This window comes from Vibrio sp. vnigr-6D03, assembly GCF_002835515.1.
GTDB classification, from domain to species: domain Bacteria; phylum Pseudomonadota; class Gammaproteobacteria; order Enterobacterales; family Vibrionaceae; genus Vibrio; species Vibrio penaeicida.
Window position 1 is genome coordinate 57,672 of record NZ_PIZL01000041.1, and the last position, 84,913, is coordinate 142,584.

Consider the following 84,913-nt stretch of genomic DNA (forward strand, 5'->3'; position numbering starts at 1 on the left):
TAACTTTTCGGTTAACAGTTCAGGCTCTAGTGGTTTCTCTAAGAAATCGAAGGCTCCATTTTTCATGGCTTCTATAGCCATTGGAATATCGCCATGCCCACTCATTAAGATTACTGGGACTCCGGGAGCTCGGTTATCAATAGCACTTAATAGGCACAACCCATCGATGGACGGCATTTTAACGTCGCACAAAACAGCTAGGTTACTTTCTGGCTTAAGCTGCTTGAGTGCTTTTTCTGGTTCAGTAAACGTAGAAACATCGAACCCTTCAAGTTCGAGCATTTCTCCGACAGCGTCGACGACATCGTGTTCGTCGTCAATAAGTAGAATTGAATGTTTCATTGTAATAGTTATTTAGTTCGTTTTGAGTGTTAAGGTGAAGGTTGTACCTTCCTGAGCTTTGGATTCCGCCCTAATTGAGCCACCAAAGTCTTTGATAATGTTGTAAGCGATGGACAAGCCAAGCCCTAATCCTTTACCCGATTCTTTGTTGGTATAAAAGGGGTCAAATATGTGTTCGATTTCTTCTTGGTTTATCCCCGTACCGTTATCTGAAACGATAATGTTTGTTTGATTTTGTGTCGTCGTTACGGCAATAGATATCGTCGGGTCTGAGACTTTTTCTACCGCGTCTAACGCATTCCCGATAATGTTAACCAATACTTGTTCTAAGCGAATGGTGTTAGCAGACACGTACGTAAGGGAGTCGGGCTCAAAAGTGATAATGTCATTTGGATAGCGGCTTTCTAAAAGTTGAATGGCATCGTTGATGACCGGTTCCAAGTGTACCGATTCCATATGGCCATCACTTTTTCTTGCGAACGCTCTGAGATGCCGTGTTATCGCAGCGGTTTTGGATAGAAGCTTTTGTATTTTATCTAAGTTAGTTATCGCTTTTTCAGAGTTATCTTTGTCTAACCACAATTTCGCACTTCTTACATGGCTGTTCACGGCTGTGAGAGGTTGATTAATTTCATGTGTTATCCCAACGCTTAACTCTCCGAGCGCCGCTAACTTGCCGGCTTGTATCAATTCGTCTTGCGTTGAACGAAGTTTCTTTTCTGCGGTAGCACGTTCGATGACTTCTTGCTCAAGCCGTTTGTTAGTTTGTTCAACTTCAATTGCTGTTTGTTGGAACACTTGCAAGTCTTTAGCCATTTCCGTTACTTCATCGCCACCAGAAATCGCGACAGGTGTTGCAAGATGCCCACTCGAAATGGCTTTCATATTAAGTTGAAGTTGCTGAATTCTTTGTAAGATATTTTTCTTTACATAAAACCAAGATATAGCCACGGCTGTTGCTATGCTGATTAGTGAAAGCAGTACGGCAAACCTTTGATTAGCTGACAATGACTGTCTTGCCGAATTAAGCGACCGATCAATGTCGGAGTTGACAGTGGCAGTGTATCGCTCAATTTGCACGGCGAGTTGGTGTAGATGTGTGTTGCTGTTCTCGAGTAAGAATTGAGCTTGGTAATGTCTATCGATTAATTCATCTTTTAGCGCAAAGAGCCTGCCACCTCGAGAAGTTAATTTATGCAGAACAATCAATTGTTCATTTAAGTTCGGGTGCTGAGAGGGAAGGGAGCTTTCTCTCCATACCACCCACCATCTATTTCCCAACTCTTCCAATCGCAAGATGGTTTCATCCAACTCGTTAAAGCTGGCATCGTTATATAATTTTTCAGCAAGACCAGACTGGTAATAAATAAGTGACCGAAACTGCGCATATTCAATTTCTTGCTTTTCAGAGCTCGATAACGAATCGAGAGACTCACCTGCTAATTCCAATAATGGGAACAATCCATCAAGTAAAAAGTTGAGTTGAGAAGTCAGTTGATCCGATTGAGCTTCATTCTGATAAAGCAAACTCAAGCTGTTTCCGATTTGAGTGATGATGTTCTTAAAGTAGTTATGGTAGTCAGGGAATTGCGCCATAACATGGTTCATTTCAACAATCGCTCGGTTAATCTCTTCCATGGCATGGTTGCGTGACACGCTTGAATCTGCCGTTCCTAGGAGTGGCGCTGTGGCAATGATCAGGCGAACCTTATCATTTAATTTTGCGGCATAATCCAACGCTTTGAGATCATTATTGTTCAAATGCTCTAGTCGGGTATTGATATCTAAAAAAGTATAAGAGGACAATCCAGATACGATAAGCGTGGTTAAGGACAAAATAGCCATTGCCAGTGCCAACCGCACGCCCATACCTTTCCATCGTATTTTCATATATCACTAACAAACTTAATAGAATACACCGTTATATAATGACCAATAACGATGCATTTATCCTAGTTAAGTTATAGTTTTGTTAAAAAAACTAAGCGCTGTGTCACTATGATGAAACTACAGCTTGGCTACAGATACCAGTGGGCAATGATCACTGAGCCGATGGTTAAGGACATCATGTTTGGCAAAGGTGATTTGTTTTGCTTGATTAAGCGACAGATCAGGGCTCGAAACTATATGATCAATTAGATTTCGATACTGGTGCGTTTTTGTTGGATTAGAACGAGATCTCACGCGGCATTCTGCTCTGGTGTTTTTACTTGTCAGAGTAACTTGCGTATTTGTGTTTTTCGTTAATATTCGCCACAACCAGTCATTGGGATAGGCAAGGTTATGGTTAAAGTCCCCCAAAATGGCATAAGATTGACCTTTCTTTTGTCTTTCTTTAATCCATCCATTAAGCGACTTGCCTTGTTTGGCTAGAGCTCGGCAGGAATTGGTATTCTTTCTTGCAGCAAAGCATCCTGATTTCAGATGCACTGACAACAAGTGAATAGGCTTCTTTTTCGGAATATCAACAACAATGTAAGTAGCAAACCGTAACTTGTTAAACTGAGATGGCATCAAATTAATATCATCTGGGTTTTGAACATTGATGCCTTTTGATACAGCAAACCCAGTGTATTGGTTAATACCCTCAAACTGTAAATCTCGATGTTTACTTCTAGACCGTTCCGAGAAAAAGTATTGATAGCCATCCCCAGTTACTTGCTCTAGCGCTTCTTTTGAATCCACTTCTTGAAATGACATTATATGTAAAGAAGGATTAGGTGCTTTACTAAAGACCTTGTTCAGTGCTTTAAAGTCGCTTGCTTCTCTTTGGCTAGGCTCAATTCGCTTACTTGGATTAGTGGTTAACCACTCAAGGTTCCAAGTGGAAAACGTATACTCCGCGCTCACAGTAGGGAAGTGAACCAAGAGTGTTGATAAGCAGCAAAAATGTGTCAAAAGGAAAAGAAAGCGTTTCAAAATGAATCTCATTTGTTATCAGGAGCTGTTAACCTTTCTAGGTTAAATTTTGTTCGAATTCAATACGTTTTAATCGCGGCGCAAGGTATGTAACCTTTTTTCTTAGAAACAAAAAGCAGTCCTAAATAAATACCTTGCAACAAAGAGTAAAACGTATTGAAGCGAACCCTTTGGGCAGCATTTGTGGGTTGTTTCTACTGCGTTATCGCCTATTGATGTAGACCGACTACACCGAATAGGCTCTGCCTTGTATAAATAACCCACAAATTGCTGCAAAAATCATCTCGAAAGGTCAACAGCTCCTAGTCTTTTTCAAGAATAATAACGGAATTTTAATAGATAAAGTATGACGTTTGGTTCAATTTTAATAAACAATCCAAATGTGCGATCGTCGCCACTAAGATCGATTTTATCTTGCACGCTCGTTTGTTTTTATTGATTTGGATCAAAACGCCAATCCGACGCATAACTTCTAATATTTCACCACATATAGTGTGTTTGAAAATAAAATGTGCATATGTAGTGTTTTTAACCAGTCAGTGCCGAGGAGTAAAAGTGAATACAGTTGTCATTAAAAGGGATGGAGCGAAAGCACCATTTGATAAAGGACGCATCATAACTGCTGTAGAAAGTGCATCGAACACATCTGATGAAGCGCTTTACCGATACGCCGAACAGGTTGCAAGCGCAGTCTACAATTCGCTAGAAAATCGCCTAGAAGTATGTATTCAGGAAATTCAAACTCTGGTTGAAAACGAGCTGATGCAAGGTCCTTATAAAGGCTTGGCTCGCTCATACATTGAGTATCGTCACGACCGAGATATAGCGCGCGAAAAACTCAGTGTTTTGAACAAAGAAATTGAAGGGCTTATTGAACAAAGTAATGCCGACTTGCTCAATGAGAATGCGAATAAAGATGGCAAGGTTATCCCTACACAGCGCGACTTGCTGGCCGGCATAGTTGCAAAACATTACGCTAAAACTCACATTTTGCCTCGCGACATTGTTCAAGCTCATGAAGCTGGAGATATCCATTACCATGATCTCGATTACGCGCCTTTCTTTCCAATGTTTAACTGCATGCTCATTGATTTAAAAGGCATGCTCACGCACGGATTTAAAATGGGGAATGCTGAAATCGATACACCAAAATCGATTTCAACCGCAACCGCAGTTACTGCTCAAATCATTGCTCAAGTCGCAAGTCACATCTACGGTGGAACCACGATTAACCGTATAGATGAAGTTTTAGAGCCTTACGTATTGGCAAGCTACAATAAGCATTTAGAAATAGCGAAAGAATGGGACATTCATAACCCTGAGGCTTTTGCTAAAGCTCGTACAGAGAAAGAGTGCTACGACGCATTCCAGTCTTTAGAATATGAAGTAAACACACTTCACACTGCAAACGGTCAGACTCCATTCGTCACATTTGGTTTTGGTTTAGGTACAAGTTGGGCATCTAAACTGATCCAGCAATCTATTTTAAAAAATCGAATCTCTGGCCTGGGGAAAAATCGTAAAACAGCCGTCTTTCCTAAACTCGTTTTCGCTATCAAAGACGGTCTTAATCACAAGAGAACCGATCCGAACTACGATATCAAATCGTTGGCACTAGAGTGCGCATCTAAACGTATGTACCCAGACATTCTTAACTACGACAAAGTGGTTGAAGTGACGGGCTCTTTCAAAACACCAATGGGTTGTAGAAGTTTTTTAAATACCTACGAAGAGAATGGTGAGTTGATTCATGAAGGCAGGAATAACCTTGGTGTTGTAAGTCTTAACCTTCCTAGAATTGCGATTCAAGCTAAAGGTAGTGAAAAAGCTTTCTATAAACTGTTAGATGAAAAACTCGCTTTAGCTCGTCGTGCTTTAGAAACACGCATATCTCGATTAGAGACAGTGAAAGCCAGAGTCGCCCCAATTCTTTACATGGAAGGGGCATGCGGCGTGCGATTGTCTCCAGATGAAAGCGTGGCTTCAATTTTCAAAAATGGCAGAGCCTCAATTTCACTTGGTTACATAGGTATACATGAAACCATGGTGGCTCTGTTTGGTGAATCTGATCATATGTACGATAGCGACACGCTAAGATCTAAAGGGCTTAGCATTGTTGAGTACATGAAAGCACAAGTACAAACGTGGACCGACGAAACCGGTTATGGTTTTAGCTTGTACGGAACGCCGAGTGAAAATTTGTGTAGCCGATTCTGTCAAATTGATACTAAAGAGTATGGTGTTATTGAAGGGGTAACCGATAAAGGTTATTACACCAATAGTTTCCACTTGGACGTGCAAAAGAAAGTAAACCCATACGATAAAATCGATTTTGAAATGCCATACCCAGAAGTATCTAGTGGTGGTTTCATCTGCTATGGCGAGTTCCCGAACATGCAACGCAACATTGAAGCGTTAGAAAACGTATGGGACTACAGCTATAGCCGAGTTCCATATTACGGCACCAATACACCAATTGATGAGTGCTACGATTGCAGTTATACCGGAGAATTTGAGTGTACAAGCAAGGGCTTTACATGCCCAAGTTGTGGAAACCATGACTCCACAAGGGTTTCGGTCACTCGTAGAGTGTGCGGCTACTTGGGCAGCCCTGACGCAAGACCGTTTAACTTTGGTAAGCAAGAAGAAGTTAAACGCAGAGTTAAGCACCTTTAATGAATTACCATCAATATCATTCGGTTGATGTAGTAAATGGACCTGGTACACGCTGTACACTGTTTGTATCAGGTTGCGTTCACCAGTGTCGGGGATGTTACAACAAATCCACTTGGTCTTTGTGTTCGGGTCATCCATTTACATCGGAGCTCGAAGACCAAATTATCAAAGATTTGTCTGATAAGCGTATACCTAAAAGAGGGCTCACATTATCTGGTGGCGATCCACTTCATCCTGAAAATGTATCAGATATTTTACGGATTGTTGTACGCGTAAAATCTGAGTGCCCCGACAAGGACATATGGATGTGGACGGGGTATCGAATGGATGAACTGACGACCGAGCAAAAGCGAGTGGTTGATCTTATCGATGTTTTAATTGATGGAAAGTTTGAGCAGGAGCAAGCTGATCCTAATTTGACTTGGCGTGGAAGCGCCAATCAAATCATTCACTACATGAAAGTGTAAATTCGCAAAGACGAACAGGTTGAATCGTTGCGTTTAAACAATCACAATTTCCTTTCGATTTTTTGTTGTAACAATGTTAACTTGCTTGTCACTGTTGAATATCAAAGGGTTGTGAATTCCATGCTATCTCATCTACCGGAACCGAAACAGGATCCGATTCTTTCGCTCTCTGTTGCCTACCGAAATGATCCTAGAACCGAAAAAGTGGATCTGGGTATTGGTGTTTATCGAAATAGTAACGGTGACACACCAATCATGAAAGCTATCGCTTTAGCTCAAGAGCACGTCGCATCAACGCAAAAAACGAAAGCCTATGTAGGGCTTGCTGGTTGTGAAGAATTCAACCAAAGCATGGTAGATTTATTGCTAAAAGGAACGGCGGCTTACGATCGCGTTTCGGCTATTCAAACTCCAGGCGCCAGTGGTGCACTTCGCATGTTGGGCGACTTACTGAAAGTTGCCCAACCGAACACCACTATATGGCTAAGTAATCCAAGCTATGTGAACCATCAACCTGTGATGGAAGCCGCTGGATTGAAAGTTAAGCATTACCGATACTTTAGCCTTTCAACAAAGCAAGTTGACGTTACGGCAATGCTTGAAGACTTATCTCTCGCGGGACCAGAAGACGTTGTTTTACTTCACGGCTGCTGTCATAACCCAACGGGCGCTGATATCGATTTTAAAGCATGGGAAGCCATTACAGATATGGCAACCAAGCAGGGGTTTACCCCATTTGTTGATATTGCTTATCAAGGGTTTGGAGACGGGCTAGAAGAGGATGCGTTAGGTTTGCAGCACATGGCAAATCACGTTGAAGAAATGTTCATTACCACTTCTTGTTCAAAAAATTTCGGTTTATATCGTGAACGAACTGGCGCAGCGATAGTTGTCGGTAAAAATGCTAATGAAGCAGCTAACGCAAAAGGGAAATTGTTGCAGCTAGCACGTGCGACATACACCATGCCGCCAGATCACGGTGCCGCTTTGGTAAAAACTGTGTTAGGAAACGAAGAGCTGACTTCGGTTTGGCGAGAAGAGCTTTCGCAAATGCAGCATAGGCTCGTTTCTCTAAGGGAAGGTTTATGTTCAGAGCTTAAAAATGCACATAACTCTGACCAATTTGACTTTATCCAGTCACACAAAGGTATGTTCACTGTGCTAGGCTTCTCATCTGAACAAATGCTTCAACTACGTGAAAACTATGGAATCTACGGTGTGGGTGACGGGCGTATAAACATCGCAGGCCTTACCGAAAAAGATATTCCTTATGTAGCCGAGGCAATAGTAACCGTATCTAACCAATAAGAGGTGGTAATGAAGTCGAGTAGACCTTTCATTTTCTTAGCAATCGCTGGTGTATTGACTGCGTGTATCAATATTCAAACAGGGGTGCATGCTGAGCCAAAGGCCAGTGGGAAATCGGAATCAACACACGAGGTGGACATGTTAAAAACACCCGACGGAAAATTGGTTCTCGGTGAGAAAGAGTGGGTTCATATTGCCGGTTTAGGAGAGAGCTATAAAGCTCGAGTCGATACTGGTGCAACGACTTCATCTATCAGCGCTGTTGATATAGAAACGTTTGACAAAGATGGACAGGATTTCGTTCGATTTAGAATTGCTCATGAAGGAGAAAAAAGCCCGGTGCTAACTCTACCTGTGCAGCGTTGGGTTCGTATCAAGCAATCTAGTCAAGATTCTTACCAAAGAAGAGCTGTGGTAGAAGGTGATATTCAAATTGGTGATTTGAAAACAAAGACAGAGTTTACTTTAGCTGATCGATCTCATCTTACGTTTCCAGTGCTTTTAGGAAGAAGCTTCTTCAGAGATGTCGCCGTTGTCGATGTCAGTAAAAAATACGTGCAGAAGAAAGTTAAGTAACGAGAGATTTTTGAATAACATTTAAAAAGCCCTCACTTTAATCATAAAGTGAGGGCTTTTTTTTGACTACCCGAGTTAGAACATGAATCTCGCGCCCATGATAAGCTGAGAGCCATAAACACCGTTGTCAGCGATGTTTGCACCAATTGAAAGTTGATCAGTTGAGTGGAAACGACCGCCAAAGCTATAAGTAAGCTCTGTGGTGTCACTGTAAACCAACTGACCCACTTTTACATTGGCTTCAATGTTGTCTAGCACCCATATACGAGCACCAATATTCAATTCTGGTACAAACTGGTTACCAACAAATTTGTCGTCACTCGTTTTAATATTATGGAGCAGCATCTGACCGAAGATGTCTGCAAACCCAGTTGCGGGACCGTTAAAGCCTACACCGACCGCGATGTCGTAATCACCTTCGAATCGGCTGTCTAAACGCCCAATAAAATGGGTGTTTTCGGTAAACGTCAAATTACCTTCTGCGCCGTAAGAAGTGGGACTAGCACCGACTCTAAACTCAACAGAAGAGTAGTTGAAATTGTTAGCAAGAGTTGTCATCGGGCTTAGGGCCATGAAAAGTAGTGCTAAGTGGCGTTTACGTCCAAACATATGTATTCCATCCATTTTACGCTTTGGCTTAGTGCCAAAAATACGGGTATACAAAAAGGTCTGCAAAAAGCAGACCAATATTTAAATTTAACGATATTTCAAAGAGATCTTAAAGGATCTGTAAGTGTTCCACTTCGATTTCTGGGGTTGAACCGCCTTCGTACTCACCATAAAGACGGATTTTTGACTCGGCGTTAAGTGGTTGTGTCAATACTATGTCGTCTAGCTCTACTTGGATCTGCGCATCTCCATCAGTAAATATAAAGGTATCTTTGCTGATCTGTTTAATTAGGTGTCCTTCGGTGACGACGTCTTTCTCGGCTGTCCAGCTGGTATCTTTCAGCATTTCTGCAACAGGGGTTAGGTCTACCGGGCCACTATACGTAACGTACTTTTCCTCTTGTTCTCTATCTCCAGCAAGCGCAAGAGTAGGTAATGTGATTAGTGCAGCTGCAATGGATAAAGTGATGGCTTTCATGTTTCGTAATCCTTATGACTTGAGTTCGAATACAGTTAAACAGGAACAGCCTTAACAATGTCTGATGGGGAAGTTCATTTTGAATTCATTTGGTTTAGGTTGCTATGTAGCTTGAGGTTAATTAGTGATAAGCATTACTATACGTTCAATCAAAATACACAATAAAATGAATCGACTATGATCCCTTCTATTCAAGCTCTTATGGTTCAAGGAACAACATCTGACGCAGGAAAATCTGTTTTGGTGGCAGGCTTATGCCGCGTGCTTGCCAGAAAGGGGAGAAAGGTTGCCCCTTTTAAACCTCAGAATATGGCGCTGAATAGTGCTGTGACGAAAGATGGAGGCGAAATAGGTCGAGCTCAAGCTGTTCAGGCACAAGCATGTGGCGTGGAACCTTCAGTCCATATGAACCCTGTCTTGCTCAAACCTAACTCTGATACTGGCGCTCAAGTAATTCTTCAGGGTAAAGCGATAACCAATATGGAAGCAGAAGGCTATCATGACTATAAAAAGGTCGCGATGGATAGCGTTATGGACTCGTTTGGACGTTTACAACGTGATTTTGAATCTATTGTTATTGAAGGTGCAGGTAGCCCAGCCGAAATTAACTTAAGGGCAAACGATATTGCGAACATGGGCTTCGCCGAAAATGCCGATGTACCAGTCATTATTGTGGCTGATATTGATCGCGGTGGTGTGTTCGCCCACCTATATGGTACGTTAGAACTGCTCTCGCAATCGGAACAAAACCGAGTGATTGGTTTTGTTATCAACCGATTCAGAGGCGACATTAAACTTCTAGAATCTGGTTTAGATTGGCTTGAAGAAAAAACAGGGAAACCCGTTTTAGGTGTATTGCCCTTCTTACATGGTCTAAACCTCGAAGCGGAAGATGCTATCACAAATGAACAAGTGACGACCGAAGGGCAACTTTTTAAAGTAAAAGTACCTGTTTTTACGCGAATTAGTAACCATACGGATTTTGATCCTTTGCGATTAAACCCAAACATTGACTTCGAATACGTTGGCAAAGGGGAGTCCTTGCAAGGAGCAGACTTAATTATTCTTCCTGGGACCAAATCTGTACGGCAAGATCTTGAATATCTTCGTTCACAGGGGTGGGATAAAGATATTCTAAGACACATCCGATTGGGTGGTAAGGTTATCGGGATATGTGGCGGGTATCAAATGCTCGGCAATACAATTTCGGACCCCGATGGCATTGAAGGTACAGCGGGTGACAGCGAAGGTCTCGCTTTACTGAATATGACAACAGTCCTCCACCCTGAGAAGCAACTTAAAACAGTTAAAGGTACACTTCGACTTGAAAACCAATCTTTTCCTGTTTCAGGTTATGAGATTCATGCTGGCGTGACGCAAGTCAACGAAACTCAACCCATTTCGCTAGAATATCAAGTAAGTGATGGAGCTATCAGTAGCTGTAATCAAATTTTTGGTAGTTACTTGCATGGCATATTTGAAGAAGAAGGGGCTACGGGGCTGCTTCTGGAGTGGGCAGGCAGTGAAGAGATTCAACCTGTAAACTTTGAAAAAATGAAAGAAGATGCCATTGATCGTATTGCAGATGCCATTGAAGAATATATGGACTTAGATAAACTTTGGGCAACCTTACCACAATGACCATTTCTAACGGTCTCAGCAATACTTGTACTGTGAATGCAAGAAAAAATGACACTGTCACTTTTTGTCCTTACGACATTAAATTGCTCTGCCCAATTGTTTACCCTTTGGTAAACTTAAGCGTAATGTTTGATTCTATCGATTTTTTAAACGTTACACATTTGAACAAGGGAAAGGGCGTATTTAACTCATATGCCTTCGGAATGGAACCTTGATGCTGACAGATTTTGAGTTGGAAGCACTTTACTTAAGTTTAAAGGTAGCGCTCTATGCGGTCATTTGGCTTACGCCTTTTAGTGTAATGATTGCTTGGCTACTTGCTCGAAAATCTTTTTGGGGCAAAAACGCTTTCGATGCGTGTATACACCTTCCTCTTGTATTACCGCCGGTTGTTATTGGGTATCTACTTCTTGTCGGTATGGGCAGGCAAGGGGCAATCGGAAAATGGTTGTTTGATACGTTTGGCATCGCTTTCAGTTTTGATTGGAAAGGCGCTGTTTTAGCTTCTGCGGTAGTGTCGCTTCCTTTGATGGTCAGAGCGATCCGACTAAGTATTGAAAGTATTGATACAAAACTAGAACAAGTTGCTCGTTCCTTAGGGGCAACTCCTTTGCGCGTATTCTTTACGATTACGTTACCACTCGCCATTCCCGGCGTAATAACGGGCGCATTACTCGCATTTGCGAGAAGCCTGGGGGAGTTTGGGGCAACGATCAGTTTTGTTTCTAGTATCCCAGGAGAAACCCAAACGCTGCCTCTTGCAATGTATTCTTTTATAGAAACGCCTGGAGCGGAATACGAAGCAGCGCGTCTATGCGTTATTTCCATTGTCGTAGCTTTGATTTCATTGCTCGTATCGGAAGTTCTTAGCAAGAAAGCCAATCAAAAAATTGGGTTGATTTCTAAGGAGAGAAAATGATTCTAATAAAAGTGAAGCAGCAACTTGGTCAGCTAAATTTAGACGTTGATTTGTCTATTCCTTCAAAAGGGATCACTGCTGTTTTTGGGCGCTCTGGCGCTGGAAAGACATCTTTGATAAATGCTGTGGCAGGTCTGTCAATTCCAGACAACGGGCGAATAGAGGTTAATGGTAAAACACTATTTTGCCGAGAGTCCGGTCAAAATCTGCCTATCGAAAAGCGACGAATCGGTTATGTATTTCAGGACGCAAGACTTTTCCCTCACTATTCAGTGAAAGGAAATTTACTCTACGGTACCACGACAAAAGACGCTGCTTACTTTGACGTTATTTGTAATTTATTGCAGCTACATAGCTTACTGGACAGAAAGCCTATCGACCTTTCTGGTGGGGAAAAACAACGTGTCGCTATCGGGCGCGCTCTGTTGTCTAAACCTTCTTTACTGATAATGGATGAGCCATTAGCATCTTTGGATCTTCCACGGAAACGTGAAGTGATGCCTTTTTTGGAGCGACTGGCGAATGATATTGATGTTCCAATTCTCTACGTAAGCCACAGTTTGAATGAGATCATTCGCTTGGCAGATCACATGATTATTTTGAATCAAGGTAAGCTTGAAGCGGCAGGCTCACTAGAAAGTGTATGGGATTCTCAGGCAATGCGACCTTGGCAATCTTTTTCTGAGCAAAGCACATTGTTTGATGCAATCGTTGAATCTCACCACCCCAAGTATGCTTTGACCGCGCTTAAATTGTGTGAAAAAACCCAACTTTGGGTCCAAAAAATAGATGCAGATATTTCATCTCCAGTTCGTATTCAAGTAAGAGCAAATGATGTCTCCTTATGCTTATCAGAGCCACAAGAAACATCTATACGAAATGTTATCCCAGCTACCATTGAGGACATGGAACTTCAATCACCCTCACCAGACAAACAGAGCGTTGCCATTAAACTTAAGTTAAGCAACCAGTGTTCTTTGTGGTGTAACGTAACCCAATGGGCTGTTGATGATCTTGAGCTTGAGATTGGAAAAAGGGTCTACGCTCAAGTTAAAGGGGTAAGCGTTACACAGCGCGATATCATTCAGCATTGACCCGCGACACTATCACTAGGTGAATAACCAAACTGCTTTTTAAACGCATTAGTGAAGTTAGATGGGTGCTGATAGCCAGCGTCATAAGCCGCTTCTGTGATGGTCTTGTAACCTTGTTCTAAAGCCTGTTTTGCTCGAGCCAGTCTTCGATAGCGAACGTACCCAAGTACGGTGTAACCAACTTCATGTTTAAAGCGCCTCTGCAGGTTTGAAGTGCTCATTGCTGCATATGAAGCTATATCTTCCAACGAAAGTTCCTTATTCAAATTGCTTTCAAGGTAACTAATTAGGTGCGAGATATTTCCGTTGAAATTGAAAGGCTGATCTGAAGATAACGAAGAGTGAATCTCAGAAGAAACTTGCTCAAAGGCGTTCGACATAACCAGTAGAGTGTTGGTTTCGAATTTCAGCATCTCAGTTAGCGTTTGAGGGCTCTTTATTTGAAGAAAATCATTTAGTAGTTCAATGATATCTCTACTAGGTTCAAAGCGAACATGTGCTTTGTCTGTATTAAGAAAATCCCACATATTGTCTTCAGAAGTTAAATTCAATCTCTGATTGAACCATTCCGGCTTGATCATTATGTTGATCTTTTTGACGTTATTTCCACTTTGAGTTCGTTTGTGGAACGTAGCTGGCGTTTTAAGGTTAGCGATAAGTGCCTGTGGCGCATCGATAGCATCAAGTTCAAAGTGCAAATCGTCATAACCGAAAACGAGCTTACCCTCTAGTAAAATCGTTATAATGACAGATGTTGGAGCAGTTGCGACTATATGACAGTCTGTTAAATCGGAAGTGACTCCGCCATGTACTGTGATACCCGCTTTCGAGCGATAGTCGATAAACTCTCCCTTTACGATCACGTCTTTAGATGAACGGTTGGAATTGATAACGCTTTGTTGATCGCCTCCGTTATTCACAAATTGAGTAATAGCGAAAGTTTCATGAGAGCGGGAACTCCGTTCTATTTTTGCGGGTGGCATTCTATATTGTTCCTAATAAGCGTTTAGCGATTTTGGATAACTGTTTATTCTTTTCAACAATACTATCAGCAAATACCATATCTGCGAATAATTATCATTTGTAAACATTAGGATGTGGTATCCATGGATAAGTTACGTGCTTTTACTAGCCGAAGAACATTGATTAGCCTTGCCATTGCTGGCATATGTGCACCTGCGATATCGTTTGCTTCAGAGGAAAAGTCTCATATTGAAGAAGTAATGGTGTGGGGGACTAGTGTAAAAAGTAGTTCTGAGTCATTAAGTTCTGATGACTTCGCGCTAAAACAAGCTGATCACATGTCCGATCTTCTAAGGGACATTCCTGGGGTAGACGTCGGTGGAACACATTCCGTTAACCAGCGTATCAACATTCGTGGTTTGGATGAAACTGACCTCGACATTCGTCTAGATGGCGCATCTCAAAACGCTAATATGTTCCACCATGTTGGGAACCTAACACTAAACCCAGACATCATAAAATCAGCCGATATTCAGGTGGGCGCAAATTCGGTAACAAGTAACGCTATAGGCGGTTCTGTTTATTTTGAAACGAAAGACGCAAAGGACTTACTTCGTTACGATGAAACGTATGGCGCTCGTGTATACGGCGGTATCGGTTCTAATGCATTTTCAACAGGCTCTTTGACAGCATACGGAAAGCTTTCTGATAGCGGTGATGCACTTGTGTATTTGTATGGCATAAAGCGCAGTAACTTCAAAGATGGTGACGGAACGGAAACAATTGGTTCAGAAGGGCAAGTTAATAACTTTTTAGCAAAAGCTGGGTGGGATATTGATGAAGCACAGCGTTTAGAGTTCTCATACGACTATTACCGAGATCATGGCGATTACAACCCGCGCCCGAACTGGGGTGCCGAAGGAAATGAATTCAGATCGTCTGATGCTTTAATCGACACCAAGTATTCGCGCCACACTTACACGTTCGGTTATGAATTAAAGACAGAAAACTCAGTTCTAAATGCGGCTATTTATCAAAATAAAATAAACCTTTTCCGAAACGAAGTTGGCATTCCTGGATTCTGGCCCAAAGACAGAGTTGGGGAAAACACGGCGGAAAGTACGAATACTGGAGGAAGTGTAAAAGGGCAGTCGGAACTTTCAGTACTCGGCTTTGCGAATACATTAACCTACGGCTACGAAGTGAAACAGCAAAATAGTGAGAACGAATACGCCCTAGGTGACTCTAATACTTCTAAAGCAATCACTCATTCACTGTATGTTGAAGACAAAACGGCTGCGACGGATACAGTTGATGTAACCGTGGGTGTTCGCTATGACAATGTGAAGCGTAAGACTAACTTAGATGACACATCGTTTGATAAAGTAACGTGGGCTGGTGGCGTAGATTGGCGAATTACTGAGTCTGTTACCTTATTTGCCAGTACTCGTACTTTGTTTAAAGCGCCAGAACTTCTAGAAGCGTTTATTAACTTTGAAGACAAGCTTTCTGACGACATTGCACCGGAAACAGGTTTCAACCATCAAGGCGGTATTAAGTTTGCCAAAAGCATTAACGATCACTCTGTTGCTGCAAACTTGACTGTGTTTAACACAAGAATTAATGACTACATCATCAAAAAGTATCAGGGATCATCTAAACCATACCTGTTACTTAACGGAGAAGACGCAGAGCTAACGGGTTTTGAGGCGAGCTTCCACTATGGGCACGATGCGTTCAACTCTCGCTTGTCGTATTCACGTTCAAACAATAAGTTCTTGGAATCTGGTGACCCGATTAACGCAACAGGTCGCGGTGCTCGCAGTACCGATATTGGAGACAGTGTTTCTCTTAACCTTGAATACGTCGCCTACGATATTGATGCAATATTTGGTTGGAATTCAAACTATGTAATGGAAGAAACCAATGTACTTGAAGGCAACCCAGTTAAGGAAGCCTACGATGTTCATAAGATCTATGCTCAGTGGGCACCGAGTCAAGTAGAAGGGCTGGCTCTTACATTTGGTATCGATAACCTATTTGATGCGGCGTACGTGTCTCATGCATCCACATCTGGCACGTCTAAATCCCGTTCGGGCAAAGTATTTAGTCTAGACGACTTAGAGCCAGGTCGAAACGTTAAGTTGTCCGTTGCTTATCAATTTTGATGGTGATCTAAAATAAACAATCACTCTGAGACAGGATACATTTTCCTGTCTCGAGTAATATCGTGTTTCGTTACACGTCAAATTTCGCGACTAAGTTGTCCATGTTCTCGCACTGCACGGCCAGAGTTTCGCAAGCATTCTCAGCACTACTTATCATTTCAACCATTTGGTAGCTGCTTTCTATAATACTTTGCATATTTCGATGAATGTCGTTAGAAATCTCGAGCTGTTTTTGGGCTGTGCGAGTAAATAACGTATTGGATTCTGATGCTTTATGGATGCTACTAGAAATCAATTTAAGCGTTGTACTGGTTTCGTCAGCTTGTTTTAACGTTATCGCCCCCGTTTCTTGGCTCACTTGAATTGCTGAATTAGCTTCATTGGCACTGTTTTGTAAGGCTTCAACTAATCCTTTTATCTGATCGGTGCTGTTTTGAGTTTTTGTTGCGAGGGTACGAACTTCGTCTGCGACGACTGCGAATCCTCTCCCTTGCTCACCGGCGCGAGCAGCTTCAATTGCTGCGTTTAACGCCAGCAAATTGGTTTGTTCTGCAATTTCAACAATCACGTCCAGTATCGATACGATCCCACTTACACTGCTATCCAGTGTTCCAAGTACCCGACAAGCCAATACATTCTCTTCACCTAGCTTTTGTATTGAGAGACTTGTTTTGTTTAAAAAATCGGTTGCAGAGTGTAAGTTCTCTACACTGGTAGTATTGGCGGATTCTGTTGTGGATATATTCGTCGACATGTCGGAATTAAGCGAATCAAGGCTCTGTGCCGCGCTGTCAACTTGATCGCTTTGAGATTGTTGTTCCGACACATGAATAACGATTCCTTGAGTTAAACTACGAATATTTTCCATCTCTGCTCTTACCGAATTAGAAGCGAGAATAATCTCTGTGATCGTTTCTTGAAGAGAGGTAATAAAGCTATTAAATGCCTTTGCGAGTTGACCTAGTTCATCTTGGCTTTCTAGTGGCATACGATAAGTTAAATCGGCTTCACCTGATGCAATTTGCTTTAATGATTCTGTTAATTTAACGATGGCGGAACTTACCCAGCGACTCACCATAAAGGCAAGTGAAAGTGCGATTAAAATAGCTACTGCTCCACCGATCTCAAGAATAAGCGTTGCTTGCCTAGTTAGGGACTCTCGATTATCCGATATTGCCGATTGATGCTTGAGTAAACTGGCATTCAATAACCAGATAGATTGCCATGTTGTTTGCTCTAATTCGCTAAAATCTGGCTTGTTTTCGAAAAAGTAGGTAGAAGGCGAAGCATTTGCATACATTTTCTCTTGGCTTGCTATGTAATGAGTAATGCTTTGTTCTAACTCTTGTACAGCAGATTTCTCTGGTACTGGCGACGCTGTGATAATTGAAACATCGCTGGTGATTTCGGATTGTAACCTTTTAAAACTTTCTGAGTATTGTGCGCGTTTATTATCGCTGTCGAAATCGAAAGCTAACTTTTCGGACAGACTTCTTAGAGAAATCATCGATTTAGATAAGGAGTTTAACGCGCTAATAGCCGGAGAAAGTTGAGAAAGTGATTCTCTATCAACTCGATTTTGCTCGCGTAGTTGATAAGTACTCAACAGAATGATGGCAGTAAAAATAAGCGCAACCGTGATAACTGGAAAAGCTATTTTGTGCCTCAATTGGATACGTGAAGTAATTCGAAGTTTCATGTTTGCACCAGTGACATTGCAATGAATTACCTACAATAGTAGTAAAAAAAATGGCTTCCATTCTTGGAAGCCATTTTTATTTAGAAGTTACTTTTACTCTTCTACAGTAAACTCTTCAATTGTTACTTCAACACGGCGGTTTTGCTCGCGTCCTGCTGCAGTGTCATTAGAAGCGATTGGATTAGACTCGCCATCACCTTTAACAGTAATACGGCTAGAATCTACACCTTTTGCAACGAAGTAATCAGCTACTGCTTGAGCGCGTTCTTCAGACAGTTTCTGGTTGAATTTAGCACTACCACGGCTGTCGGTGTGACCAACAACGTCAACTTTTGATTGAGGGTAGGTGGTAAGAAGAGTCGCTACAGTTTCAAAACGACGTGTACCAGCGGCACTTAACTTACTGCTTCCAGTTTCAAACAAGCTTACGTCTTGTTGTGATTGGAACGTGATAGTCTGCTTTTTAGGTGGCTCTGGTTTCTTTTCTTCAACGACAGGCGCTGGTGCTGGAGCTGGCTCAGCGACTGGGCGTGGTTCCGCTTTCGCTACAGGTGCTGGTTTTGCTTTGGCACCGAAATGATAATTAAGGCCTAACGTGAACATGCTTGCTGTGCTGTCGTCAGCTGGTCCCGCATTAATTTCTGTCATCAATTGGTATTCAATCCGAGCACGAAGTGCTTCGGTGATTTTACCTTCAAAGCCAAGTCCTGCCAAAAGGTTTAGGTCATCTTTAGCTTCGTCGTAAGTGGAGTAACCAGCACCAAGTTTACTGAAGAAATCAACATCTTCACTTAAAGGAATATTGAACTTAGGCGCAAATGTAATAGCGGTCATTGAACCTTCTAAATTCGTTAGAGTACCGCCATTAAGGTAGTTTGACTTAAATTGACCGTAATCATCATATCCTAGCTCTAATGCGACGTTATCCAGTAGCTGATATCCAAGATATACACCGTAGCCCGAACCGTCGTCATCACATCCAGTAGACACTGCACAAGAGTTTGACAAAGATGAAGCACCCACTTTACCACCAAGGTAAACTTGAGAGCTGGCAGTAAATGGAAGTGAAGAAAGTAGTGTAAGTACAACTAACTGCTTTTTCATAGATAATTCCTTTTTATAATATACAATGCGATTATTTGAGTAGATTGTTATAATCAGCATCATTATGAGAATCCATTTTCAGGAAAGCAAAACTCCAAATGAGAATTGTATTTCCAATCTCACAATCAAGACGCGTTCTTTATACAGCTCAAAATAGACAAAAGATCGCAAAAAGCGACCTTTTAATGAAAGTTTCCTTGGTTACTTTAGAAATACCTGATTGAAATCACGTTTCAGGATGGCATCTCTTCTCGCCTTTTTCAGTTGTTTCACCATGTCCTTCACACAATTGTGTAAAACTTGGTCTAATAAAGAAGCTCGGTACTCTTCTTTATCTTGCTCTGACATATCTTCGGGAAGTTTTATGGTAGGGAATTCTTCCATTACATTTAAGCCAGCAAATGCTTGGCTCACAGAAACTAATGCATGGAATTGCTCAAAGTTGTCTAACACATTCTGAGCACTTGCTGGTAACACATCCCATGATTCTCTAACTGCCTCTTCAGAAACTTCGTGAATCGACGTTACCATCAAGTGCATTTCTTCAGGAACATTGTCAAACTCAATAACTTGGCGCAATTCAGCTGATACGGTCGTAAGGTCGACTTTTTGTTGTGGGGTTTCGTTTTCGTTTGACATAAATTTTCTTCCAATGTTCAAAAAGCACATGCTAGGAATATCGCGATAAAAGTCAACAAATTACTGACAATATATAGGGTACACGACGTTCAGCATGCTATATTAATTTCATACCGTCAGAATAATAACAGCTTGAGTCTATGAAATCTCCGAATACGTCAATGAGGGTTTTACTTGTCGATGACCTGCAATTTGAGCGCATGCAACTTGCGATTCGCCTTAAGCAGCTTGGCCATGTTGTTGAGGTTGTTGAGAGTGGAGAGCGAGCACTTGATGTCTATTCGTCATTTGATCCGGAATTAGTTTTACTTGATATCAATATGCCTGATATGGATGGATTTGAAGTCGCTAAAGAGATTCGAGCACGTGATGATGACTGGGTTCCCATTATATTTCTAAGTAGTCACGAAGAGCCTGAAACCATTGCGAAAGCAATTGAAACTGGTGGTGACGACTATTTGGTAAAGCCTGTAAATAAGGTTGTACTTGGTGCAAAGATGAATGCCATGCAGCGTATTGCCCAAATGCGTAGAGAGCTAAAACTGGTTTCATCTCAATTAGAACAAGTGAACATCCATCTTCAACAGCAAGCAAATGAGGATGGTCTTACACAAGTTTACAATAGGCGGTATGTCGATAAAGAATTGAGAGACATGGTATCTTGGCACGGTAGACACCAGCTACCGTTAACAGTCATACTTCTAGATGTTGATCACTTTAAAGCCTATAACGATCATTACGGTCATATAGAAGGGGATGCCTGTTTGCAACAAATAGCATCCACATTAGACCAATGTTTTGCTCGCTCTGGAGAGTTGGTCGGTCGATATGGTGGTGAGGAGTTTGTTGTTATTGTCAGCAACGCAAATGCCGAAGACGCGCTAAAACAGGCTATTCGTGTACAAAAGTCTATTCATTCGTTAGGCATTCCACATTCCAAGTCTTCAACTAATGATATTGTGACACTGTCACAAGGTGTGTACTCATTCATTCCAACTGGTCGCGAAAGCGCTGAAGATGTTTATGGTGCCGCTGACGTTTTGCTCTATAAGGCGAAAGCGGAAGGTCGTGATAGATACGTCACGAACTGATTCTTCGTATCAATCACTAAATCGTAAATTGTTCACTGCTCCTGAAAATCATGAAGAACAGCTAAGAGCTAAGCCTTGAGCCCAATCAGGAGCTGGATGAGTGTCTTTTTCCAGCCCAGATCCATCTGAAAAAGGGGCTTCAAGTAAAAGTTTTAAACGCTTCACCTCCGAATAGTCGCCTTGATTCGCCATATCAATTGCATGTTGAGCCATATAATTTCTTAGGATGTATTTTGGATTGGTTGCACGCATTGTTAGACAACGTAGTCCTACTTCGCTTGATTCTTTTTCTAGCCTTTTCTCATAGTTATCAAACCAAGCTATTGCTGGTGAAGTTTCAGCAAATTGCGCCAAAAAATCTTCAGATCCTACTTTATCAATATTAGAAAGTGCACGAAAAGTATTGGTATAATCCGCTTCTTGCGATTTCATTAACGCGAACAACTCATTGAACAATTCGGTATCTCCGGCTTCAGATTCAACGAGACCCAATTTTGCTCTCATATGCAGGCTATATTCTTTAGTCAGGTGTGAATAATAATCATCAAGCGCACTCTCTAATTCTTTTTTTTCTACTAGTGGCGATAGTGACTGTGCCAATGCGGTTAAATTCCATAGACCGATAGATGGTTGATTATCAAACGCGTATCGACCTTGGTAATCTGAGTGATTGCAAATAAAGGATGGATCGAATTTTTCCATCATCCCGAAAGGACCGTAATCAAACGTTTCGCCTAGAATGGACATGTTATCGGTATTCATCACCCCATGAGCAAAACCAATGGACTGCCAATGGGCGATCATAGATGCTGTGCGCGAGACAACCTCTTTGAAAAACGAAAGGTAAGGGGAGCCTGACGATCGAGCCAATGGAAAATATTGGTCGATAACATAATCAGCAAACAATCTAAGATCGTCATGTTGGTTGGTATAATATAAGTATTCAAAGTGACCAAATCTTATGTGTGTTTTTGCAATACGGATGCATACGGCACCTTGTTCCACTTGCTCACGGTAAACGGGTGTATCACTCACGATTAAACCAAGCGCTCTGCTAGTCGGTATCTTTAGGCTATGCATGGCCTCGGACATTAGGTATTCACGGATACTGGAACGCAAGACTGCTCTTCCATCACCTTGGCGAGAATAGGGCGTTAAGCCTGCACCTTTTATATGAATATCATATTGAGACTCGTCTGCGTGAACCTGACACAGGAGCAAACCGCGCCCATCACCTAAATCAGGGTTGTAAGACCCAAATTGGTGACCGACATATTTCATGGCAATCGAAGGGTATGTCGTCAGTGATGTTGAGCCTGAAAGAATGGACAACATTTCTTCGTCTGGTTTTTTTGGGAATCCTAAATGCAATGCTAGCGGCGTATTCCAATCCACCCAACGCACATTCTCTAGCGATGTTGGCGTTACCTCAGTAAAAAGGTGCTGCGGTAAGTTTATAAAAGGGTGAGATAGTTTAGCGCCTTTCCAAGTATGCATATTTAAGCCTAGGTAAATGTGGTTACATTAAAATCTTACCACAAGGCTTTTAACACAAATACTCGTGCAAATTATGGGTATGAAAAAGCCACCTGAATGAGGTGGCTGTTCTATCTAGCAGCAAGCTAAGAATCAGATGGCGTTGACGTCTTCGGCTTGTGGTCCTTTTTGTCCGTCTGTAACAACAAACGATACTTTCTGACCGTCTTCTAAGTTACGGCGCCCCGTCCCTTGAATTGCAGAAAAATGAACAAATACGTCTTTACCACCTGTTTCAGGAGTGATAAATCCGAAACCTTTATCTTGGTTAAACCACTTTACCGTGCCATTGACTTTTTGACTCATAATTAAACTCTTTATATATACAAATTGATGCAGATTGTTTCCTGCAAAATCGAAGTTACCGTAAACTAAAAGCGTAGGCTAGCGAATTATCGATGAACAACATAAAGGTGTGATCTTAGACCATTTTCAGGACAACAATGAGAGGATATGTGTTTAAAAAGAGAGATATCAAAAGACTCAGCTAGTAACGACGCAATTTCGCCCACTTTTCTTTGCTTTATATAATGCCTCATCAGCTGCTTTAAGTACCTTTTTAGGGTGTTTGATATCTGAACTATCCGCTACACCGATGCTTATCGTCACATTCACGGTTTTCTCTGTATTATTAGAGCCTCGCTTTTTTGTGCCCAATTTATCATCTTTAGGGCGATCAGATCGATTTCGCACAACCATGTCATAGCTAGCAACGTTTTCTCTTAATTCGTCAAGAAAAGGAAAAGATTCATCTGCGGTTTTTCCTTTAAATAACACCGTGAATTCTTCACCACCATAACGATAAACTTTGGCCTTCCCTTCAACACTTTTAAGCGTCTTTGCGACCAAGCGAAGTACATCATCCCCCGTATCGTGCCCATGGGTATCATTGAACTTCTTGAAGTGATCAACATCTAGCATAGCTATCGAGTAATTTCGACCCAAATGACCCATCTCGTTTTCCAATGCTCTTCGGCTTGGGATCTCGGTTAGCTGATCGATAAAAGCCAGTGAGTGACTAGTAGACATGATGTTGTATATCAGCAAAATACCAGCAAGAGAGAAAAACACAGCCGAAATATACGACAGTTGAAAGAATCCGAACGTGACGGTAGACAACAATAGACAGTTATATACTGCATAATCAAGAGCTTCTCGACGTGTAAGTACCATAATTGCAGAGACGCCAACAAAAATCACACTGTACAAAACCGCTAAAAATGGAAGTTTAGATACTTGGGGAATCGAAAATAAAATGCCTTCCCATAAATGATCCATTCCATTTTGTGAAAAGTGCTCAACGGTAAGGTATGCCCAACCCATGAACAAACTAAGCAGAAGTAAATACGCTACACCCGTCTTTGAAAAAAAACGTTTGTTTGGGAAAAGGTAAACGGTCATACATGAGACAGGCATTAAAAATGCCAAGATTGAGAATTCGAGTTTGGTCGTTCCAAAATTTAGTGGGACCTGCAATCTTTCTTGTATCACCAAATATGCCAGCATCATGGATACCGCTATCATGCCCATTCGACCTTGATTAAAGCTGTGGCATAAGATCAGCGCGATAGAAAATAATAGATAAGGAAGAAAACCAATGGCACCTTGGTTTTGACTGATAAGAGGGGTAAGTTGATCGATACCATGGAGAATGCCTGTTACCAGGAATAAAGGAAATAGGAATCGGACCAGGTTTGCGTTTATCGCAGGTAAAGTCATTTGAGTACAAAAAATCCGTCAACAGCAGCTACATATAGCCGGATCAGCATAAAGGAATAGGATACTTTTATTCACATAATTTCCAAGCGTTTTGCTAAACTTATTATGAAAAATAGCGTACTACTGCGCATTTAGGCTAGTTTTTATGATACAAAACGAATAGGTCGCTGAAGCAGAGACAAGTCCATTGGCTTTGTTACTGATTAAGCGTTTATATCGGAATAGACGTCATGATTGAAACATAGGGAAGTACATAAATGAAAATAAGCGTCGATGTGCACAACTATATGGAGACATTAGTAGGAAACCGTCTAGGAGAACCTGACTATTCAGAAAGTTATGATAGTGAGCAACTTGCCGATTTGGCTTGTATTGCATTAAACCAATTACGTCCAATTTATATTCGACATGATATAGATTTTTTGTCCGCATTGCCTGAAGAGCGTCTTGTTGTCTTGAGAAAACAGGTTGATGATGCGCTTATAGCGGCCGAAAGCATGATAAAAGATGATCGCCGGAAACGAACTGAAGATAGCATTCCTGTTATTTTTACCAAACCTAGACGACATGATGACGATGAATTAGAGTGGTACGAAGTACCTATACTAAAAAAGAAAGAAGAATAAGGAGTAATTTGTGGGACTCTTTTCTCGTTTATTTGGTGGTTCAAAAGAAACCGTCGTACAAGAAGCAGAACCTATTGAGTACAATGGTTATCTGATTTACCAAGAACCAAAACCTGAAGGCGGTCAGTATCGAATAGCTGGGCGAATAACTAAAACCTTTGAATCAGGCGAGACCAAAACGCATACATTTATTCGATCTGACGTTTTAGCAACTGAATCCGACGCAAATGAGTTCATGCTAAAAAAGGCGCAGATGTTTATTGACCAAATGGGCGATAATATTTTCAACTAAATAGTTTTTTTGCAGCACATCGAATTGATTTTAGTCACCTTTTTGAGAGCCATTAAGCAGTATGCTTAATGGCTCTTTCATTTGTTTTGAAAAATTAAAAACTTTTTGAAAGTTGAAAACATAACTGAATTTAATTGCGATAATTTTTTAAGATAAAGATGAGGCTCCTTCATTCTTTAACGTTATATCTAATGAAACTTAGTGTTTTCAATACGTTTTAGTTGAAGTTAATCTCATCGTTAGATAAAAACTGATTATTAATTGTGCATTTAGTAGGGAATAACTATGCAAATTGGTGTGCCTAAAGAAACACTCGCAGGTGAAAGGCGAGTGGCTGCAACGCCGAAAACGGTAGAGCAGTTATTAAAGCTGGGATTTGATGTCTCGGTTGAGAGCCAAGCAGGGGTTCTGGCAAGTTTTGATGATGCAGCTTTTGAATCGGCTGGCGCGACTGTTGTCTCTCGAGATAACGTTTGGAAAAGCGACCTGATTCTAAAAGTAAATGCTCCTCAGGTCGATCCTGAATCTGGCGTTGATGAATTTGATTTGATTAAAGAAGGTGCGAGCCTTATCAGCTTTATTTGGCCTGCACAAAATGAAGCTCTCATGGACAAGTTATCCAGCAAAAACATCAACGTGATGGCGATGGATGCCGTACCAAGAATTTCGAGAGCGCAAGCCCTTGACGCATTAAGTTCTATGGCAAATATCGCAGGATATCGGGCAGTGGTAGAAGCCGCGCATGAATTCGGGCGCTTTTTCACCGGTCAAATTACAGCTGCTGGTAAAGTACCTCCTGCAAAAGTCCTTGTCGCTGGAGCAGGTGTAGCTGGTCTTGCAGCCATTGGTGCCGCAGGTAGCTTAGGTGCGATTGTACGCGCATTTGATGTTCGCCCAGAAGTAAAAGAGCAAGTTCAATCTATGGGGGCTGAGTTTTTAGAAGTAGATTTTCAAGAAAACTCAGGGTCTGGTGATGGCTATGCTAAAGAAATGTCCGATGAATTTAATAAAAAGGCAGAAGAGCTGTACGCTGCTCAAGCTAAAGACGTCGACATTATTATTACGACAGCTCTTATTCCTGGTCGACCAGCACCTAAACTAATTACAAAGGCAATGGTCGATAGTATGAAAGCGGGCAGTGTCATCGTCGATCTAGCTGCAGCAAACGGCGGTAACTGCGAGTACACGGTAGCCGACGAAGTGATCACCACCCCGAATGGCGTAAAAATTGTGGGTTATACCGATATGGTCGGTCGACTCCCAACTCAATCCTCACAGCTTTACGGAACTAACCTTGTCAACCTTCTAAAACTGCTATGCAAAGAGAAAGACGGTAACATCGACATCAATTTCGAAGATGTCGTCTTAAGAGGGGTTACAGTAGTCAAAGAGGGTGAAATCACTTGGCCAGCTCCTCCAATACAAGTATCCGCTCAACCAGAAGTAAAACCCAAAGCTCAACCCGTTGAAGCTACAAAAGAAGAAGAACCAGCTTCACCTCTCAAAAAGGTAGCGGCGCTGGCTATAGGGGTAGGTGCGTTTGCTTGGGTTGCCTCTGTCGCTCCAGCTTCGTTCCTTGCACACTTTACGGTATTCGTTTTGGCTTGTGTTGTCGGCTATTACGTCGTTTGGAACGTCTCGCATTCACTTCATACTCCGCTGATGTCTGTTACCAACGCCATCTCTGGAATTATCGTTGTGGGAGCTTTATTGCAAATAGGGCAAGGGAGTGGGGTCGTTACCTTCTTGTCTTTTATCGCCGTTCTAATTGCAAGCATTAATATATTTGGTGGTTTTACCGTCACCAAACGTATGCTTGAAATGTTCCGTAAAGACTAAAGGAGAGTAATCACATGTCTGCAGGATTAGTACAAGCCGCATACATTGTCGCCGCAATACTCTTTATCATGAGTTTAGCGGGACTATCTAAGCAAGAATCTGCGCGAGCAGGTAACTATTACGGCATCGCTGGTATGGCAATTGCCCTTATCGCAACCATTTTTGGACCCGATACATCTGGCGTAGTGTGGATCATTCTTGCAATGGTTATTGGTGGCGGTATTGGTATTCATTACGCTAAAAAGGTCGAAATGACCGAAATGCCTGAACTCGTTGCCATTTTGCATAGCTTTGTTGGTATGGCCGCTGTTTTAGTTGGCTACAATAGCTACATCGATCCACCGGCTATCGCGGTAACAGATGTTGATGCACATGCTAAACACGTCATCCACATGGTTGAAGTGTTTTTAGGCGTCTTCATAGGTGCGGTTACATTTACGGGGTCGGTCGTTGCATTTGGTAAGCTAAGGGGAGTTATAAATTCGTCCGCATTGAATTTACCTCATAAGCACAAATTGAACTTAGCTGCGTTAGTTGTATCAGCCTATCTATTGGTGCATTTTGTTGAAGCTGATGGAAGCATGTTCGCACTCATTTTGATGACGCTCATTGCTTTTGTATTTGGCTATCATCTCGTGGCATCGATTGGTGGCGCAGATATGCCGGTTGTTGTTTCCATGCTCAACTCATACTCTGGTTGGGCGGCAGCCGCAGCAGGTTTCATGCTAGCAAACGATCTTCTAATTGTAACCGGTGCACTTGTTGGCTCTTCAGGCGCTATCCTTTCATACATCATGTGTAAGGCTATGAATCGCTCTTTTATTAGTGTTATTGCGGGTGGATTTGGTCAGGAAGTTTCGGTGTCTAGCGGTGATGAAGATCATGGAGAGCATACTGAAACATCGGCTGAAGAAGTCGCTGAAATGCTGAAAAACTCTAAGTCAGTTATTATCACTCCAGGATATGGAATGGCAGTGGCGCAAGCTCAATACCCGGTACATGAAATTACTGAAAAATTGCGAGCTCATGGCGTCGAAGTTAGATTTGGCATACACCCCGTAGCGGGTCGATTACCAGGGCATATGAACGTATTGTTAGCAGAAGCTAAAGTGCCATATGACATTGTTCTTGAAATGGATGAGATTAACGACGATTTCCCAGAAACCGACACTGTTTTGGTTATTGGTGCGAACGACACGGTAAACCCTGCCGCACAGGAGGATCCAAATAGCCCAATTGCTGGAATGCCAGTACTTGAAGTCTGGAATTCCCAAAACGTTATCGTGTTCAAACGTTCGATGAATACGGGTTATGCTGGTGTACAAAACCCACTATTCTTTAAAGAGAATACTCAAATGCTCTTTGGGGATGCGAAAGAGTCTTGTGTACAAATATCTGCCCATTTGTAATTCAAGCTCAACGCTTTAAAAACGCTTAATGATAGAAGGGAAGCATTAGCTTCCCTTTTTTACTTTTGCCTTATGTGACAATGTCACTATGTATGAGCAGTGTAAACTCTTCCAATATAATCATCGCGAATGTCAGCAATTGGTTAATAACGTAGAGCTGCTGTTATAATCACATTCTTATTAGTGTTATATTGCGAACTCACCGATAAATGCCATAGAGAACGAAACAGCTTTGCTAAGAAATATCGTATATTTGACTTTAGGCTGCGTTTTTACATCCGCCGTTTACGCACAAAGCTTGCCAGAGAGAATTGAGGAATTTAAAAGTCAATTTGATACCTCTAAGGCAGTTGATTCCTATGACATGCGTATTATTCAGTCCGATTTCCCCAACAAGCTTCTAACGCCTGAATCGATGCTACCTCAGACGGCGAATTATCCTTTAAAAGATATACAGCGGCTTTACAGCTTATCTGAAACCTGTAAAGGCAAGCTTCCTTTAAGCCCGCTAATTACAGAGCCTCTTGTTTTTACACGTGCTATTTGTAAAGGGACCAAGCTCCCCATTAAATGGTTTGCGCGATCTGGCTTAATTCACCCGGGTGGTGGTACGTATGCAGCACGTTACGCCGTAACCCATCCCGATATGTATGAGCAATTAGAAGACTACATGCACATCGAAGAGAGACCTGAATCTAGTACATCCAGTTTGTTAGGCAAGTTGCAGCGCATGGATTACATCACTATGAAGGCATTGCTCTCAGGTTCTGAAATGTTAATGCATGATAGTGAACTTTGGCTGCGACAAGGTGACCAATATTTAATATTCCCCCAAGATTTGTGGGAAACATTACTGAAACAACAAGAAATAAAGGCAACGCTATACAATGGCAAAGCTAGCTGTTTCGTTAAAAGCGGAAATATATGCTGGGAAGTAGAAAACCATTCTGATTTGCTTTTGCATATCATGATAGGGCTGGCGATATTCAATGTTGTTTTGATTCTTGGTTGGGCTGTTACTCGCTGGAATAGCAAGCGCAAAGAGATGCAAAGTAGGATGTTAGTTTTACAGATTCTGACCCACGAATTGCGAACGCCGATAGCCAGCCTGTCACTAACCGTTGAAGGTTTTAGAAGAGAATTCGAGAACCTTCCTGAAACGGTATACGACGAATTTCGACGATTATGCGAAGACTCTAGGCGATTACGCCAATTGGCTGAGGCAAGTAAGGACTATTTGCAATCGGATAATCAACAACTTTCTAGTGAATGGCTTCCCTCTGTGAAGGAATGGCTAGAGTACAGATTTGAGGAATTGGAACAACCAATACATATCGAGCTAGATAAAGATAGCGCTATAAAGGTGAACATCTACTGGTTAGGCACATGCTTAGACAATTTAGTGAACAATGCCGTCAAATATGGTGTGGCGCCGGTTGGTTTAAGTGTTAAAACAAAAAAGAATTGTGTGATTTTTAAGGTTACCGACCAAGGTAATTTAACTAAGAGAGATTGGAAGACGCTTCGAAAGCCTTTTGTGAGTAAAAGTGGACTGGGGCTAGGTTTGACAATTGTGGAGTCAATGGTTGAACGAATGGGAGGCAAAATGTCTCTTCAAGGCCCGCCAACAACATTTATATTGGAGATACCCTGTGAAACAGACACTGCTTCTGGTTGAAGATGATAAAAACTTAGCGGATGGATTGCTTGTGAGCCTAGAGCAAGCAGGTTATGAATGCCATCACGCGGAAACAATTTCTGAAGTAAGCCCGTTATGGGACAAAGCTGATCTCGTCATTTTAGACAGGCAGTTACCAGATGGTGATTCCGTAACTCATTTGCCAGAATGGAAGAAAATCAAACAAGTTCCTGTGATCTTGCTAACGGCTTTAGTTTCCGTAAAGGACAAAGTTAACGGGCTTGATGCCGGTGCAAATGATTATCTGACAAAGCCTTTTGCGGAAGCTGAACTGTTTGCTCGCATCCGTGCACAGATGAGAGCACCAGATGGAGAAGAATTGGATGAATCTCGTGTTACAACCGAGCATTTGGTCATCGATAAAAACACCCGTGATGTCATCTATAAAGAAGAAAACGTTACCCTAACTCGTACCGAGTTTGATCTTCTGTTATTTTTGGCAACCAATTTAGGACGTGTATTTACCAGAGACGAGCTGCTTGATCACGTTTGGGGATACAACCACTTTCCTACGACTCGAACTGTCGATACACATGTGTTGCAACTTAGACAAAAACTACCAGGCATCGACATTGAAACGTTGCGTGGTGTCGGATATAAGATGAAAAGCTAATGTTCCGCCATTTACTTACGGGGTTAATTTGCATTTTACCGATTACTGCTCACTCGACGAATCAGTGGTTTGAGCAGCAAACCTCGCTAACAAGTGCACACCAAAAACTTCTAGAAGATGATTTAGAGGGAACATTCTCAGCAATAGTTGAAGTATGGCAACAAAATCCGTCGAAATACGTCGCTAATCACTTAGATCAACTATTTCTTAAGTCTATAGAGAGAGATTGTGGTCGCTCCTTGAACGTTGAAGGGCTTCCTGATTGGATTGATGAAGTGGTTATAAGACGTCAGATGATCCAATCTCCAGGTAGAAATAATTCAAGTGTGATCATAGACGTATTAGGAAATAAAGAAATAGAATCGATTGAATTAGATCGCTGGGGCGAACAAAGTGTGTCCAATGAGTCATCCTTTGACAAACTTAGCTCTGAATCCTCTAAGCAAAACATATTTCAAAAACGGTATAGCTTGAATGCTCGTTTAGCTAGCGGGTTATATCTTTTAAAGATAAAGCCGATAAATGAGGAACCTTGGGTTACATGGGCCGTTATGTCGGAGCCGCAAGCTAAGCAAATCGTTAGATGGCAATCCAAGGATAACTGGAAAGTGGAGAAAACAGGTCTTCTGAATAAGCACTGTCCACTTCCTGTGCTAAACATTTCACTATTCGACTTTCTTGAGGGAAAGTATCAAAAGGTATGGTCACAAGAATATGAAAGTGATTACCCCAGCTCAATACCTTTAAGAGATTTGGATCCAGATAGATATGTATTAGCTGTATCAATTACACACCGTCGATGGCAAGGTGCAGTTTCTATTGAAGATCAACAAGTAATTAGTAAAACCTACGATATTTCGGTGGATTAATAATACTAAAGATCTGATAATTTATGCCGATAACGATCAAAAGGACAATGTTACGGTTTGATTATGAAAAAAATCAGTTTATCCACTACTATCGCACTCGCACTCGCTGCAGGTTCTGTTAATGCTGCAAACTATTCTGTTGATGGTCGAGGTGACGCCATGGGAGGAGTAGGGGTTGTATCCGCTGATTTTCTATCGGCACCATTCTATAATCCTTCTCTTGCCGCCTTGTATCGACGAGACGACAACGCTGGTATGATCATCCCTGGTGTAGGCTTAACCTACACAGACAATGGTAAAATGCTGCAAGACATAAAAAGTGCAGCTGACGCAATTGATGCTGGTGACCCAACCGAAATCTTATCTGTTTACGACAAACTCGTTGGCGACGAAATAGCGTTAGATATAGGTCTTACGGCTGCATTTGCTATTCCAAACCAATTCGTATCAATGAACGTGTTTGGCAAAATCTATACTGAATCATACATCACTGCCGATATGGCACCTAGTTCCGTTCCTGATATCGACAAACTCGACCAATCACTGATTAAAGTCATGGGGATTGGCGTTACTGAACTCGGAGTAACATTCGCAAAATATTACACACTGTTTGGACAACATGTTTCAATCGGCGCATCGCCAAAAATTCAAAGAGTGTATTCAGTTGCCAGTCACGCTTCCTTTTCCAATTTCGGATTCGGACGCATCACGGATTCTACAGCTGGTGAAACCGCATTCAACCTAGATTTAGGAGCTGTATGGTTTTACGGACCTTTTAGAATTGGTGCGTCTGCAATGAATATAATGACACGTGACATTGTCACTAATCAAGAGAGTGTAAATGTAGGTGGACGAGTTGTTGAAATAGGTGATACCTATGAAATGAGACCAAATTACACCGTTGGTGCTGGATTAGTCGGCGATTATTATACCTTTAGTGTCGATTACGATTTAGTTAAGCGAGACAAGTTCAAAGGCATGAGCGGCGATGATTCACAGATGCTTAGAGCAGGTATTGAAGTTGATGTAATGAGACAGCTACAACTTCGTGGTGGTTACTATACCAATCTTGCTAAAGAAAACGATGAAGGCACAATCACCGCGGGTATAGGGCTAACTCCTCTGGGTATCATCACTATGGACTTAGGTGCGAGCTATACCAATGCCAATTCAATGGGTGTTTACGTTAATTTCCTTGGCAGTTACTAACTATTTCGTTATCCTCGGCTTCCAATAAAAGGGGAGCCAAACATGTTCCAAGATTTACCTACGTTAACTCATAAAGAGCAACAAGAAGCCGTGGAGAGAATACAGTCTCTTATGGCGCAAGGAATGAGTACAGCAGAAGCAATAAAAATAATTGCAAACGAAATCAGGGAAGAAAAGAAAGGCTAGGGCAACCTAGCTTTTTTTATGTCTATCATCCTCCATACTCCACCTCTTATTCGTTCTATACAAGCACTTTTGAAACTCCATCCGCCAAACTAAGATCATAAATCAAACAATCTAGCTTTCACTCGTCTCAGAAAATTCTGTTACGGGGCTAGGACGTTACAACTTGAGCTCTATAATAAAAATCAACCATATTCACTGGCATAAAAATCTAGCCAATCTATTTAACCATTAAAATACAATGAGTTAAATCTGAAATATATCTCTAGAGTGTCCCGGAACGAATAGGTTTGTAACGTTAGTTTGTAAGCACTTGCTTTGCCGCTTGCTTAAACAAAGCGATGTTAAGCACAGCTTATCCACATTTGGTAATTAAATTACGAGGTGTATTTGAAGCATAAAAAAGGCTCCTTATAAAAGGAGCCTTATCTGAAAAGTTAGTTACTTATTATCGTTATTTAGAAGCGATAACTTTACATTTGGGTAGGGTGTAATGCGTTTTTTTAAGGCATTGTCTCATAGCCATATCTTCAGCTTCAGCTTGGGAATTAACTTCAGTTGCAAAGCCTAGAAGTCCGAGTTGGTTTCCTGCAATGGCAGAATGGCTAGTACTGGAATTGAATTTGTTGAACGTTTCTATGTCTTTGATGCTAGAAACTTCTACAGGGTAGCCTTTGGTATCAATATTCATGGCTGTTTCTTCAAAAGCAGCAATTTCACACTTCTCAGGGTCTGATGATCTTGCCGAACATAGAAGCAATGCCTCTTTTTTTGCAGCTTCGATAGAAAGCTTTCCACTTGCAAAACCAAATGCCATCGCTCGTTTTCCTTTCCAATGTATGGCAAAAGCTTTGTTCGATGGAAGTTCCATATATGCGTTGAACCTTTGCGTAGTCCAAGCGTGAGGATAATATTTGATACTATCTTTTAGAGAGCTAGAAATGTGGGATTGTATTACTGATTGTTTATCATCACTGCTATCTGTTGTAGCGGCACATCCTTGCAAGATAAAAGTTCCAAGAATCAGAACGAAACGACACTTCATAATTATAATATTCTCGTTAATATTGCTTTTAAATAAACCTATTGGTTTGTTCATTTAAGTATGCGATTCCAAATAAAAAATGTATAGGGATATCCACTGTGAGATGTGATACTGATCCGGAAATTTATGGGATACTGAGCCCAAAGCCTGATTTTCGATCAGCTATTTGACAATTAGTCAGTAACTATATGTCTTTGATTCTCAATCATTTGACTTGAAATCTGCCAGAAATTAGTAAACGAACATTAGGTTTGAGAACATAGCTATTTTATGACTCTAGAATTATATTGAGTTTGACCAACTTGCTTGTGCTTCTCTTGATTGACGCGAAAAATAGAGTGCTTATCGCTGTAAAACGCGATCGGTTTACCGTGCTCATTCAGGTGTTTTCGGGTTGCCAGCATGTAATCAAAGGCGGACTCGGTTTCACTGAACTGTAAGTTCATCAAACGTCCAGTCGCATCATCGATAAAGACTAATAGACAGCATTTGTCAGATCGTCCTTGAAACCAGTCGTGGTGAGAGCCATCAATTTGGATCAGTTCACCTAAGCAGTCTCTGCGATAGCGAGGTTGATAAATTCGAGGTTTTCTTTTGGAATGTGGAACCCAAAGAGCATCAGCTATCATCCATTGGCGAAGCGTTTCCAAGGAGATATTAAATCCGTGAACCTCTGTAAGCTTTTCATGTACGAGCGTTGGGCCAAAATCTAGATAGTATTCTGAGATAAGTTTGAGTACGTGGAGCTTGGTGTCATCGCTGATGCGATTGCTCGAAGGTTTACCGCGGTTGCCATGAGCTAGGGATTCAACGCCAAGTTCCTTAAAAGCTTTAAGTATGCGAGACAAGTGTCGGTAGCTTATTCCAAGAATGGATGTGGCATCTCGGCGCTTTAACTTATTGTTTAACACATCTTGGATAATGGAGAAACGTTGCAATTCATGGTCGTTCATCGTAACTAACATCCTAAATACCTCCAAGCAAACATAGGACAGATTCACTTGGAAATATTAGGACATTATCGCTTTGGGCTTACACTCTCAGTGCGCATTATCTATCTTATGTTAAATAAGATGTGAGTCTACGTAAGAACTATGCCTCTTTCTTTGTTCTAGCCCACCAAAAATCGAGTTATTTAACCATAATCCTATTTACCATAAAATAGCTAATAATCATTACTTTAATCAAAGATTAAGACATGATTATTAGCGTTTAGATAATGTGTGCTGTAAGCATAAAAAAAGCCAGGTTAACCTAGCTTTTGGCTATCATAAATGCCTTATATCTTAGCCGCCGGCTAACTTAACCGTAAGACCTTTCTTTTCTAGATGCGCTTTTATTTTATCGCGACTGTCACCTTGAATCTCGATCGTTCCATCTTTTACTGAACCACCACATCCACATACTTTTTTCAGTTCTGCCGCAAGCAGTTTTAAAGGTGCGTCATCCAAATCTAGTCCAGTGACGATACAAACGCCTTTACCTTTCCGTCCTTTGGTTTGGCGCTGGATTCTAACTACGCCATCACCTTTAGGGCGTTGTTCTTTGACTTCTTCAGGCTTAATACGCCCAACTTCCGTTGAATACACAAGAGACATGCTTATTTCTCAATTCTATCGACAAAAAATTATTTTATCCTTTTTTGGCTGCAGCAGCCAAGTGTGCATCAATGTGTTTTTGAATGGCGAGTTTTCCACCCTTAATCAATCTACCATTAAAGAAGCAATACCAAGCGTTAGGTGCACCAGTATCGTTTTTAAGTTGGAAACCATTGTAATTTTCTTCTGTCCCGGCAGCGACTTTCTTGGCTTCCAAAGTTGAAAACTCTTTGGGATCAATCAGAGATGCTGTATCACACCACCAATCAATGCTTTTCTTCACTGAAGCAAGGTTCCCGGAAAGTACTCTGTTTTTTATTTTAACTTGCCATACTTCGCCGTTGGATGACTGCAAAGTAAAGCCGCGGTGCATACTCGTTGCCATATTGCTGAACTCTTAGTTCTTTGTTTCTATTAATAATAATTGTAATCCTTGGATTCGCAAGTAGAATTAGTAACATTATTGCCTGTTATAGTGCGTTAAAATGAAGAAAAACATATCTCCGATCACAGATTCATCAATTAGAGCTGCAAGTGTAAAACAGTTTTCACAACAAATTAATGTTAGTACGTTAGGTGAAATAACAAGTTATCAGTATTCAGCTAATTCATTGAAGTCTATGGTTAATGATTGGAATCATTTTGTTTCATTTTGCGCAGAGAATAGTGTTGCTTCCCTACCCGCTTCTATTGCCGCAGTGAAGCGATTTATAATAAAAGAATCCCCTAAGAAAAAATTTGCCTCAATACGAAGATGTTGCCTAACCATTGGTACGATACATCGAGTTCATTCGTATTCAGACCCAACAAATCATCGTCAGATTAAATTTTTACTAAGTGAATTGCGACTTCAAAAGCATGGTGATTCTAAGAGTGTTCGCGCTTTTACTAGTAAGCATTTGCATGACCTGTACAATCTACTTTCTTCGTCGATTCTAACCAAAGATATACGAGATTTAGCTATTTATTGCGTCATGTTCGAGTGTGCACTAAAACGTTCCGAGCTTAGAAGTATGAAAATGGATAACATCGGTTTTAAAAACGAAATCGCTATTATTCATTTGGGTGACAAGGTATATGAGTTGAGTATCAACTCTTCTCTCGCGCTAAGAAAATGGATAAGTAAGAATGATACTAGTATTCTTTTTTGCCGCATCGATAAGTACGAAAACCTGTATGAATCCACACTAGATGACTCTTCCATCTATCGTATTTTTAGAAGAGGCAGTCAGCTACTCGGATTGTCAGGAGGAGAGAGCTTTTCAGGTCAATCTAGCCGCATAGGCGCTGTCAAAGAGTTGGCATCGCAAGGCTACAAATTGAAAGAAATTCAAGATTTCGGCAGGTGGTTGAGTCCCGCAATGCCTGCTCAGTATTTGGGAAAGCTAGGCACTGCGGATGAAGAAAAGCTGAAGTTTGTAACGATTAAACCTTGGGATTAACGTAGCGAATTGCTAATGGCATCGCTTAAAAAATCTGTAAAACTTATCCCGTAATGCTCAACCATTTTAGGAAACATCGAAATGGGCGTCATTCCAGGGAACGTATTGACTTCATTCAAGTATATTTCGTTATCTTCAGTTAAAAAGAAATCTATTCTAGAAAGGTCTTTAAGCCCCATATGCTCAAATACTTTTCTAGCGTGTGCACGTATTTCTTCTACTTGTTGTGCTGTTAAGTCTTTGGCTTCAACTTCTGTTATGGAATGGCTATCTGCACCGTACTTCTCTTCATACGTATAAAAGCCATTTTCTGGAGCCATTATTTCTCCAGGCTTGGTAATAATTAGTTCGCCTTGATATTCGAATGCAGCGAGCTCTAATTCTCTCGGTTTAACCGCTTTTTCTATCAGTACTTGCTCAGAAAACGAAAAGGCTTTCTCTATCGCATCTTTTAGCTCGGACTCTTTTGTGACCTTGTAACAGCCCACAGATGATCCCTGCCTTGCCGCTTTTACAAATAGCGTTCCCCATCTATTAAACGCATCGATTGATTTTTGATAAGCATTTTCGTTGTTATCGGAAAGGAAAACGTAAGGAGTATTTGGAATATTTAGTGCGTCATACCAAAGCTTGGACGTGATTTTATTAAAACTGTTTGTACTCGCTTCTGGACCACACCCAAGATAAGGGATTTTTGCTAGCTCAAACATAGACTGAACATCACCCGTTTCACCTGGGTATCCATGCAGACACGGAACAATATAGTCGATACGAAATTCGTGATCATCGCCTTTTAGCATTGAATGCGCTATATCTAACTCTGTTTTTGTACCACAGTCTAAACGCCATTCTTCTTTTGTCATTTCAACACGAATGACGTTAAAGCTTTTATTTAGCTCAAGCTGCTGCTGAATAAAATTGGCTGACACCAGAGAAACTTCATGTTCACTGGATCCCCCGCCGCATAGTAAAAGGATATTTTTTTTAGTCATCTTATGGGGTCTTTCCATGAAAAACTGTCTGATATCATTCTAAAGGTTTGCATATCAATATTCAGTAAATTTTAGGTAATTAGCTGTGCAACCGGTCAGCATGTAAGCCTTACTGACCATTATTAATACTTTTTATAAAACTCAAGCACAAAAAAAGGGCTTTCGCCCTCTTCTATATGTATGAAAATTAATTCAACTTATCCATTACTGGGTAGTCAGAGTTCTTTATTGCGTCAATACTCTTAGGGAAGGGTTTCAACTTTTTAAAATCCTCTGGCAAAGTAGCAATTGCCGCTTTGGCTTCTGCCGATGTTGCGTAGTCACCGTACAAAATTGTGTACCAATTGGTTCCATTTACTTGCTTATAGTTGCCCCAAATTGGCTGACCTTTAGGTAGTCTGTTAGCAAACCTTTCAAGCTTACTTTCTCTATCCAAAGCTATTACTTGAATAGTGTATCCATAGCGTGGGTTTGATTTTAGCTGATTATGTGTCGGAGGAAGAATCTTGATCTTCTTTTTTTGAACTTGCGGTTTAGGAGCAAGTTTCACCACTTTCTTTTCTTCTCGGACTGCGACCATTGGCGTTGTTGTTTGAGCAGCCATCTTAGGTGTTTCATTAATCGAAACTTCTTGTATTTGTGCTTGCTGGGTAATTGGAGCTTGGATCGAATCTACTTTGTAATCTTCTGTATAAGATTCGCTGGTCACCCCTTTCTCGTATGTATCCGAGGCACAAGCTGCCAATAGTATCGAAAGACTGATAATTGAAATTTTTTTCATGTGTAATGCTTACGCTAATTTATTCTTTTCAAATCATGCACATTGATTCACGCAGAATCAAGTGCAGTCCCCAGTTAATTGTAACTCAACTCGTGATGATTCCCACAATATTCACTCTAGAGGAATTAGTGTTTAGTTTTTTTGCGAACAACGTGGAACGAACGACACCAAACACTGTTGTAGATCACATACTGAAATCTATCTATACGATAGCTTAAATTGCTTACACTTATATACTCAAACCACCTCAAGGTGCTAGGTTCAGCGAGAATTGCTTGATTTTCAGGCAAGGCACCGATTTGAAGATCTAGTGGTTCTAAATCTAGAATCGGTAACACGGCATGAAAACCAAGCAATCTCGCCCTTGGGAGCTCATCTTCTGTCCCATTTCATCGTCAAAGAACTTGGAAAGGACTCGTCATTCCACTGCGTTCTTTTTCTTGATCTGAAACAGAAGATAAAGCTCTGAATCCTGCACCTTGAGGTGGTTTGAGTATACTACGACAACTCAATGAGTTAGCTTCAGATTTTCGTGTTGAAACCTGAAACCACGGATAGCATCGGTATATACTAGTAAGATGCTTGCCAAATTGTTTTTTATGTATTTTATGGAGCATTGATGAATCGGTTAAATAAGCTTCTCAGTCCAACATCTGTCGCGGTTATAGGTGCTTCACAGTCACCAACGCGGGCAGGCTACATCGTAATGAACAATTTGCTCCAAGGGGGATTTCAGGGAGCAATTATGCCAGTGTCCCCAAAATACAAATCTGTATGTGGCGTGTTAGCCTACCCGACTGTCGAATCTCTACCAATCATTCCTGACCTAGCAATTTTGTGCACACATGCATCCCGAAACGTAGAACTGTTTGAACAAATAGCACGAAAAGGTGTTGGCGCAGTGGTCATTCTTTCGTCTGATATGCACAGTCTCGATCAAAATGGTGACTCTTATGAAAAGAAATGTATTGAGTTAGCTAGACGTTACAACGTAAGAATTCTCGGGCCTAATAGCCTGGGGTTAATTCTACCTTGGCACCGTTTCAATGCTTCTTTTTCTCCTGTTACAGCCCTTCCGGGGAAAATTGCTTTTATTTCTCAATCCGCCGCTGTTTGCACCACGGTTTTGGACTGGGCAAATGATAAGCAGATTGGGTTTTCTGCATTTATCTCAATTGGTAATGGTTCGGATGTCGATTTCGATGAACTTCTCGACACACTTTGTACAGACAGTAAAACCGAAGCAATATTGCTGTACATAGACAGCATTAAAGACGCCAGACGTTTTATGTCTGCAGCTCGTGCAGCAAGCCGTAATCGCCGTATACTTGTTTTAAAAGGCGGACGCTCGATTGCAGGGCAAAAAGCTGCAACATTACATACAGGCAGCATTCCCAGTTTGGATGTTATCTATGATGCAGCGATACAGCGTTCTGGAATGCTGAGAGTAAAAAACACCCACGAACTGTTCGCAGCAGTAGAAACACTGACTCATTCTGTTCCCCTCCGAGGTGAGCGCCTAGCCATTGTTACAAATGGAGGTGGTCCCGCGATTATGGCTATCGATACCCTAATGGATAAAGGTGGTAAGTTAGCTGAATTGAGTGATGATACAACCAACAAACTCTCTACTCTGCTGCCCGCGAGTTGGTCTGGCTGTAACCCTATTGATATGATTGGTGACGCCAATAGCCAAAGATACGTTGATACAATTGGTACGTTAATGGATGGCGATGAATTCGATGCGTTGTTGATAATGCATAGTCCATCTGCTGTTGCGCATTCAACCGAGACAGCGCAAGCGATTATCGATTGCGTCAAAAAACACCCCAACGCTAGGCGTTTTAACATTCTAACGAATTGGTGTGGCGAACAAAGCACAAAAGATGCACGTCAACTTTTTACACAAGCCGGAATTCCAACTTATAGAACACCAGAAAGTGCCGTTACCGCATTCATGCACTTGGTAGAATACAGGCGTAATCAAAAACAATTAATGGAAACACCTGCTTCAGCAGGGCAAATTGAGCACAATGATGTAGATCTTGCGAGGGACTGGATAAATAACCAGTTATCTGAGGGAAACACACATTTGGATACCCACCAAATAGATTTCTTACTAAAACAATACAAATTCAATGCCTTACCAACTTGGCTCGCAAGCGACCCATCCGAAGCAGTACATATTGCAGAGAATATCGGCTATCCCGTTGCTGTTAAACTCCGCTCACCCGACATCGCTCACAAGTCTGATGTTCAGGGGGTTATGCTTAATTTAAGAAACAGCGTCGAGGTTGCTTCGGCAGCGCAATCTATTCTGGATAGGGTTTCTCTTACTTACCCTAGTGCCCGTATACAGGGCTTATTGGTACAAGGCATGGCCAACCGGGCTGGCGCTCAAGAAATCAGAATCAAAGTCAAATCAGACCCAACCTTTGGTCCTGCCATACTGTTGGGTGAAGGCGGTTCTGAATGGAATGAAGCGATGGATGCCACAGCTGCAATTCCACCTTTGAATATGACACTTGCTCGCTATCTTATCGTTCGAGCAATTAAAAGAAACAAGCTCAGAGTTCAACAACTCCCAAACCCGATGAGTGTTGATGGGCTTAGTGAATTCCTTGTGCGTATTTCGCAAATGGTAATAGATTGCCCTCAAATCAAAGAGCTGGATATACACCCAGTACTCGCTAACGGTGAAGATTTTACAATCTTGGATGCGGATTTGACTATCGAAGAGTTCGAAGGCGATTCTCACCAACGTCTTGCCATTCGCCCTTATCCAATCGAACACGAAGAACATGTAGTGTTAAAAGATAACAGCAATGTTTTGCTGCGCCCTATCCTACCTGAAGACGAGCCCGATCACGCTGAGTTTATCTCAAACGTCTCGAAAGACGATCTCTACAAGCGATTCTTCAGTGATGTCGGTGAGTTTAATCACGAGGCATTAGCTAACTTCACTCAGATAGACTTTGATAGAGAAATGGCATTTGTTGCTCAACAATACCATGAAGGCAAGAAACGAATCATTGGCGTAGCAAGAGTACTCTCTGACCCAGAAAACTTCGATGCTGAATTCGCTATCTTAGTGCGATCTGATCTCAAAGGGTGTGGGCTTGGGCGAGTATTAATGGATAAGCTGATAAGATATTGTAAAGAGAGGGGAACCAAACAGATGTCCGGTATGACCATGCCGACGAATCGTGGCATGATCATGCTAGCTCAGAAAATGGGGTTTGAATTGGACATTCAGTTTGAAGACGGCATTGCCGATATGAGGCTTCCTTTAAACGAGTAGTCCACTTTCCAGTTTTTCTTAATGTATTGAATACACCAAGATTTACTTTTACCCATTTTATTTCTTCGCCAAGCAAGTACAATTTCAACAGGGGCGTCTTCCGTCCCTTCTATTTTTCTTAGAAGCTTCTTGTCGATCATCTCTTTCGCTATATGGGTTGGAATGGTTCCAATCCCGAGCCCAGCAGTCAACGCTTCCACTTTTGCGTGGAAACTTGTTACCGTTAATCTTGGTTGTTCATCCAAAATATTTCGGCTCAGCGCCGGTGCTTCTCTTGCAGTATCTGCGATCACAATTGCGCGATAATGGCTGCGCGAATCGTTATCAAACTCGCCTTTTCTCTGATGTATATAGTGATCGTAAGCCGCGACCCAAGTCATCGACATCTCGCCAATTGGCTCTGCTTTCACATCTTGTGGGTATGTATCCGGTTTCGGGCATATAAGAAGATCCGCGCGATCGTAAGCAAGCGATTCCCAACACCCAGCTAAGATTTCTTCTTGCAGCTTAATGCGTGTTTTACTGACCGCTCCCAAGTGCTCAACCAACGGGAAAAATGTATTTACAGGAACAATACCATCGTGAGCGATTGTCAAATCCAATTCCCAACCGTGTGCAAGTACGTTTGCATCCGACACCATATCTTCTGCTGCACTTAATAACATTCTTCCACGTTCCAGTAGTAGTTTTCCGGCATGTGTGAACGTTGCTTTGTGTCCAGACCGATCAAAAATAACGAGATCAAGATCTTGTTCCAATTTTTGAATCTGATAACTAAGGGAAGATGGCGCTCGGTTAAGCTCATTTGCGGCGGCGGCAAAGCTACCTCTGCGGTCAATGGCATCAAGAATATGTAAGGCTTCTAGGGTAATTGGGCTGTTCAAGAATAGCTCTCTGTTTGAAGGTAATCCTATTTACAATACGACAGCTTACTTTTCATTGTCTTAGTGCATTAGATAAGCGTGATTAAGATCACGAATACTGAAAATTTACGCTTTCTTACACTTCAAATACCGAACTTTATACTGAAATTAAAACAAAGAGTTAGCTTATTTGCATATTTCCTCTATTAGTTGTTTTTGCAATTTAATGATAATTGTAATGATAGTCATTATCATTATGATCATTTACAATCCTCGCACCATTTAAAGCGATTCATGGAAAAACAAAAATGTCGCCACCTAACTTTAAGAAGCCTTTGCTCACGGCTTCAATCTTAATTGCCCTTTCTACGCCTACTTTGGCAAACGAGCAAGTTGACGAAACTGTTGTAGTAACGGCTACAAAAACCAACCAAGCCCTTGAAGATGTGGCAGCATCAGTGACAGTAATTACTGATGCTGAGATTGAATCAAATATGTCCAACAATATCGCTGATGTATTTGACTACACACCAGGCGTTACCATTGAAAATGCTGGTCGCCAAGGTATTCAAGGTATCAATATCCGCGGTCTTTCGGGCAACCGTGTTCAGATTGTTGTTGATGGCGTAGTTCAGCCAGACCAGTACGATCCAGGGGGACCTTCAGGTTTCGTTCGTTCAGGACGATTAAACTTTGACCCTGAATTGATTAAATCCGTTGAAGTTGTTAAAGGTTCTGCATCTAGCCTTTATGGTAGTGATGCTATTGGTGGTATTGCAGCCTTTACGACTAAATCTGCGTCTGATTTCTTGGCGCCATCTGGCGATGGCTTTGGTGGTTATGTAAAACTCGGTTACTACTCTGCAGATAAGACATTAAGTGAATCTGTTGCGTTAGCAAATCGCTCCGGGCAACTTGAGACCCTAGTGGCTTACACGCGTAAAGATGGCAAGCAAGTAGACAACTTTGGTAAGCCAGATGATCAAGGCTATGCCACAGATAACCTGCTAGTAAAGCTTGGCTATGAAGTGAATAATGCTCATACACTAGAATTGCGTGGAACCTATGTTAAAGGCGATACCAAGACTCAATTGCAAAGCACGCGTTACAAAAATTTTAACTCACAAGACGTTTCTGACTCTAAAAGTCTCGGAGTAAAGCATACTTGGAATGCTAATATAGGTGCTTTTGACAATCTTACATGGCAAGCAGACTGGTTGAGTCAGACAGAAAATGCAGATACTCATCGTGAATATTTGTCTGATGGAAACGCGCAACATAAAGACTATATCTATCGTGAGAAAGGGTTCCAAGGCTATATTCAGGCGGATAAATTTGTCTCTGGTGATAGCATTGACCATTTCTTAGTTTATGGATTGTCTTTCAAGAACAAAGATATACACAATGTAAACGAAGAAAAAAATAGCAGTCGTCCAGATAAAGTCATTTATTACATGCCAAATGCTTCTGAAACTCGATTTGGTGCATTCGTTCAAAATGACATGGCTATGCTGGATGGAAAGCTTCGCCTAACCCCAGGTGTTCGTTTTGATTCTTTCAAAACCAATCCACAAGGGAATGTGCCGTCTAACTCAGCGGGCTACACACCAGATAGCTATGACAAATACAGTAATTCCGCTGTCACAGGTCGAATTGGAGCTGTATACGAAGTAGTAGACAATCACAAATTGTTTGCTCAGGTGAGTCAGGGTTTCCGTGCTCCTAACTTCCAAGAACTTTTCTACTCGTTCTCTAACCTAACCCACGGTTACATGAACAAACCAAACCCAGACCTTAAAGCAGAAGATAGCATCTCATACGAACTTGGTTTCCGTTCGAACTTTGAACATTCTGACTTGGAGTTCAGCGTTTTCTACAATGATTACGAAAACTTTATTGAGCATAAAGAAGTTCAAAAAGGCAATCGCGCAACAAGAACACCAAGAATCTTGCAATACGTTAATGTTACAGACGCGACAATCAAAGGTGCAGAAATCGCGAGCAAGCAAGATTTATCTGGTCTTGTTGGATTGCCAGAAGGTTTCTCATCGGGTATTGCTGCCGCTTACACAGAAGGTAAGTCTGGAGAAGGTGATCCGCTAAACTCTGTAAGCCCATGGCAGGCAGTTGCAAAGCTTAGCTATGATGCGCCTACATCTGTCTGGGGTACATCGCTAAAAGTTGTCTATACAGCAAATAAAAAAGCTAAAGACATTACACCTGCGGTTGATTCAAGATCCGGTAAAACACTACAAGTCTTTGAAATGCCTTCAGCTACGCTTGTAGACATAACAGCATACTACAAGCCAATTAAAGACCTGACTTTACGAGCTGGTGTATTCAACGTAGGAAATAAAGAATACTACCGTTGGAATGATGTTCGTTCCCTTACCGAAGCGGATTTGGACTTCACTCAACCAGAACGTAACTTTGCGATTACAGCAAAATACGATTTCTAAATTAAGAATATGATGTAAAAGAAAAGACCGAGAAATCGGTCTTTTTTGCGTTTATGAGATCGGATTAATAAGTGACTAGTCAGAAAACAAAAAATCCAGCAAAGGCTGGATTTTTACAAGTTCGAAAATTTCTAAAAAGTAATCAAAAAGTGACTGAAATATTTCGAGATTATTTGTTTTCTGCCATCTCTTTCTTGACCATTACAGCAGCTGCAACGATAAAAGTGATGATAAGCGCTAGCTCCATCGGTGTCCCCTGAAAATTGAATTACAGAATTGTTGCCTACTGGGTTAAGAAAATGTTTTTTAACGCTCAAAATTAAGCAACGCGGGTATTCTAACAGGTTATGGATTGAGCGAAAGCCCTTAACGAGATTTTTACGAAAAATATCGATTCAGATCAAAAAAGGAGCGAAATCGCTCCTTTTGTTAAATTTGTTAGTCAGAATACCCTTCTGGATTTTGTGACTGCCAACGCCACGTATCTTCAGTCATTAAATCTAAAGAACGCTCGGCTTTCCAGCCAAGTTCGTCAATGGCTTTCTTCGGGTCAGCCCAACATTCTGCTATATCACCCGGTCTACGGTCGACCAATTTATAAGGGATTTCTTTACCGCTGGCTTTTTCAAAAGCTTTCACCATATCTATTACACTGTACCCGTTACCTGTACCTAAGTTATAGATATGTAGCCCGTTTTTATTACCAACGGTATTCAATGCGGCAAGGTGCCCTTCAGCCAAATCCATTACATGAATGTAGTCACGTACGCCAGTTCCGTCTTTTGTTGGGTAATCACTGCCAAAAACGGATAAAAACTCTCGGCGCCCTACTGCAACTTGAGAAACAAAAGGCATCAAATTGTTAGGGATACCTTGTGGGTCTTCACCGAGATCACCAGTCGGATGTGAACCAACGGGATTGAAGTATCGCAACAGTGTAATGCTCCAATCTGGGTTTGCCTTTTGAAAATCGGTTAGGCACTCCTCTACCATGAGCTTACTCCGACCATATGGGTTGGTCGCACTGGTTGGGAAGTCCTCTGTAATCGGAACAGATGCTGGGTCACCATAGACAGTAGCAGAAGAACTGAATACCAATGTTTTCACGTTCGCTTCGCGCATAGCTTCAACAAGAACTAGAGTTCCATGAACGTTGTTATCATAGTATTCCAAGGGCTTTTCAACAGATTCACCAACTGCTTTAAGCCCCGCAAAATGAATACACGCTTCAAGATCATGTGCTTTCATGGTTTCGACTAATAATGCTTTGTTTCGGATATCACCTTCTACAAACACAGGTCTAGTCCCAGAAACTTTTTCAATCCTATCTAATACACTGGATTTACTGTTGTACAAGTTGTCTAGAATAACTGGTGTCATTCCAGCTTCTATCATTTGAATGCAAGTGTGGCTGCCGATATAGCCCATGCCACCAGTAACAAGTACTTTCATCATTATTCCTAAATGGTGAGATTGACGTAATTCTACTTTCGATAGACTCGGATTAGTAGTCTCAAAATTCAAAGTAACTGGATTTTATAGAAAAATCTTCCGAGTTTTTTTAATTTTGTTCGTTAAAGTGATACTGACGCTTACACCCAAGTAGCATTAGAAAATGTCCAACAGCCCCTAATGACTTCTCAACTCACTTAAACCCCATTATTCTTATATTTAAAAATAGGAGATATACACGACATGACCAAGGAAAGGTTAAAACTGAATTGCGACATGGGTGAAAGCTTTGGATCATGGAGTAAAGGACTTGATGAAGACGTCATGCCATGGGTCGATATGGCGAACATCGCTTGTGGGTTTCACGCTTCAGACCCAGATGTTATGTCTAAAACACTGAAACTCGCAAGGAGCCATTCGGTAAAAGTTGGTGCTCATCCGGGTTATCACGATCTTATTGGATTCGGGCGTCGCACCATTCCAATGACGCAAGATCAAATAGTACACTCTATCGTGTACCAAGTGGGAGCGTTAAAATCGCTAGCATCACTCAATGACGTTCACCTTGACTACATAAAACCTCACGGTGCTTTGTATAACGACATGATGCATAATGAAAGTGTGTTCATTGGTGTTTTAGCTGCCGCTGAAAATTTTTCCCTTCCAGTAATGATTCTAGCGTCAAGCGACAACACTCGATATCTAGATTTAGCGGATCAATTTAATGTACCGCTGCTATTTGAAGCTTTTGCAGATAGGGCATATCAAGATAACGGACTTTTAGTACCTAGAAGCAAACCAAACGCCGTTCATCATAAGGAAGAAGATATTTTATATCAGGTTATGCAACTTGCAAAGTACGGAAGTATCACTAGCGAAAATGGTAACGCTATTCAAATTGAAGCAGATACGGTTTGTGTGCATGGTGACAATCCAGAATCTATTGCCATGGTTCAGCGTATCGCGCAGGGTTTACAATCCTTATAAGATCGATATAGAAAAAGCGAGGATCACCGGAAGCCAATGAACCTCGCATGATGGAGATAGAGGTGTTATAGCCCCAATGGGTTTATGACTACCGAATCCCCTTCTTTCAGCCCTTTTCTCACTTGCGTTCCTTGCCCAAGTTGTACCAATTGGGTCTTCAATTTACCTTCTTCATATACTTTTACGTAATCAAGTTGACCAACTTGATATAGAGCATTTTCTGGAACACTTAGAACACGGGTTTTGTGGCTAAATACGAACACCTTTCCATAAACACCAGGATATATCGATGGGTTATTTGATAGCGCAAGCTTCACTACAAAGCTCCGTGAAGATTGGTCAGCGGAAGGTGATATTTCGACTACATTAGCTTTACCTTCATAATGTGATGTGGGCAATTCAAGTTGGAGTTCAGTACCAAGCTTTACTCTACTTATCAGAGATTCAGAAACATTCACTTCCAACTGTAATGATTGGGGGTTATATAGAGTCATAAGAGGTGCCCCGATTATTGCGGTATCACCAACCCCGACGGCTTTAGTGGTTATGACACCGTCAAAAGGTGCTCTAATAACACTATAATCAAATGTGGTTTGTGCTTCTTTTAACGCCGCTTGGCTCTGCTTAAACGAAGCTTTGGCAGACTCTAGTTGTGATTCTACGCGGTCAAATTCTGACTGAGGCAATAGCTTCTTCTTCACTAACTCCGATACCCGCTTATACTCCTTAGAGGCTGCATTCATTGAAGCTTGAGCGGAAGACAAACGTTGCTCTGATTGCTTTACTCTTGCGTCCAAATCATCGCTTTCAAGACGTATCAATATCTCGCCCTTAGTTACAACGTCACCAACATCACTTGTTAGTTCAAGCACTTTGGCGGTAACTCTGGCTGAAAGCTGCGCTTGCTGGTCGGCAATCACTGTGCCAGTAAATTCGCGTAATTGAGGCTCTTCAGTATACTTCACCACAACGGTATTTAAGTCAGTGGTAACCTCATTTTGTACTGGTTTCACAGTGACTTTTTCGGTAAATCCACCAGCCATATAAATAAACAAAACGACGAGTATCGCAAACAAACCCGCTCCAAGTAGAAGTTTTGACGATCTCATATCTCTTCTCCGTTATTAATTGGCAAACCATGCCCTTTTACATTTGAATACGCTAGGTGATACACGACTGGGATAACCAGTAACGTAAAGACTGTGGAAGCGGTTATTCCGAATATGACTGCCCATGCGAGACCGTTGAAAATAGGATCCAGCGTTATCACTACATTACCCAATAGTGTTGTACCAGCAGTAAGTAGTATCGGTCGAAGCCTGACGGCACCGGACTCAATCAAAGATTGTTTAAGTTCTTTACCTTGAGCCAAGGATTGCTGAATGAATTCGATAAGAACGAGTGAATTTCGCACCACAATACCCGCTAACGCGATCATTCCGATCATTGCAGTTGCAGTAAACAGAGCAGGATCTGGGTAACCATTGATATCGTCACTCATTGCGTTAAGGAACCAAAATCCTGGCATAATGCCTATCACTGTAAGGGGTATAGCAAGCATGATTATCCCAGAGACAGCTGGTAGCCCCGTTTGAATCAGCATAATGATGAAAACACCTAATAAAGCGGCACCATAGGCAATCCCCAAATCTCGGAATACGTCGACGGTGATTTTCCACTCTCCTTCGCCGCTCCATACCACATTGGTCCCTTCACTTACTGACCACCCCTGATGACCACCGTTCGAAAGATAATGCCTCTCGGACAATTCACGTGATTTCTCAGACGGCTCCCTACCTTCATCGGAAATGACATCAGCGATAATTTCACCTGGCACTCTTCCCGCGGCTTCAGCGTAGACATAAACGACTGGCTTTAAGTTTTTATGGTAGATCGGCTGATCTTTCGATCTTTTCTCAAAATTCCCTAACTCTGAAAGTTGAACGAGGGGCTGTGGTGAATCTTCAAGGCTGCCATTCACGTTTTGTTTACTGATCCCTGCTTGGCCTCGGACATATAATGAAAGTAAGTTATTAAGGCTATCTCGCTGGGATTCAGGTAACCGTATAACCACAGTAAGTGGTTCGATTTCTCGCTCCATTTTAAGATTGGCTAAGGAAAGTCCCTGATTAGCTGCAACAATAGTTTGGTTGATATCACTAACTGAGATGCCCGAAAGCGCCGCTTTTTCCCTATCAACAACAAATTGCCAGATCTCTATTTTCCCTTGAATACTGGTATCGACTTCTGAAACAAACGGTTCTTGTTTCAAACGAGCCGCTACTTTCTGAGCTTCGCTTTGCAACCTTTCATATGAAGTTGTCTCTTCTCCATATACTTCTGCTGTTAGTGTGGCAATAACTGGCGGACCTGGCGGAACTTCAACCAGTTGGATTGAAGCGTCGAATCGATCAGCAATGGCTTCCATGTCTGCCCTAACTCGCGTAACAATTTGGTGCGACTGCTGACTGCGGTTATCTTTATCGACTAAGACAATTCTGAGTTCGCCTTGGTACGGCATCTCTCTCATAAAATAGTGCCTAACCATGCCATTAAAATCCATGGGTGACGCTAACCCAGCGAAACCAGAAACCAATTTCACCTCCGGTTGCTGAATCAAGTAATCAGAGAATTCACGCAGTGCATTTGATGTGCTCACAAAGCTCGTCGATTCAGGCATGTTTACAATCAGTTGGAATTCATTTTTATTGTCGTAGGGTAGAAGCTTTAGCGGAACGAGACGCAAGGCGGGTAATAACGCAGCGCCAATAAACAGGGTTGCAACCAAGCCTAAAAACATCCAACTGTTCTTTTTAGATGACAATATAGGTGTCAGCAATTTGTTATAACCGCGATAAAGCAATGTAGTTTCTAATTGATACCCCCCTTTTTGTTCTGCCGTTCTTAGAATCTTTCTTGCAAGCCAAGGCGTAATCATGAAGGCAACAATGGTGCTGAATATCACTGAAACAGGCACGTTAAAGGCAAGCGGTGCCATATAAGGCCCCATCATTCCTGTAATGAAAAACATAGGGGTGAACACAATGACAATAGCCACTGTCGACATAAGAAGCGCTGAACGTATTTCCCCCATCGCCAATACAATCGCTTTGGTACGCGATAGATCTTTACGTTTCAGATACCTTTCTATGTTGTCTATACTGGCGATTGGGTCGTCAACAATAAGACCGAGTGCTAAGATTAATGCAAAAAGTGTGACTCGGTTTATTGAGTAACCAAACGCTAAATCCATTCCTAACGCCGCACCATAACTTATCGGTATGGCTATACCTACGACTAGTGCACTTCGCCAATTTAAAAATAATCCAACAAATACGACGACCGTAATAATTGAGATTCCAAGACTTGAAACTAGGTCACCAACTTTGTCATTTGCCGTTTCCCCATAATTTCTAATGATGTCAATTTGGACGGCTTCAGGGAATTGCGTCGACTTGAGTAAATTCAACTCCTCAATAATCTCATTAGCCACACTTACAGCATTGGAACCATTTTGCTTAGCGACGGAAATAAACACGGCAGGATAGAAAGTGTCGTCGGTAGTCCCATATTGAATCCACGTATCGGTAGTGGGTTCTTCTGGTCCGTCATTGATGATGGCAACGTCTCTCAAATAGACGGGTTTTCCGTCAATCACGTTAACAACTAAGCTGCCTAGTTCATCAGCACTGCTAAAGAACTGCCCCGATTCAAGATAGTAAACCTCCCCAAGTTGATGGAAAGTACCCGCGCTTTGTTTAGCATGACTTAAACGAAAAGCACTCTGTAAATCATCAATAGTGGTTTTTCGACTTGCCATTGCTGAAGCATCTAATTTGACCTCAACAACTCTCGACTGACCTCCGGTTACTTTAACAATGTTGGTATCATCTAAAGACTTCAGCCTTTGTGTAGCCTGAGTTGCAATACGTTTTAACTCGAATGTTCCTAGCTGATCGTGATCAGTGGAATACAGAGCCGCGACCACTATGGGCACATCATCTATCTCTACAGGTTTTACCACCCAGCTCGCGACCGATGATGGGACAATATCTTGGTTTGAATAGAGTTTGTTATAAAGCTTTACCAAGGCGTTTTCTCGATTCTCACCCACGTAAAAACGAACAATCACTTGTGCTTTGTTTTCCATGGATGTCGAGTAAACGTATTCCACGCCATCGATTTGGCTAAGTAACTTCTCTAAAGGTTCTGTTACTTGCTTTTCAACTTGTTTAGCACTTAACCCAGGCGCATCAATCAAAACGTCTGCCATTGGCACAACGATTTGTGGATCTTCCTCTTTCGGTGTCAGCCATAGAGCCACACCGCCAATAATTAGTGCAAAAATGATGAGTATCGGAGGAAAATAACTGTTCATTACAGAATGAACAAACCCTTTATTGGAAGCAGACCTCATTACCAGTTCCTTTTTATACACGTCATAAAACCCGCGCTAGGCGCGTAAATGTTTAGGGTCTGTAAACCCAAGTTTCAGTGAAAATTTATCTAGATACGACGAAAATGAGCTTACGAGCAGAAAATGTCGTGTAAGTTATGAATCAATCTTTCTATTCGCTTATCCGCAAGTGAATAGAAAACTTGTTGAGACTCCTTCCTTACGCTCACCAGATTGTTTTTTCTTAAAACAGTTAGGTGCTGTGAAAAAGCAGACTGACTAAGTGTAGAGCTGCTTTGTAACTGCCCTGCTCCTATTTCACCATCGACTAACTGACAAAGAACCAAAAGGCGTTCCGGATGCGACATTACTCTTAGAATTTCTGCTACTTCCACCGAGCTCGTTTTCATTTGTTGGAGACTCATCGACACCTCTCGATTCAACACAACCTAATTTAGATTTTACTAATTAATATGAATTAGTCAACATAAGGACATGCTTAATTAGCATAAGTTTTAAAAAGGAATAACATGGAACGCCATTTTGTTTAGAAAGTCACTTATAAGTAAGTTTTTTTAAGCAGCACTAGTCAGAAAAGAGATCACTTTCAAATATGTGCGCGCAGACTCAGTCATTGCAATGGAATAGATATAACAATCAATAGCCTATCTATATTATTCAAATATCCGTCCAGTGATATTGAAAATCAGTAATCGTAGATTCTGCGCCAAATATATACAAAACAGCACTTTACAGACTTTTTGTCCCCCCTTACTTTTTACAACAGGGTTAAATTCAGTTTGCTCACGCTCTTGGTGCCCAAATGAGGCTAGTTCTTGAGTTGTATGAGCTTGTTGGTTAAGTTTGATTATGAGTTGTTTAAAGGAATAGATAATGAATAGAGTTTGGGTGACCGGAGACGCGGTAGTAGATTTGATTCCGGATACGGACAGTACATACCTAAAATGCCCCGGAGGAGCGCCAGCAAACGTAGCAGTAGCCATCGCTCGACTAGGTGGTCAAAGTGCATTTTTTGGACGAGTCGGCGACGACCCTTTTGGTGGATTTCTCAAGCAAATACTAACAGACGAAAATGTCGATAGCAGTTTGGTCAAGAGGGACGAAAATCAACGTACATCTACCGTCGTAGTTGAACTGGACGACTCAGGTGAAAGAACCTTTACGTTTATGGTCCGCCCAAGTGCAGACCAGTTTACACAACCCGAAGACATACCCAATTTCCAGCCGGGAGAATGGCTTCATATTTGTTCGATCGCGCTTGCTAATGAACCCGCTAGAAGCACCACTTTATTAGCAATGCAACGTGTTAAGAAAGCCGGCGGCTATGTAAGTTTTGATCCGAACTTGCGCCACGAAGTTTGGGCAAATCAAGAAGACATTATTCCGACCGTAATAAAAGCGATAGAACTATCCGATGTCGTTAAGTTTTCAGATGATGAATTGTTTTATCTAACAAACACCAACTCAATAGATAAAGGTTTAGAGAGCTTAGAACACCTAAACTTACCACTGATTATCGTAACCCAAGGTGCAAAAGGCGCATTAGTTGTCCATGAAAAAAGACAAACTATGATTACAGGAAAAGTCGTTTCCCCTGTGGATACTACAGGCGCTGGTGACGCATTTGTTGGTGGATTACTGACCTATCTCGCTAAGAGCAAAGACTGGAATAAACAAGATAATATTAGCCAAGCCGTTGGCTGGGCAAATGGCTGCGGAGCGCTCGCCACGACTCAAAAGGGAGCGATGACTGCGTTGCCAACGATAGACGCACTTAATGAATTTATTAAGTGATCGCTGATTCAAATCCTAGCTAAGCGTAACGTTTACCTTTTGGTTAACCTTAAGAAAAGAGCCACCTAAGTGGCTCTTTATAAATGATATTTGATGCCTCACTTATGGCGCGACTTGCAATGCTCGATAGCACTTTCTAATAGCTCAAGTGCGTTTTTGTCTGTTGCAGGTAATTGAGCATCGGATTGACTTATTGGTGTTACCCTGTCACCCCACTTTATGTGCCCTGCTCCCCATGTAAGACCCGCACCGAAAGCAGCCGTAAGAATATCACTTCCTGGTTTTACTCTGCCTTCTTCAACCGCTTCGCATAACGCAATAGGAACGGTAGCTGCAGATGTGTTGCCGTATTTATGAATATTGATGAAAGCTTTCTTCTGGTCGATTTCAGCATGATCACAAAGGGTTTGAATAATCCGGACATTAGCCTGATGAGGAACCACCAAATCAATATCGTTTGTGCTTAAGTTAGAGCGATTCAGCACGGTTTGTGCGGCGGCACCCATTCCCCTAACAGCGCGTTTAAATATTTCCTTTCCAACGAAATCAAAACTCCAATAACCATTATCTGCCGCAAAGCGATCCATTGCTGTGCCGTACTTTGGTACAGACAGAATATCTCGCCCTTCTGCATCACAACCTAACTGTGCTTGTTGTAAACCAACGGGCTCAGTGGTTTTACTAAGAACAACGGCACCAGCACCATCTCCAAATAGAACCGCTGTATCTCGCTGAGTCCAATCTAAATAGAATGTTAAGCGCTCAGCGCCAATAACAAGTGCATGCTGGTAGTTTCCGGCTTGAATCAGCCTTGTTGCGGTTTCAAGACCATATACAAAGCCAGTACAAGCAGCATTCATATCAAAAGAAGCACAGCTTTGAATCCCTAAATTGGCTTGCACCTTGGAGGCAATATTGGGGATCAACGTATCAGGTGAACAAGTCGCGACGATTAAACAATCAATGTCTTTTGGCTCTATGCCTGCACACGCTATGGCTCTTTGTGCTGCCACAGTGGCAAGATCGGAGGTATTTACATGACTAATTCGACGTTCTTCAATACCTGTTCTTATTTTAATCCACTCGTCTGAGGTTTCTAGAAAGGTACTAAGATCTTGGTTGGAGAGCTTGGCAGGAGGTAGACACTTACCCCAGCCGGTAATTTCTGCAAAATTCGATTGCATGCTATTTCACCTATGATTTTATTTTTATGGCTTTTACCCAAATAAACGGGTTTCACTTTGAGTATATACTCAGCATATATAAATTCATCAATCTGTAAACTTTTCTGACTATGGAATTTGTTTTAAACACTAAGTAAACCATATAAATACACCATGCTAATAAAAAAGACCCGTCAGTAGACGGGTCAAACCTTGTGGAGCAAGGGTGTCATTCAAGATAATTCATCTTGATAATCGATTGCGCGTACAACTGAGCCTCTAGGGGGAACCCCATACAGTGCGCAAAAGTGAGTTGAAGAAAGCCCTACACTTTCATCAACACAGCGGGTTGCTATGCAACCAACTCTTCATTTTCTTTGTTACTTTTTTCGTTTTTTATCGCCATTAGCCAACATGCATTTATCGCCCCCGCATTTTCGATGCCTTCGAGTTGTGCAACGAGCAAAGAGTCAATTCCTAGCGACAGCGCGCGATCCGCTAAGAGCTCTACTATTCCTTCATTGAGTGCATTGTGTTTTAGATTAGAAGTATCGAAAGCGACGGGGACCACGCCGCGTAAAATTGAGAGCTTACGTAGCAAAGCAAGGTTATCCGACAGAGCCCAAACGAATGAATTCGTCATACACCGGGACATCAATAACGGTGTTTGACCATCTTTGGTTAGTATAACGACGCCCAATGCTTGGTTACTGTTAGAAGCGGATATCATTGACGATATTGCGAAGCTCTTGTTTGGATCAATTTTCGTCTGGCAAGTAGAAACCATGCTCGTGTTATTCTGGTTTTGATTAACACGCTTGCACAGGTGTTCCAATTCATCCCAATGGCTATGAAGCTCATAAGGGTCTTGTTCAGCGCCTGCTGCAATCCTGACCATGGATTTAACCGCTTCGACTGGGTATTTACCCGCTGCAGATTCCGCAGAAAGCATAACGGCATCGGTCCCATCCATAACAGCGTTTGCTACATCTAAGACTTCCGCTCTGGTTGGCGTCGGGTTTTCGATCATCGACTCCATCATTTGAGTCGCTGTAATCACAGGCTTCCCCGCTAACTTTGCACGTTTAATCAGACGTTTTTGAATGTTGGGTAATCTCGCATCGCCAATTTCGACACCTAAGTCACCTCGTGCGACCATTATGATGTCTGATGCGGAAATAACGTCGTCCATCTTTTCATCACTTTCGACAATTTCTGCACGTTCGACCTTCGCGACGATATGCGCATTACAACCTGCCTTTTGAACCAGTTCACGCGCGTAGTGAATGTCTTTACCATTACGTGGGAACGAAACAGCAATGAAGTCCGCATTTAAGCTTGCGGCAGTGAAAATATCCTGTTTATCTTTGTCGGTAAGAGCTGGCGCAGACAAGCCCCCACCCAGTAAGTTAATCCCTTTTCTATTCGATAGCTTTCCTTGGTTTAACACTTCGGTTTTAGCCCATTTACCTCCAACGTCTAGTTCCACTACCTTGAGTTGAATGCGTCCATCATCGAGCAATAAAGTATGACCAACTTTGAGATCCTTAATCAGCTCTGGATAATCTAGACCCACTCTATCATTATTCCCTTTGTCATCTGGATGCTGAGCATCTAGATAAAATGTTTGTCCTTCTTCTAAGTAAACGCCTTGTTCGCTAAAACTGGCGATACGGATCTTCGGACCCTGGAGATCCACTAACACGCCTACGTTAAGGTGCAGGTCTGATGCGATTTCCCTAACCAGTTCAGCAGTTTGAATATGCTGTTCGGCAGAGCCATGGGAAAAGTTCAGCCGAACCACATTGACGCCAGCTTTTAGCAGCTCAATGATCACTTCTCGACTTTGGCTTGCTGGTCCTAACGTTGCTACAATTTTTGTTTTGCACATGGATAAGATCCTGTTATTGCGTAGTTTAAAATTCATCTATACCCAAACTGCCGATCGGTGGCGCGGATGAATGGGAAACTTGGGTATAAACAAAAGCATGAAGAGATAGGGGCTGAACTTTCAGCCAGCCCCTAATTTGATGATTAATCAATATCGGTTACTTTTTTCGCATTCCAAACAGTTAATGCAAGAATGAGCGATACAACGCCAGCAGCTAGCCAGAAGTATTGAGCTTGGCTAAAGTCGTAAGTTTTCACGCCATTAACTTCTTCGATCTTAATCAGTGATGCGGACACCAGTTCTTGACCTGATGCTGCAATATAAGAGAACAAGCCAATGAACCCTTTAACTGCACCTACTGCGTTCTTAGGCATAAGGTCACAAGCAGTTAGCCCTGCAAGGAAGACCACTAAGCCGCCAATGGCAAAACCAATCAACCCTAGTGCAACAGCATCGACAATGCGGTTATCTGGTCCAAAGAACATCAAGCACATACCGGCAATATTCGCGATTCCGTAAAGCAGGGTTGGAATGTGACGGTTAGCGTTAAAGACTTTGTCTGACACAATTCCCGATAAAATGGCACCTGCTAGACCCGCGATCGGGTAAGTAGACATCGCAAAACCAGCGTCTATCAATGAGTAACCTTTGCTCTCTTGAAGATACAAAACAGCCCAAGAAGACATGGCATAGCGAGAAATATACATTGCCGCACAAGCCGCTGAGATAAGCCAAACAGTGGGTTGCTTGAGAATAAATAACTGGGCTTTACGGGTTTCTTTCGGGTCATTACCTTTCTTGATTTCTGGCTCTTCATCAAATGCCGTAGCAGCATCAGGAAGACCATAGGTTTGCGGACGATCCTTTAGCGCAAAGAACATGCAAAGTGCTGCTGCAATGGCAGCGATACCAGCACCAATAAAGCCTGCTCTCCAACCCAAGTAACTCACTAAGGTGGCGGTAAGAATCCAAGTTATACCTTCACCTATATTACGCGAACCACCCCAAACGGAGTATCGGCTACCACGTTGCTTAGGTGAAAACCATTGGAAAAGAGAAACACATGATGGAGCCGATCCTACGGATTGGAACCAACCATTTAAGCCCCATAAAAGCACAAAGAAAAACGCCGTTGTGTTTAGCCCCATTACGATGGCGGTAAGCCCTGAAAGGAGTAATGAGAACGACATAAATCGGCCTATATTGGCGTAGTCAGAAAGGAAGCCGTTTGAAAATTTACCTATCGCATATGTAAAGAAGAATGCCGATCCCATAATGCCCAGCTCTTCGATAGAGACGATCCCAGCATCTAACATAGGCTTCTTAACGACACCTAGCGACATTCGAACGACATAAAAAACAGCGTAGCCGAATACTAATCCAAGGAATACTTGCCATTGATACCGCTTAAAGCGAGTTTGCATTTCCTCTTTAGAGCCATCCAACAAAGGCTGGTCTGGTCGAGTTTTAAAAATGTTAAGCATATTGCGCTCCGTTCAATGTGAATTGTCATTTCAGACAAAGTTCTGTTAACGGGGCAATCATCGAGAAATTATCATTTAGGCTCAAAAAACGGTATTTGAGGCAGTTTTGACACATTTGTCGATCTGTAACGAGTCAGAATTGGGTATTTCGAACGATGAAAGTCAGAATTTGCTGATAAAATTCTCACAAACATCGCGTCAATTCTGACTCAAAGTCCGAGGCTAGTTATTTTCGCTGACTTTCTTATATTTGATTAAACGCACATATTGGGTGGTTTTTGTGAGGTATTTCAATTGAACAAATGGTCGCTAAAAATACTTTCTTTTCTTATCTTCTGCCTGTTATCCATCGGTGTGAATGCAAACCAAAATGAACTCGTGATACTCACTACCTTTTCGAGAGATCCACTGATCCCCCTTGTAGAGGAATTTAAACGCCTCAATTCAGGTGTAGAAGTAAAAGTCGTCCACAGACCAACATCATCAAGTATGAAGCTTCTCAATAATCAATATATTGAAGACATTGACCTTGTGCTAACGTCGTCGCCTCTAGTTATCTCGCGACTCACTATGCAGGAAAAGCTGGTGGACGTTCCGACAAGTTTTAAGCCTCCTCTGTCTTTATCTACTTATATTCTTCCTAAGCCCAATAAAGTCGTCACCATAGGGTATTCCGGTGCTGGTGTTGTTTGGAATCGTGATTACTTTAATAATCATGAATTACCCGAGCCAACGTCTTTTACCTCACTCACCGACCCTGTTTACTTTGGTCATGTCACCATGAGCACGCCTTCTCGCTCTGGTACGACTCAACTTATGGTCGAGAGTATTCTTACTCAATATGGTTGGAATAAAGGGTGGCAGATCATCGCTAATGTTGGTGCAAACTTAGCCACAATTTCATCGCGTAGCTTTGGTGTAGCTGATTCAGTCGCGGCTGGTAGTATTGGAGTCGGACCTACCATTGACAGTTACGCCAAAAATCTTAAACGAAAGCTGGATTACATCGATTTCAGGCATGATGAAGATTTGACACTGATGCCTACATACATAGGCTTTGTTAAACAAAAAACAGAAGACACGTATAGACAACGTTTTGTTGAATTATTGCTGTCCAATGAAATTCAAACCGCTATTCAAACCAACACATTTGCAAAATACAGTGTCAATGACACAAAACTTTTGCATGGAAAACATGTGGTTTTGGACCTCGATGCTCTGATGGAAAGAGAGCATGGAATCATTCATCTTTACGATGTCCTGATAACTCAGCAATTACCACAACTTCAAGATGCGTGGTTAGCCATCATTCAAGCAAGAAAAAGGTTCGCTAGTAGCAAATTGGCGTTAATAGAATTAGACCATCTTCAGAAACGACTGTTTTCACCGCCTATAAATCAATCGGAGTTTTTGCACTCAATGCAAGAGATATTCTCCACACACGAATCCGGTAACACCCATAAACCGGAAGTGCGCGCTAAGCTGGCTCAGTGGCAACACACAGTCAAAACCCATCGTGAAAGCACCATAAGCAATGTAATACAAAGCGTTAGAAACTTGGTTCAAGGTGCAGGATTATGACGTTTCGGTACCACACTATTGGGGCAAAGCTCATTCTTGCTTTTGCACTATCTACCGTTTTACTTTCTATTGTGTGCGTGGTGGCTTTGATAACTTGGAACACATTGGATAGACAAGTAGAGAGTTTACTCGTCAAAAGCGTGCCAAAGTACAATGCCAGTTATCAACTAGAAAGTCGTAGCTCCCAAATACGCTCTCTAATCGACTATTTGCCTGAGATCGATAACACCATCGATCTAGATGGTCACGCCCAATCGCTTGATCAAGAGCTAGATGAAATTGAAAAAACACTTCTAAACCTTAGAGACGACCCACAAGCTCATGCGTTGCTTTTAGGCTATCGCGATTTAACGAATCAAATAACTTTCTATGCAGAGTTGGCTCGCAAACACGTTAGTAAAACGAGATCTTCCGCGAGGCTCAGAGAACAAATTCAGTGGATCCACCAAGATATTCGCTCTGAATTGAAGCCGTTAAGGCAAGAGATCGAATGGCAAGTTGAGAGGGAGAACAGCACATATGCCCACTCAAAATTACTCACTAATCTGAGGTTAATTCAGAATGTAACCGACCAAGAACTCGCTCTGTATTCGTTACTACAGGAAGTGGCGAAGTTTTCCCATGTCTCTCAAGTCGATAACGGAATGAAAGTTATTCAGTTTCGGTTGGATGATCTTAAAGAAATGAGCAAGCCTTTATATCGCATTCCTTCTGCCATCTCATACCAGCAGTTAATTGGAGAATTACATTCATTTCTCGATCTAGGCAGCGGTTTTCATTTGGCGTTGCGTACGTTAGTAGAATCAGAAAACTTACTACTAAAACAACAACAAAAAATCTCAAACCAGCTTAATGAACTTCACCAAAACGTTGCGCTTCTCGCTTCCAATGCAGACAGCGATTTCATCGCCGTAAAAAGTGACACTGCAGATGTAATTTCATATGGAAATAAGATCTTAATTGCGTGCTTCAGTCTATCCATTTTAACCAGTGCGTTTTTAACCTACTACTTTATTCATAGACGTATCGTTTCGAGATTAGCGGCACTGAGGCACACTTTAGATGCCATGACACATAAAGAGAACGACGTTTCCTTCCCCGTAGAAGGAAAAGATGAAATTGCAGGTATTAGCCGAAAGCTCAAAGAGTTTTACTATGCGATGCTCGAAATGGAACAAACCAATGCGTTGAATCTTATCAACAACACCCATTCGAGTTTAGTTACCTGTGATATGACCGGAAGAATCGAGTCTGTGAACATGAGTGCGAAACAGTTGTTTGAGTTGCCTAACAGAATTCCAGACAGTCACTTGTGGAACTGGATGCCCATTGATAATCAGAAAGCCTTGAAGGTGCTGTTTGCTCCAGAGTCACGTCTTTTTACTCAAGGGGAAGCCAACGCTGTTCTTTCTCTTGGAAACGACATTACTCCCTATTATTTGCGCTTCTATTTGAGTGTCTTTCAACAAGGTCACGATAGAAAAGTCATGGTTACGATTGTCGATATCACCGAACAAGCACACGCAAACCATTTACTTGAGTGCCGTGTGGCAGAAAAAACCAAAGACTTGGTTGCGACCAACCGCGAGCTTCAAGTAGAAATCGAAGAAAGAGTGAAAGCTGAATACCATTTAAAAGAAACGCAAAACGAGCTTATTCAGGCCGCGAAAATGGCCGTGGTTGGTCAAACCATGTCTTCGCTAGCGCATGAGCTCAATCAGCCACTTACAGCAATAAGCACCTATTTGTTTAGCGCTAAGCTGGCTCTCGACCAGCAACAATTTAAACTTGCCAACACGTCCTTAGACCAAATAGGTGTTATGACTGAGCGCATGGGTAAAATTATTAACAGCCTAAGACACTTCGCTAAAAAACAACCTCAAAATGTTGACCTATCGTCCGTAAGTTTACGTGAAGCGATTGAGCAAGCTTTGGTGCTGGTTGGTACTCAAGCAAAAAAGCTTGAAGCGAGCATTGAGTTAGCAGTGAGAGAAGATGTGTCTGTTTTTGCTGACAATGTTGGGCTTGAGCAAGTTTTGGTTAACCTTTTGGTAAACAGTCTAGACGCTGTTTCAGAGGTCGATACGCGAACCATTGAGATCAGTTTCGTACCGTCTAATACGGGGAAAACGTCGCTTTTCATTTCCGATAGCGGCAACGGTTTTGATCCTACTGTCATCCATCAAATTTTCACCCCTTTTACGACAACTAAAGAAGTTGGGCTTGGTTTAGGGCTCAATATTTGTCGTTCAATATTACATCGCTTTAACGCGACTATTTGTCTTGCGTCTACCCTTTCGGGTGGCGCATTAGTTGTATTGGAGTTACCAAATGACCCACTTTAAATTTTCTGCATTACTCGTCGATGATGATGCGGATGTGCTGGATTCGTACGCTCACCTTATGTCTATTGCTAATATCCCAGCTAAGTGCGTGCAAGATCCTACTAAGGCATGCTGTCACATTGACGCCGACTGGGAAGGTGTTGCGATTATTGATATGTACATGCCTAAGTTAAATGGAATGGAGCTGCTCGAAAGGATCAAATCCATCGATGGAAACATCCCAGTCGTTGTGATTACTGGACATGGTGATATTCCTATGGCTGTTGAAGCAGTAAAGAAAGGCGCAAGTGACTTTTTAGAAAAGCCGATTAACCCACCCGTATTGCTCGATTTGATCAAAAAACATTTAGGTATCCGTCAAGAGTACATTCAACAAAAACAAACCATTACTCAGTCAATTAAAGCGGAAGTAATCGGGCATTCAGCTCAAATTGAATTGATCCGTAGCCACGTCGCTCAATTAGCCATGCTCAATAGTCATATCTCCATCGTAGGCGAGTCGGGTACTGGCCGCCGAAGCCTCGCACATCTTATTCATCAACTTGGTAACCGTTCAGAAAATACATTCATTCAGTACCAAGGCAGCGCTCTTCAGTGCCAAAGCGAAGCAGAGCACGCATTAGCAAAGAGTGCTAATGGAACATTATTGATTACTCAAATAGATTTGATTCCTGAAAACATTCAGTACTACCTTTCACAAGAGTTACTTCGTCAGGAACGGAGTAACAAGAATCATACGCGCCTTATCGCGATATTTAATGAAGATCCTGAAATGCTCATTAAAGATCAGCGGTTAAACCCTGAACTGTACTATTTAGTCAGCCAAGGGAATATTGACGTGCCTTCGTTACGAAAACGTCCCGACGACATCGCGACACTATTCCACTATTTTCTTAAGCAAAGTTGTGTGAAATTGGCAAAGCCCCTACCAACTGTAGACAGCTACTATCTAAATACACTAAGGCATCACACTTGGCCTGGGAATGTCCGAGAGCTTAGAAACGTTGCCGAGCTTTATGCTATTGGGATTGTAAAGCTTGCCGGTCAAAATAGAATATCCAATCAAGATGCTTTAACAACGCCGCTGGATGATTTAGTTGATGATTACGAAAAACAGGTAATTGAAGACGCCTTGTTTCTCTATTCTGGAAAGGTTTCCGAGGCGGCGAACTACTTACAAGTTCCACGGAAAAAGCTGTACCTTAGAATGAAAAAGCATGGAATAGAAAAAGACAAGTTCAAAACCCGAAACTGAGGTCAGGTGAAAAATAAAGGTTGAAACCAGAGTTTGGTAAGACGCAAAGGTTTGTTAAAATGCCTAAAAAAGGAGAATGTATGTCCAGCTTTAATACACCCTGCCCTTCGTGCCGTGGCGTTAACCGAGTTCCCGTTGAACGTGTTTCAGATCTTGCAACATGTGGTAAATGTCAATCCCATTTGTTTGATGGCGCCCCCATTGAAGGTACTGAAAACAATGTCGATGCACTATTGCAAAGCGACCAGCCCGTTGTTATCGATTTCTGGGCTCCTTGGTGTAACCCATGTGTTGGATTCGCCCCTGTATTCAGCGACGTAGCAGAAGAAAGAAAAGGCAGTGTTCGATTTGTGAAAATCGATACTGAAGCTCAGCAAAATCTAGGTGCTAAATACCAAATCCGAAGTATTCCTACCGTCATGGTATTTAAAAATGGTAAGCGAGTTGATGTTATTAATGGTGCGTTACCAAAATCTCAGTTTGATCAATGGCTCAACCAAGCCTTAGTGAAATAATTCAAATCTGAAACTACTTGAAAAGCCCCATTGAATAGTCATTTCAATGGGGCTTTTTGTTCTTCCTAAATCAAAAAAATATTTGTCGTAAGGATCAATATTTTTCGTTTTACTAAAACCTCTTAAAATCCGATAGTCGCCGCTCCTAACTAACCTATTTTTCAGGAGATTCCGGCATTGGAAAACACCTCTACTGCACCACTAAAAATCGTCGCTCCAGTGGTCGCGCTGTCTTTGTTTGCTATCGCATCAGGCTACTTGATGAGCATCATCCCTTTGATGTTGAACGAGTACGGTATGAGTTCCGATATTGCAAGCTGGGTCGCGAGCAGTTTCTATGCCGGCTTACTCATCGGGGCAACAGCGATAGAACCTTTGGTTGCGAAAACCGGGCACCGTAAAGGATTCCTTTTGTGCTTGGCAATACTTAGTAGCACCATTGCGCTTTTGCCAGTATTTCCACAAGCTGAAGTGTGGATGTTTTCGCGCCTAGTCGCGGGGATAGCTGTCGCTGGTATCTTTGTCATCGTGGAATCTTGGCTACTTGCAGGAGATGCATCCGGAAGAGCGAAAAGATTGGGAATCTACATGATGTCTCTATATGGAGGCTCTTCCCTAGGGCAATTGGGTATCAACGTGTTTGGCGTAACGGGAGTGTTACCGTTTGCAGTTATTTTGTCACTGATGGTGTTGGCTGCGATTGCCTTAGTGGTTATCCAATCCACTCAACCAGAATGTGAACAACACGACGCTATGTCGTTAAAGCAGATCATGCACTTAAGTAAACCTGCACTCGTAGGCTGCGTGGTATCAGGGCTAGTGTTGGGGGCTATTTATGGGCTCATGCCTCTAGAGTTGACCAATAGAAACGTTGGGCTGAATCAAATTGGCAGCTTAATGGCTTTAATCATTTTAGGAGGTATGCTTGTTCAACCCATCGCCTCTTGGCTAATTAAGCACGCTGGAAGAACATTATTGCTGGCGCTATTCAGCTTATTGGGCGCATTCGCAATTGCGCTTATTGCGGTATTTGATTCCCGATCTATTTTAGCTGGTGCGTTGTTTGTATTGGGTATGGCAAGTTTTGCTCTTTATCCTGTCGCAATAAATCTAGGTTGCGATAACTTAGGAGACAACTACATCGTCTCTGCAACGCAAGTGATGCTGTTTAGCTACAGTGTTGGGTCTGTATTAGGTCCGGTGGTTGCAGACACCTTCTTAACCAACGAGGAAGGGCTAATGGGTTACTTGTTTGTTACTTTACTGGCAACCAGCATTTACATGTTAATTTCGAGCGCTAGACACAAGCCAACGCTTGTTGCTGGCGGCTGACAATTAAGTTTGTAAAAACACGCCTATCGCTGTATTCTGCGCGTCCTTAACAAGGTCGACGGAATACAGCAATGAACCGGAAAAAGAAGATAAATCAGATTCTGAAAAATAAGCAGAAAAAGAAAAATTCAAAACTGCACAAGAGCAATAAACCGAAATACATTTCTAAAGCCGAACGCGCCAAGCTTGAAGCTGAAGAACAAGTACAAACAGATTCAGCGACCGTCGCGGAAGAAGAGTCTAACAGTTAAAGAAGCATGTCATCTTCTATTGGAAAGTATTGAGTGGCGCTGTCTATAAGCGATTGAGCGGTCAGTGCTCTAACTCCGTAGACTTCCACTCGCTTTTTGTATTTTTCGCAAATACGTTTTGCAAGTATGTCAAAGTCACCATCTCCCGAAAGCAATACAATCGTATCCACCTCCGGTGCAATTTCTATCGCATCGATGGCAATGCCTACATCCCAATCGGCTTTTGTACTGCCATCTGCTCTTTGAATAAAGGGCTTTAGGACAACATTAAACCCTATTCCTCTTAAGATATGATGAAACTGTCGCTGCTTTTCTTGTTGGCTTGAGATGGCATAGGCATTGGCGTAAACAACTTCACGTCCATTTGTCGCTCTCCACCAAAATTCGTTGTAATCAAAGTTTTTTCTAAATTTCTCTCTGGTGGTGTAGTACACGTTTTGTACATCAACCAAAATGGCAATTTTCTCTTTTTGATTTTCTTTTTCCACGACGGTATCCATATATGTGTTGAAGGCAACAGCATACAGAATTTTTTGAAAATCTCGACTTTAATACCGCTATTCCCAGCGACATCTTCGTATAAGAACCATAATTGTAGAATCTTACAGCGTGCACAGATTTGGTGCTCTCGCAGTGAGACCCGCAAAATCAGACAAATTGGTCTGACACGGAGGTATGACAATGCTGCGTTTATTCATTCTACTAGTAACTGTTATCAGCAGTGCTAGTCTTCATGCATACCCTGCCCATCAAAGCCATTGGACACACCGAAGTATCTTGTATTTCGCACCTTCTGAAGATGAATACGTAAAACAATTTTTGTTTGAAACACTAACAAACGAATGCTCACTTAAGACACGTGACATTGTCACTCTTGTTATGACTCAAGACGGTTTTACTGCACCTAAATGGCTTCAGCGCGAATTTGACGTTTCGAAATTGGCTAAGTTATATCAAGTAGACAAACAATCACACACGGCAATACTGATTGGGAAGGACGGAGAAGAAAAGTATCGATGGGGAAAAGTCACAGATTGGGCTTTTATCAATCAGCTGATCGATTCCATGCCAATGAGAAGGCAGGAAATGAAGGAAAAAAGCAACCCCTGTAGTATTTGAATGCTCTTGGTTAATACAGGTATCAGGTAAAAAGCGGATTTCATTGATCCGCTCGTCATAAGAAGTACGTCGATAACGCATTAATCTCGTAACAAGTGCCAAGCTTCACACAGTGTTCGAAATTTTTCTGTGTTGCCCCCTTCTCTATCTGGGTGCCATTTTAGCGCCATTCTGCGCCATTGCTTGCGGATTTCCGTTTGCGTAGAGGTATCGTCCAATTCAAACAATCTAAGTGCTTTTTGGCGAGTCATATCTCCGCTGTGAGAACCGACAAAATTTCGGTATCGAGTCCAAAATTCGTTAAGTAGCCTTTTTACTTCACCATTTTCTGCCTCGTAATTACTCCAGTCTGTGTAGTAATCGCGGAGAGGATCTTCAACATCAATTTCATATTCGCGAGTTTGCGTGTCATTTTTCAGTTGAATGTCCATTGCTTGAACTTGTACCCAAGCGTCTGGGTATAGCGTCTCTTGCAATTGATATAATGCGTTCATCATTAAGAAGTTACGCTTAAATAAGTCTTTTTCTGGTGAAGAGTCCAAGAAAGGAATAATACCCAACTCAGATAAATGAGAAGCTAAAGTATGGACTTTCCAGCCTTCGTGTTTCTTTTTCAACACTTCCATAATCGGCCACACTAATGGGTTTTCCATGTGTGGGTCATGGCTATGAATTAAATCGTTGTTCGACATAAGCGCTCTTATTTAATCTACTACTTACATTCAAAGCTATAGAGAAGATTTTGTCATTCTTTATACGTTAACCAGCATCACAGATTTCAATTTGTATACAGCTCAGTATTATGATAGTTGTTGCTCTAAGATTTCGAATCAGACACTTATATTCCTATGCTAGTACAGCCGAATAATGCCTACCTAGATGCCTTTGTTGCATTTTACGATGATATTTTAGTTAACGACCCATTAAGCTGCGACTTTTACGGTGAAAACATTGAGGATTTTAATCGGTACATCAAAAACCTGTTAGATGAAGAACAAGGCGTTAATTTAAAAGATGGATACGTTCCCTGTTCACATCGATGGTACTTGAATAAAAAAGGAAACATTGTAGGAACAATAAGAATTCGACACAGTTTAGACACTGATTTTCATAGAAACGAGCTAGGACACATTGGCTTTGACATCGCGCCGTCTTTTCGTGGCTATGGCTATGCTACCGATATGCTGGCAAAGGCAATTGACGTTGCCTCACAACTCTCAATATCGGAGTTGTTGCTGACGACAAGTGAAGAAAATGCCGCTTCGCAGCGAGTGATCCAGAAGAATGGCGGGCAATATCACTCTAAAGTGTACTCTTCTGTGTTTAATGAAGTGATTGAAAGGTATTGGGTTAAGACAAATCTTAAGTAACCTCAGTTCTGGATAAAAAATGCCTATCCAAAGCTGAGGTTAAATGACTCGGCTACATTTCTTAGATTACACCGAGTTCGCGTAAACGTTCCGTTAGATAACTTCCAGCAGTGTGTCTATCCGACAAAACAACCTCTGGCTTCGGGTGTAGGAAAAGTGGCAATGAAATACGCGAATGCGTTTGTTGCTCACCTGTTGGGTTGATCACTCGATGCGTTGTCGACGGAAAATAACCACCTGATGCTTCTTGAAGCATGTCACCGATGTTAATGATCAAGTTACCAAAATCACAAGGCACATCTAACCACTCGTCATCCTTACCTTGAACTTGTAGCCCTGGCTCATTTGCTGCGGGTAAAACGGTGAGCAGGTTGATGTCTTCATGCGCAGCAGCGCGTATCGCTCCCGGCTCTTCGCTACCAGTCATCGGTGGATAGTGAAGCACGCGCAGCAAAGTTTGCTCGCTACCGTTGATCATCTCAGACAATGGAATAGAGAATTTCTCTTGAACATCAACCGGGGCATGCGCTTCAACCCAGCCCAATAGTTCTTGAGCAAAAGCATTGGCTTGCTGGTAGTAGTCTAGAATTTGCTCTTTTAGCGAAGGCGGGATTTGCCCCCACGGGTAGACATGAAAATATTCTTTGATGTCTTTTACGGTGTGTCCTTTCGCAACTTCTGACACGCTTGGCGGAAAATAGCCATCTTGCGTATCAACATTAAATTGATATTGCGCTTTTTCATCTGTCAGAAAAAACTTGTACCAATTGTCGTAAATCGACTCTACAAGTTCTTTTTGAATAGGATGGTTGCTCAGCACGCCAAAACCTGTTTCACGTAGGGATTTAACAAATTGCTCGGCTGCATCTGGAGAACGATAATCTACAGTTTCTAATTTCATGACTGTCTTTACTTTTATTGGGTACAAAGGTTATTGGAAGGTTAAAAGTTTAGACATCTACGTGACTCAAGACAAACATTTGAATGCATACTCGACTTTGTTTAACCAATATATGTGACAAACAACTCATTTACATCTACCTCTGGCTATTCTTTAATTCAGAACGTTTTGTTAGAAAACAAAAAAGGCAGTCACAACAATGACTGCCTTTGGATTTCGTTAAGAATTATTTTCTAAGCGAGTGCGTTACGATTTAGGATCAATCGCTTCTTGTAAGCCATCACCCAGAAAGTTAATAGTGATAACTGTGAATAAAACCATGATACCTGGGTATACCGCTGCCATTGGATAGCTCCACATTGCTTCGCGAGCATTCTGAAGCATGTTACCCCATGACGGAGTTGGCGGGTTAATACCAAAACCTAGAAAACTAAGTGCACTCTCTGTCAAAATTGCACCACCAATACCCAATGTCGTTGCAGTGATTACCGGTGCGATTACGTTTGGCACAATGTGGCGTGTCATAACAAACCAGCTACTCGCACCGTAACCTATTGCAGCTTGTACATATTCTCTATGCTTCACAGAAAGTGTATTCGAACGCACAAGACGAGCCGCAAACGGCCACCCAAGTAAGGAAAGTACAACAACCAGTCGGTAGATACTGAAGCTGTCTGAACGGACAAGTTCTTCTGAAAAGCCCAGCTTGGTCATATCAATGCTTTGGATAAGAATCAGCAGCATAATACCTGGAAGACTGATGATGAAATCAGCTGCACGCATAATGAATGCATCAACTTTTCCACCGTGGTAACCCGCAACAACACCTAATATAGTACCAATTACAGAGGTCGCAATGGCTGCCATAAAGGCAAAGGTGAGAGAAACCTGACCGCCGAGAAGCAGTCGTGTGAAAATATCACGACCAAGCTCATCCGTTCCAAGAATATTATCTTCATCAGGCGCTTCAAAACGGCTGAATAGATCATCAGCGTACGGATCGACACCTAACCAACCTGCAATCGGGTTTGCACTGAAACAAACAATGGTTAGAGCCGCTAAGAAAAACATGGAAACCATCGCTAGCTTGTGACGGTACAAGCGTTGCGCGACCTGTACCCAAGGGTTTTGACTGCGTTTAGCAACGTGACTCATTTATTACCCCCTTTTGTCAGGTCGATTCGTGGGTCAACTTTAGAATAAAGAATATCCGCAATGAAGTTCATGACGAGAATTGCCGTGGTAGCAACCATGAAACACAGCATTGCAACGTTGTAATCACTGCCGTTAATTGAATCAACGGTGAGCTTTCCAATTCCAGGCCAGCTAAAGATTGTTTCAGTAAGAACAGCGCCACTCATAAGTGCTGCTACATCCATAGCTAAAACAGTAATCATTGGAAGCATGCCGTTCTTAATACAGTGCTTGAACAAAACTCGAGTCGAAGACGCACCCTTAGCTTTTGCTGTTCTAACGAAGTCTTGTCTGAATACTTCAAGCATGCTGGATCGCATGAAACGAGAAATAGAGGCAATACTTAGCAGCGTTAAGCTCAAGATAGGTAAGATCATGTACTCTAACTTATCAAGACCCTCCACTCCGTCGGCTTCACCGGTTCCTCCTGCTGGGAAGATTGGGAATACGACTGAGAAAATCATGATGAGCATAAGCGCTAACCACGCGGCTGGCGTTGAAAGGAAAACATACGTGAGACCACTAATAATGTAGTCCGTTGCTTTGTTTTGCTTCACCGCACAAATGATACCAATAGGTAGTGCAATAAAAATCGAGAGTAAAGTGCCACTTCCCACCAATACCAAGGTATTTTTCATCGCATCCCAAAGAACATCGATGGCTGGTTGGGAGAACATGCGTGAGTAACCTAAATCACCCTGTAGTGCATCACCCAGCCACACGAAGTAACGAACATAAACAGGTTTGTCCAACCCTTGTTCAGCCTTCAGGCGAGCAATGTCTTCAGATGTAATATTTGGGTCACTTTGGGCCAATAGATCAATAGGATCGCCTGGCATTAGTCCCATGAGGTTATAAGCTGCAAATGAGGCCAATAAAAGCACCAATAGCATTTGCAGTATCCGTGAAATAAAAAAGCTAGTCATATTAACGTCCGAGCTGTTTTTTCAGCTTCTTAATCTTGCTTGCCATATTACGCCGATTTCCTTTCCGATTGATTTCGACGACGAGCGTTTCCAATGTCCGGTACTGCGTTCAGCAGTTCCTGGCTGTAAGGGTGTTTTGGACTTGCAAAAAATTCTTCTTTTGTTGCTTGCTCCACAATTTCGCCAGCTTTCATAACGACAATTTCGTGTGCAAGGTGGTAAACCACCGCCATGTCATGGCTAATGAAGAAAAAGGCAATGCCGTGCTCTTCTTGAAGATCTTTAAACAAATTAAGGATTTGAGACTGAACAGATACATCCAGTGCAGACAGAGGCTCATCTGCAATGATGAGTTCTGGTTTAAGCATCAGTGCACGCGCAATAGCAATACGCTGTCTTTGACCACCAGAAAATTCATGAGGATACTTGGTCAGAACGTCTTCACGCATCCCTACCCACTCAAGTACTTCCAAAGCACGGGCGCGCTGAGTTTCTTTGTTGCCAATTCCGTTCACTTTCATAGGTTCGATGAGTGATGCAAGAATAGGCATACGTGGGTTTAGTGCAGAATACGGGTCTTGGAATACCAATCCAATACGTTGGCGTAGTGGACGTTGCGCTCTCGCACTAAGACGCGAAATCTCTTGCCCTGATAGGTAAATATCGCCGGAATCCGGCACTTCCAACATGCTGACCATTCGACCCAAGGTCGATTTACCTGAACCAGATTCGCCAACGACAGCGAGCGTTTTACCCGGTTCAAGCTTCAGAGAAATATTCTTAGTAACGTGAAGATATTGTGGTTCACCACCAAACATCGATCCCGCATCAAGTACATAACGTTTTTGTAGATTTTTAACTTCCAAAAGAGCCATTAGGATACGCCTCCTTTGCTAAGTTGACGCTGTTTTGCAACATCAACGTAATGGTCGAAGAGTTCAGGACAGCGGTCGCGGAACGTATAGTTATCACCACGCTGATCCAACGGAGGTACGCTTCCTGGAATCGCGGGCAATCGATCAACATTAACACCAACACGTGGAATAGTGTCCAGTAGTGCTTGAGTATACGGATGCTGAGGATTATCAAAAATTTCGTTTACATCTGCTAGTTCAACAACTTGACCAGCATACATAACCATTACACGGTCCGAAATTTGAGAAACAACTCCAAGCGAATGGCTAATAAACTGAATCGCCGTTCCAGTGGTTTCACGTAACTCTTCTAGCAAATCGAGCACTTGAGCTTGAACCGTAACATCTAAAGCCGTTGTTGGTTCATCTGCAATCAGAACTCGAGGCTTACATGCTAGCGCCATTGCAATCATTACGCGTTGGCGCATTCCGCCTGATAGCTCGTGCGGAAATGCTTTGGCTCTCTTTTCTGGATAAGGAATATGAACTTGCTTGAGCATTTCAATTGCTCGGTTCATCGCTTCTGGTTTTGAAGCTCCTTCATGAATGATGAACATTTCCGCGACTTGCTCACCCACAGTAACAACTGGGTTTAGTGCGGTCATTGGTTCTTGGAATATCATTCCAATACCTTCACCACGGATTTGTTGGTAACGCTTTTCTGGCATTCCAACGAGGTTTTCACCTTCGAAAAGAATTTCGCCAGACAGCTTTAATTTTTTATCCAGTAAACCCATAACAGATAATGATGTAAGAGACTTGCCACAGCCCGACTCTCCAACAATACCTAGAATTTCACCAGCTTTGATTTGGTAGTTGACATCCTTTACAGCTAAGTGCGGCCCTAAGGCCACACTCATATTGCGAACGTCTAGTATTACTTCACTCATAGACATTCCAATCGCTTATTCTGCACGAGTCCAGTTTTCAGCCCAGAAGCTTGAATACGTTTGATGACCAGTTGGAGCCACACCTTTTAGCCATTTAGGCATAATGAAGCTGTCTGAACGGTAGTACAGAGGCAATGCTGGTAAATCTGTCGCGTATAGGTTTTGGAATTTCTTCCATAGCTCCATACGTTTTTCGAAGTTTAACTCAGCATCGATTTGGTTAATTAGGTTATCCATTTCTTCACTTTGGTAACCCGCATAGTTTTGTCCAGACCAACCATTTTCTTTCGTTGGAATGTACTCGGAATGAAACATCGTTCTTGGAAGCTGCTCAGGTGAAGAACCCCATGCGAACATCGCCAAACCTTTGTGCTTACGTTCGTTCAGCGTTGTGCCAAAGTATACACGAGCAGTTTGGTTATTGATGACCGCTTTAATACCAACCTTTTTCCATTGCCCTTGAGCAAACTGCTGTACAAGTTCACGTGTCTTGTTGCCAGAGGTTGTCATAAATTCGATTTCTAATGGCTTGCCGTTTTTCATTTGGACACCATTCACCAACTTATAGCCAGCATCTTTAAGAAGGGCTTTGGCTTTTTCTGGATCGAAGTTATATGAAGGCGTATTAGGGTCAAACGACGTATCTAACGGACTGACGCTTGAACTCGCTACCTGGTTTTTTCCATTAAATAGCTTATTCGTCAACAATTCGCGATCAAGACCGAACAGTAGAGCTTGACGAACGCGTACATCTTGTAAGTGTTCGTTTTGAAGTTGCACGTCTAGGTGCTCGTATACCGCCGCTGGGCGAATATCTACGTTGTACTTGTTACCAAACTTCTTCTCAAATTGAAGCGCTTGGTCAAGAGTCAGACCCATTTCACCTGGAATGAAGTCTACGTCACCAGATAACAAGTTTGCTTGAAGCGCTTGTGTATCTGAAACGGTTTTAATGGTTACCTTACCGAAATGCGGCTGTTTGCCTTTCCAGTGCTCATTCAAACCTAGCTGTACGAATTGGCCTTGTTTGATGTTTTTGATTGTGTAGGGACCATTGTACAAGCCTGAGTGTGTTGGCTCTGTAATGTATTTTGTATTTAAGTGGTATTCTTTCGGGTTTGACTGAAAGATAGATTCTTCTAAGTGACGTGGTAACGCATCAGGAATGTAGTAAGCGTTATATTTGTAAGAAACGCGGTCTACATAAACGTTTACCGTGTGGTCATCTACAATCTCAAGCTTTTCCATGTGCTGATATGTTGAAAGACCTGCATTTCCTTGAACATCAGGTGAAGTTGCAACTTCGTACCAAAACTCAACATCTTTTGTTGTGATTGGCGTACCATCACCCCAGAAAAGATCTTTTTTGAATTTTACGGTCATCTTTACGCCTTGCTTGCTTTCACCCTCTTTCGCGTGAGGACGATCAACAACAACTGCTAGGCCATTTTCAAAAGTAGGTACCTCTTCACAAAGAAAACATGTCAGCTTCCATTGCTGATCAAATCCGATAGTGCCACGGTGTGTAAAGCCATGGGTGTAGGTTTTAGCAACCATGCTATCGATAACAGGGTGAAGAGTAGAAGGGAATTGTGAAATACCCAAAGTCAGTTTGTCGTTAGATGCGAAAGCTTGACCGCCTAGCAATGCTGTTGCACCTGCAAGCGCCAATACGGATTTCTTTAACTTCATATTAATCTCCATATCTTTATATTGAGCCAATAGTAAATTCCATCTATGAAATTCTAAATTAACTCTATTCCTTAAGTGATAAGTGCGGAATTTATAGGTGAATTTTAGATTTCTTCACCCCAAACCAGCGATTATTACAGAATTTTATACACAAAATAGATTTCCAATGTACTTTCTTTATAAAAAGCGATGCAATTATCATTTGTAATAATTTTTTAAGCGATGAATCATGTGCTTTGAGGTAAAGTCGAACAATTTAGTTATGTAAGTGGTTATAAGTTAAGTGTTTAATTCATTTTCTAGTTGTTTTTTCGGATCAAAATCTCAAATACGGATGTAACACCCGCCCCCTTCCTTGAAACATTTTTGTATAAACATCAAACAATTAATTTCCGTTCTCTATCCATAATTCTCTAAAAATCCACAATTGCACAGTGTTCGATTGTATGTATAATTGCGTTGTTGATTTAGTATATAAGGTGAGAAAATGAACTCCATGCGCTTAATTTTAAAAAATCGATTACTCGCACTCTTGTCCATCAATTACATAGCTATTTTAGCCTTCTCTATGATTAGCCCCGCCTCTTGGGCTGTTTGGACAGCAGAAATTATTCCTGTGATACTCGCATTTCTTCTTATTGTTTTGACCTACCAAAAATTCCAATTTAGTAACACGGCTTACCTATTTATGTTCGTTTGGCTATTCATGCACACCATAGGGGCGAAATATACCTTTGCAGAAGTCCCGTTCGATTGGTTTAACAACCTAATTGGATCAGAACGCAATCATTACGATCGCGTGGCACACTTCTCTATCGGATTTTGGGCTTACCCAATTGCCGAATACTTGTATAGAAAAGGTCACGCCTCTCTTGTCGTCTCATCTTTATTTGGCTTGTTTGCAATAATGAGCGTGGCTGCGGCTTATGAGATCATTGAGTGGTGGTATGCCGATCTAGCTGGCGGGGATGAGGGGATTGCGTTTTTAGGTTCACAAGGTGACATCTGGGATGCACAACGTGACATGCTGTGCGACACCCTGGGTGCAGTAACTGCTTTAGGGGTATTCTTATACAAATACAAGAGCCTCGAGAACTCTATTGCGGTCAACAGAGTTTAGCCAACGGTGTTATTTTTCACCCATTCTAAGTAGTCAGGTAAACCAGATTCGATTGGAAGCTGTACAATTTGCGGAACATCGTAGTTGTGCAGCTTCTTGATGGTATTCTCGATTCTTTTATACAGTTTGGATTGAGTTTTAATTATCAGCAATTGCTCGTCATCTTGGCACACCTTGTCGTCCCATACATAGTAGCTCTCGATAGGCATCACTTGGATACAAGCGGATAATCTTTCGGAAAGTAAGCCATTAATGACCTTTCTCTTAACCACGTCATTATTTACAGTACTAAGTACTATACAAAATTCAGAGTCAGACATTTAAGCGTTTCCTTCTAAAGATTTTACGTTATTTCGTTTTTTAATTTTTTGGGTGGTAAATGCACAAACGTTGTTTTTCAAACATCTTATTTTGCAAACACTTTACCGCCAATCATCTTGTTCGCAGGGACACCTCGAATGATGGTTTGTCGTGCGAACTCTATCCCACAGCTGGGACATGTACATGATGTGTGCGTGTAGTCTTCAACTATCCTTTCGATAAAACACTTTACAAGGGATCTCTTTCCGCCCTTTCGATATTTGTAGAGCTTTGTTCGGCATTTTGAACAAAAAACATCAACCGTTTTTGTTGGTTGCTTTTTATTGGGTTTCGCCACGAAACACTCACTTAATGTTGGTTAGAATAGGTGTGAAGCAGTACAGCTGCGGTGGCACTTGTTTCTGTGAATTTCACTAGTTTCGAGAAAAAAGTGTCAGCCCAATTCCCCCAAGTACTAAAACAGAGGATACTGCAAACCAAATTGTTATAGCTTCTCCTACAAACACAAGACCTCCAAAAGCAGCAATTACTGGCACAGAAAGCTGTACTACGCCAGCCTGAAGACCAGAAAGCTCCTTAACTGCAAGATACCATATTGCGTATCCAACACCTGAGGCAACACTTCCAGACAGTACTGCATAAACGACACCCTCTTGCGTTGTACCATTCCAATCAATAATCCAAGGTAATACAAGAAATATTGGAATCGACGCCCCTATAAAATTGAGCTGAGTCGAAATGAGAGGTGTTTGGCTGCTTTTACCGTGAAGAGTATACCATCCCCAACATACGCCAGATATCGCCATGAGTGACGCGCTAGTGAAATCTGGCTGAGTAGCACTAGGAAGAAGTAAAATGATTAAACCTGCAAAAGAAACGGCCATACCCACTAGTGCTAGAAAACGCATTTTTATGCCTTGGACAAGTGAGGTAAAGATAATGGTAAGCTGCACTAACCCAAACAATATAAGCGCACCGCTTCCGGTTGAAAGGTCAATATAGGCGTATGAAAAAGTAATAGCATAACCGAAAAGAAGAAGGCTGCCTTTGAGACTGAATTCATTTGAAAGCAATGAAGAGCGTCTGGTTTTGTTGCTCAGCATAACCAATATAAACAATGTGATTGCGCCAGAAATAAGCCGTATAGAAGTAAAAGTGCCTGGGTCAATCTTTCCATCTGCTAGTGCAAGCCTACAGAGCACGGAATTACCCGCAAAGGCGGTCATTGCAAAAAGTATATAAAGTTGAGTTTGTATTGAAGGCATCAAGCTAATCCATTCATCATGATTAACCTCATCATCGCCTCGTTACAATTATAAAACCAGCCTATTTTCGCTGGTTTTATAATCATATGGAATATACCCAAGTAACCCAAGATACTTGGCTCAGCGAGAAGTTATCTTTGTAATCCTCTGAATTAGCCTGTTAATGAAAGTTTTACGTAGACCCTACTTCGATACATCTGGCATAACGGTATCTGGCTTCACCCAGACGTTGCTAAAGTCAAACCACCCTAGCGCATTAGTTTTTGCATTTTGTAGTGAGCCACATTGATCTTTGCTTAGCCCTAACCATCCGTGAAACATTGGAATCACGACTTGGCTTTCTACTAACTCTTTTCCCAGTTGTTTTGCGGGGAATGCGCTATCGGGTTCTGCGCGCCAAGTATTAATTAATGATCGCCATTTTTCGAACTGCTCTGGCTTGCACATATTGTGGATGTCGCCGTAACTTAAAAACCAACCTAACAATCCATCGTCTCTATTTGTGCTAATCCCCATTGGTTTTATCCAAACATCAATGTCTTCCATACACTCGGGTTCTACATCGTATCGAATGTATTCAACCGTCAATCCGTCTTTTTTAAGCAACTCCTCAATGGCTTTAGCGTACATTTTAAAACCAGGGTGGAAACAGTGATATGCCACTTTTACAACAGTGCCTTTGGAAGGGACGGGTTCTGCAGGCACTGGGTGACAGTGGAACCAACCGGGCTTTAATCCATGCGCATGTAAGAGCCCTTGTTCCACAATCTTATCTTTTGGCATAAGTTCGAATACGTTGAAACAGTTTAAACGTGAACAAAAATAGTTTGCCCATCGCTTATCTTTCGCCAACCCGTGCTTTAGGTTCAATAATAAATAGGTACAACCGGGGTCAAGTTCGACATCTTCATGATCGCGATGAGCCGGTTTAGTTGGGTGCTGGAGGCTGGGATAAACAAGTGTTGAATAGGTTTCGTCAATTACCCAAACTTCGACCTTATCGATGAGCGGTCTAAATCCAAAATACCCATCAAAGGCTTCCAAAACTAACCGTTTATCATCATTAAGTATTACCCGATAAGGACCAGTGCCAATTGGCATACGATCCATTTGATCGTCTGGTAATTGATTTGAAGGCAGTATTTTAGCTTTGGTTTCAGTGAGTAGTAACGGCAGGTGCCAGTCTGGCATGGAAAGATGGATATCAACAACGTAGGCGGACACCTCTTCTACCTTATCAATATGATCAAACATCGAACAACGCGCTGAATGCGAGAGGCTTTGTACAACATCCTGCGACGTCAGCAAATTCCCATTGTGACAACGGACCCCCGGACGAATGTAAAAACGCCAATGTTTCGCAGTGATCATTTCCCAATCGTGCGCTAGATCACCTTGAACCTGTTCATTTTCATCAAGCTTGGTTAGCCCTGAAAATACTTGTCTAATAATATGCTGTTCGGAACGACGTGTAGGTTTATGGGGGTTTAGCATTTTCAGTGCGCGGTAATACGGTAATCGCACCACCTGCTGACCTTCTTGATGTTGTAGCCCTAAGTAATCTTGTATTACTTGGGTTAACCGTGTGGCATCGCGCTCCAAAACATTAAGAGCTTGACCTATTTTCCCTTCTTCTAAATAGCGCTTGGCTAAGTTTTCACTCACATCTTGCTTGTTTCTCCGGAAAAGGAGCTGAGAAAGCTTCCCCCTACCAGCTGCTGGATGCCACTCTATCCAACCTTCTTCGGCAAGCTTATTCAGTACAATTCGCGCATTTCGGCGAGTGCAAAACAAAATTTCGGTGATGTCTTCCAATTGAACGTTACTGTCGGTTCCATTGTAATGCTCGAATAACGTTTCAAACTGGCTTCGAAGGCGTGGGCTACTCATAATGGGGAAAACTCTCCAGGAAGAAGGAACAACGAATTTCCTTATTTTATCATTGCGCTAACTAAAGCACTACACCAAGAAAACCTCTCCAGATTCAGTGATTTCGATAAATATCAATTACTGAATATGGATCCCAATATGCGCCGAAAGTTCCTTAAGTTGTTCCTCATTATCAAGTTTTACCGACCACTTTGTTTCCGAACTATTAGACGTTATGACATTGGCACCCTTGCCTATAAGCGTAATCGCATCAACCTGTGAGTGCAGCGTGGTACAGTGATCGCCATCAATCTTGACGACAATTTCGTGAAGTGTTGCTATTACTTTTCCGCTTTTAAAGGAGATAACCATTAAGCCGAGCCTTTTCGAGTTTTTACTGCAATCGTTAAACGGCTGGTACAAACCAAACGGTCTTGCTCATCAACCAAGTTTATTTGCCAAACCTGTGTTGAAATCCCTAAGTGCAATGGGTTTGCTGTCCCTGTCACTGTTCCCTTTCGCATGGCACGTACATGATTGGCGTTGATATCTAAACCGACACAATAGCGTTCATCATCAACCGCAAAGTTAGCCGCAATAGAACCAAGCGATTCGGCTAACACAACAGACGCGCCACCATGAAGCATGCCAAATGGCTGGTGAGTAATGGAACTTACTGGCATAGTCGCACTGATACTACTCCCAGTGATCTCGGTATATACAATATTCAAATGTTCCATGAGCGTGTTTTTAGACGACGCATTTAAAATGTCGAGACTGATGTCTTTCTTCCATATACTTTCTTGTAGTGTCATTCAAATTGTCCTGCTTGAAGTGATATAATTTAAAAAATCAGAAAAATAAACATGGAGCCCGTTTATAATGTTAAAACGGATTGCTATCGCATTAACTACCACAACGATGATCGCATCTTGCACTACTTCACCTACTGGTCGTGATCAACTGCTTCTCTTTTCTTCAAATGATATGGCTAATTTAGGTGCTAGTTCATTCGAACAGATGAAAGAAAAAGAAAAGATTAGCGATAATAGCAAAATAAACGCTTATGTACGGTGCGTTACCGACTCCATAACCAAATCTATTCCCCCTCAACCCAACTTCAAGGAGTGGGAGGTCGTTGTATTCGAGAGTGATCAAGTTAATGCATTTGCGTTACCTGGTGGGAAAATTGGCGTTTACACTGGTTTACTCAAAGTCGCAAAAAACCAAGACCAACTTGCAGCCGTTATTGGGCACGAAATAGCACACGTTCTAGCTGACCATGGTAATGAACGATTGTCTAGCTCGCAGCTAGCTAATGCAGGTTTGAAATTAACAAACATCAGTCTACAAAATTCAGAGTACCAAAGTTTAGCAATGGGTGTGCTAGGTGTTGGTGTGCAGTATGGAGTTTTAATGCCTTATGGTAGAAGCCAAGAGTCTGAAGCCGACATACTTGGGCTAGACCTAATGGCAAAAGCCGGATTTGATCCTTACCAAAGTGTAGAGCTCTGGAAGAATATGGCCGTTGCTTCTGGCGGAAGTAATCCACCGGAGTTGCTTTCAACCCACCCGTCGAATTCTACTAGGATCACTAACCTTTCAAATCGAATCAAAATACTCACTGGTACGATCAGTAACAAACCAAACTGCAGTTAACTCATTGATACAACGAGTAATAAGACTTTTTTATCGCTCGTTAATTAACCCATTGACTCAATTATGTTAATTGAGTCACATATGTGTTTGTAATTTTTAAAATCCCTAGTAGTAATCCTTTCTTGCGTCGCATAAAATCCCACTCACCTCTCATTTCATACTAATGATTTAAACAACTGTTTAACAAATCGGAAACATATCTCTAAGATTAACCATAGCCAAAATGGCTAATCCCACTCATATAAATACAAGTCTTACCCAAGGGGACCAAGGATGAAAATTAAGCACTGCTCTCTGCTTACAATATCCATATTGTTTGCGTGTAATGTAAATGCAGCCGGATTCCAGGTTGCTGAGCACTCGGCTTCTGGTTTAGGGCGCGCATTTTCTGGTGAGGCTGCAGTAGCCGATAACGCCAGCGTACTTGCACGCAACCCAGCAGCAATGACACTTTTTGAAAAAGCTCAAGCCTCTGGTGCCATTTCTATCGTCGACCCTGAAGTCGATGTGAATGACGTAACCAACAATCAATATTCCAAAGATGTTGCTCCAATGCAGTTTGTCCCTGCTTCTTATTACATCAGTCCAATTGATGATAAGTGGGCTTGGGGTGTAGGTCTTTTTACAACTTATGGTGTGGGCACGGATTACCCAGACACAATTGCAGCAGGCGATATGTCAGGTAATACTTCTCTTGCTTCTGTTAATCTAAACCCGAATATTGCCTACCGCGTTAACGACAACTTCAGTGTCGGTGCAGGTGTAAACCTAGTTTATGCCATAGCAGAATTGGATCGCCATAAAGGTTCGCTGTACCCATTTATTGGCGGTAGCGCATCAGACAAATTAATTTCAATGGAAGGTACAACCTTTGCGTTCGGTTGGAATATTGGTGCTCTATACGAAGTCAATGAAAACCATAGATTTGGTTTCGGTTATAGATCTTCTGTTAAATTGGATTTTGACGATGGAAAATTCACTGATCACGGCGGTACAAGAGTTTCTGATTCGAGCAAAAATCCAGTTAAGGGCCAGCTAAAAATCGAGTTGCCTGATATCGTTGAGTTATCGGGCTTTCATCAGCTAGACAGCCAATGGGCTGTACATTATAGCTGGCAACGCACCATGTGGAATAAATTTAAAGAACTCAGAGCAACAAGCCCTGATTGTGATTTAAATGACGGGATCTGCTTCTTAAAGGAAGAGGATTACTCTGATAACAACCGCTATTCTGCTGGTGCAACTTATACAATGAATTCCGACTGGACTTTACGTGCTGGCTTAGCATTTGATGAACAAGCAGGAAAAACGACACTAAGTATCCCTGATTCTGATCGTATTTGGTATTCGGCTGGCGCTACCTACGCCTACAGCGAAAATCTCACTTTTGATGCAGGTTTTGCTCTTGTTAAAAGTAAGAGCGGCACATTCAAAGAAACGAATGCTGGCGATCAAGAGCTGACTTTTGAAAGTTCCGGTTCTGCTTACATCACTGCACTTCAAGTTAATTACACATTCAACTAATTCAGACAGGGTATACGCAATGACTAAGAAAAATTTACTAGCGGTCATTATTTCCGCTTCAATACTGGCTGGATGTGGTGATGATGTAAAAGTTACCGGTGATGAAACAGGAAACTTAGAACAATACTTAACTGAGTTATCGTCTAGAAACACATCTATCGACTTTACTTTGCTGGGCAGCAATGCTTGGGTACCACCACCAAGCGCCCTTCTAATGGACACAAATGACGGTACCCTAAAGTTACCTACTAGCGGAGATGATGCCCTATCCAATCCATTAGCGGCGATGAATACCGCGGATGGTTGGTCGTTGAGTATGCCAATAGCTCTTCGGTTTAAAGGTACTGGTTTTACGGCTGGAACTTCAATAACTTCAGGTATCACCATATTGAAGCTTTCGGGAAAACTGACAGATTCAACACCGCCTTCTGTAACTGGTGCTATTAGTTCATTTGTTGCGACGACTACATCAGATTCGATCGTTATTACTTTTACTCAACCTTTAGACCCTAGTTCAGATTATATTTTCGCATTGACCGACGGAATATTAGACAAAAATGGCGATCCGATTGGAACATCTCAAAGCTACGCAGGTCTGAAAACCTCAAACACAACCTACACCGAAGGCAGTTTGGCATCAGCACAAAAAGTCGTCAAAGGTGTTGAACAGTATATGGCAGGTGCTTCAATTGACACGAAATCCATCATTTATTCTTCTTGGTTTTCAACTCATTCTCTTGGCTCATCACTATTCGCAACTAAATCTGGTTATGGTTCTGCCATCGGACAAAGCAATGATTTGACGAAGGTATGGAAAGGAAATGCAATCGAGTCTAGTGTTGACTCAACGAATCCATTTGTATTGTCGTTTGGAGCAACTGCTGACTTTGACGACGCATTACAAGCTGATACAAACTTTTCTCAGTACGTAGGTACTACGGGTACACAAACCTCATTAGCGGGTTTGTATACAGGTTCAAATAACAACACAGTTAATGTAACGAAAGGCACCGTCAAGCTGCCCCACTTCTTGAGCAAAGGTTCAGATTGGAACACAGCACCTTTTGAAGCTGCCGGGCCAAGCCTTGCAAAATTAATTAACGCGCTTTCAAGTTCAGCTGATGCAACTGCTATAAGTGCAAGTTTGGTAAGTGCTGGTGTAGATCCATCACCACTTTCTACACTAGCAACAGCAACATCCGCTGAGCAGTTTGCGTTTATGCAATCGCTGGTGGGTGTTAACATTACACTTGCAGATGGTTCACGATTAGATACTGAAAGAGTACCAACTCGCTTCACTCCTTTTGCAAAAATTCGCTCTATGGAAACGGTAAACTTCTTACTGTTTACGCCAACAACGATTCCTGCAAATATGCCGATTGTTATATATCAACATGGTATTACCTCAGCCAAAGAAAATGCTTATTATTTTGCAGATAAACTTGCCAGAGGCGGTATAGGCGTAATTGCTATTGACCTCCCTCTACATGGTGAAAGGAGTCTTGATGCAGTAAGATCAGCCAATGCTTCAGCGTTAGCCTACATCAATTTAAGCAATATACCTGTCGCTCGAGATAACCTACAACAAAGTACGTTTGACTTACTTGGTTTAAGGGCTTCGATAAGTTTGGCTTACTCTGTAAGAAATAATTCATTTACAGGTACACCACTGGCGGGAGCAGCCAATCCGCTAGTATCCACATCTGCCCCACGAATATATGGACACTCCCTCGGTGGGATAGTTGGCTCCTCAACTGCCGCATTTTCAAATCACCAAACAGGTGATACATCTACGGACACCGCATTGAACTCTTTGTTTGCCATTACTTCATCAGCAATTGCGAACTCTGGGGGTCAAATAGGTAATTTATTGATGGGAAGTGCCAGCTTCGGACCACTGATAAAACACAATTTGGGGCTCAACAGTAACGACGAATACAAGGCATACGTATCGAGCCAATGTAACTTGACTTCTACTTCCACCTCGAAAGAGCAAGGGGCATGTTATACACAAATGGCAGCCGATGGCACTTACGATAAACTTGAGACCACGTTAGAAGCTTCTTTCTTACAGTTTACTTATGCAGTACAAACCGTTATCGATGGTATTGACCCAATTAACATGACAGGTTTAATCGACGATAAGCCTTTTTACCTATCGCAAGTCGAAGGTGATTTAACGGTACCAAATATGGTATCAACAGCGCCGTTAGCAGGAACTAAGCCGATCGCTGATCAAATGTCTATAAGCCCGGTTAATAGTTCGAACACAACACCAAGTGACAATACGAAAGTGTATGTTCAATTCAGTTCAGCAGGTCATTCTACTGCCATATTCCCACAGGTTTCCGGCTTTGCAGATCAAAATCACCATAATGAAATGATCAGACAAGTGACTGACTTCTTATCTGACAACAAGCTTGATAGCGTTAGCAATTCACCATCTGTTTTACAGTGAACCGCTAGTTAACAAAAAACATAAAAGAGCCTTCGGGCTAATGCCAGTCAGTTAAG

Annotated in this window: 75 protein-coding genes and 1 pseudogene (1 of these 76 running past the window's edge); 36 read left to right on the forward strand and 40 right to left on the reverse strand. The window is 41.9% G+C overall.

Features of this window, described 5'->3' with window-relative positions; all coding sequences use genetic code 11:
* From CW749_RS24250 to CW749_RS24260, 3 genes are all read right to left on the reverse strand, one after another.
* On the reverse strand, positions 1 to 348 hold the 5' end (the start) of the coding sequence (locus CW749_RS24250) for a sigma-54 dependent transcriptional regulator (RefSeq protein ID WP_101115037.1). 1,011 nt of this gene lie to the left of the window's left edge; the window shows 348 of its 1,359 coding nt (coding positions 1-348); it begins with the start codon at positions 346 to 348; the stop codon falls past the left edge of the window.
* Between the two features lie 6 nt (positions 349 to 354).
* Positions 355 to 2,232 carry an ATP-binding protein gene (locus CW749_RS24255; protein WP_101115038.1) on the reverse strand — a complete coding sequence of 626 codons (1,878 nt, stop codon included), beginning with the start codon at positions 2,230 to 2,232 and terminating at the stop codon, positions 355 to 357.
* A gap of 117 nt (positions 2,233 to 2,349) precedes the next feature.
* A complete protein-coding gene (locus CW749_RS24260; protein ID WP_237322570.1) occupies positions 2,350 to 3,261 on the reverse strand; it encodes an endonuclease/exonuclease/phosphatase family protein in 912 nt (303 codons plus the stop codon).
* A 555-nt stretch (positions 3,262 to 3,816) separates the two neighbouring features.
* On the opposite strand from CW749_RS24260, the gene nrdD reads away from it, so the two are divergent.
* The 4 genes from nrdD (at position 3,817) to CW749_RS24280 (ending at position 8,288) form a co-directional block, all read left to right on the forward strand.
* Positions 3,817 to 5,937, forward strand: a complete 2,121-nt coding sequence (nrdD, locus tag CW749_RS24265) for an anaerobic ribonucleoside-triphosphate reductase (protein WP_101115039.1) — start codon at positions 3,817 to 3,819, stop codon at positions 5,935 to 5,937.
* On the forward strand, positions 5,937 to 6,404 hold the full coding sequence (gene nrdG, locus CW749_RS24270) for an anaerobic ribonucleoside-triphosphate reductase-activating protein (protein WP_101115040.1): 468 nt from the start codon (positions 5,937 to 5,939) through the stop codon (positions 6,402 to 6,404). The genes nrdD and nrdG overlap by 1 nt, the downstream gene beginning before the upstream one ends.
* Positions 6,405 to 6,524: 120 nt before the next feature.
* Complete coding sequence (locus tag CW749_RS24275) at positions 6,525 to 7,712, forward strand: amino acid aminotransferase (RefSeq protein ID WP_101115041.1); 1,188 nt, start codon at positions 6,525 to 6,527, stop codon at positions 7,710 to 7,712.
* Positions 7,713 to 7,721: 9 nt separating this feature from the next.
* Positions 7,722 to 8,288, forward strand: coding sequence for an ATP-dependent zinc protease (locus tag CW749_RS24280; protein WP_101115042.1), 567 nt, complete (start codon positions 7,722 to 7,724; stop codon positions 8,286 to 8,288).
* Between the two features lie 75 nt (positions 8,289 to 8,363).
* On the opposite strand, the gene CW749_RS24285 is transcribed toward CW749_RS24280, so the two are convergent.
* Entirely contained in the window at positions 8,364 to 8,897 is a 534-nt protein-coding gene (locus CW749_RS24285; protein WP_101115043.1) for a hypothetical protein, read from the reverse strand.
* Between the two features lie 109 nt (positions 8,898 to 9,006).
* Entirely contained in the window at positions 9,007 to 9,375 is a 369-nt protein-coding gene (locus CW749_RS24290) for a NirD/YgiW/YdeI family stress tolerance protein (protein WP_101115044.1), read from the reverse strand.
* Between the two features lie 177 nt (positions 9,376 to 9,552).
* On the opposite strand from CW749_RS24290, the gene CW749_RS24295 reads away from it, so the two are divergent.
* The 3 genes from CW749_RS24295 (at position 9,553) to modC (ending at position 13,029) form a co-directional block, all read left to right on the forward strand.
* Positions 9,553 to 11,016, forward strand: coding sequence for a cobyric acid synthase (locus tag CW749_RS24295; protein ID WP_101115045.1), 1,464 nt, complete (start codon positions 9,553 to 9,555; stop codon positions 11,014 to 11,016).
* 214 nt (positions 11,017 to 11,230) lie between these two features.
* Positions 11,231 to 11,935, forward strand: coding sequence for a molybdate ABC transporter permease subunit (gene modB / locus CW749_RS24305; RefSeq protein WP_101115047.1), 705 nt, complete (start codon positions 11,231 to 11,233; stop codon positions 11,933 to 11,935).
* Positions 11,932 to 13,029, forward strand: a complete 1,098-nt coding sequence (gene modC / locus CW749_RS24310; protein ID WP_101115048.1) for a molybdenum ABC transporter ATP-binding protein ModC — start codon at positions 11,932 to 11,934, stop codon at positions 13,027 to 13,029. Before modB ends, modC begins: the two co-directional genes overlap by 4 nt.
* On the opposite strand, the gene CW749_RS24315 is transcribed toward modC, so the two are convergent.
* Positions 13,020 to 14,012 (reverse strand): AraC family transcriptional regulator, encoded by a 993-nt coding sequence (locus CW749_RS24315; protein WP_101115049.1) that lies wholly within the window; start codon positions 14,010 to 14,012, stop codon positions 13,020 to 13,022. The genes modC and CW749_RS24315 overlap by 10 nt on opposite strands.
* Before the next feature lie 123 nt (positions 14,013 to 14,135).
* Here CW749_RS24315 and CW749_RS24320 point away from each other — a divergent pair, with 123 nt between their 5' ends.
* Positions 14,136 to 16,160, forward strand: coding sequence for a TonB-dependent receptor (locus tag CW749_RS24320; RefSeq protein ID WP_101115050.1), 2,025 nt, complete (start codon positions 14,136 to 14,138; stop codon positions 16,158 to 16,160).
* Positions 16,161 to 16,230: 70 nt separating this feature from the next.
* Here the strand turns inward: CW749_RS24320 and CW749_RS28290 are convergent, their stop codons facing one another.
* From CW749_RS28290 to CW749_RS24335, 3 genes are all read right to left on the reverse strand, one after another.
* A complete protein-coding gene (locus CW749_RS28290; protein ID WP_101115051.1) occupies positions 16,231 to 17,859 on the reverse strand; it encodes a methyl-accepting chemotaxis protein in 1,629 nt (542 codons plus the stop codon).
* A 93-nt stretch (positions 17,860 to 17,952) separates the two neighbouring features.
* Positions 17,953 to 18,963 (reverse strand): OmpA family protein, encoded by a 1,011-nt coding sequence (locus tag CW749_RS24330; RefSeq protein ID WP_180958485.1) that lies wholly within the window; start codon positions 18,961 to 18,963, stop codon positions 17,953 to 17,955.
* A gap of 201 nt (positions 18,964 to 19,164) precedes the next feature.
* On the reverse strand, positions 19,165 to 19,602 hold the full coding sequence (locus tag CW749_RS24335; protein WP_101115053.1) for a DUF3069 domain-containing protein: 438 nt from the start codon (positions 19,600 to 19,602) through the stop codon (positions 19,165 to 19,167).
* A gap of 140 nt (positions 19,603 to 19,742) precedes the next feature.
* On the opposite strand from CW749_RS24335, the gene CW749_RS24340 reads away from it, so the two are divergent.
* Positions 19,743 to 20,693: a diguanylate cyclase gene (locus CW749_RS24340; protein ID WP_101115054.1), complete on the forward strand. Its 951-nt coding sequence runs from the start codon at positions 19,743 to 19,745 to the stop codon at positions 20,691 to 20,693.
* 48 nt (positions 20,694 to 20,741) lie between these two features.
* Here CW749_RS24340 and CW749_RS24345 read toward each other — a convergent pair whose 3' ends face one another.
* From CW749_RS24345 to CW749_RS24355, 3 genes are all read right to left on the reverse strand, one after another.
* Positions 20,742 to 22,190, reverse strand: coding sequence for a YdiU family protein (locus tag CW749_RS24345; RefSeq protein WP_101115055.1), 1,449 nt, complete (start codon positions 22,188 to 22,190; stop codon positions 20,742 to 20,744).
* 132 nt (positions 22,191 to 22,322) lie between these two features.
* Entirely contained in the window at positions 22,323 to 22,535 is a 213-nt protein-coding gene (locus CW749_RS24350) for a cold-shock protein (protein WP_101115056.1), read from the reverse strand.
* Positions 22,536 to 22,712: 177 nt separating this feature from the next.
* On the reverse strand, positions 22,713 to 23,948 hold the full coding sequence (locus CW749_RS24355) for a GGDEF domain-containing protein (RefSeq protein WP_101115057.1): 1,236 nt from the start codon (positions 23,946 to 23,948) through the stop codon (positions 22,713 to 22,715).
* A gap of 257 nt (positions 23,949 to 24,205) precedes the next feature.
* Here CW749_RS24355 and CW749_RS24360 point away from each other — a divergent pair, with 257 nt between their 5' ends.
* The 9 genes from CW749_RS24360 to CW749_RS24400 all read left to right on the forward strand — a co-directional run bounded on the left by CW749_RS24360 (position 24,206) and on the right by CW749_RS24400 (position 32,690).
* Positions 24,206 to 24,574: a late competence development ComFB family protein gene (locus CW749_RS24360; protein WP_101115058.1), complete on the forward strand. Its 369-nt coding sequence runs from the start codon at positions 24,206 to 24,208 to the stop codon at positions 24,572 to 24,574.
* 10 nt (positions 24,575 to 24,584) lie between these two features.
* Positions 24,585 to 24,866, forward strand: a complete 282-nt coding sequence (locus CW749_RS24365) for an HlyU family transcriptional regulator (protein ID WP_101115059.1) — start codon at positions 24,585 to 24,587, stop codon at positions 24,864 to 24,866.
* A gap of 285 nt (positions 24,867 to 25,151) precedes the next feature.
* The gene (locus tag CW749_RS24370) at positions 25,152 to 26,705 is read left to right on the forward strand and encodes a Re/Si-specific NAD(P)(+) transhydrogenase subunit alpha (RefSeq protein WP_101115060.1); all 1,554 of its coding nucleotides are present in this window, start codon (positions 25,152 to 25,154) and stop codon (positions 26,703 to 26,705) included.
* A 14-nt stretch (positions 26,706 to 26,719) separates the two neighbouring features.
* Complete coding sequence (gene pntB, locus CW749_RS24375) at positions 26,720 to 28,114, forward strand: Re/Si-specific NAD(P)(+) transhydrogenase subunit beta (RefSeq protein ID WP_101115061.1); 1,395 nt, start codon at positions 26,720 to 26,722, stop codon at positions 28,112 to 28,114.
* A gap of 232 nt (positions 28,115 to 28,346) precedes the next feature.
* Complete coding sequence (vxrA, locus tag CW749_RS24380) at positions 28,347 to 29,792, forward strand: sensor histidine kinase VxrA (protein WP_224055914.1); 1,446 nt, start codon at positions 28,347 to 28,349, stop codon at positions 29,790 to 29,792.
* Entirely contained in the window at positions 29,767 to 30,426 is a 660-nt protein-coding gene (vxrB, locus tag CW749_RS24385; RefSeq protein ID WP_101115062.1) for a response regulator transcription factor VxrB, read from the forward strand. Before vxrA ends, vxrB begins: the two co-directional genes overlap by 26 nt.
* A complete protein-coding gene (locus tag CW749_RS24390) occupies positions 30,426 to 31,295 on the forward strand; it encodes a DUF2861 family protein (RefSeq protein ID WP_101115063.1) in 870 nt (289 codons plus the stop codon). The genes vxrB and CW749_RS24390 overlap by 1 nt, the downstream gene beginning before the upstream one ends.
* 63 nt (positions 31,296 to 31,358) lie before the next feature.
* On the forward strand, positions 31,359 to 32,504 hold the full coding sequence (locus tag CW749_RS24395; RefSeq protein ID WP_101115064.1) for a conjugal transfer protein TraF: 1,146 nt from the start codon (positions 31,359 to 31,361) through the stop codon (positions 32,502 to 32,504).
* 42 nt (positions 32,505 to 32,546) lie between these two features.
* Positions 32,547 to 32,690, forward strand: a complete 144-nt coding sequence (locus CW749_RS24400; RefSeq protein ID WP_101115065.1) for a YoaH family protein — start codon at positions 32,547 to 32,549, stop codon at positions 32,688 to 32,690.
* Between the two features lie 451 nt (positions 32,691 to 33,141).
* Here CW749_RS24400 and CW749_RS24405 read toward each other — a convergent pair whose 3' ends face one another.
* The 4 genes and pseudogenes from CW749_RS24405 to CW749_RS24420 form a co-directional block, all read right to left on the reverse strand.
* Positions 33,142 to 33,786, reverse strand: coding sequence for a hypothetical protein (locus tag CW749_RS24405; protein WP_101115066.1), 645 nt, complete (start codon positions 33,784 to 33,786; stop codon positions 33,142 to 33,144).
* A gap of 230 nt (positions 33,787 to 34,016) precedes the next feature.
* A pseudogene (locus tag CW749_RS24410) lies at positions 34,017 to 34,685 on the reverse strand (ISNCY family transposase); the annotation flags it as partial.
* A 333-nt stretch (positions 34,686 to 35,018) separates the two neighbouring features.
* Positions 35,019 to 35,330 carry a stress response translation initiation inhibitor YciH gene (gene yciH, locus CW749_RS24415; RefSeq protein ID WP_101115068.1) on the reverse strand — a complete coding sequence of 104 codons (312 nt, stop codon included), beginning with the start codon at positions 35,328 to 35,330 and terminating at the stop codon, positions 35,019 to 35,021.
* Between the two features lie 34 nt (positions 35,331 to 35,364).
* Positions 35,365 to 35,715: a DUF3319 domain-containing protein gene (locus CW749_RS24420; RefSeq protein WP_101115069.1), complete on the reverse strand. Its 351-nt coding sequence runs from the start codon at positions 35,713 to 35,715 to the stop codon at positions 35,365 to 35,367.
* A 100-nt stretch (positions 35,716 to 35,815) separates the two neighbouring features.
* Here CW749_RS24420 and CW749_RS24425 point away from each other — a divergent pair, with 100 nt between their 5' ends.
* Positions 35,816 to 36,772, forward strand: a complete 957-nt coding sequence (locus tag CW749_RS24425) for a tyrosine-type recombinase/integrase (RefSeq protein WP_101115070.1) — start codon at positions 35,816 to 35,818, stop codon at positions 36,770 to 36,772.
* Here CW749_RS24425 and CW749_RS24430 read toward each other — a convergent pair.
* Complete coding sequence (locus tag CW749_RS24430) at positions 36,769 to 37,764, reverse strand: D-alanine--D-alanine ligase (protein ID WP_101115071.1); 996 nt, start codon at positions 37,762 to 37,764, stop codon at positions 36,769 to 36,771. The two genes, CW749_RS24425 and CW749_RS24430, sit on opposite strands and share 4 nt — an antisense overlap.
* Positions 37,765 to 37,951: 187 nt before the next feature.
* The gene (locus CW749_RS24435) at positions 37,952 to 38,545 is read right to left on the reverse strand and encodes an SPOR domain-containing protein (protein ID WP_101115072.1); all 594 of its coding nucleotides are present in this window, start codon (positions 38,543 to 38,545) and stop codon (positions 37,952 to 37,954) included.
* A 619-nt stretch (positions 38,546 to 39,164) separates the two neighbouring features.
* Between CW749_RS24435 and CW749_RS24445 the strand changes: the two genes are divergently transcribed.
* A complete protein-coding gene (locus CW749_RS24445; protein WP_101115074.1) occupies positions 39,165 to 41,846 on the forward strand; it encodes a bifunctional acetate--CoA ligase family protein/GNAT family N-acetyltransferase in 2,682 nt (893 codons plus the stop codon).
* Here the strand turns inward: CW749_RS24445 and CW749_RS24450 are convergent.
* Positions 41,798 to 42,730 (reverse strand): LysR family transcriptional regulator, encoded by a 933-nt coding sequence (locus CW749_RS24450; RefSeq protein ID WP_101115075.1) that lies wholly within the window; start codon positions 42,728 to 42,730, stop codon positions 41,798 to 41,800. The two genes, CW749_RS24445 and CW749_RS24450, sit on opposite strands and share 49 nt — an antisense overlap.
* Before the next feature lie 287 nt (positions 42,731 to 43,017).
* On the opposite strand from CW749_RS24450, the gene CW749_RS24455 reads away from it, so the two are divergent.
* On the forward strand, positions 43,018 to 45,168 hold the full coding sequence (locus tag CW749_RS24455) for a TonB-dependent hemoglobin/transferrin/lactoferrin family receptor (protein WP_101115076.1): 2,151 nt from the start codon (positions 43,018 to 43,020) through the stop codon (positions 45,166 to 45,168).
* 71 nt (positions 45,169 to 45,239) lie between these two features.
* Entirely contained in the window at positions 45,240 to 45,428 is a 189-nt protein-coding gene (locus CW749_RS28130; RefSeq protein WP_145997882.1) for a hypothetical protein, read from the forward strand.
* A 178-nt stretch (positions 45,429 to 45,606) separates the two neighbouring features.
* Here CW749_RS28130 and galE read toward each other — a convergent pair whose 3' ends face one another.
* A complete protein-coding gene (gene galE / locus CW749_RS24460) occupies positions 45,607 to 46,620 on the reverse strand; it encodes a UDP-glucose 4-epimerase GalE (RefSeq protein ID WP_101115077.1) in 1,014 nt (337 codons plus the stop codon).
* 243 nt (positions 46,621 to 46,863) lie between these two features.
* Here galE and CW749_RS24465 point away from each other — a divergent pair, with 243 nt between their 5' ends.
* Positions 46,864 to 47,607 carry a 5-oxoprolinase subunit PxpA gene (locus CW749_RS24465; protein ID WP_101115078.1) on the forward strand — a complete coding sequence of 248 codons (744 nt, stop codon included), beginning with the start codon at positions 46,864 to 46,866 and terminating at the stop codon, positions 47,605 to 47,607.
* 65 nt (positions 47,608 to 47,672) lie between these two features.
* On the opposite strand, the gene CW749_RS24470 is transcribed toward CW749_RS24465, so the two are convergent.
* The 3 genes from CW749_RS24470 to CW749_RS24480 all read right to left on the reverse strand — a co-directional run bounded on the left by CW749_RS24470 (position 47,673) and on the right by CW749_RS24480 (position 52,428).
* Complete coding sequence (locus CW749_RS24470) at positions 47,673 to 48,716, reverse strand: efflux RND transporter periplasmic adaptor subunit (RefSeq protein ID WP_101115079.1); 1,044 nt, start codon at positions 48,714 to 48,716, stop codon at positions 47,673 to 47,675.
* A complete protein-coding gene (locus CW749_RS24475) occupies positions 48,713 to 52,024 on the reverse strand; it encodes an efflux RND transporter permease subunit (RefSeq protein ID WP_237322573.1) in 3,312 nt (1,103 codons plus the stop codon). Before CW749_RS24475 ends, CW749_RS24470 begins: the two co-directional genes overlap by 4 nt.
* Positions 52,025 to 52,134: 110 nt before the next feature.
* Complete coding sequence (locus tag CW749_RS24480; RefSeq protein WP_101115080.1) at positions 52,135 to 52,428, reverse strand: metalloregulator ArsR/SmtB family transcription factor; 294 nt, start codon at positions 52,426 to 52,428, stop codon at positions 52,135 to 52,137.
* A 469-nt stretch (positions 52,429 to 52,897) separates the two neighbouring features.
* Between CW749_RS24480 and CW749_RS24485 the strand changes: the two genes are divergently transcribed.
* The gene (locus tag CW749_RS24485; RefSeq protein WP_101115081.1) at positions 52,898 to 53,818 is read left to right on the forward strand and encodes an aminoimidazole riboside kinase; all 921 of its coding nucleotides are present in this window, start codon (positions 52,898 to 52,900) and stop codon (positions 53,816 to 53,818) included.
* A gap of 98 nt (positions 53,819 to 53,916) precedes the next feature.
* Here the strand turns inward: CW749_RS24485 and CW749_RS24490 are convergent, their stop codons facing one another.
* The 3 genes from CW749_RS24490 to CW749_RS24500 form a co-directional block, all read right to left on the reverse strand.
* Positions 53,917 to 55,002 (reverse strand): ketoacyl-ACP synthase III, encoded by a 1,086-nt coding sequence (locus tag CW749_RS24490; RefSeq protein ID WP_101115082.1) that lies wholly within the window; start codon positions 55,000 to 55,002, stop codon positions 53,917 to 53,919.
* Between the two features lie 331 nt (positions 55,003 to 55,333).
* Positions 55,334 to 56,872, reverse strand: coding sequence for a pyruvate kinase (pyk, locus tag CW749_RS24495; protein ID WP_101115083.1), 1,539 nt, complete (start codon positions 56,870 to 56,872; stop codon positions 55,334 to 55,336).
* Between the two features lie 143 nt (positions 56,873 to 57,015).
* Positions 57,016 to 58,356: an MFS transporter gene (locus CW749_RS24500; RefSeq protein ID WP_101115084.1), complete on the reverse strand. Its 1,341-nt coding sequence runs from the start codon at positions 58,354 to 58,356 to the stop codon at positions 57,016 to 57,018.
* 294 nt (positions 58,357 to 58,650) lie between these two features.
* Between CW749_RS24500 and CW749_RS24505 the strand changes: the two genes are divergently transcribed.
* From CW749_RS24505 to CW749_RS24530, 6 genes are all read left to right on the forward strand, one after another.
* Positions 58,651 to 59,937, forward strand: a complete 1,287-nt coding sequence (locus CW749_RS24505) for an ABC transporter substrate-binding protein (protein WP_101115085.1) — start codon at positions 58,651 to 58,653, stop codon at positions 59,935 to 59,937.
* Entirely contained in the window at positions 59,934 to 62,282 is a 2,349-nt protein-coding gene (locus CW749_RS24510) for an ATP-binding protein (RefSeq protein WP_101115086.1), read from the forward strand. Before CW749_RS24505 ends, CW749_RS24510 begins: the two co-directional genes overlap by 4 nt.
* On the forward strand, positions 62,269 to 63,537 hold the full coding sequence (locus CW749_RS24515; RefSeq protein WP_101115087.1) for a sigma-54 dependent transcriptional regulator: 1,269 nt from the start codon (positions 62,269 to 62,271) through the stop codon (positions 63,535 to 63,537). The genes CW749_RS24510 and CW749_RS24515 overlap by 14 nt, the downstream gene beginning before the upstream one ends.
* Positions 63,538 to 63,617: 80 nt before the next feature.
* Positions 63,618 to 64,052 (forward strand): thioredoxin TrxC, encoded by a 435-nt coding sequence (gene trxC / locus CW749_RS24520; RefSeq protein WP_101115088.1) that lies wholly within the window; start codon positions 63,618 to 63,620, stop codon positions 64,050 to 64,052.
* Between the two features lie 177 nt (positions 64,053 to 64,229).
* Entirely contained in the window at positions 64,230 to 65,384 is a 1,155-nt protein-coding gene (locus tag CW749_RS24525) for an MFS transporter (RefSeq protein ID WP_101115089.1), read from the forward strand.
* Positions 65,385 to 65,455: 71 nt separating this feature from the next.
* Entirely contained in the window at positions 65,456 to 65,635 is a 180-nt protein-coding gene (locus CW749_RS24530; protein WP_101115090.1) for a DUF2986 domain-containing protein, read from the forward strand.
* On the opposite strand, the gene CW749_RS24535 is transcribed toward CW749_RS24530, so the two are convergent.
* Entirely contained in the window at positions 65,632 to 66,123 is a 492-nt protein-coding gene (locus CW749_RS24535; protein WP_237322574.1) for an NYN domain-containing protein, read from the reverse strand. The genes CW749_RS24530 and CW749_RS24535 overlap by 4 nt on opposite strands.
* Positions 66,124 to 66,310: 187 nt before the next feature.
* Between CW749_RS24535 and CW749_RS24540 the strand changes: the two genes are divergently transcribed.
* Entirely contained in the window at positions 66,311 to 66,754 is a 444-nt protein-coding gene (locus tag CW749_RS24540; protein WP_101115092.1) for a DUF4174 domain-containing protein, read from the forward strand.
* Positions 66,755 to 66,834: 80 nt separating this feature from the next.
* On the opposite strand, the gene CW749_RS24545 is transcribed toward CW749_RS24540, so the two are convergent.
* On the reverse strand, positions 66,835 to 67,446 hold the full coding sequence (locus tag CW749_RS24545) for a DNA-J related domain-containing protein (protein ID WP_101115093.1): 612 nt from the start codon (positions 67,444 to 67,446) through the stop codon (positions 66,835 to 66,837).
* 156 nt (positions 67,447 to 67,602) lie between these two features.
* Between CW749_RS24545 and CW749_RS24550 the strand changes: the two genes are divergently transcribed.
* A complete protein-coding gene (locus CW749_RS24550) occupies positions 67,603 to 68,124 on the forward strand; it encodes a GNAT family N-acetyltransferase (protein ID WP_101115094.1) in 522 nt (173 codons plus the stop codon).
* Between the two features lie 61 nt (positions 68,125 to 68,185).
* Here CW749_RS24550 and CW749_RS24555 read toward each other — a convergent pair whose 3' ends face one another.
* The 6 genes from CW749_RS24555 to CW749_RS24580 form a co-directional block, all read right to left on the reverse strand.
* Complete coding sequence (locus CW749_RS24555; RefSeq protein WP_101115095.1) at positions 68,186 to 69,025, reverse strand: 2OG-Fe(II) oxygenase family protein; 840 nt, start codon at positions 69,023 to 69,025, stop codon at positions 68,186 to 68,188.
* 246 nt (positions 69,026 to 69,271) lie between these two features.
* Positions 69,272 to 70,180, reverse strand: coding sequence for an ABC transporter permease (locus CW749_RS24560; RefSeq protein ID WP_101115096.1), 909 nt, complete (start codon positions 70,178 to 70,180; stop codon positions 69,272 to 69,274).
* Positions 70,177 to 71,145, reverse strand: coding sequence for an ABC transporter permease (locus CW749_RS24565; protein ID WP_101115097.1), 969 nt, complete (start codon positions 71,143 to 71,145; stop codon positions 70,177 to 70,179). The genes CW749_RS24560 and CW749_RS24565 overlap by 4 nt, the downstream gene beginning before the upstream one ends.
* A gap of 47 nt (positions 71,146 to 71,192) precedes the next feature.
* Positions 71,193 to 72,020: an ATP-binding cassette domain-containing protein gene (locus CW749_RS24570; protein WP_101115098.1), complete on the reverse strand. Its 828-nt coding sequence runs from the start codon at positions 72,018 to 72,020 to the stop codon at positions 71,193 to 71,195.
* Positions 72,020 to 72,949 (reverse strand): ABC transporter ATP-binding protein, encoded by a 930-nt coding sequence (locus CW749_RS24575; RefSeq protein WP_101115099.1) that lies wholly within the window; start codon positions 72,947 to 72,949, stop codon positions 72,020 to 72,022. The genes CW749_RS24570 and CW749_RS24575 overlap by 1 nt, the downstream gene beginning before the upstream one ends.
* Positions 72,950 to 72,964: 15 nt before the next feature.
* Positions 72,965 to 74,641: a peptide ABC transporter substrate-binding protein gene (locus CW749_RS24580; protein ID WP_101115100.1), complete on the reverse strand. Its 1,677-nt coding sequence runs from the start codon at positions 74,639 to 74,641 to the stop codon at positions 72,965 to 72,967.
* A gap of 487 nt (positions 74,642 to 75,128) precedes the next feature.
* Between CW749_RS24580 and CW749_RS24585 the strand changes: the two genes are divergently transcribed.
* Positions 75,129 to 75,761, forward strand: coding sequence for a DUF2238 domain-containing protein (locus CW749_RS24585; RefSeq protein ID WP_101115101.1), 633 nt, complete (start codon positions 75,129 to 75,131; stop codon positions 75,759 to 75,761).
* Here the strand turns inward: CW749_RS24585 and cutA are convergent.
* From cutA to CW749_RS24615, 6 genes are all read right to left on the reverse strand, one after another.
* Positions 75,758 to 76,081: a divalent-cation tolerance protein CutA gene (gene cutA / locus CW749_RS24590; RefSeq protein ID WP_101115102.1), complete on the reverse strand. Its 324-nt coding sequence runs from the start codon at positions 76,079 to 76,081 to the stop codon at positions 75,758 to 75,760. The genes CW749_RS24585 and cutA overlap by 4 nt on opposite strands.
* An 86-nt stretch (positions 76,082 to 76,167) precedes the next feature.
* Positions 76,168 to 76,419, reverse strand: a complete 252-nt coding sequence (locus CW749_RS24595) for a hypothetical protein (protein WP_101115103.1) — start codon at positions 76,417 to 76,419, stop codon at positions 76,168 to 76,170.
* A gap of 76 nt (positions 76,420 to 76,495) precedes the next feature.
* Positions 76,496 to 77,347, reverse strand: coding sequence for a DMT family transporter (locus CW749_RS24600; protein WP_101115104.1), 852 nt, complete (start codon positions 77,345 to 77,347; stop codon positions 76,496 to 76,498).
* A gap of 183 nt (positions 77,348 to 77,530) precedes the next feature.
* Positions 77,531 to 79,237 carry an SgrR family transcriptional regulator gene (locus CW749_RS24605; RefSeq protein WP_101115105.1) on the reverse strand — a complete coding sequence of 569 codons (1,707 nt, stop codon included), beginning with the start codon at positions 79,235 to 79,237 and terminating at the stop codon, positions 77,531 to 77,533.
* A 117-nt stretch (positions 79,238 to 79,354) separates the two neighbouring features.
* Positions 79,355 to 79,588, reverse strand: coding sequence for a DUF3389 domain-containing protein (locus CW749_RS24610; protein ID WP_101115106.1), 234 nt, complete (start codon positions 79,586 to 79,588; stop codon positions 79,355 to 79,357).
* Positions 79,588 to 80,031 (reverse strand): hotdog fold thioesterase, encoded by a 444-nt coding sequence (locus tag CW749_RS24615; protein ID WP_101115107.1) that lies wholly within the window; start codon positions 80,029 to 80,031, stop codon positions 79,588 to 79,590. Before CW749_RS24615 ends, CW749_RS24610 begins: the two co-directional genes overlap by 1 nt.
* 67 nt (positions 80,032 to 80,098) lie before the next feature.
* Here CW749_RS24615 and CW749_RS24620 point away from each other — a divergent pair, with 67 nt between their 5' ends.
* The 3 genes from CW749_RS24620 (at position 80,099) to CW749_RS24630 (ending at position 84,857) form a co-directional block, all read left to right on the forward strand.
* Positions 80,099 to 80,875 (forward strand): M48 family metallopeptidase, encoded by a 777-nt coding sequence (locus CW749_RS24620; protein ID WP_101115108.1) that lies wholly within the window; start codon positions 80,099 to 80,101, stop codon positions 80,873 to 80,875.
* A 273-nt stretch (positions 80,876 to 81,148) separates the two neighbouring features.
* Positions 81,149 to 82,399, forward strand: a complete 1,251-nt coding sequence (locus CW749_RS24625; protein WP_101115109.1) for an outer membrane protein transport protein — start codon at positions 81,149 to 81,151, stop codon at positions 82,397 to 82,399.
* A 19-nt stretch (positions 82,400 to 82,418) separates the two neighbouring features.
* Positions 82,419 to 84,857, forward strand: a complete 2,439-nt coding sequence (locus tag CW749_RS24630; protein ID WP_101115110.1) for a VolA/Pla-1 family phospholipase — start codon at positions 82,419 to 82,421, stop codon at positions 84,855 to 84,857.
* Positions 84,858 to 84,913 lie beyond the last annotated feature (56 nt).

Coding starts and splice junctions, on each gene's coding strand:
- CW749_RS24490 (WP_101115082.1), bottom strand. CDS start 55,002: ATGCAATCGAATTTTGCAGAAATTACCGGCTGGGGTAAGTGTCTACCT.
- CW749_RS24315 (WP_101115049.1), bottom strand. CDS start 14,012: ATGCCACCCGCAAAAATAGAACGGAGTTCCCGCTCTCATGAAACTTTC.
- CW749_RS24530 (WP_101115090.1), top strand. CDS start 65,456: ATGAACCGGAAAAAGAAGATAAATCAGATTCTGAAAAATAAGCAGAAA.
- CW749_RS24390 (WP_101115063.1), top strand. CDS start 30,426: ATGTTCCGCCATTTACTTACGGGGTTAATTTGCATTTTACCGATTACT.
- CW749_RS24570 (WP_101115098.1), bottom strand. CDS start 72,020: ATGGCTCTTTTGGAAGTTAAAAATCTACAAAAACGTTATGTACTTGAT.
- CW749_RS24510 (WP_101115086.1), top strand. CDS start 59,934: ATGACGTTTCGGTACCACACTATTGGGGCAAAGCTCATTCTTGCTTTT.
- pntB (WP_101115061.1), top strand. CDS start 26,720: ATGTCTGCAGGATTAGTACAAGCCGCATACATTGTCGCCGCAATACTC.
- CW749_RS24620 (WP_101115108.1), top strand. CDS start 80,099: ATGTTAAAACGGATTGCTATCGCATTAACTACCACAACGATGATCGCA.
- trxC (WP_101115088.1), top strand. CDS start 63,618: ATGTCCAGCTTTAATACACCCTGCCCTTCGTGCCGTGGCGTTAACCGA.
- CW749_RS24420 (WP_101115069.1), bottom strand. CDS start 35,715: ATGGCAACGAGTATGCACCGCGGCTTTACTTTGCAGTCATCCAACGGC.
- CW749_RS24480 (WP_101115080.1), bottom strand. CDS start 52,428: ATGAGTCTCCAACAAATGAAAACGAGCTCGGTGGAAGTAGCAGAAATT.
- CW749_RS24395 (WP_101115064.1), top strand. CDS start 31,359: ATGAAAAAAATCAGTTTATCCACTACTATCGCACTCGCACTCGCTGCA.
- CW749_RS24615 (WP_101115107.1), bottom strand. CDS start 80,031: ATGACACTACAAGAAAGTATATGGAAGAAAGACATCAGTCTCGACATT.
- CW749_RS24285 (WP_101115043.1), bottom strand. CDS start 8,897: ATGTTTGGACGTAAACGCCACTTAGCACTACTTTTCATGGCCCTAAGC.
- CW749_RS28290 (WP_101115051.1), bottom strand. CDS start 17,859: ATGAAACTTCGAATTACTTCACGTATCCAATTGAGGCACAAAATAGCT.
- CW749_RS24405 (WP_101115066.1), bottom strand. CDS start 33,786: ATGAACAAACCAATAGGTTTATTTAAAAGCAATATTAACGAGAATATT.
- CW749_RS24360 (WP_101115058.1), top strand. CDS start 24,206: ATGAAAATAAGCGTCGATGTGCACAACTATATGGAGACATTAGTAGGA.
- CW749_RS24585 (WP_101115101.1), top strand. CDS start 75,129: ATGAACTCCATGCGCTTAATTTTAAAAAATCGATTACTCGCACTCTTG.
- yciH (WP_101115068.1), bottom strand. CDS start 35,330: ATGTCTCTTGTGTATTCAACGGAAGTTGGGCGTATTAAGCCTGAAGAA.
- CW749_RS24555 (WP_101115095.1), bottom strand. CDS start 69,025: ATGAAATTAGAAACTGTAGATTATCGTTCTCCAGATGCAGCCGAGCAA.
- CW749_RS24470 (WP_101115079.1), bottom strand. CDS start 48,716: ATGAGATCGTCAAAACTTCTACTTGGAGCGGGTTTGTTTGCGATACTC.
- CW749_RS24320 (WP_101115050.1), top strand. CDS start 14,136: ATGGATAAGTTACGTGCTTTTACTAGCCGAAGAACATTGATTAGCCTT.
- CW749_RS24485 (WP_101115081.1), top strand. CDS start 52,898: ATGAATAGAGTTTGGGTGACCGGAGACGCGGTAGTAGATTTGATTCCG.
- CW749_RS24335 (WP_101115053.1), bottom strand. CDS start 19,602: ATGTCAAACGAAAACGAAACCCCACAACAAAAAGTCGACCTTACGACC.
- CW749_RS24435 (WP_101115072.1), bottom strand. CDS start 38,545: ATGAAAAAAATTTCAATTATCAGTCTTTCGATACTATTGGCAGCTTGT.
- CW749_RS24290 (WP_101115044.1), bottom strand. CDS start 9,375: ATGAAAGCCATCACTTTATCCATTGCAGCTGCACTAATCACATTACCT.
- CW749_RS24445 (WP_101115074.1), top strand. CDS start 39,165: ATGAATCGGTTAAATAAGCTTCTCAGTCCAACATCTGTCGCGGTTATA.
- CW749_RS24430 (WP_101115071.1), bottom strand. CDS start 37,764: ATGACTAAAAAAAATATCCTTTTACTATGCGGCGGGGGATCCAGTGAA.
- CW749_RS24500 (WP_101115084.1), bottom strand. CDS start 58,356: ATGCTTAACATTTTTAAAACTCGACCAGACCAGCCTTTGTTGGATGGC.
- CW749_RS24425 (WP_101115070.1), top strand. CDS start 35,816: ATGAAGAAAAACATATCTCCGATCACAGATTCATCAATTAGAGCTGCA.
- CW749_RS24345 (WP_101115055.1), bottom strand. CDS start 22,190: ATGCATACTTGGAAAGGCGCTAAACTATCTCACCCTTTTATAAACTTA.
- CW749_RS24295 (WP_101115045.1), top strand. CDS start 9,553: ATGATCCCTTCTATTCAAGCTCTTATGGTTCAAGGAACAACATCTGAC.
- CW749_RS24545 (WP_101115093.1), bottom strand. CDS start 67,446: ATGTCGAACAACGATTTAATTCATAGCCATGACCCACACATGGAAAAC.
- pyk (WP_101115083.1), bottom strand. CDS start 56,872: ATGTGCAAAACAAAAATTGTAGCAACGTTAGGACCAGCAAGCCAAAGT.
- CW749_RS24370 (WP_101115060.1), top strand. CDS start 25,152: ATGCAAATTGGTGTGCCTAAAGAAACACTCGCAGGTGAAAGGCGAGTG.
- modC (WP_101115048.1), top strand. CDS start 11,932: ATGATTCTAATAAAAGTGAAGCAGCAACTTGGTCAGCTAAATTTAGAC.
- CW749_RS24275 (WP_101115041.1), top strand. CDS start 6,525: ATGCTATCTCATCTACCGGAACCGAAACAGGATCCGATTCTTTCGCTC.
- CW749_RS24280 (WP_101115042.1), top strand. CDS start 7,722: ATGAAGTCGAGTAGACCTTTCATTTTCTTAGCAATCGCTGGTGTATTG.
- CW749_RS24350 (WP_101115056.1), bottom strand. CDS start 22,535: ATGAGTCAAAAAGTCAATGGCACGGTAAAGTGGTTTAACCAAGATAAA.
- CW749_RS24575 (WP_101115099.1), bottom strand. CDS start 72,949: ATGAGTGAAGTAATACTAGACGTTCGCAATATGAGTGTGGCCTTAGGG.
- CW749_RS24550 (WP_101115094.1), top strand. CDS start 67,603: ATGCTAGTACAGCCGAATAATGCCTACCTAGATGCCTTTGTTGCATTT.
- CW749_RS24330 (WP_180958485.1), bottom strand. CDS start 18,963: ATGAAAAAGCAGTTAGTTGTACTTACACTACTTTCTTCACTTCCATTT.
- CW749_RS24625 (WP_101115109.1), top strand. CDS start 81,149: ATGAAAATTAAGCACTGCTCTCTGCTTACAATATCCATATTGTTTGCG.
- CW749_RS24600 (WP_101115104.1), bottom strand. CDS start 77,347: ATGCCTTCAATACAAACTCAACTTTATATACTTTTTGCAATGACCGCC.
- CW749_RS24610 (WP_101115106.1), bottom strand. CDS start 79,588: ATGGTTATCTCCTTTAAAAGCGGAAAAGTAATAGCAACACTTCACGAA.
- CW749_RS24580 (WP_101115100.1), bottom strand. CDS start 74,641: ATGAAGTTAAAGAAATCCGTATTGGCGCTTGCAGGTGCAACAGCATTG.
- CW749_RS24630 (WP_101115110.1), top strand. CDS start 82,419: ATGACTAAGAAAAATTTACTAGCGGTCATTATTTCCGCTTCAATACTG.
- CW749_RS24465 (WP_101115078.1), top strand. CDS start 46,864: ATGACCAAGGAAAGGTTAAAACTGAATTGCGACATGGGTGAAAGCTTT.
- cutA (WP_101115102.1), bottom strand. CDS start 76,081: ATGTCTGACTCTGAATTTTGTATAGTACTTAGTACTGTAAATAATGAC.
- CW749_RS24605 (WP_101115105.1), bottom strand. CDS start 79,237: ATGAGTAGCCCACGCCTTCGAAGCCAGTTTGAAACGTTATTCGAGCAT.
- modB (WP_101115047.1), top strand. CDS start 11,231: ATGCTGACAGATTTTGAGTTGGAAGCACTTTACTTAAGTTTAAAGGTA.
- CW749_RS24400 (WP_101115065.1), top strand. CDS start 32,547: ATGTTCCAAGATTTACCTACGTTAACTCATAAAGAGCAACAAGAAGCC.
- galE (WP_101115077.1), bottom strand. CDS start 46,620: ATGAAAGTACTTGTTACTGGTGGCATGGGCTATATCGGCAGCCACACT.
- CW749_RS24540 (WP_101115092.1), top strand. CDS start 66,311: ATGACAATGCTGCGTTTATTCATTCTACTAGTAACTGTTATCAGCAGT.
- nrdG (WP_101115040.1), top strand. CDS start 5,937: ATGAATTACCATCAATATCATTCGGTTGATGTAGTAAATGGACCTGGT.
- CW749_RS24565 (WP_101115097.1), bottom strand. CDS start 71,145: ATGACTAGCTTTTTTATTTCACGGATACTGCAAATGCTATTGGTGCTT.
- CW749_RS24340 (WP_101115054.1), top strand. CDS start 19,743: ATGAAATCTCCGAATACGTCAATGAGGGTTTTACTTGTCGATGACCTG.
- CW749_RS24560 (WP_101115096.1), bottom strand. CDS start 70,180: ATGAGTCACGTTGCTAAACGCAGTCAAAACCCTTGGGTACAGGTCGCG.
- CW749_RS24255 (WP_101115038.1), bottom strand. CDS start 2,232: ATGAAAATACGATGGAAAGGTATGGGCGTGCGGTTGGCACTGGCAATG.
- CW749_RS24355 (WP_101115057.1), bottom strand. CDS start 23,948: ATGACTTTACCTGCGATAAACGCAAACCTGGTCCGATTCCTATTTCCT.
- CW749_RS24515 (WP_101115087.1), top strand. CDS start 62,269: ATGACCCACTTTAAATTTTCTGCATTACTCGTCGATGATGATGCGGAT.
- CW749_RS24455 (WP_101115076.1), top strand. CDS start 43,018: ATGTCGCCACCTAACTTTAAGAAGCCTTTGCTCACGGCTTCAATCTTA.
- CW749_RS24475 (WP_237322573.1), bottom strand. CDS start 52,024: ATGAGGTCTGCTTCCAATAAAGGGTTTGTTCATTCTGTAATGAACAGT.